Here is a 113,460-nt window from a genome sequence, read left to right as displayed (position 1 = left end):
GTCGCCCGCGCGGAAGGCGATCTCGGCGAGCCGCGCCAGCAGGAACGGCTTCTCGGTGTGTGCCCCCACCTCGTGGGCGAGCCGCAACGCCTCCTCGTAGTCGCCCCGGGCCTCCTCGGAGCGGCCCCGCGCCATGGCCGCCTCGCCCGCGGCGCTGCACACCTGGGCGCGCAGCCAGCGGTCGCCGACCCGCCGGCTGAGCACCCGCAGTTCGGCGAGGTCCTCGTCGATGCCGTCCATGCCCCCGGGAGAGTCGACGACCATGTGCGTGCGGAACATCAGCACGACTCCGGTCTCCCAGGCGCCGCCGTGGACGCGGCAGTTGGCGACCGCCCTGTCCAGCACCGGCCGCGTGTCCTCCACCGGGCCGGGGAAGATGAAGAGCGTCACCGGCCAGGCCACGCCCGGCAGCCGGGCCGCCGGTGGCCCGCCCTTCTCGAAGTGGGCCCCGATCCGTGCCACGTAACGGCGCATCCGCTCGTCCAGCCCGTCCAGGGGCGGCTCGGCGTCGGCCATGAGGAAGAGATGCAGCATCCTGACGTCCATCCGCAGGACGTGCAGCGGGTGGTGCGTCTCACCGTCGGGGCGGCGAGGAAGGCGTCGACGGGGTCCACGGAGGTCATCAGGGCGCACACCGCGTCCGGTTCGGCGGGGAGCGTGCCGCCGGCCGCGTCCAGGGCCGCGCCCAGCCGCAGCACCTGCCCGGCCCAGTCCGCGCCCTCCCTGCGGTAGTTGCGCAGCCACCAGAACCAGGTCATCGCGAGGGCCAGGGCGGCGGCCTCGGTCTCGTCCCCCGCCTCGATCGCGCGGTGCAGGGCCGCGCGGATGTTGTCCAGGTCCGTCTCCAGGCGGGAGATCCACGGGAGCTGACCGGCGGAACGCAGCTCGGGCTCGGCCTCCTCGGCCAGGGCACGCGCCCACGCGCGGTGCCGGCGCAGGGCCGCGGCGTGCACGGCGGGGTCCTCGGCGGCGCGCTCCACGGCGTACTCGTGGATCGTCTCCAGCATGCGGTAGCGCATGGCGGCACCGCCGACGCCGTCGAGTCCCTCGTGCGGGGCGGCGACGATCAGGGACTTGTCGACGAGCGCCCCGATCAGCTCCGCGGCGGGGCCGGTGCACACGGCCTCCGCGGCGGCGAGGTCCCAGCCGCCGGCGAAGACGGACACCTCGATCAGCACCCTGCGCTCCCGCTCGTCGAGCAGGTCCCAGGACCAGTCGACGACCGCGCGCAGGGTCTGCTGGCGGGGCAGGACGGTACGGCTCCCGGAGGTGAGGAGGCGGAAGCGGTCGTCGAGGCGGTCGGCGATCTGGCGCGGGGTGAGCAGACGCAGCCGCGCGGCCGCCAGTTCGATGGCGAGCGGCAGTCCGTCGAGGCGGCGGCAGATCTCGGTGACGGCCTCGGTGTCGCGGAGGACGACGTCCGCGTCGGGGCGGACCGCCGTCGCGCGCTCGGTGAAGAGGCGGTGGGCCTGGTCGGGCAGGAGGGGTTCGACCGGGCGCACGGACTCCCCGGGGACGCCCAGGGGTTCGCGGCTGGTGGCGAGGATCGTGAGCCCCGGGCAGCGGGTCAGCAGGGTCTCGGCGAGATGGGCCGCCGCTTCGATGACATGTTCGCAGTTGTCAAGGATCAGGAGTTGGCTGCGCGGGGCGCAGTACTCGACGAGCAGGGCGAGCGGGTCGTCCTGCTGGGGTGTCAGCTCGGTGGTGATCAGCTTGGTCTCCCGCAGACCGAGCGCGCTGACCACCGCCCCTGGCACCGCCTCCGGCCGGTCGAGCGGCGCCAGCTCGACGAGCCACGCCTCTGGTCGCCCGGCGGCGGCTTCCTCGGCGAGACGGGTCTTTCCCGAGCCGCCCGGTCCGGTGAGGGTGACGAGGCGGGCCCTGTGCAGTTCGGAACGGATGGCGTCGAGCTCGGGTTCCCGGCCCACGAAAGAGGTAAGGCGGGGACGGAGGTTGCCGGGGCGGGCGGGTGGTGGGGAGGGGGGTGCCTGCGTAAGCGGCGTGGGTGCCGTGGGTGCCGTGGGTGCCGTGGGTGCCGTGGGCGGCACGGGCGCGGTGGGCCGTGTGGGTGACGGGCTGAGCAGGTCCGCGTGCAGGGAACGGAGCTGTGGGCCCGGGTCGGTGCCGAGGGCGTTCGACAGGGTGTGGCGGGCCGACTCGTACGCGGCGAGCGCGTCCGCGTTGCGGCCGGTGTCACGCAGGGCGCGGATGAGGAGGGCGTGCAGCGGTTCGTCGTACGGGTGCGCCGTGGTCAGTTCGGTCAGCTCCGGTACGACGTCCTGGGCCCGGCCCTGTCGCAGCGCGGCCTCGGCGCGGGTGCGGAGCGCCTCCAGGCGTCGGGTCTCCGGGCGGGTCGCGGCGGTGTGGTCGGGGAGGTCGGCGAGGGCGGGGCCGCGCCACAGGGCGAGGGCCTCGTCCAGGGTGCGGGTGGCGGTTCGGGGGTCGCCGCGGTGGAGGGCCTCGGTGCCTTGGCGGGTGAGCCGTTCGAAGACGTACAGGTCGACGTCGTCACGGGTGGCGGTGAGGCGGTAGCCGCCGGGGACGGAGGCGACGGTGTCCTTGCCGAGGGTGCGGCGGAGGCGGCCGACGAGGGCCTGGAGGGCGGCGGGGGCGTCCTGGGGCGGGTCTGCCGCCCAGACGTCGTCGATCAGGGTGTCGGGGGTGGTGAGGGTGCCGGGGCGGAGGGCCAGGGAGGTGAGCAGGGCCCGTAGGCGGGGGCCGGCCAAGGGTATGACGGTGCCGTGGTCGTCCTCGGCCTGGGTGACGCCCAGGATTCTGTACCGCACCGGGTCATTGTCGCCGGGGTGGCTGTGGGGGGCGCGGGATTTTGGGGCGTGGCGTGTGTTGGGGCGGGTGGGGGGTGCACGGTGCCGTGGGGGATCGCGGGGGTTCGCGGGGGTTCGCGGGGGTTCACGGATGGTCGCGGGGGTTCGCGGAAGGTCGCCGGGGGTTCGCGGGGGTTCGCGGAAGGTCGCGGGGGTTCGCGGGGGTCTTTTCTCGCCCCCGCCGCCCCTACCCGTCCCATCCCCCAGGGGCTGCCGCCCCTTCAACCCCGCCGCCTCCTGGGGGCTCCGCCCCCAGACCCCCGTCGGCCCTGAAGGGGCCTCGTCCTCAAACGCCGGACGGGCTGAAGGACACGCACCCTCATCCTCAAACGCCGGACGGGCTGAAGGACACGCACCCTCATCCTCTGGCGCCGGACGGGCTGAAGGACACGCACCCTCGTCCGCTGACGCCGGACGGGCTGAAGACACCCCCCCCAGACACCCCCTACCCCCTCCGAGCCCCCGCCCCCAACGCCCCCCTCTGCGGTGTGATCCCCGCCGGTACCGCGCGGGCTCGGGCCGGGGTGCCGGTCCAGCAGGTGCCTCGGCGGGAGAGGAGGCGGCGGAGCCAGAGTTCCAGGGAGACGAGGTCGGCGAGGCCGTCCAGGGGGAGGGGTTCGCCTTCCGCCGCCGCGCGGAGGGCCTTGCGGACGACCCGGGCCTCGACCAGGCCCGCTTCCGCGAGGAGCGGCGTGCCGAAGAGGGACATCAGGGAGTCGGCCGCCACCCGGAGTCCGGTGCGGGCCGCCACCGCCGCGGAGGCGTGGGAGGGGGCGCCCCAGCCGGGCGGGAGGTCGGCGACGCCCGCGCCCTCGAGGACCGTGCGCAGGATCGCCGCCCGGGCTCCGGGCTGGACGCGCAGGGCTTCCGGAAGGGCGCGGCAGGCGCGGACGACCTGGTTGTCGAGGAAGGGGGCGTGCAGCCGCTGGAAGCGGATCTCGGCGGCCTGCTCGAGGATGCGTACGTCCGCGGCGGTGCGTGCCAGTGCCGCACGCGCGCGGTAGTCGCCGGGGTGTTGTCCCGGGCCGACGCCCGAGCGGCTCGTCGCACTCTGAAGACGAACCGATACTTCAGCCAGTGCCTCCCCGGTCAGCCACCGTGCCGCCGGGCCCGGTCTGGCCCAGGTGAGGGCCGCCAGGGAGGCACCCACCGCGCCGCCCGGTTCGTCGAAGCTGCGTGCCATCAGGCGGTCGGCGAGCACCTCCAGGCCGGTGCGGTAGGGGGTGCGGGCCAGACGCCGCGCCGCGCCGTACACGCGCGCGGGGACCAGCACCGAGCCGTCCGCCTTGGCCAGCGCGGCGACCGGGCGGACCAGGTGGCGGCGCTTGCGGTCCATCAGGAGGTCCGCGAGACGCGCGGGGTGCGCGTCCAGGACCTGGCGGGCGCCGTAGCCGGTGAAGTGGTCGGCGCTGCCCGAGGCCAGGCGCGCGCGGTGGCGGGCGGCCGTCACCAGGGACGGGGCCGGCTCGTCGGTCAGCGGGCCGTCCAGGTCGGCGTACGGCAGTGTCTCCTCGCCGCCGGCCACCACCACGTGGTGCAGGCGCGGGTTGGCCGCCAGCGAGCCCGCCCGTTCCACCTCGGCCTCCCGGCCGCCGACGACCAGGTCGTTGAAGGTGACCGCCAGCAGCCGCTCACCGGCGCCCGTGCCGTGGCCGAGGACCGTGCCCGGCATGCCCGGCAGACCCGCGGCCAGCAGCGCCAGCGTTCCCGACGCCGGCCCGCCCGACAGGTCCGCCCCGATCCCCGGGACCGGCATCCCGCGCGCGGCACGCCGTTCGGCGGGGCCCATGCCCGGGACCGGCCCGGGGTCGATGTCGGCGCCGGGCACGTGCCGAGGTGCCGACAGACGCGCGCGTACCGCCTCCACCAGCGCGTCCCGTACGGCGTCCACGGCGCTGTCCGGGTCGGCCGAGGGCGCGGCCACGGCGAGGGAGGCGACCGGCTCATACCCGGCGATCTCGCGCGCGCCGGTGCGCAGGATCAGCGCGTGCCCCGGCGGAATGCGCCGCACGCCGTCGTACGGGGTGGAGTCGTGCAGCGCGGCCGGCACGTCAGGGGCGGCGAGCAGGGCGGCGAGATGTCCGAAGTCGAGGTTGGCCTCGATGAGGTCGGCGAGCGGGAGGGCGGCGGTCGCGTACGCCGTGCCGCCCGACCAGGGGGTGTAGAAGACCGGGCGCGCGCCCGCGAGATCGCCGCAGACGGTGATCCGGCGGCCCGCCTGGACGATGGCCGTGTAGCTGCCGGGCCAGGCCGTCAGATGCCGCAGGGCGCCTCCGCGCGCGGCGAAGAGACCGACCCTGAGCTGTTCGTCCGTCGCCCCGCAGGTGCCGAGGACAGCGATGCGGTTCTGCGCGTCGGCCCGCACCACCCGCACCTCGTCGGGGCGCCAGTCGCCGACCGCCCACAGCGGATCGGGGTCGCCCCACAGGAGTTGGGAGCCCACCGGATGCACGGTCTCGCCGTCGCCGCCCGTCGCCCCCGCGGAGCCGATCTCGACTGCCCCCGCTGCGGTGCTGCTCCACCCCACCAACCACCGCATCGACGCCTCCACAGGCTGTGGACCACCAGTGCACCGAACGAACCGGTCCCCATGCTGCCATGAAGGAGGCTCGCCGGAGAGGCGGTGGAGCCGCTTGAGCGCCGGGCAACGCGCCGTCGCGCGCGTGCCGGTGAAGAGGCGGACGCCTGTACGGGGCGGGAGGTCTGCGACGCGAATGCGCCCCCGATACGCTCCCCCAGAACGCCCTTCGCGCCGTCAATTTCCGTGGTGGGAGCGGTATTTGACCGCAGGGCGCTGGGTCGGTTTTCGGCCAAGTTGGCGAAGCGGGGACAGGCTCGCGCACGCTCCGTACAGGCTCTGCGCACCGCATCGGCAACGCGCAGTCCGGGGAACGGAGTTCGCCCCCCGGACCGTTCCACCACCCGCGGGGATGGAGGCGGCGGAATCCCCCAGCCCACTGGATCCAGTACAGCGGGCCGACCCACGCACGATCCATGGAACCGCTCCCCCGATGGCCGGAGAAGAGCGCACGCGCAGGCGCACGGCCACACAGCGGGAGCACGACGCAACGGTGCGTATGGAGCCCGTACGCGCGTACGGACCACAATCCCGCCATCCGGAACAATGCCTCTTAACGCTTGGGATCCGGCGAACTACGCTGGGTTTACGAATGCCGGGTGGTTATGCCAGCGCGGCAGCCGTCTGTGTCGAGGGGTGGCGCATGTCCAGGGAGCAACGCGGGCCGAACGAAAAACTCGGCGCCGTTCTCGCCCTCGCGGGAATCAGCAACGCAGGACTCGCGCGTCGCGTCAACGATCTTGGCGCTCAACGCGGGTTGACTCTTCGCTACGACAAGACCTCGGTGGCGCGCTGGGTGTCGAAAGGCATGGTGCCGCAGGGCGCCGCGCCGCACCTCATCGCCGCCGCGATCGGCCATAAGCTCGGCCGCCCGGTACCGCTCCACGAGATCGGCCTGGCGGACGCGGACCCCGCGCCCGAAGTGGGCCTCGCCTTCCCCAGGGACGTCGGACAGGCCGTCCGCTCGGCCACGGAGCTGTACCGGCTGGACCTCGCCGGGCGCCGTTCCGGTGCCGGCGGCATCTGGCAGTCGCTGGCCGGCTCCTTCGCGGTGAGCGCCTACGCGACGCCCGCCTCACGGTGGCTGATAACCCCGGCCGACAGTTCGGTCGCGCGCGAGGTGAACTCCGCGGAAGCCTCCGGCGCACCGCTCAAAGTCGGCCACAGCGATGTGCAGAAGCTGCGGGAGGCCGCCGAGGACGCCAGGCGCTGGGACTCCAAGTACGGAGGCGGCGACTGGCGTTCGTCCATGGTGCCGGAGTGCTTACGGGTGGAGGCGGCACCGCTGCTGCTCGGCTCGTACTCCGACGAGGTGGGCCGTGCCCTGTTCGGCGCCTCCGCCGAACTGACCCGGCTGGCCGGGTGGATGGCCTTCGACACCGGTCAGCAGGAGGCGGCGCAGAGGTACTACATCCAGGCGTTGCGGCTGGCCCGCGCGGCAGCCGACGTACCCCTCGGCGGGTATGTGCTGGCATCGATGTCCTTGCAGGCGACCTACCGGGGCTTCGGCGACGAGGGCGTCGACCTCGCCCAGGCCGCGCTGGAGCGCAACCGTGGTCTGGCCACGGCCCGCACCATGAGCTTCTTCCGGCTCGTCGAGGCACGTGCGCACGCCCGCGCGGGTGACGCGCAGGCCGCCGGGGCCGCGCTGAAGGCGGCCGAGGGATGGCTGGAGCGCTCCCGGGACGGAGACCAGGACCCGTCGTGGCTGGGCTTCTACTCCTACGACCGCTTCGCCGCGGACGCCGCCGAGTGCTACCGGGACCTCAAGGCACCACGACAGGTCCGCAGGTTCACCGAGCAGGCCCTGTCGAAGCCGACGGAGGAGTTCGTACGGTCGCACGGGCTGCGGCTGGTGGTGTCGGCGGTGGCGGAGCTGGAGTCGGGCAACCTCGATGCCGCGTGCGAGCAGGGCGTACGGGCGGTGGAGGTCGCGGGGCGCATCTCGTCGGCCCGCACCACCGAGTACGTGAAGGATCTCCTCCACCGACTGGAGCCCTACGGCGACGAGCCGCGGGTCGTCGAGTTGCGGGAGCGCGCCCGACCCCTGCTGATGGCCCCGGCCTAGGCCGTGGCGCCTGCCGCCGTCCCCCGCGTTTGAAGGCTCTGTCAGTGGCGCAGTGCACTATCTAGAGCGGGAGGTGGTGCAGGTGCGGCCGGAGATCGCTTATGACTGCGACGTGCTCGTGGTCGGGGGCGGGATCGTCGGGTTGTCGACGGCGTATGCGATCACGCGTGCCGTTCCGGGGACGCGGGTGACCGTGCTGGAGAAGGAGGAGGGGCCCGCCCGGCATCAGACCGGGCGGAACAGCGGGGTGATCCACAGCGGGATCTACTACCGGCCGGGGTCGCTGAAGGCGCGGTACGCGGTCGAGGGCGCCGCCGAGATGGTGAAGTTCTGCGCCGAGTACGGCATCGCGCACGCCGTGACCGGGAAGCTGATCGTCGCCACCGAGCGCTCGGAGCTGCCGCGCCTGCACGCGCTCGTGCAGCGCGGCCGGGAGAACGGCATTCCGGTGCGCGAGATGGGCCCCGCGCAGATCACGGAGTACGAGCCGGAGGTGCGCGGACTGGCGGCCATACACGTCGGCACGACCGGCATCTGCGACTTCACCGGGGTCGCCCGGCAGCTGGCGGAGGCCTCGGGCGCGGACATCCGCTACGGCGCCCGGGTCGAGCGGGTCGACCGCCGGCCCGAGCTCGGCGTGGCCGTGCGCACGAGCGCCGGGGACGTCGTACGGGCGCGCGTGCTGGTGAACTGCGCCGGGCTGCACTGCGACGAGGTGGCGCGGCTGACCGGGGACGACCCCGGGATGCGGATCGTGCCGTTCCGGGGCGAGTACTTCACCCTCGCGCGGCCCGAGCTGGTGAAGGGGCTGGTCTACCCGGTGCCCGACCCGGCGTTCCCCTTCCTCGGGGTGCATCTCACCCGCGGGATCGACAGCGGCGTGCACATCGGGCCCAACGCGGTGCCGGCGCTGGCCCGCGAGGGGTACGGGTGGGGGGTCGTGAAGCCCCGGGAACTCGGCGCGACGCTGGCCTGGCCCGGGTCGTGGCGGATAGCGCGGCGGCACTGGCGGTACGGGGCCGGTGAGCTGCGGCGGTCGGTGTCCAGGGCGGCGTTCACCGAGGCGGTGCGCAGACTGCTGCCCGCGGTGCGGCAGGACGACCTGGTGCCCGCGGCGGCGGGGGTGCGGGCGCAGGCGGTGCTGCGGGACGGGACGCTGGTGGACGACTTCCTGATCAAGGAGGGCCCGCGGACCGTGCACGTGCTGAACGCGCCGTCCCCGGCGGCGACGGCCTCGCTGCCGATCGGGCGGGAGGTGGCGAGGAGAGCGCTGGCCGCGCTGGGGGGCGTGTGAGGGGGCGTGGTGCTGCGGTGCGGGGGGTCTCGCCCCCGGCGCCCCTACCCCGTACCGACCCCAGGGGCTACCGCCCCGTGTGACGGGGCGTGGTGGCTGCGGTGCGGGGGTTCTCGCCCCCGGCGCCCCTACCCCGTCCCGACCCCAGGGGCTGCCGCCCCTTCGACCCCGCTGGGGCTCCGCCCCTGACCCCGATCGGCCCGAAGGGTCTCGTCCTCGGACGCCGGACGGGCTGAGATTGCCTGCACCGGCGTCCCTCGGGATGCGCTCGCCCCCGTCCCCGTAAAATCGACCCCACTGTGTCTGACTCCCCCAACGCCCCCGACGCGTCCCAGTCCGCCCACACCCCCGGTGTGCCCGTTCGGCACACCCGGACCAAGGGGGAGCCGCGCTTTCCCGACGGGCCGAAAGCCGATCCCGCCGGGTCGCACTTCGAGCGGCGGATCCGGAGCTTCCAGCCGCGCCGGAGCCGGGTGACGGCCGGGCAGGCGGACGCCTTGCAGCGGCTGTGGCCCAAATGGGGGCTGGACATCGACGGGCAGCGGGTGATCGAGCCCGCGGAGCTGTTCGGCAACGACAACCCGGTGGTGCTGGAGATCGGGTTCGGGATGGGCGAGGCCACCGCGCGGATGGCGGCCGCCGACCCGGGCACCAACATCCTCGCCGTCGACGTCCACACCCCCGGCCAGGGCAACCTGCTCAGCCTCGCCGACCAGCACGGGCTCTCCAACGTCCGGGTCGCCAACGGCGACGCCATCATCCTGCTGCGCGAGATGCTCGCCCCGGACGCGCTGGACGGGCTGCGCGTCTACTTCCCCGACCCCTGGCCCAAGAAGCGGCACCACAAGCGGCGGCTGATCCAGCCGGAGTTCCTCACCCTGGCCGCGACCCGGCTGAAGCCTGGGGCGATCGTGCACTGCGCGACCGACTGGGAGCCGTACGCCGAACAGATGCTCGAGGTCCTCACGGCGCACCCGGACTTCGAGAACACCCAGGCCGACGGGGGTTTCGCACCGCGTCCGGAGTACCGGCCGCTGACCCGTTTCGAGGGCCAGGGACTGGAGAAGGGACATGTCGTGAACGACCTGTTGTTCCGGCGCGTACAGCGGTAGGACAACAGCGACAACCGCGCGACGACCACCCCCCACCGGCGCCGGAGACCCTCTCGGCCCTCCTGCGGGCGGCGCCCCTGACTCGTTAGGGTCGATGCCGTGACCACCTTTCCCCCGTACCGGACGCACCACCCCACCGGTCCCCCCGGCGGTGGTGCGCTGCGGCACGCGCACTGGTGGCAGCGCAAGGGGGTGCGTTACGGCGCGCTCGTCACCCTGCTCGCGCTCTCCGGGCTCGTCATCCTCGCTCTGGTGCGCGAACAGACCGGCACCGAGGGCTTCCTGGTCGGGCTCGGGCTCGCGATCCTGCCCGTGCCGCTGCTGATGGCGGCCTTCCGCTGGCTGGACCGGGTGGAGCCGGGGCCGTGGCGCAATCTGCTGTTCGCCTTCTCCTGGGGCGCCTGCGCGGCGGCGCTGATAGCGATCGTCGCCAACAGCTTCGCGACCCGCTGGATAGCGACGGCGACCGCGGACCCCTCCAGCGCCGACACCCTGGGCGCGACCGTCATAGCGCCGATCGTCGAGGAGACCGCCAAGGCCGCGGCCGTGCTGCTGGTCTTCCTGTTCCGCAGACGGGACTTCACCGGGATCGTCGACGGGGTGGTGATAGCCGGGGTCACCGCCACCGGCTTCGCGTTCACCGAGAACATCCTCTACCTCGGCACCGCCTTCGGCACCGACCAGCTCACCGGCGACAGCGGCATCGCCTCGGTCACCGCGGCGACGTTCTTCGTCCGCGTCATCATGTCACCGTTCGCGCACCCGCTGTTCACCGTGCTCACCGGCATCGGATTCGGCATCGCCGCGCTGTCCGCGGACCGCCACCATGTGCGCCGGGTGCTCCTGCCCCTGTCCGGCCTGCTGCTCGCGATGGGCATGCACGCCGTGTGGAACGGCTCCTCGACCTTCGGCGAGTACGGCTTCTTCGCGGTGTACGCCGCCTTCATGCTTCCCGCGTTCGGGTTGCTGACCTGGCTCGTCATCTGGACCCGGCAGCGCGAGCTGCGCACCGTGCGCGAGGAGCTCCCCGCCTACGCCGCGGCCGGCTGGCTCACCCCCGCCGAGCCCTTCGCGCTCAGCTCGATGCGGGCCCGCCGTATCGCCCGCCAGTACGCGCGCGCCCACGCGGGGAAGGCGGCGGCGCGGGCGGTGGCGCAGTACGAGGCGTACGCGACATCCCTGGCGTTCCTGCGCCATCGGGGGCGCCGCGGCCGGGCCAACGCCGACTTCGTCGTACGGGAGCGGGAGTTGCTGCACGAGCTGTGGGTCCGGCGGGAGGCGGCACGCCCGGCCCTGGACCACGCGGCCCGGATGACGGCGGCGCCGGTCCCCGCTCCCGTCCCGCCGGCCCAGTGGCCCGTGCACGGGTACCCGGCGGTGCAGTACCCCGGGTACAACCCGTACCGAACCTAGGGCCGCGGCCGGCGACGCTCCCCCGGCGCGACGCCCGGCACGCCCTCCCGCCGCACCGGCCCCGCCACCAAGTCCTAGGCGGACGCCGTGGTCAGGGCCTTCACCTCGTCGTCCGTCAGCGTGACGTCCGCCACCTTCAGCAGGGCCGGCAGCTGCTCCACCGTCCGCGCGGAGGCGATCGGCGCGGTCACCGTCGGCTGGGCGGCCAGCCACGCGAGGGCGACCGTGGCGACGGGCACCCGGTGGGCCTCGGCGATGTCGTCGAGGGCGGCGAGGACCTTGCGGCCCCGTTCGGTCTGGAGGTGCTTGCCGGCGCCGGCGGCACGGGCGCCCTCCACCACCTCACCGTCGCGGTACTTGCCGGTGAGGAACCCGGCGGCCAGCGCGAAGTACGGCACCGCGGCCAGCCCGGCGCGCTCGGCCAGGTCCTGGAGCTCACCCTCGTACGTGTCGCGCGAGACCAGGTTGTAGTGCGGCTGGAGCGCCACGTACCGCGCCAGGCCCTCGCGCTCGGAGAAGGCGAGGGAGGCCGCCAGGCGCTCGGCGGAGATGTTGGAGGCGGCGATGTGGCGTACCTTGCCCGCCTTCACCAGCTCGTCGAGCGCGCCGATGATCTCCTCGACCGGCACCTCGGGCTTGTCGAAGTGGGTGTAGTAGAGGTCGATGTGGTCGGTGCCGAGGCGGCTCAGCGAGGCGTCCGCGGCGGCCTTGATGTTGGCCGCGGTCAGGCCCTGGAAGTCGGGGTGCTGGCTGACCTTGGTGGCGATCACGAGGTCGTCGCGGTTGCCGCGGGCCCTGACCCAGTTGCCGATGATGGTCTCGGACTCGCCGCCGGCGTTGCCGTCGGCCCACGCCGAGTAGGAGTCGGCGGTGTCCACGAAGTTGCCGCCCGCGGCCGTGTAGGCGTCCAGGACGGCGAAGGACTGCGCCTCGTCGGCGGTCCAGCCGAAGACGTTGCCGCCGAGGGAGAGCGGGAAGACCTCGAGGTCGGACGTGCCCAGCTTGCGAAGAGAAGTCATGTGCAGGGTCAACGCCCGCGGGCGGGGCGCTCTTCCGCGACGGCCGCAAAGCAAACGCAAAACCGGCGGCCCTGACGTCGGGGGGTGTGCGTCAGGGCCGCCGGTGCTCAGGAAGGGTGGAGCCTCAGGGCGTGAGCCCCTTGCTGCGCAGCCACGCCATCGGGTCGATGCCGCCGGACGAACCGCCGGGGTGGACCTCCAGGTGCAGGTGCGCGCCCGTGACGTTGCCGGTCGCGCCCACGCGCCCGATCACGTCACCGGTGGCGACCTTCTGCCCCACGCTCACGCTGATCGAGGACTGGTGGGCGAACCACACCTCGGTGCCGTCGTCGAGGGTGAGGACGGTCTTGTAGCCGTACGAGCCGTCCCAGCCCGCCTGCGTGATGGTGCCGCTGTGGACCGCCTTGATGAGCGAGCCGGTGGGAGCGGCGAAGTCGAGACCCGTGTGGTAGCCGGAGGACCACAGGGAGCCGGCCTGCATATAGGTGGAGGTGATGGTGTACGAGGAGGTCGGCAGCGTGTACTGCTTGGCCAGCTCGGCCAGACGCTTGGCCTCGGCGGCCTTCTCGGCGTCCGCCTCCGCCTTCTTCTTCGCCTCGGCGGCGTCGTCCGCGGCCTTCTTCAGCGCGGCGGCCTCGGCCTTGGCGGCCTCGTCGGCGAGGGCGGTCTGGGTGGCGAGCTGTGCCCTGTCGGCGACCTGGGTCTGCTGGCTCTCGGCCTGCGCCATGATCCGGTTGCGCAGCGACTCGCCGGCGCCGGAGGTGGTGGAGGCCTGGATCGCGTCCGTGGTGGCCGTGGGGGCGGCCGTGGGGGCCGCGGCGAGGTCGCTCAGCACGGTGGCCGAGCCCTGCGGCGCCTCCTCCCCGCCCGACACGAACGGCAGGTCCGGCATCGAGAGGGAGACCGGCGGCTTGCCGGTGTTGGCGCTGGCCATGCCTGCCCCGCCGACGGCGGCTATGACGCCTACGCCCAGGACGGTGGAGCTGCGGGCGAATCCGCCGCTGCGCTGCTTGGTGACCCGGTGCTTTCCGCGTGCCGGTCGGACGGAGTCCTCGGTGGGATTCCAGACGTCCTGCGGACCCTCGTCGTGGTGGTAGCTGCCGTGGCCGAAGGCATCGGTGCTGCGCTGGCTCGGCACGTACGGGGCCTCGGGGGCAGGCGGGTTCGACGCCACGTGGGCGTACTCCTTTCCTTCCTTCTCGCCTACCGGGTTAGCTGACGGGTTCGGAGCAGGAAGGTCTCCTACGCGCGTATACCGACCGTGGTGCCACGGCGGCGTTCGCACGATTCACCCCAGGGTGGTGGTTCCCCGGCTCCCTTGCGGGATTAAGCGCGTGAGCACGGAGCCGTCTCTTGTGACGGCTGGGACGACCGCGCTGCGTTATCGAACGTTAATAGACCCGGGGTGTGGATTCCAAGCTGTTCCGCTTGATCATTAACCTTTCTCGCCAGGACGTACAGACCTATGAGCGGTGAAAATCGGGCGAGTTGACCACGCCTCAGCAGGTCCACCGGCGTTGACGGCACGTCAGTCGCCATGCGGAGGGCGCCCGACCGGTCACCGGATGTGACCATGTCACGGTCGGCGTACGGCGAGCAGCGCCATGTCGTCCGTCAGGGCACCCCCGGTGTGCCGGCGCACCTCCGCCGCGAGCGCGGACAGCAGCGCCCCCGGATCGCGGAAGGCGCGTCCCGCGAGCCGCGCCGCCGGGTCGTAGAACTCCCCGTGCCGGTCCCGGGCCTCGGAGAGCCCGTCGGTGTACAGCAGCAGCGTCGCCCCGACCGGGAAGGCGACCTCCTCGGCGCGGTCCGGCCAGGTCCCCAACTCGCCCATCCCGAGCGGCAGCGCGGCCTCGGCGGCGGGCAGCGACCGCACGGTGCCGTCGGGACACAGCAGCAGCGGCGGCGGATGGCCGCGGTTGAGGATCCGGACCAGCCCGTCACCGTGGGGCAGTTCGGCGAGGACGACGGTGGTGAACCCCTCGAAGGCGTCCAGCCCCTCGCGCCGGGTCCCCTCCCGGGCCAGCGCCCGCTCCAGCCGCCGCGCGACCGCCTCCAGGCCCGCCTCCTGCTCGGCGGCCTCCCGGAACGCCCCGATGACGACGGCGACGGCCGCCACCGCGCCCATGCCCTTGCCGCGCACGTCCCCCACCACCAGCCGTACCCCGTGGGGGCTGTCCTGGACGGCGTACAGGTCCCCGCCGATGAAGGCGTCCTGCTGCGCCGCCTCGTAGCGCACCGCGATGTCGAAGCCGGCGATCCGGTCGGCGGGGCCGGGCAGCACGGCCCGTTGGGCGGCCTCGGCGATCTCGCGCTGTGAGGCGAGCCGTTGGTCGCCGCGGTGCACCACCCGGTTGAGGACGGTGGCCAGCACGGCGACGGTGGCCACGGTGAGCACCTCGGTGAGGGCGTCCGCGTCCACCTGGAGGCCGTAGCGCAGATGCACGGCGAAGGCGGCGACCAGCGCCACGGCCCCGGTGGCCACGGTGCCGAGCAGCGGGTACAGGGGCGCGGCGACCAGCGGGGCGGCGGTGAAGAAGGGGATCGCGGTGAACGCGCGGGGGGTCAGGAGGTCGTAGAGGATCCCGCCGGCGATCAGTACGGCGGGCAGCATCCGCAAGAGGGCGGAGATGTGCCGCCCCTCCTCCGCCTCCTGGTCCACGCCCCCAGGTTTCCCGGAGCCGGGCGGGGCGGCGAGCGGTGTGGCCCGACCGGGGGAAACGCTCAGGGCCGGAGTCCATGAACTGGACTCCGGCCCTGGGCCTTCAGTAGCGGGGACAGGATTTGAACCTGCGACCTCTGGGTTATGAGCCCAGCGAGCTACCGAGCTGCTCCACCCCGCGTCGTTGAAACCAGCATACGCCATCCGCGGGACGCTCAGCACCACGGTAGGGCCGCGGCGCCACTGACCTGCGTTTTCAGCTGCCGGGGTTGCCCGCGTGGGTGAGGGTCTCCCAGGAGACGAAGAGGTCATCGGTGCCCGCGGGACGGGTCTCCTCGGCGAGCCGGTGGGCGGCCGGGACAAAGACGTCGAGGCGGTTCTCCAGGTGGTTGAGGGCCACCTCCAGGTCCGGGCCCATGGTCCGCTCCACCTTGCCGCCGCACAGCCACGCGGGCGCGGGCTGGCCGGCCTGGTACCGGGCGTGGAGGTCGAGCGCCGCCTTCAGCCGGTCCTCGACCTCGCCGTAGAGGTCGACGCCCTGGTGCCAGGCGGTCTCGGCGATGTGGGCGGTGGCGGCGATCGAGTAGCCGACGTGCTTGAGGTTGCGGCAGGTCTCCTGCGAGACGCCGTCCTTGTACGTCTTCTGCCCGAACCAGTACGCCGTCAGCTTGGCGGGTGTGTTCACGCCCGCCCCCTTGGGCGTGAGCGGCACCTGGCCGTCCTCCTCCAGGTAGAAGTAGGCGGGCACGCGCTCCCGGAAGCGCTCCAGGGCGTGGTCGAAGGCCTGGTGGTCGTCGAGGAGGACTGCGATGCCGATGGCCGCGTCGGTCATGACGAGGTCCCAGTTGCCGTTGTGGGCGGGAACCTTGCGGGTGACGGTCGGCAGATACGCGCTGCGCAGCATGGTCCGGAACCGCTCGACCCGTTCCTCGGGCCACCCCGCGCCCGGACTGTGCGCCACGATCTCCGCCGCCCGCGCCCAGGTCCCCCCGGCCCATCCGGTCTGCAGCCCCGCGTCCTCCTCGGTGTGCCGCCGCATCCTCGCCGACCAGGCGTCCATGATCTCCCGCGCCTTGACGGCGTGCCGCTGCTTGCCGGTGACCCGGAAGAGCAGCGCCTGCGTGTAGGCGGCGATGGCGTCCTCGCGCTCCTGCACGCACCCGTGCGCGGGCCGGTCGGTGTGGTCCCCGCCGGGACAGTCGACACTCGCGTACGGCTCGGGCCGGTACCTGTACGCCCCGTACTTGCTGTCCCGCATCTCCAGGTACGCCGTCAGCCACGGCTGCTTCCCCGCGGCAACGTGCGTGCGTACGGCGTCCAACTGGGCGTCGCTGACGAGGACCCCGGGGTGGGTGAACTCCGTGTCCGGGGGCAGGGCGCGGGCCATGGTGCGGGTCCCCGCCCCGGTGCTCCCGCAGGCGGTGGCGAGGAGGGGGACGAGCAGGAGCACGGCGGCGGCACGGATTCGGGCTGACCTCATGCAGGCAGCGTCACCCTGCCGCGGGCGGCGCGCAGGAGATGTTGGGCTGATCGGTCGTCAGGGCCCCGCCTCCCGCCGTTTCCTGTCAGCTCAGCAGGGGGAGGTTGGGCGCCTTGGCCCGTTCCTCGAACTCCGGGAGCAGGACGACCTCCACACCCTGTGCCGCGAGCAGCCCGCTCCCGTCGGCCGCCGTCACGAACGTGTCGGGCTCGCGCCAGGCCGTCACGACCCGGCGTACACCGGCGTCCAGGATCAGCCGGGCGCAGGGGGCGGGGCGTGAGGCGCGGCGGGCGCAGGGTTCCAGGCTGCTGTACACCGTCGCCGAGGCCAGCCGGGGGTCGGCCGCGGCGATCTTGGCCAGGGCCGCCTCCTCGGCGTGGACCACCTCGTCACCGCCCTCGCGGGAGTACCCGCGCGCGAGCTCGGTGCCGTCGGCGGCGACCACGACCGCGCCCACGCTGAACGCGGTCCGTGAGGGCGGGCACAGGGCGGCGAGTTCGCAGGCGAGGCGGAGCCAGTGGCGGTCGGCGGCAGGGCCGCCCGGTGCGGTGGGCTCGTAGCGCATGAGGACGACGTCCTCGATCCGCCTGGACTCCACCAGCCGGAGGCGTCCTTGCTGGAAGGCGCCGGGGCCGAAGAGGCGGGGCGCCTCGGGGGTGCCGACGAAGAGGGGGGCGAGGACCAGCTGGAGTTCGTCGGCGAGGCCCTGCTGGAGGAGCTGGGTGTGGATGGTGCCGCCACCCTCGACCATGAGCCGCCGCACGCCGCGGCCGGCCAGGTCCGTCAGGAGCCGGGGCCAGTCCAGCTCGGTGCCGAGGCTGACCACGTCGGCGGCGAGACCGACGGCGCGGGCCCGCTCGGCGCCCTTCTCTGTCGTGTAGAGGATCTTGTCACCGCCGGTGTGCCAGAAATTCGCCCCGGGGTCCAGGTCGCCCGAGCCGCTGACCGTGACCTTCAGGGGGTATTCCGGCCGGCCCGCCGCGACCCGAGCCGCGCGCCGCTCGGGGGAGTTGACCAGCAGGCGGGGGTTGTCGGCACGGATCGTGCCGGCGCCGACCAGGATCGCGTCGACCGAGGCCCGGACCTCGTCGACGCGGTCGAAGTCGGCGGGGCTGGAGAGCAGGAGGCGGTCGGGGCCGGTGTCGTCGAGGTAGCCGTCGAGGGAGACGGCGGCGGAGAGGAGGACGTACGGGTGGGACATCGGCGCGGTTCCTCCGGTCGACGGACTACGGGCTTGGTTAAATTTTGAAGCAAACCTACACTGGACGCATGACGACCCGCTGGCTCACCACCGAGGAGCAGCGCGCCTGGCGCGCCTACGTGGCCGCGACGCACCTCCTGGAGGACGCGATCGACCGGCAGCTCCAGCAGGACGCCGGCATGCCCCATCTCTACTACTCCATCCTCGCCCTCCTGTCCGAGGCGCCGGAGCGGCGGCTGCGCATGACCGATCTCGCCGAGGGGCTGAAGATCACGCGCCCGCGGCTGACGTACGCCGTGACCCGGCTGGAGAAGGACGGGCTGCTCAGGCGCGAGAGCTGCCCGTGGGACAAGCGCGGGAGCGTCGCGGTGCTGACCGACGAGGGCATGGCGGTGCTGGAGGAGACGGCGCCGGGCCACGTCGAGACGGTCCGCTCCGCGCTCTTCGACCGGCTCACCCCGGAGCAGGTGGCCCAGTTGGAGGAGATCTGCGCGGGGGTCGTGGCGGGGCTCCAGGAACCGGCGGGCGACGAGGTGCCGTGGCGGCGGCGTTCCTCCCCCTCGTGCTCCTGACCCACGCTCCAGCGCACTCCTGAGGCACCCCACCATCCGATTGCTTCAACTTTCAAGCATGAGGTAGGGTCTCGATCCGTAGAGATGCTTCAAATCTTAAGCAGATATGTGCCTCCGCAGGCTACGGACCCCACGGACCGGAGTAACCGCATGATCGGCCTCCCCGCCGCCACCCCCCGCTCCCGCGTCCGCGTCCCGCTGCGGTTCGGGGACGGCTACGGCGTCGACGCCGAGCTCGTCACCTTCCACGGCCTGGTCGACGGCCAGGAGCACCTGGCTGTCGTCCTCGGCGAACCGGGCCCCCGCCCCTTGGTGCGGCTGCACTCCGAGTGCCTGACCGGTGACGTCTTCGGCTCCGCGCGCTGCGACTGCGGCCCCCAGCTGCGCGAGGCGGTCGAGCGGATCGCCGAGCGCGGCGGCGTCCTGTTGTACCTGCGCCAGGAGGGCCGCGGCATCGGCCTGTACAACAAGCTCGACGCCTACGCCCTCCAGGACCAGGGCCTGGACACCTACGCCGCGAACACCGCGCTGGGCCTGCCCGAGGACGACCGCGACTACACCGCCGCCGCCCAGATGCTGCACGCCCTCGGCATCGGCGAGCTGGACCTGCTCTCCAACAACCCCGACAAGGCGGGCCAGTTGCGCGCCCTCGGCATCGACGTCCACGACCGGGTCCCCACGGGGGTCTTCACCACCGCCCACAATGTCCGCTACCTGCGCGCCAAGGTCCTCCAGACGCAGCACACCCTGCCGCTGGGCGAGTTGACGGAACCGATCGCCGGCTAGCCATGCGGGCGCGCGAGGAGCGGGCTCCCCTCCCCCCGGACACACCGAAGCCCCCGCCTCAGAACCGTCTGACGCGGGGGCTCGCGGTAGGCCCTGTGGGACTCGAACCCACAACCAATGGATTAAAAGTCCACTGCTCTGCCAATTGAGCTAAGGGCCCAGGCGATGTTGCCTCCCCGAGCATAGCCGGACGCGGCCGCCTCTCCGATCGGGTATCGGGGACACGGCCGCGCCGGACGGGCGGGACGGGGCGGAAAGGTCACGGATCGACCGGTTCCGGTGCCCCCTTGCGCGCCGCCTCGCGGGCCCGGGTCCGCTCGTGCGCGGGGTTGAGGAACCAGTGCCGGGCCGACGCCCACCACCAGGTCGCCGCGAAGCCGAGGACCACCAACACGGCCACCGGGGCGTAGTTGAAGGTCTCCCAGGTGACCGGCGAGACCTGCGGCAGCATGAAGAGGACCGTGATCACGGCGACCCACACCACCGACACCACGCCGATCGCCCGCGACCAGCGGCCCAGGTGCCACGGCCCGCGCTCGAAGGCCTCGCCCCGGCGCAGCCGCAGCAGGGTCGGGATGACGTAGGCGATGTAGAGCCCGATCACCGCGATCGAGGTCACCGCCGCGTACGCGGTCACGTTGATCAGGTACGGCAGGCCCAGCACCAGCGCGCTCAGCGCCGCCAGCCACACCGCCGCCACGGGCGTCCGGGTGCGCGGGCTGACGGTGTGCCAGAGGTGCGAGAACGGCAGGGCGCCGTCGCGCGAGAAGGCGTAGATCATCCGGCTGTTGGCCGTGACCGAGGCCATCCCGCAGAACAGCTGCGCGCCGATCACGACGAGCAGCAGCAGCTTGCCGGCACTCGCGCCGAGGGCGTCCAGCAGGATCTGGGCGGGGGGCGCGCCGGTCGGGGACCCCAGCGCCCCGTCGTAGGACTGGATGGCGAAGGTGAAGCCGAGCAGCAGTACGAATCCGGCGATCCACGAGGTCCAGATCGACTGCACGATCCCCTTCGGGCCGGCCGTCGAGGCGTCGTGGGTCTCCTCGGTCATATGGGCGGAGGCGTCATAGCCGGTGAAGGTGTACTGGGCCATCAGCAGGCCCAGCGCGACGACGTAGACCCCGCTCCCCCAGCCCGTGTTGTTGACGAACTCGGTGAACACGAAGGACGCGGACTGGTGGGTGTCCGGTACGAAGGTCAGCGCGCCGACGATCACGGCCACGCCCACCACGTGCCACCACACGCTCACGCTGTTGAGGAGCGCGACGATCCGGACACCGAAGGTGTTCAGCAGCCCGTGCAGCACGAGGATGCCCGCGAAGAGCAGGATCGTGCGGCCCGGGGTCACGCCGAAGTCGAACTGGAGGTTGAGGTACGCGCCCAGGAAGGACGCGGCGCCGAAGTCGATGCCGGCGGTCACCGCGACCTGGCCGAGCACGTTGAACCAGCCCGTGAACCACGCCCAGGCGGCGGCGGTGCGGGCGGGGGCCAGCTTGTGGGCCCAGAAGTACAGGCCCGCGGAGGTCGGGTAGGCCGAGCAGATCTCGGCCATCGACAGCCCGACGAACAGCGTCATCAGACCCACGGCCACCCAGCCCCAGGTGATCACCGCCGGGCCCCCGGTGTTCATCCCGAACAGGTACAGCGTCAGACAGCCCGACAGCACCGAGATGATCGTGAAGGAGACCGCGTAGTTGGAGAACGCCGACATGCGGCGGGCCAGGACCTGCGTGTAACCGAGCTGGGCCAGCCGCTCCTCGTCCGACAGGCCGGATGAGCCCTTGGACTGCCCGCTCGCTATCGCGTCATCTGTCATGCCCCCAGCAATTCCCTCACGGGAGGCGTGACACACGTCACAGCATGGCCAAAAACCAACGCCGAAGGGCCCGTACGACCGGAGTCGTACGGGCCCTTCGCGGAGCTATGTGCCTACGTGCCGTCAGCCGTTGCGCTTCCAGCGCGGCTTGTCGTCACGGCGGCCGAAGGAGGAACCGGAACCCGTGCCGGTGCCGGTGCCGGTACCGGCACCCCGGTGGTCGTCACGGCGGCCGTAGGGGCGCTCGTGGCCGCCGGAGCGGAAGCCCGGGCGGTCGTCGCGGCGGTCACGGTTGAAGGGACGGTCGCTGCCCCGGTGGCCACCGCGCTCGTCACGGCGCTCGAAGGAACGGCCGGCGGCCGGACGCTCGTCGCGACGGAAACCGCCACGGTCGTTGTCCCGACGCTCGAAGGAACGGCCGCCCTGGTCGTCACGGCGCTCGAAGGAACGGCCACCACGGTCGTCCCGACGCTCGTCACGGCGGAAACCGCCACGGTCGTTGTCCCGACGCTCGAACCCACGCTCACCGCGGTCACGGTTGACCCCACCGCGGTCGTCCCGGCGCTCGAAGGGGCGGCCACCACGGTCGTCACGGCGCTCGTCGCGACGGAAGCCGCCACGGTCGTTGTCCCGACGCTCGAAGGAACGGCCACCACGGTCGTCGCGGCGCTCGAAGGAACGGCCACCACGGTCGTCCCGACGCTCGTCACGGCGGAAACCGCCACGATCGTTGTCCCGACGCTCACGGCGCTCGTACGACGACGAGCCCTCGGCCCGGTCGCCGTCCTGCTCCGGCGACTGCTCGGGCACCGACGCCTCGGCGGCCTCGACGACCGCCGCGGCCTGCGCCTCGGCCACCGCGGCCTCCGGGTCCTCACCGCGCTCACGGGCGGCCCGGGCCACGAGACGGTCGGCCTCCTCGCGCAGCTCGGTCGCGCGCCGCTGCGCCCGCTCCAGCTGCTTGGTCAGGGAGGCGACCTCACGCTCGGCCTGCTGGGCCGCGTTGCCCGCGGCCTCCGCCTGCACCTCGGTCATCGACCGGGCGCCGGTGATCTCGGCGACCTCGGGGTCGAAGGCGGCGCCGCCCTGGATGATGTGCCGTCCGGCGTCGACGCCCGCGTCCTCCATGAGCCGGAAGATCTGGCGGCGCTGGTGCGGCAGCGACAGGGAGACGACCGTGCCCGTGCGACCGGCGCGCGCCGTGCGGCCCGCGCGGTGCAGGTAGTCCTTGTGGTCACCGGCCGGGTCGACGTTCAGCACCAGGTCGATGCCGTCGACGTGGATGCCACGCGCGGCCACGTCGGTCGCGACGAGCGCGTTGACGTAGCCCTTCTTGAAGTCCTCCAGCACGCGGGTACGGGCGCCCTGCGTCATACCGCCGTGCAGCGCGTCCGCCTTCACGCCCGAGTCGCACAGCTGCTCGGCGATACGGTCGGCGCCCAGCTGCGTGCGGACGAAGATGATCGTGCGGCCCTTGCGGGCGGCGATCGCGGCGGTGACCGGCGCCTTGTCCTTGGGCTTCACGATGAGGATGTGGTGGGACATCGTCGTGACGTTGCCCTGGGCGCTGTCGACCTCGTGCGTGACCGGGTTGGTCAGGTAGCGCTTGACCAGCGTGGAGATCTCGTTCTCCATCGTGGCCGAGAACAGCATGCGCTGGCCGCCGCCCGGGATCTGGTCGAGCAGTTCGGTGACCTCGGGCAGGAAGCCCAGGTCGGACATCTGGTCGGCCTCGTCGAGGACGGCGACCTCGACGTTCTCCAGGGAGCAGGCGCCGCGGTTGATGATGTCGCGCAGCCGGCCGGGGGTGGCGACGAGGATGTCGACGCCGCGCTCGAGGGCGTAGATCTGGTTGCCCATCGACGTACCGCCGCAGACGACCTTCATCTTCAGGCCCATGACGTCGCCGTACGGCTGGAGCGCGTCCGCCACCTGCATGGCGAGCTCGCGGGTCGGGGTGAGGATGATCGCGCGGGGCTTGTGCTTCTCGGTGCGGCCGCCGGCGAGTCGCGCCAGGGTCGGCAGACCGAAGGAGAGGGTCTTGCCGGAGCCGGTGCGGCCACGGCCGAGGATGTCCTTGCCGGCCAGGGCGTCCGGGATGGTCGCGGCCTGGATCGGGAAGGGGGCGGTCACGCCGTTCTGCGCGAGCTTGCGCACGACGCCCTCCGGGAGACCGAGCGTGGCGAAGGTGACCTCGGGGGTCTCCTCGACGATCTCGTTCTCGCCGTTCTCGGGCATGACGGCGTGATCAGAACTGGAAATGGACATGCGTATGCGAAACCTTCCGGAGTCTCGTCGGCACGCGCCCGTCAACTCCGTGTTTTCGCAATACGACCGCCTCGATGCGGTCAGCCACGGTAAGGGGAGAGAACGCGCCACACGGCGCGCTTCTGCGTTGGCGCCGGGCAAATGAATCAAACGATCTATAACCATACGCACCCATCCCCCCCGAAGGCAAACCGGCCCCCCTAGACGTACGTCACACCGGTGCCGGACCGCCTACGCGGGCGCCCCCGCCGCGGGTGCCGGTTCCCGCTGGGCCAGCTGGGGCTGGTTGTCCGGGTGGGCGGAGGAGGAGGGCTCGGCGACCGTCGGCGTCGGCGTGGGGGTGGGGGGTTCCGGGGTGGGAGTGGGGGTCGGCTCGGCGGTCTTCGTCGCGGTCGGCTGCGCCTTGGTCGGCGTCGGCTGCGGCTGGTCCGGCTTGCCGGGCTTGCCGCCCGGGGTGGGGGACGCCTGGGCGCCGGCGGACTCCGAGGCGGAGGGCGACGCCGACTCGTCCGCCTTGCCCTCGCCCTTCTTCCGGCCGTGCTTGCCGTCCGCCGCGGCGGCCCCGTACCCGCCGCCCCCGCCCGACACCGCCGCGCCGCCGTCCGGCGCCTTACCGCCGCGCTGCCCGGTGGAGTGCGACGGCTTGGCGTCCTTGCCGCCGTCGTCGTCACCCACGCTCATACAACCGGCGGCAGCGGCGGCCGCCAGAACCGTGGCGGCCAGACGGACAGGTACGTACATGGGGCGCACGGGCAGCCACCTCCGAGGGCGGTTGTGAGGAGTCAACCCGTTCAACTCCCGCCGCCCACAAGAGGACACGCGCGAGCCCCGTCCCGGGCCGCCTCCGCTACGGGCACCGCGTCCCCGACAATGTCCCTGTGCTGGAGATGACGCGCGAAGCCTTCGAAGAACTCGTGAGCCAGGCCCTGGACCGGATCCCGCCCGAGCTGACCCGGGTCATGGACAACGTCGCCGTGTTCGTCGAGGACGAGCCGCCCGCCGACGACCCCGAACTCCTCGGCCTCTACGAGGGCACCCCCCTCACGGACCGCGGCGAGTGGTACGCCGGCGTCCTGCCCGACCGCATCTCGATCTACATGGGCCCCACCCTGCGCTTCTGCGAGACCGAGGACGACGTGGTGCACGAGGTCGCCGTGACCGTGATCCACGAGATCGCCCACCACTTCGGCATCGACGACGAACGCCTCCACGAGCTGGGCTGGGGCTGATCGCGGCGGGCCCCGGGCGCCCGCATACCGACCCCCGCACCTGGGCATAGGGGACCAATGGCCCGCGTCCCCGCCGCAGTCCTGAACGTCCTGGCCCGTGTCCGCCGCTCCCCCCGCGCCCTCGCCCGGCACTACCGCACCCGGCGCCCGCCGCCGACCCTCGAACTCGTCCACCAGCCGCACCCCTGGACCCGGGCCCTCGGTCTGGTGGCCGTCGTCCTGCTCGGGGCGTGGCTGGGCCTGCTGATCGTCGGCAACGTCCGCACCCCGGTCGGGCCCATGAACACGACGATGACCCTGCGCCCGTCCTTCACCGGCGGCACGAAGATCAACGTCTCCCCGCTCGGCGCCCTCCAACTGGACAGCCACCACGCCCCCGTCCGCCTGGACGTCAACGTCGACCAGCTCGACCCGGCCCGCTCCCAGGCCCTGGTCGACCACCCCGAGCGCATCTCGGGCCTCCAGGAGGAGGTCGCCGAGGACGTCGAGCACGGCACCCTCGACCTGGCCGTACGGTCCTGCGTCGCCGTCGTCGGCGGGGCCACCGCCCTCGGCCTCGCCGTCTACCGCCGCCCCCGCCGCGCCCTCGCCGCCGGCGGTCTCGCCCTCGGCCTGCTGGCCGCGTCCGGCGGGACGGCGTACGCCACCTGGAACCCCGACTCCGTCCTGGAGCCGAGGTTCTCCGGACTGCTCTCCTCGGCCCCGTCCCTGGTCGGCAACGCCCGCAACATCGTCACCGAGTTCGACGTCTACCAGCGGGAACTGGCCCGCCTCGTCACCAACGTGACGAAGCTCTACGACGTCACCTCCACGCTCCCCGCCTACGCGCCCGACCCGACCACCATCCGCGTCCTGCACGTCTCCGACATCCATCTGAACCCGGCGAGCTGGAAGATCATCGCCTCGCTGGTGGAGCAGTACCAGGTGAACGTCATCGTCGACTCCGGCGACACCATGGACCACGGCACGGCCGCCGAGAACGGCTTCCTCGATCCCGTCCAGGACCTCGGGGCGCCGTACGTGTGGGTGCGGGGCAACCACGACTCCCGGATCACCCAGCGCTACCTGGAGGGCCTGAAGAACGTGCACGTCCTCGACGACGGCCGCGCACAGACCGTCGCGGGCCTGCGCTTCGCCGGGATCGGCGACCCCCAGTACACCCCCGACCGCAGCGAGAAGCCCGGCCCCGAGGAGTCCCAGGAGGCCGCGGGCGCCCGGCTCGCCGCCGCCCTGCGCGACTACACGACCGCCGGGAAGCCGGTCGACGTGGCCGTCGCGCACGAGCCGTCGGCCGCGCGGGAGGTCGACGGATCGGTGCCGCTGGTGCTCTCCGGGCATCTGCACCACCGGGAGATGGAGGTCATGCGCCTCGGCACCCGGCTGCGCGTCGAGGGCTCCACCGGCGGCAGCGGTCTGCGCGCCGTCGAGGGGAAGTACCCGGATCCCATCGAGGCCTCGATCCTCTACCTCGACCGTGACTCCCGGCGCCTCCAGGCCTGGGACGAGATCAGGCTCGGTGGGCTCGGCCTGACGACGGCCGAGGTCAGCCGCCACCTGCCGGAGGAGAACCAGCCCGGGGCCACCCCGACGCCGGCGCCCACCCCGCGGCCGTCCTCCCCGACCCCGCCGTCCACCCCCTCACCGAGCGCTCCCTAAACCGTTTTGGCGATACCTCCCGGCATCCCATATGCTTCTCACGTCCCCGACGCGCTGCGAAGCGCAAGGCGGGCCGATAGCCCTCATCGTCTAGCGGCCTAGGACGCCGCCCTTTCAAGGCGGTAGCACGGGTTCGAATCCCGTTGGGGGCACGCAACACCGTGTGCGAGACTGTTCGCGCACACAGCTTGGTCCTGTGGAGCAGTTTGGAGTGCTCGCCACCCTGTCAAGGTGGAGGCCGCGGGTTCAAATCCCGTCAGGACCGCTGAGGTTTCCCCGGAAACCTCGTGGCTGGGTAGCTCAGTTGGTACGAGCGATCGCCTGAAAAGCGATAGGTCGCCGGTTCGACCCCGGCCCCAGCCACAGCACAGACCCCGATCTTCGGATCGGGGTCTAGTTGTATGCCGGGGCAAAACCGTTCGCCAGTAATTTCCCCGGGATGAGATCCTGGATCGCGTATGTCTACGCACCCTGCCCCCGCCCCCGGCGCCCCCGCCCTCGCGGACCTCGCCGCCCGCCTGACCGAGCTCTCCCTGCGTGACGCGCACCGGCTCGGGCGCAGGCTCGAAGGCGCGCGCAAGATCCGCAAGCCGGAGGCGCGGTCCGCCGTGCTGGCCGAGATCGAGGCGGAGGTCGGCAAGGGGGAGGAGCGGGTGGGCGCCCGCCGGGCCCGCGTGCCCGCCGTGTCGTATCCCGAGCAGCTCCCGGTCAGCCAGAAGAAGGACGACATCGCGGCCGCCATCCGCGATCACCAGGTCGTGATCGTGGCCGGTGAGACCGGTTCCGGCAAGACCACCCAGATCCCGAAGATCTGCCTGGAGCTCGGCCGGGGCGTCAAGGGCATGATCGGGCACACCCAGCCCCGCCGGATCGCCGCCCGTACCGTCGCCGAGCGGGTCGCCGAGGAGCTGGACACCCCGCTCGGCCAGGCCGTCGGCTGGAAGGTGCGGTTCACCGACCAGGTGAACCCGGAGGCGACCTTCGTCAAGCTGATGACGGACGGCATCCTGCTCGCCGAGATCCAGACCGACCGCGAGCTGCGCGCCTACGACACGATCATCATCGACGAGGCCCACGAGCGGTCCCTCAACATCGACTTCCTGCTCGGCTATCTCGCCCAGCTGCTGCCGAAGCGCCCCGACCTCAAGGTCGTCATCACCTCGGCGACCATCGACCCCGAGCGGTTCTCCCGGCACTTCGGGGACGCCCCGATCGTCGAGGTCAGCGGCCGCACGTACCCGGTGGAGGTGCGCTACCGGCCCCTGCTGGAAGAGGACTCGGACGACGCCGACCGCGACCAGATCACCGCGATCTGCGACGCCGTGGAGGAGCTCCAGGGCGAGGGCAAGGGAGACATCCTCGTCTTCCTCTCCGGTGAGCGGGAGATCCGGGACACCGCCGACGCCCTGGTGAAGAAGAACTACCGCTTCACCGAGGTCCTGCCCCTGTACGCCCGGCTCTCGCACGCCGAGCAGCACCGCGTCTTCCAGCCGCACACCGGACGCAGGATCGTTCTGGCAACCAACGTCGCCGAGACCTCGCTGACCGTCCCGGGCATCAAGTACGTCATCGACCCCGGCTTCGCCCGGATCAGCCGCTACAGCCACCGCACCAAGGTCCAGCGGCTCCCCATCGAGCCGGTCTCGCAGGCCAGCGCCAACCAGCGCAAGGGCCGCTGCGGCCGTACCTCGGACGGCATCTGCATCCGCCTGTACAGCGAGGAGGACTTCGAGGCGCGCCCCGAGTTCACGGACGCGGAGATCCTCCGCACCAACCTCGCCTCCGTCATCCTCCAGATGACCGCGGCCGGCCTCGGCGACATCGAGAAGTTCCCCTTCATCGACCCGCCGGACCACCGCAACATCCGCGATGGCGTCCAACTCCTCCAGGAACTCGGCGCGTTGGACCCGGCGCAGAAGGACGTCCGCAAGCGGCTCACCGACACCGGCCGCAAGCTCGCCCAGCTGCCCGTCGACCCGCGCCTGGCGCGCATGGTCCTGGAGGCCGACAAGAACGGCTGTGCCCGCGAGGTCATGGTCATAGCCGCCGCGCTCTCCATCCAGGACCCGCGCGAACGGCCCGCCGACAAGCAGACCCAGGCCGACCAGCAGCACGCCCGCTTCAAGGACGAGACGAGCGATTTCCTCGCCTACCTCAACCTGTGGCGCTATGTCCGTGAGCAGCAGAAGGAGCGCGGCTCGTCGTCCTTCCGCCGGATGTGCAAGCAGGAGTACCTGAACTTCCTGCGCATCCGCGAATGGCAGGACATCTACTCCCAACTGCGCACGGTCGCCAAGCAGATGGGCATCCACCTCAACGAGGAGGACGCGGCCGACCAGTCCGTCCACGTCTCCCTCCTCGCCGGTCTGCTCTCGCACGTCGGCATGAAGGACGTGAAGGACGGCAACAAGAACGAGTATCTCGGCGCCCGGAGCGCCAAGTTCGCGATCTTCCCCGGCTCGGCCCTGTTCAAGAAGCAGCCGCGTTTCGTCATGTCGGCGGAGCTGGTGGAGACGTCGCGGCTGTGGGCCCGCGTCAACGCGAAGATCGAGCCGGAGTGGGTCGAGCCGCTCGCCGAGCACCTGCTGAAGCGGACGTACTCCGAACCGCACTGGGAGAAGGACCAGGCGGCCGTGATGGCGTACGAGAAGGTCACGCTGTACGGCGTGCCGATCGTCGCCCAGCGGAAGGTCAACTACGGCCGGATCGACCCGGAGGCCTCCCGCGAGCTGTTCATCCGCAACGCGCTCGTCGAGGGCGACTGGCGCACCCACCACAAGTTCTTCGCCGACAACCGCAGACTCCTCAGCGAGGTCGAGGAGTTGGAGCACCGGGCACGGCGCCGGGACATCGTGGTCGACGACGACACCCTCTTCGACTTCTACGACCAGCGGGTGCCCGAACACGTCGTCTCCGGCGCCCACTTCGACTCCTGGTGGAAGCACAAGCGGCACGAGCAGCCGGATTTCCTGGACTTCGAGCGGGAGATGCTCATCCGCGAGTCGGCGGAGGCGGTCACCAAGGCCGACTATCCGGACTCGTGGCGGCAGGGACAGCTGAAGTTCCGGGTGACGTACCAGTTCGAGCCGGGCGCGGACGCGGACGGTGTGACGGTCCACATCCCGCTCCAGGTGCTGAACCAGGTCACCGACGAGGGCTTCGACTGGCAGATCCCCGGGCTCCGGGAAGAGGTCGTGACCGAGCTGATCCGGTCCCTGCCCAAGCCGATCCGCCGCAACTACGTGCCGGCACCGAACTTCGCGCAGCGCTTCCTGGCCACGGCGGTGCCGCTCCAGGAGCCCCTGACCCTCACGATGGCCCGCGAGCTGAAGCGGATGGTCGGGGTGCCCTTCGAGGCCGAGGACTTCGACTGGTCGAAGGTCCCGGACCACCTGCGCATCACCTTCCGGATCGTCGACGAGCGGCGCCGCAAGATCGCCGAGGACAAGGACCTGGAGGCGCTGAAACTCCAGCTGAAGCCCAAGGCACGCAAGGCCCTCTCCCAGGCCGCCGCCGCCACCGCCGAGCGCCAGGGCGGCGAGTCCCTGGAACGCAAGGGCCTGACGGACTGGACGATCGGCACGCTGACGCGGGTCTTCGAGACACGGCGCGCGGGGCAGCCGGTGAAGGCGTACCCGGCGCTGGTCGACGACGGCGACACGGTCTCCGTGCGCCTCTTCGACACGGAGGCGGAACAGGCCGAGGCGATGTGGAAGGGCACCCGCCGGCTGATCCTGCGCAACATCCCGGTGAACCCGGGGAAGTTCGCCTCGGACAAGCTGACGAACCCCCAGAAGCTGGCCCTCTCGGCGAATCCCCACGGCACGATCCAGGCGCTCTTCGACGACTGCGCGATGGCGGCGGCGGACCGGCTGATCGCCGACTTCGGGGGGCCCGCGTGGGACGAGGAGTCGTACCGGAAGCTCTACGACAAGGTGCGCGCCGAGATCGTCGACATGACGGTCCGTACGGTGGGCCAGGTGCAGCAGGTGCTGGCCGCCTGGCAGGCCTGTGAGCGCCGTCTGAAGGCCGTACGGAGCCCCGCGCTGCTGGCGAACCTGACGGACGTGCGCAGGCAGCTGGACGCCCTCGTGAAGCCCGGCTTCGTCACGGAGGCGGGGCTGCGGCGGCTGCCGGACCTGATGCGGTACCTGGTAGCGGCGGACCGGCGGCTCCAGCAGATGCCGACCAACGTCCAGCGGGACACCACGCGCATGGAGAAGGTCCACGAGATGCAGGACGAGTTCGCGTGGCTGCTGGAGCAGCTGCCGAAGGGCCGTCCGGTGCCCGCGTCGGTCCTGGACATCCGCTGGATGATCGAGGAGCTCCGGGTCAGCTATTTCGCGCACGCGCTGGGCACCGCGCACCCCGTCTCGGACAAGCGGATCGTGAAGGCCATCGACGCCGCCGCACCGTGACGGACCCCGCACCCTGGGTGAGTTCGCGCAGGGGGCTCCCCCTCCTGTACAGTCCTTCTCGCAGCGCAACGCACGAATCGCACTGCGAAACCTGGTCCTGTGGAGCAGTTTGGAGTGCTCGCCACCCTGTCAAGGTGGAGGCCGCGGGTTCAAATCCCGTCAGGACCGCAGTAAAAGAGCCCGGATCTTCGGATCCGGGCTCTTCTTCGTGCCCGATGCGCCTTGGTGCGCAAGGGTTAGCCCGGCGCGCCCCGGTGCGCCTCCGCGCGGTGAACGCACCCGGCCGTGGCACCCGCGGGCGCCCCAGGCCGTCTTGACGGCACGACATTCGCTCGGTACTCCAGAAGCCAGGGCCGTTTCCGGGGCGGCCTCCTGGAGGTGGCGCATGGCGGCTTCGGCTAGGCACGAGACGCGGGCGCTGCTCCGTGCGCATCTGGCGGCCGCTTCCTCCTATCGCCATCTGACGCGGCACTGCCCCATCTGCCACCAGCTCCTGCGGCTCGCCCTGGACTCCGCCCCCACCGCCCCCACCGCCCCCACCACCCCCTCCGCCTCCCGGGCCGGCGAGACGGCCGAGGAGGCCGTCGAGGACCAAAGTCCCGCCGACGCGTGACCAACGGCGGCCCCAACACCCGTGCGGGCGTGGGACGGTGGAACAAGCGCCTCCTCTAGCGCACCTGCGCCAGAGGCAACAAGGACCCTGGCGTGTGACGGGTGTCACCGCATGAGTTTCTGAAACTGCGGTACTTACGACTCGCCTACAACTGGTCAATTTAATATGTGCAATTGCACCAGCCCGCAGGCCGACCCGTCGGTACGTCCGCGATGGTCCACAGGAGATCCGACACCCCTCCCCAGACTCCGACAAGCCCGCCCACAGCGCCGTGTACAAGGGCCCCTTCCGCGCACAAAAAAGATCGCGCTGGACTCGGCGGAGTCCAGCGCGATCAACGACGCACCCTGTGAAGTTCTTGGATGAGCTTGGGCGTGGGTCCTGTTGGGGCAGAACCCGCGTCGCTTGGAGCTTGGGTCACGGACGCCGCGGCACGTTGGGGGACCTACCGGTTTGTCCGTTATTCAGTTGATTCAGGCCTCGCTGCGCTGCTGCGGGATGCCCGCGAGCAGTGCACGGACCTCCGCCTCGCGGTAGCGGCGGTGCCCGCCGAGCGTACGGATGGACGTGAGCTTCCCAGCCTTCGCCCACCGCGTGACCGTCTTGGGGTCGACGCGGAACATCGTGGCGACCTCAGCCGGGGTCAGCAGCGGCTCGGCATCAGGGGTGCGAGCGGTCATGAGCGGCCTCCTCGGGAGAACCGAACCTTCTCGGTTCATTCCTCTAAATTCTGCACCTTGACCCGCGTTGCCCGAAATGGCGGACGCGAGTCGAGTCGGTTATAGGACGAACGGCTTGTCCTCGGCACTACAACTACACCATCTGTCCAGCCGCGTCGGCCAAACCGATGGAATTGCCCCCCAGACGTTCATCGGCGACAGAGGCCGATGGACCATGCCATAGCGGACAGTCACGCCACTGTGACGATCAGTCACAGAGGCGATCAGGAGTCACCAGACCCCCCAAAGCGGAACCTCCCCCGGGCCCCTTGTCCTATTTTGGCATGAGGAGGGGCAAGAGATGCAAGAGCCGGGTACGTGCGGTCCGTCACGCTTGACACTCTGTGAGGCGTACGCCCGGATCGGGACCTACGTCCCTTGTTGGTTGAGCATCAGGCGAAACTTGGTGACTCCTTGACCGAGGACGAAACCCCAAAACGGGCGTCTCGTCAAACGTCAGTTCGTGATCGAAGCCGCACCGGCCCGTGACCAAAGTGACCTGGAGCACACTCAGTTCGCCGAGCGGCGGTCCCGCACCGACCGCCACCGCTCCACGAGCCGCGCGTACGCCTCCCCCGCAGCCGCCCCGTCCCCGAGCCGCAACGCCTCGATGCCGGCGGCGACGTCGGCCGCCGAGTGGTCGTCCTCCAGCTCCCCCGACGGCAGGGTGTGCACCAGACCGCCGTAGTCCAGTTCCACGTGCGAACGCGGATGGAACTCCTCCAGCCAACGCCCCACGTCCACCAGCCCGTCGGTGAGCGGCCCCTCGTCGACGGAGTCCTTCAGCGTCCGCAGGGCCCGCGCCACCCGCCGCCGCGCCTGCACCATCGGCGTCCGGTAGCGCAGCGTCGGCGGATCCTCCCCGGACCCCTTGTCGAAGGCCCGCTCCTCGTCCGCCACCAGCACGAACCAGTGCAGCGGGACCTGCCAGGTCGAGGTGCGGATCCAGGGCCGGGCGTCGGGGTTGCGGACCAGCCACCGCTCGTAGTCCTGCGCCGCCTGGCGTCGTACGACCTCCGGCAGCACCGCGTCCAGGACCGGCCCCGGCAGCTCCTCGTCCAGCTCCTGGAGCGCCAGCCAGCCGCGCAGCCGGGTCCGCCAGGGGCAGACGCAGACCACCCCGTCCACGTCGATCACGAACGCGTCGCCGCTCTCGTGCACCGGCACCGCGATCGGCGGGGTGGGCAGCAAGTCGGCCAGGGACCGGCGCAGTTCGTCCTGGTACGAGGGGCGGTCGGGGCGGCGGGCGTAGCGCGTCCAGTGACCGCGCTCCGGCTCCGGGAAGGCCGCCAGAGGCTCGTACACGCGCAGATAGGTCGCGTACGGGACGACCACCGAGGACACCTTGGGCACGCCTGCTCCCTCCCCCGCCCGCTGCCGGGAAAACCTGCGGAACCCGCTCACGGACGAGCCGGAAATCCCTGCAAATCGTCGCACGGGCGTACTCCGCGAGGGGGTGATCCTGAGCACGGCGAGGTCGGCGGGGCCGGCCAGGCTCTAATCTCGTGCTCACAGCCCCCGCCACCCCTACGGGAGCTGCTCCCAACAGCGGCTACTTACCCAGGAGTCACCACAGTGACCAACGTATCAGCCGGCGTCCTGCACACCCTGTTCCACTCGGACCAGGGCGGTCATGAGCAAGTCGTGCTCTGCCAGGACCGTGCCAGCGGCCTCAAGGCCGTCATCGCCCTCCACTCCACCGCACTGGGCCCCGCCCTCGGCGGCACCCGGTTCTACCCCTACGCGACCGAGGAGGAGGCCGTCGCCGACGCCCTGAACCTCTCGCGCGGGATGTCGTACAAGAACGCCATGGCGGGCCTCGACCACGGCGGTGGCAAAGCCGTGATCATCGGCGACCCGGACTCCGTCAAGACCGAGGAGCTGCTGCTCGCCTACGGCCGGTTCGTGGCCTCCCTCGGCGGGCGCTACGTCACCGCGTGCGACGTCGGTACGTACGTCGCCGACATGGACGTCGTCGCCCGCGAGTGCCGCTGGACGACCGGGCGGTCCCCCGAGAACGGCGGCGCCGGGGACTCCTCCGTGCTCACGTCCTTCGGCGTCTACCAGGGCATGCGGGCCTCCGCCCAGCACCTGTGGGGCAGCCCTTCGCTGGCCGGCCGGAAGGTCGGCGTCGCCGGCGTCGGGAAGGTCGGCCACCACCTGGTGGAGCACCTGCGGGCCGAGGGCGCCGAGGTCGTGATCACGGACGTGCGCGAGGAGGCCGTCGGGCGCATCCTCGCCGCGCACCCGGAGGGCGTCACGGCCGTCGCCGACACCGCCACCCTGATCCGCGGCAGTGAGGTCGGCGGTCTCGACATCTACGCCCCCTGCGCGCTCGGTGGCGCCCTCAACGACGACACCGTCCCGGCGCTGACCGCCAAGGTGGTCTGCGGCGCCGCCAACAACCAGCTCGCCCACCCGGGCGTGGAGAAGGACCTCGCCGACCGCGGGATCCTCTACGCGCCGGACTACGTGGTGAACGCGGGCGGTGTCATCCAGGTCGCCGACGAGCTGCACGGCTTCGACTTCGAGCGGTGCAAGGCGAAGGCGGCGAAGATCTACGACACCACGCTCGCCATATTCGCACGTGCGAAGGAAGACGGGATTCCGCCGGCCGCGGCGGCCGACCGGATCGCCGAGCAGCGGATGCACGAGGCGGCGGCGGCGCGCCGGGCCCGGTGATCCGGCGGCGCCCGTAGGGGTGCGGCCGGTACCCGCCGACGGGCACTGGGAGAGAACTCTCACGTTCGTCGGCGGGTCGGCCGTCGAGAAGTGGTTAAAATCGCGGTTGACCAGCGGGTACAGGGCACCCCGAGGGTTGTGGGTGCAGCCGCGTCCTGCGGGCGACGTACCGTATGTGCGTGGGCTCAGGTACCGTGGGAGCCCTACGGACCGGTCTCTCTGCGGAGAGCCCGTTCCAGATCATGAACGCGTGTCAAGACTCTGGGGCCACCGAGCCCCGTATCCGAGGGGGTCGAGCCATGGGGCGCGGCCGGGCAAAGGCCAAGCAGACGAAGGTCGCCCGCCAGCTGAAGTACAGCAGCGGCGGGACTGATCTGTCGCGTCTGGCCAATGAGCTGGGCGCTTCGACTTCGAGCCAGCCGCCGAACGGCGAGCCGTTCGAGGACGACGAGGACGAAGACGACCCGTACTCCCAGTACGCGGATCTCTACAACGACGACGATGAGGACGAGGACGACCAGTCCGGTCCCGCGTCCCAACATCGCCGCGGCGCTTGACGCATCAGCTGTGCTTGACCCGGTCCGGGGTGGTCCACACCACCGGACCGGGTTTTGCGCTGCCCCGCGCGAACCTCAGGCGCTGTAGTCGCCGACCAGCTCCGCACCCGTGGTGTGGTCGCCGCGGTCGGTGATCTCACCGGCCACCCAGGCCTCGACCCCACGGTCGGCCAGGGTCCTCAGCGCCACGTCGGCGGACTCCTCCGGGACGATGGCGATCATGCCCACGCCCATGTTGAGGGTCTTCTCCAACTCCAGACGCTCGACCTGACCCGTCCTGCCGACGAGGTCGAAGATCGGGGCCGGGGTCCAGGTGGAGCGGTCGACGATGGCGTGCAGCCCGTCCGGGATCACCCGGGCCAGGTTGGCGGCCAGGCCGCCGCCCGTGACATGGCTGTACGCGTGCACGTCGGTGGTGCGGGTGAGCGCCAGGCAGTCCAGCGAGTAGATCTTCGTCGGCTCCAGGAGTTCCTCGCCCAGGGTGCGGCCGAGCTCGTCGATCCGGGCGTCCAGGGACAGGCCCGCCTCGTTCAGCAGCACATGCCGGACGAGCGAGTACCCGTTCGAGTGAAGACCGGACGCCGCCATGGCGATGACCGCGTCACCCGTACGGATGCGATCCGGGCCCAGCAGCCGGTCGGCCTCCACGACGCCCGTACCGGCGCCGGCGACGTCGAAGTCGTCCGCGCCGAGCAGACCGGGGTGCTCGGCCGTCTCGCCGCCCACCAGGGCGCAGCCGGCCAGCACACAGCCCTCGGCGATGCCCTTGACGATCGCGGCGACCCGCTCGGGGTGGACCTTGCCGACGCAGATGTAGTCGGTCATGAACAGCGGCTCGGCGCCGCACACCACGATGTCGTCCATGACCATCGCGACCAGGTCGTGGCCGATCGTGTCGTAGACGCCCAACTGGCGCGCGATGTCGACCTTCGTGCCCACGCCGTCGGTCGCCGAGGCGAGCAGCGGGCGCTCGTAGCGCTTGAGGGCGGAGGCGTCGAAGAGACCGGCGAAACCGCCGAGGCCGCCGAGGACCTCGGGGCGCTGGGTCTTCTTCACCCACTCCTTCATCAGCTCTACGGCGCGGTCGCCCGCTTCGATGTCGACGCCCGCGGCTGCGTAGCTGGCACCAGTTGTCTCAGACATGACGGTGAGAACTTTCGTGTCGTACTGCAGAGAGGACGGGCTTACGGGCGACGGATCGCGTCGGCCGCTGCCGTGGCCGCCGGACCGGCGGCCAGCTCGGTCTCCAGGAGCTGCTTGCCGAGCAGTTCCGGGTCCGGGAGCTCCATCGGGTACTCGCCGTCGAAGCAGGCACGGCACAGGTTCGGCTTGGCGATGGTGGTCGCCTCGATCATGCCGTCGATGGAGATGTACGCCAGGGAGTCGGCGCCCAGCGAGGTGCCGATCTCGTCGATCGTCATGCCGTTGGCGATGAGCTCGGCGCGGGTGGCGAAGTCGATGCCGAAGAAGCAGGGCCACTTCACGGGCGGGGAGGAGATCCGGATGTGGACCTCGGCGGCGCCCGCCTCGCGGAGCATGCGGACCAGGGCGCGCTGGGTGTTGCCGCGCACGATCGAGTCGTCGACGACGACCAGGCGCTTGCCCTTGATGACTTCCTTCAGCGGGTTCAGCTTCAGCCGGATGCCGAGCTGCCGGATCGTCTGGGAGGGCTGGATGAACGTACGCCCCACATAGGCGTTCTTCACCAGGCCCGCGCCGAAGGGGATGCCGGAGGCCTCCGCGTAACCGATCGCCGCCGGGGTGCCGGACTCCGGGGTCGCTATGACCAGGTCGGCCTCGACGGGGGCTTCCTTCGCGAGCTTGCGGCCCATCTCCACCCGGGAGAGGTAGACGTTGCGGCCGGCGATGTCGGTGTCGGGGCGCGCCAGGTAGACGTACTCGAAGACACAGCCCTTGGGCTTCGCTTCCGCGAATCGGGAGGTGCGCAGGCCGTTCTCGTCGATGGCGACGAACTCGCCCGGCTCGATCTCGCGGACGTAGGAGGCGCCGCAGATGTCGAGGGCGGCGGACTCCGACGCGACGACCCAGCCGCGCTCCAGGCGGCCGAGGACCAGCGGGCGGATGCCCTGCGGGTCGCGACCGGCGTACAGGGTGTGCTCGTCCATGAAGACGAGCGAGAACGCGCCCTTGACCTGCGGGAGGATCTGGTGGGCCGCCTCCTCGATGGTCAGCGGCTTGCCGTCCTCGTCGACCTGGGCCGCGAGGAGCGCGGTCAGCAGGTCGGTGTCGTTGGTGGCGGCCACCCGGGTCGAGCGGCCGTTGGTGTCCTTGGGGAGGTCGGCGACCATCTCGGCGAGCTGCGCCGTGTTGACGAGGTTGCCGTTGTGGCCGAGCGCGATCGAGCCGTGCGCGGTGGCACGGAACGTCGGCTGGGCGTTCTCCCACACGGAGGCTCCGGTGGTCGAGTAGCGGGCGTGACCGACCGCGATGTGACCCTGGAGGGAACCGAGAGAGGTTTCGTCGAAGACCTGGGAAACGAGGCCCATGTCCTTGAAGACGAGGATCTGGGAGCCGTTGCTGACCGCGATTCCCGCGGATTCCTGGCCCCGATGCTGGAGGGCGTAGAGCCCGAAGTAAGTGAGCTTGGCGACCTCTTCACCCGGAGCCCAGACACCGAAGACGCCGCAAGCGTCCTGGGGGCCCTTCTCGCCGGGGAGCAGATCATGATTGAGTCGACCGTCACCACGTGGCACGTTTCCGAGTGTAGGCGAGGTCGGCCACTGGTCCGCATTGGGGATACGGACCTTTGGTGACTCCCCCGGTGGCGAGTGCTTTGGCGGATTTTTCGTTTTCGCTGGTCAGCGCGGTGTGTCGCCAGCTTCTCCGCAGAGATGAGTGAGGTGCCGCACACCTCTCAGCCGGTGGACTCCGTCAGGCGGACGGTGTCTCCGCTCGCGGTCGTGAGCGTGAGGTGGTCGTCGCTGACGGCGGTCTTCAGGGGGCCGCCGACGAGGGTGCCGGCGAGGATCCGCTCGAAGGTCATGACGGGCTTCTCGCAGGCCATCCTGGTGGTCGTGGCACGGCTCAGCCGGATGGTGCCGTCCGCCGCGGTGGTGACCTTGGCGTTGAAGTGGTTGCAGCCGTAGCTGCCGGCCGCCCTGCCGTCCTCGATCTCCACGTCGGCCCCGGTGGGCGCCTTGTGGGTGGTGCCGTCGACGGTGACGCTGTCGACGTTCCAGTGGACGCCGGTGACGGGTTTCTCGGCGCCGACCGAACCGCTGCCCGCCGTCTCGGAGCCGCAGGCCGCGGCGAGCGGGAGCACGGTCAGGACGACGAGGGTCAGTCGCTGTGTGTCCATGCCGATGGGACGGGTGGGGCGCCGAACGGGTTCCCTCGCCGGTTCTTCCGGGGGACGGCTCAGCCCATGAGGGGCAGCAGTCCGCCGAGGTCCGCCCGCTCACCGCTGGCGCTGACCTTCGCGTCCTCGACGGCCTCCCGCCACGTCACCCGGCCGGTCGCGAGCCGGATCCAGGTCAGCGGGTCGGTCTCGACGACGTTCGGCGGGGTGCCGCGGGTGTGCCGCGGCCCCTCGACGCACTGCACGACGGCGTACGGCGGGATCCGCACCTCGGTCGAGCCGCCCGGCGCCCTCGCGGCGAGCGCGTCGGCCAGCAGGCGGGTGCAGGCGGCGAGGGCCTGGCGGTCGTGGGGAACGTCGAGGCCGGGCAGCGCGGCGTTGAGGTCGTCGGTGTGGACGACGAGTTCGACGGTACGGGTGACCAGGTAATCGGCGAGGGTCATGGCGCCGGTGCGGGTGCCCAGGAGGCGGTCGCCGGGGGTCTCGGCGAGCTTGCGGGTGAGGCGTTCCTCGGTGTCGGCACAGAGGGCGACGAGGTCGGGGTGGGCGGCGGCCAGTGCGCGGGTGTCGTCGGAGATGCCCTCGGCGCGGGTGGCGGTGGCGAAGGGCCACTCCAGGAGGGTCAGGCCCGGCTCGGCCGGCTCGTCGCGGTCGATGTTCCGGCTGACGGTCTCCACGGCCATGGTGAGGTGCGCGGCGAGGTCCCGGACGGTCCAGTCACCGAGGCGGGTGGGCCGGGCGAGCTGCTCGTCGGTGAGGGTGCCCACGGCTCGGCGCACGTGGTGGAACTGGGCGAGCACCGCGGTGCGGATCTTGGCGGGGTCGTAGGCGCGGGTGCGCTTCTTGGCCGGGGGCATGGGGGTCAGCCTAGGGTTCCCGGCCCCTGCCTCGCCGCCTGCCCTCCTCGGGCGCCGGTGGGGCCCGGGATGCCGGAAGACCCCGTCCGTGGGGGCGGGCGGGGCCTTCCGGGGCGTGCGGGTGGCTACGCGAGGAGCGCCGGGATGGTCTCCTCGTGTGCCGTGCGCAGCTCCTCCAGGGTGAGCTCGAACTCGCCCTGGAGCTCGACCGTCTCGCCGTCCACGACACCGATGCGGGTGACGGGCAGTCCCCGTGCGCCGCACATGTCGTTGAAGCGGACCTCCTCGGAGCGCGGGACCGCGACGACCGCGCGGCCGGCCGACTCCGAGAACAGCAGCGTGAACGCGTCCAGACCGTCCGGGACGATCAGGCGGGCGCCCTTGCCGCCGAGCAGTGCCGACTCCACGACCGCCTGGATCAGGCCGCCGTCGGAGAGGTCGTGCGCGGAGTCGATCATGCCGTCGCGGGAGGCGGAGATCAGGATCTCGGCGAGCAGCCGCTCGCGCTCCAGGTCGACCTTGGGCGGCAGACCGCCGAGGTGGTCGTGGACGACCTGGGACCAGGCCGAGCCGCCGAACTCCTCACGGGTGTCACCGAGGAGGTACAGCAGCTGGCCCTCCTCCTGGAAGGCGACCGGCGTGCGGCGGGCCACGTCGTCGATGACGCCGAGGACCGCGACCACGGGGGTCGGGTGGATGGCGACCTCGCCGGTCTGGTTGTACAGCGAGACGTTGCCGCCGGTGACCGGGGTGCCCAACTGCTGGCAGGCGTCGGCCAGTCCGCGGACCGCCTCCGCGAACTGCCACATGACGGCCGGGTCCTCGGGCGAGCCGAAGTTCAGGCAGTCGGAGACCGCGAGGGGCTTGGCACCGGTCGTCGCCACGTTCCGGTAGGCCTCCGAGAGCGCCAACTGCGCGCCCGCGTACGGGTCGAGCTTCGCGTAACGGCCGTTGCCGTCGGTCGCGATGGCGACCCCGAGGCCGGTCTCCTCGTCGATGCGGATCATGCCGGAGTCCTCCGGCTGGGCCAGCACCGTGTTGCCCTGCACGAAGTGGTCGTACTGCGAGGTGATCCACTTCTTGGAGGCCTGGTTGGGAGAGCTCACCAGCTGGAGGACCTGCTGCTTGAGCTCGTCACTCGACGAAGGCCGGGGCAGCTTGTTCGCGTCGTCGGCCTGGAGCTCGTCCTGCCAGGAGGGGCGGGCGTAGGGGCGCTCGTAGACCGGGCCGTCGTGCGCGACCGTGCGCGGGTCGACGTCGACGATCTTGCCGCCGTGCCAGTAGATCTCCAGCCGGTCGCCGTCGGTGACCTCACCGATGACGGTGGCGATGACGTCCCACTTGTCGCAGATCTCCAGGAACCGGTCGACCTTCTCCGGCTCCACGACCGCGCACATGCGCTCCTGCGACTCGCTCATGAGGATCTCCTCGGGCGAGAGCGTGGAGTCGCGCAGGGGTACGTCGTCCAGCGTCACGCGCATGCCGCCGGAGCCGTTGGAGGCCAGCTCGGAGGTGGCGCAGGACAGACCGGCCGCGCCGAGGTCCTGGATGCCGACGACCAGCTTCTCCTTGAAGGCCTCCAGGGTGCACTCGATGAGGAGCTTCTCCTGGAAGGGGTCGCCGACCTGCACCGCGGGGCGCTTCGAGGGCTTGGCGTCGTCGAAGGTCTCGGAGGCCAGGATCGACGCGCCGCCGATGCCGTCGCCGCCGGTCCGGGCCCCGTACAGGATGACCTTGTTGCCCGCGCCGGACGCCTTCGCGAGGTGGATGTCCTCGTGCCGCATCACACCGATGGCACCGGCGTTGACCAGCGGGTTGCCCTGGTAGCAGGCGTCGAAGACGACCTCGCCGCCGATGTTGGGCAGACCGAGGCAGTTGCCGTAGCCGCCGATGCCGGCGACGACACCGGGGAGCACGCGCTTGGTGTCGGGGTGGTCGGCGGCACCGAACCGCAGCGGGTCCACGACCGCGACCGGCCGCGCGCCCATCGCGATGATGTCGCGCACGATGCCGCCCACGCCCGTGGCCGCGCCCTGGTAGGGCTCGACGTAGGAGGGGTGGTTGTGCGACTCGACCTTGAAGGTCACGGCGTAGCCCTGGCCGACGTCCACCACGCCCGCGTTCTCGCCGATGCCGACGAGCATGGCGTCGGACTCGGGGGCCTTCTCGCCGAACTGGCGCAGGTGGACCTTGGAGGACTTGTACGAGCAGTGCTCGGACCACATGACGGAGTACATGGCGAGCTCGGCACCGGTGGGCCGCCGCCCGAGGATCTCGACGACCCTCTCGTACTCGTCCTTCTTCAGGCCGAGTTCGGCCCAGGGCAGCTCGACGTCGGGGGTCGCGGCCGCGTGCTCGACCGTGTCCAGAGGCGTCCGGCTCATGCGTTGACCAGCTTCTTGAGGATCGACGTGAAGAACGGGAGCCCGTCGGTACGGCCGGTACCGATCAGCGGCTCGGTGGCGTGCTCCGGGTGCGGCATGAGGCCTACGACGTTGCCGGCCTCGTTGGTGATGCCGGCGATGTCGCGGAGCGAGCCGTTGGGGTTGACGTCCAGGTAGCGGAAGACGACCCGCCCCTCGGCCTCCAGCTGGTCGAGCGTGTACTCGTCGGCGACGTACCGGCCGTCCATGTTCTTCAGCGGGATGTGGATCTCCTGGCCGGACGTGTAGTCGACGGTCCAGGCGGTGTCCGCGTTCTCCACCCGCAGCTTCTGGTCGCGGCAGATGAAGTGGAGGTGGTCGTTGCCGAGCATCCCGCCCGGGAGGAGGTGGGCCTCGGTGAGGATCTGGAAGCCGTTGCAGATGCCGAGGACGGGCAGACCCGCCTTCGCCTGCTCGATGACCGTCTCCATCACCGGCGAGAAGCGGGAGATGGCGCCGGCCCGCAGATAGTCGCCGTAGGAGAAACCGCCGGGAAGGACGACCGCGTCCACCTGGTGGAGGTCCTTGTCCTTGTGCCAGAGGGCGACCGGTTCGGCGCCCGCGAGGCGGATCGCGCGCTGGGTGTCCCGGTCGTCGAGACTTCCCGGGAAAGTGACGACGCCAATACGAGCGGTCACTTCACGGCCTCCGCGACTTCTTCGACCTTCACGGTGAAGTCCTCGATCACCGTGTTGGCGAGGAAGGATTCCGCAAGATCGTGGATGCGGGCGAGGACGGCCTCGTCGACCGGTCCGTCAACTTCCAGTTCGAATCGCTTTCCCTGACGTACGTCCGAGATGCCCTCGAAACCCAGGCGCGGCAGTGCGCGCTGCACCGCCTGGCCCTGGGGGTCGAGGATCTCCGGCTTGAGCATGACGTCGACTACGACGCGTGCCACGTGCACTCCCGGTGGTGTGGTGCTGAGCAGGTTCCTGCAAGGTGGTTTCAGACTACCCGCACAAAATTTCTACGCGCGTCGACTTGTAGGAAACTACGTGACGACCGTCACGATCTGGTATCGGGCCGGGCGTTCGCGAAAATTTCCGGGAAAGATCCCCGATCGACACCCGATACCTATTGCGCCCACCCGTCTCGCACCACCACCCTCAATCGAAGTCGCTTCCGCTCCCCCTTGATTTTTGACACGCGGAAGGATTTAGTCGGGCTTCCCATTGCATTGTCGGGCACTGTACAAATGAATTGGCACGTGCCGTATGAAGGGACCGATATTCGTGGCGCAGAAGGTCGTGGTCACTCTCTTTGACGACATCGACGGCTCGGAAGCGGCGGAAACGATCGCCTTCGGACTCGATGGCAAGTCGTACGAGATCGACCTGAATCAAGCGAATGCCAAGAAACTGCGTAAGGCGCTCGCGCCCTACGTGGACGCCGGCCGCAAGCGGTCGAGATCCGGCAAGGCCTACCGGCAGACGGAGGTCGCCCCCGACCCGGCGGCGGTCCGCGCCTGGGCCCAGGCGCGAAAGATGGATGTCCCCGCGCGGGGCCGGATCCCCAAGAAGGTCTACGAGGCCTTCGCCGAGGCGCAGTAGCCCCGGCCGACGGCCGGTCACCCGCCCCTCGGGACAGCCGACTTGCGTGGCACCCCACCTGGTCGGCTAGAGTCTGGAGCACGCCGAGGGGCGGGGACGGAAAAGCCCAGCCCACGAGGTACATGCGGGTGTAGTTCAGTAGTAGAACATCCCCCTTCCAGGGGGAAGGCGCAGTGTGCAATTCCTGTCACCCGCTCTGCACCACCATCTGACCACTCTTGTGGATCAGGTAGGATGGTGTCCGCGCCGATCGGTGAGAGCCGGTCGGATGCAGTGCGAACGTAGCTCAGTTGGTAGAGCGCAACCTTGCCAAGGTTGAGGTCGCGAGTTCGAACCTCGTCGTTCGCTCTTGATTCGAAGGCCCCCCGGCTTCTGTCGGGGGGCTTTTTCGTGGTTGGCGTACCCCTGACATTTGTCATGCACAGCGATGACAGCGCGCACTGCCCCCGGTCCCCGGACGCCGGGATGCTGGGTTCATGAACACGAACGTGATTGAGGTCACCGACCTGCGACGCGTCTACGGGGGCGGGTTCGAGGCGGTCCGCGGCATCAGCTTCTCCGTGGCCCGGGGCGAGGTCTTCGCGCTGCTCGGCACCAACGGGGCCGGCAAGACATCGACGGTCGAGCTGCTGGAAGGGCTCGCCCGGCCGGCCGGGGGCCGGGTGCGGGTGCTCGGGCACGACCCCTACGAGGAGCGGGCCGCCGTACGGCCGCGCACCGGGGTGATGCTCCAGGAGGGCGGGTTCCCGTCCGAGCTGACCGTCGCCGAGACCGCGCGGATGTGGGCGGGCTGCGTCAGCGGGGCGCGGCCGCCGCTGGAGGCGCTGGAGCTCGTCGGGCTCGCGCGGCGGGCCGACGTACGGGTGAAGCAGCTGTCCGGGGGTGAGCGGCGGCGGCTCGATCTGGCGCTCGCGCTGCTCGGGAAGCCCGAGGTGCTGTTCCTCGACGAGCCGACCACCGGGTTGGACGCCGAAGGGCGCCGGGACACCTGGGAGTTGGTGCGGGCGCTGCGGGACGGCGGGACGACCGTGCTGCTCACCACGCACTACCTGGAGGAGGCCGAGGGGCTCGCGGACCGGCTCGCGATCCTGCACGAGGGGCGGATCGCGGTCTCCGGGACCCCGGCCGAGGTGACGGCCGAGCAGCCCTCGCGGATCTCCTTCGAACTGCCCGACGGCTACTTCGTGGGCGACCTGCCACCGCTCGGCGAGCTGGGGGTGCTCTCCCACGAGGTCGACGGGAGGGTCGTACGGCTGCGGACGCGGGAGTTGCAGCGGGCGGCCACCGGGGTGCTGGTGTGGGCCGAGCGGGCCCGGGTGGAACTGCGCCGGCTCGATGTGCGGTCGGCGTCACTGGAAGAGGCGTTCCTGGGGATCGCGGCGGCCGAGGAGGTCACGGTATGAGCGGCGTCGCCACCACACCTGCGGGCCGGATGGGCGCGCTCGCCCGGGCCGAGTTCACGCTGCTCGGGCGCAGCAAGGCCACTCTCCTCACGGCCGTCCTGGTGCCGCTCGCACTGCCGTTCAGCCTGCGGCCCTTCGTCGACGACATGGACATCAAGGACGCCGGGCTCAGCGTCGGCCTGGTGCTGCTGCCGGCCGGGATCGGGTTCTCGCTGCTGTTCGGCGTCTACAGCGCCCTCGTCGGGGTCTACACCGCCCGGCGCGAGGAGCTGGTGCTCAAGCGGCTGCGCACCGGGGAGCCGCGGGACGCCGAGATCCTCCTCGGGGCCGCGCTGCCGATCGGGGCGACCGGGCTCGCGCAGTGCCTGGTGCTGGCCCTCGGGAGCACCGCCCTGCTGGACGTGGCCGCGCCGAAGGCGCCCCATCTGGCCGTGCTGGGACTGCTGCTGGGGCTGGTGATGTGCGCGGCGCTGGCGGCCGTCACGGCGGCGGTGACGCGGACCGTGGAGAGCGCGCAGGTCACCACGCTGCCGTTCGTGATGGTCTCGATGATCTTCTCGGGTGTCGCCGTCCCCCTGGACGTGCTGCCGGACCGGTTCGCGTCCGTCTGCGAGCTGCTGCCGCTGTCGCCGGTGATCACACTGGTCCGCGGCGGCTGGACGGGCAGCCTGTCGGTCTACGAGTCGCTGGGCGCCCTGGCCACCGCGCTGGCCTGGACCGCGCTCGCGGTGTTTGCTGTAGGACGGTGGTTCCGGTGGGAGCCGAGGCGCTGACGTACGGGGAGAGCATGGTCGGGCCGGGGGGCTGGTGGCGGCGCAAGAGCACGCCGCAGAAGGTGGAGACCTACACACGGTGGTCGTTCCACTCCATCGCGCTGGTCGAGGTCGTGGCGGTCGGACCGCCCATCGCCGCCGCGATCGGGGGCGTGCTGGGCGGCACGCTGTTCGCCCTGCTGTGCGTGCACTCGGCGCTCTGTGTCCTGACCGTCTCCCGCTCCCTGGACTGGGTGCGCGGCCGCCGCGGGCAGCCCGTGCGGCTGCTGTGGACGCTCGGCGCGTACTCCGCGGCGGTCGCCGTCACGGCGCTGGCCGTCGCCGAGCGCCGGCCGGAGGGGGGTGAGGGCGACTCGGCGGCGGGGGCCCTGTTCGGGGTCGTGCTGACCTACGGGGCCGGTGTCATCGCCCTCGGGGTGCGCAGCCGGCGCAGGATCTTCGCGACCGTCGGCGGGTTCGCGGCGGGCGCGGCCGCGATCGCGTTCCCCCTGGGCCTGCCGACCCTGCCCACCCTGATCACCGCGGTGGCGGTGCTCTTCGGCGGCGGGTTCATCGCCTTCAGCGCCGTCTTCTCCGTCTGGCTGCTCACCGCCGTCTACGCCCTCGACGAGGCCCGCGAGACCCGGGCCCGGCTCGCCGTCGCCGAGGAACGGCTGCGGTTCGGGCGGGACCTGCACGACGTCATGGGGCGCAACCTCGCGGTGATCGCCCTGAAGAGCGAGCTCGCCGTGCAGCTCGCTCGGCGCGGGCGGCCCGAGGCCGAGGCGCAGATGGTCGAGGTGCAGCGCATCGCGCGGGAGTCGCAGCGCGAGGTGCGGGAGGTCGTACGGGGGTATCGGGAGGCCGACCTCGGGGTGGAACTCGCCGGTGCGCAAGGGGTGTTGGAGGCGGCCGGGATCCGGTGCGAGGTGTCGGGGGACGCGGCCGGGCTGCCGGTGGACGTGCAGTCGACCCTGGGGTGGGTCGTGCGGGAGGCGACGACCAATGTGCTGCGGCACGGGGACGCCGGGCGATGCGAGGTGGCCGTACGGGTGACGGGCGAGAGGGTGGTGCTGACGGTGGAGAACGACGGGGCCGCCGCCCCCGCGGGACCGGGCGGATCCGGGCTCGCCGGACTGCGGGAACGGCTGACGGCCGTGGACGGGACGCTGGAGGCGGGCCCTGTGGGCACCGGTGTCTTCCGGCTGGTGGCCGACGTACCACTGCGAGTGAGCGAGGTCACGGCGTGACGGTCCGACTGCTGCTCGCCGACGACGAGCATCTGATCCGGGGCGCCCTGGCGGCGCTGCTCTCCCTGGAGGACGACCTCGCGGTCGTCGCCGAGGCCGCTTCCGGTCCCGAGGCGCTGGCGATGGCGAAGGCGCACGCCCCCGACGTCGCCGTGCTGGATCTCCAGATGCCCGGGGCGGACGGTGTGAGGGTCGCCACATCCCTGCGCGCCGAACTGCCCGGCTGCAAAGTGCTGATCGTGACCAGCCACGGCCGGCCCGGGCACCTCAAGCGGGCCCTGGAGGCCGGTGTGCGCGGGTTCGTCCCGAAGACGGTCAGCGCGCAGCGGCTCGCGGAGATCATCCGTACCGTGCACGCCGGAAACCGTTATGTCGACCCCGAGTTGGCCGCCGACGCCATCTCCGCCGGGGACTCGCCGCTGACGGCGCGGGAGGCCGAGGTGCTGGAACTGGCCGCCGACGGGGCGCCCGTCGCGGAGATCGCCGAGCGGGCCGCGCTGTCGCAGGGGACCGTACGGAACTATCTGTCGTCGGCCGTCTCCAAGCTCGGGGCGGAGAACCGGCACACGGCCGTGCGGCTCGCGCGGGAGCGAGGTTGGGTATAGTGGTTCTCGCGCCACGGCGCATGCGAACGTAGCTCAGTTGGTAGAGCGCAACCTTGCCAAGGTTGAGGTCGCGAGTTCGAACCTCGTCGTTCGCTCTGTTCGGCAAAGGCCCCCGGTTCTCACCGGGGGCCTTTCGCGTCACGACCAGCTCGTGCCCGTCAGCCGCTCGTACGCCTCGATGTACTTGGCTCGGGTGCGGTCCACGACCTCCTGCGGCAGCGGCGGCGGGGGCTGCTCGCTCTTGCGGTCCCAGCCGGACTCCGCCGAGGTCAGCCAGTCGCGCACGAACTGCTTGTCGTACGACGGCTGCGCGCGGCCCGGCTCCCACTGCTCGGCCGGCCAGAAGCGGGAGGAGTCAGGGGTGAGGACCTCGTCGGCGATGACGAGGGTGTCGCCGTCGAAGCCGAACTCGAACTTGGTGTCCGCGAGGATGATCCCCCGCTCCCGCGCGATGTCCCGGCCCCGGGAGTAGACGGCGAGGGTCGCCTGGCGCAGCTGGGCGGCGGTGTCGGCGCCGACCTGGCGGGCCACCTCCTCGTAGGGGACGTTCTCGTCGTGCTCGCCGACGGCGGCCTTGGTGGCCGGGGTGAAGATCGGGGCGGGGAGCTCGCTGCCGTCCGTGAGCCCCTCCGGGAGGGCGAGGCCGCAGACCGTGCGGGAGTCGTGGTACTCCACCAGGCCCGAGCCGGTGAGGTAGCCGCGGGCGACGGCCTCCACGGGGACCATCCGGAGCGACTTGCAGACCAGGGTCCGGCCCGCCCAGTCGGCGGGGGCGCCCTCGGGCAGGTCGGTGCTCAGGACGTGGTTGGGCATCAGGTCGGCGATCTGATCGAACCACCACAAGGAGAGCTGGGTGAGGACCCGGCCCTTGTCGGGGATCTGGGACGGCAGCACCCAGTCGAAGGCGGAGATGCGGTCGCTGGCGACCATCACGAGGTCGCCCGCCTCGTTCCGGTACAGCTCGCGCACCTTGCCGGTGTGGAGGTGGACCAGGCCCGGAACCTGAAGCGGCTCGGGCTTTTCTACGAATCCGGACACGGTTCCTCCCCGTGGTTCTGTCCAAGAGGCTCGATTGTCCCGTATGGGGGGCCGGGTCTCGGACAGGGGGTCTGTGGCCTGCGGGTCCTTGACGTCAGTCGCGCTTGCAGATGCGGTCCAGCAGGTTGGCGGTGGCGCGCTGGACGCGGGCGTCGACGTGTCCGGGGCGGTCCAGGGACGGGGACCACGCGAAGGTGCCGGACGCGAAGACCAGGGCGCCGGAGGGGGCGCGGTAGAGGGAGGTCTCCTGGTGGCGGAGGGTGCCCGCGGTGTCGGCGTACGGGGAGTGGGCGAGCAGGATGCGGTCGTCGTGCTCGGGGAGCGGGGTGCGCGGGAAGTACCGGTCGGCCTCGCCCGCGACCAGCCCCTCGATCTCGTCGCCGTCGTGGGCGCCGGTGGCCTCCCAGAGCCAGTGGTCGGCGTTGCGGACGATCAGGGGGGCCGGGTCGGGGACGCGGCCCGCGTACTGGATGCCGACGACCTGCTGCTCGGGGCGGTCGATCTCCCGCCACAGCACCGGACGGCCCGGGCCCCGGCGCTTGCGGCAGGTCAGCAGGCGGTCCGGGACGCCGGAGGGGGACGGGCCCAACTCCACCTGCCAGTACATGGTGTTGGCGGAGAGGAAGACCAGCGAGGTGCCGTGGTCGCGGGCGCGCTCCACCGTGCGGCGCATGGCGACCGACCAGTACTCGTCGTGGCCGGGGAAGACCAGGCCGCGGTAACGGGTGGGGTCCACCCGGCCGGAGTGCAGGTCGCGGGCGTCCGCGTAGGCCAGGTCGTAGCCGTAGCGCTCGGCGTAGCGGATGAAGTCGTAGGCGTGGCCCACGTGCAGGGGCAGACCGGCGCCCGCGTACGGGCGGTCGAAGGAGACGGTCGTCGCCGCGTCGGACTCGCCGAGGAGCCGGCCGTTCTCGTCCCACGCGTGGTACAGGCTGGCGCCCGTGCGGCCGTCCTCCGGGTAGAGGTTGTACGCCTGCCAGGTGACGTCCGGCAGGAGGAGGAGCAGGTCGGCGGGGTGGTCGTGGCGGACGGTGAAGGGGACGTGGGAGCGGTAGCCGTCGGCGGTGGTGAGGACGGCCACGTACGCCCCGACGCTCCAGAAGGACGGGACCTGAAGGCGCCAGCTCAGCCACCAGTGGTGGCAGGAGACCGTGCGGTCCGCGGCGAGCGGCGGGGGCTGGACGATGCCGGAGAGCCGCGGGCTGGTGGTGATCTTGGAGGCGCCGTCGCCGCCGTAGTGGCCGATGCGGTAGACGTCGACGCTGAACTCCTGCGGCGGGTCGACCGTGATGTGGAAGTCGATGGCCTCACCGGGCGCGACCGCGCCGGTCGCGGTGAAGCCCTTGATCTGGCGGCGGACGTCGTCCGCGGCGCGGGGGCCGCCGGCCCGGGGGGCGGGGACGCGGGGGGCGCCCGGTGTGGTGGGCTGCTGGGCGGGGTCCACGTACCAGGGGACGACCTGGCCGGTGTCGTCGAAGTACGTCGTCTCGCCGCGGAGCCAGGGGACCGGGCCCTGCCCGAAGGGGTCCGTCACCGCGTGCGCCAGCGCTCCCGACTCCCAGCGGCGGATCTGCTCCGACTCCATGGTTGCTCCCCTCCTTCGTGCCCCCGTGTGTTCGTGCGGTCAGGTGTTCGTGCGCGGTTGGCGTCGGCGAGGTCGGCGTCGGCGAGGTCTGCCTTGACGTGGTCGGCGTCGGGGTCTCGTCGGCGGCCGTTGACTGCCGTGGTGCGGTCGTGCGTTCGTGGCTGTGACGTCTGTCCTATGTCGCACGCCCTTGCCATGTGTGCGATCGGTCCCAGCACATCACATTCCGCACGCACGCTGTCACTAGTCGTTGCGAATTGGCCGAAAGTGGAATGAGGGCTTCCGGTAAGGGAGTTGCGTCGGCGCCGGGCGGGCCTCAGACGAGGCGGACCGGTTTCTCCGGGCGTATCCCGGACTCCAGCAGCCAGGCGCGCAGGGGGGCCGGGTCGCCGTCCTCGACGAGGCTGAGGACCACGGGTGCGAGGTCGGACGCGCGGTCGCCGTTGATGAGGAGGGTCGGGCCGTCGAGCCAGTCGAGGCCGGGGGCGGCGCCGGCGGTGTCCATCGCGGCGCAGCAGACCATGGCGGTGACGTGGTCGCTGAGCAGCTCACGGGAGGAGCGCGGGGCCTGCGGGGGGAAGAGCGGGAGCGAGCCGTCGTCCCAGAGGGTGGGGTCGGGGCTGTGGGGGGCCGGGGCGGCGGCTTCCTCGCGGGCGAGTTCGGCGGTGAGGGCCGCGGCGAGGGTGGCGGTGCGTTCGTCGTCGGCCGGGGCCTCGGGCGCGCCGTCGGCCCTCGCGCCGCCCGTGTGCCCCTGCGGCACGGCGGCGAGGCGCCGGGGAGCCGACAGGTGGTCCAGAACCCTCGCCAGGGTGGGCCCGGCGGTCTCCGCGGCGGTGGGCCCGGGGGTACGGCGGACTCCCTGGGCGTCCAGGACCCGGTGGAGGCGGGACGCGTCCAGGCGCCACTTCCGGTCCACGACCTCGTCCGGGTACTCCTGCCAGTCGACCGGGGACCAGTCGGGGCCGGACTCCGCCGGGCCGCCGTGGAAGAGGCGGGCGGCCAGGAGGGAGGTGGCCTCGTCGATCGCGCCGGGTTCCTCCAGGAGGTCACAGGCGGGGCGCTCGCCCAGGCGGGAGGCGAAGCCCTCGGCCAGGCGGTCGCGGCGGGACAGTTCCGTGAGGGCCGCCACCACTCCGGCGTCCAGGCGGGACGGCCAGCGGCCCATCCGCCAGGCCGGGAGCGCGACGCGGGTCAGCAGGCGGTCCCAGCCGGCGTACGCCAGCCCGACCTGTTCCTGGGCGACGATCCGCAGGCCGTAGTCCACGGCCTGGGCGCGCTCGGCGGCGGCCGCGGCGACCCCGCGCTCCATCTGGGTCGCGTGCTCCCGGACGCTGCGCAGCAGCAGGCGGGCCACCCAGCCGACGCCGGCGCAGACCACGCGGGTCAGCGGGCAGCGTCCGGGTGCCGAGGCCACGGCCACCGCGGCGTCCAGTCCGCGGACGAAGCGGCGGGCCGCGGCTATGTCCGGGTGGGCCGAGGGGCCCGTACCGGCGACGACGGGGGCGAGGACGGCGCGGAGTTCACCGACCCGCATCCACCACAGGAACGGGGAGCCGATGACCAGGACCGGGGCCGCGGTCGTACGCCTCGGGCCGCGGGCGCCGGTGAGCTCGTCGCGGTCCTCCTGCCTCGGCGGGCCGTGCGAGGGGTGGGTGCGGTCCTCCAGCCAGCTGTCGCAGTCCGGGGTGAGCGCTATCGCGGAGGGCGCGGGCACGTCGAGACGGTCGGCCAGGTCGCGCACCATGCGGTACAGGTCCGGGGCCGAGGCCTCGGCGATCGGGACCGTCGGACTCATCGCCGGGCGGGCGCGGGCGACGACCAGGGCGATACCGGCGGCGGCCAGCAGGACGAGGACGGCGACCGGGGTCACGGCCCAGCGGGCGGCGTGCCAGCCGGGGCCGACGAGGTGGCCGGCGGTGCCTCCGGCGTACAGCACCACGGCGACGGCCGCCGGCAGCAGCGCGACGGCGAGCGCCCGGCTGCGGACGCGCAGCACGGCGAGCGCCCAGGAACGCGCGGCCTGTGCGCCCGCTTCTCCACCCATTCCGGTCACGACCGGGTGTCACCCCCTCGCTGCTGTCCTGGCTGCCTGACTGGCCTGGCGTTGCTCACTCCCCCACTGTGGCACCCGCCACCGACATCGCAATGCCGGTGGGCCAAGTGCCGGAACGCTTGCGCCGCACCCTAGTTGGGGCCCCGGCCCACGTCAGCCGGAAATCGGATCGGTCACTCGATGGAATGGCTTTGGGGAAAGGTGGATGACGGACAGCGAGGATCAGGCCCTGGATCTTGACTCGGATTCAGTCACGTACGGGTTCGTGTTCACAGGCGTGTTCACAGTCACGGGGGCGTTCGCCGTCCCGTGCGCGGGCCTGGCGGGCGGGCGGGCACAGGAACGGGCCCCGGATCCAGAGACGGATCCAGGGCCCGGGGGGTTCATCGGTGTGCGGGGTTTTCAGGCTCCCGCCGCCGCCTGGTTTTCAGACTCCCGCAGTCGCCTTCTTTTCAGACTCCCGCTTCTCAGGCTTCCGCCGCCGCCTTCGCCGCGATGTCCGTGCGGTGCTGGGAGCCGTCGAGGCGGATGCGCGCGACCGCCCGGTACGCGCGGTCACGGGCCTCGTTCAGGTCCGCGCCGGTCGCCGTGACGGACAGGACACGGCCGCCCGCGCTGACCACCGCGTCGCCGTCGTGCCGGGTACCGGCGTGCAGGACGTACGCGTGCGGGGCGTCCTCGGCGGCCACCTCGTCGAGGCCGGTGATCGGGTCGCCGGTGCGCGGGGTGCCGGGGTAGTTGTGCGAGGCGACGACCACGGTGACCGCGGCGTCCTCGCTCCAGCGCAGCGGCGCCAGGTCGGCGAGGTCGCCCTTGGCGGCGGCCAGCAGCACCCCGGCGAGGGGCGTCTTCAGGCGGGCCAGGACGACCTGGGTCTCCGGATCGCCGAAGCGGGCGTTGAACTCGATCACCCGGACACCTCGGCTGGTGATCGCGAGACCGGCGTAGAGGAGACCGGAGAACGGGGTGCCGCGGCGGCGCATCTCGTCGACGGTCGGCTGGAGGACGGTCTCCATGACCTCCTCGACCAGCTTCGGGTCGGCCCACGGCAGCGGGGAGTACGCGCCCATGCCGCCGGTGTTCGGGCCCTCGTCGCCGTCGAGGGCGCGCTTGAAGTCCTGGGCGGGCTGGAGCGGGACGACGGTCACCCCGTCGGTGATGGCGAAGAGGGAGACCTCGGGGCCGTCGAGGAACTCCTCGATGACGACCCGCTCGCAGGAGTTGGCGTGCGCCCGCGCCGCCTCCAGGTCGGGGGTCACGACCACGCCCTTGCCGGCGGCGAGGCCGTCGTCCTTGACGACATAAGGGGCGCCGAAGGCGTCGAGGGCCTCGTCGACCTCCTGGGGGGTCGTGCAGACGTAGGAACGCGCGGTGGGGACGCCGGCCCCCGCCATCACGTCCTTCGCGAAGGCCTTGGAGCCCTCGAGCTGCGCGGCCTCCCCGGAGGGGCCGAAGACCGGGATGCCGACCTCGCGCACGGCGTCGGCGACACCCGCGACCAGCGGGGCCTCCGGGCCTACGACGACGAGCTCGGCGCCGAGCTCGGTGGCCAGCGCGGCGACGGCCGTGCCGTCCAGGGCGTCGACCTGGTGCAGCTCGGCGACCTCGGCGATCCCGGCGTTGCCGGGGGCGCAGTGCAGCGCGGTGACGTCGGGGTCGAGGGACAGGGAGTGGCACAGGGCGTGTTCGCGGGCGCCGCTGCCGATGACGAGGACCTTCACGGGGTCAGCGTAGCCGGAGCGGGGCGCGGGAAATTGTGCGGGTTGCCGAAGGGGGGTGGGGGTGGGGGTTGTGGGTTTCTCTGAATGGGGGTGCGGGGGGCGGGGACGGCTGGGGGTGCGGGGGCCTGGAGGTCGGGGGCCCTGGGGGATGCGGGGGCCTGGAGGGCGGGGGCGGCTGGGGGTTCCGCGGGCCGCCCTACTCGTTCGTGAACTCCTCCACCACCGTCGCGCCCAGCTCCCGCACGATCAGTTCGCGGCCGGAGAGGGCGGATTCGTTGAGGTCGGGGTCGTCGTCCTCGGGGGTGTCGTCCTCGGGGGCGACCGGGGGCGGCTCCGGGGCGGCGGGCCGGGGCGCGGGGGCCGACTGGGACGGGGGCCGCGTCGGGGGCGCCGAGGAGGCCGGGGTGGGGGCCGCGGGGGCGGCCGGGGAAGTGGGGCGCGGGGCGGGAGCCGGGGCGCCGTAGCCGCCGGGGGCAGGGACGCCGTAGCCGCCACCGCCGCCCTGGCCGGGCATGCCGCCGCCGGTCTGGGCGGGCGCGGCGCCGCCGCCCGAGGGGTCGACGATCGCCTCGATCTTCCACTGAACGCCGAACTGCTCCCCCAGCGCCTGCTTCAGGACGTCCTCGCTGCCGCTGCTGACGAAGTTGTCGCGGGCGCCGACGTTGACGAAGCCGAGCTGGAGGGTGGTGCCGTCGAAGCCGGCCACCTGGGCGTTCTGGCTGAGCAGGATCCAGGTGAAGCGGCGGCGGTTCTTGACGGCCTCCAGGATGTTCGGCCACAGCATGCGGGGATCGAGGCCGCCGGCCGGAGGTGCGTAGGCGGCGGCTGCTGCCGCGGTCGGCTGGGGCTGGGCGGGCGCGGGGGTGCTCGCCGGTGCGGGGGCCGGTTGTCCCGATGGGCTCGGGGTCGGCGCTGTCGGGGGCTGGCCGCCTCCGGCGGGGGTCGTCGTGGGCCAGCCCCCGGGGCGTCGGCCGCCGCCCGCGGGGGCTGCGGTGGGCCAGGCGCCGGGGGCCGAGGTTCCGGGGGCCGCGGGGGCGGGGGTGGGTGCGGCGGGGGCTTGGGGGGGCTGAGGCTGCTGGGACTGTGTCTCACCGGTGCCACCGGTGGGACCACTGGCCGGGCCGGCGGCGGCCGTACCGGCGTCCGCTGCCGCGGCCGGACCCGCGGCCCCACCCTGACCAGCGCCGGGACCCGACCCATCACCGAAGCCCGTAGGCACGTTCTGTCCTGGACCGGCGCCGAAGCCCGCGGGGGCCCCGGACGCGGGAGCCGAGCCCGGCCCGGCCTGCGGTGCGCCGCCCGGGGCCCGTACCGCTGCCCGGACGGCCGCGGCGCCGCCCCCCGGCGGGACTTGCGCGGCCGCGGCTCCGCCATGGGCCTCGGGCCCGGGGACGTAACCCATCGCGGGTGCGGCACCGCCGCCGGAGAAGTTCACGCCGCGCTCGAGCCGGTCGAGCCGGGCCATGACGGACCGCTCGTCGCCGTAGGCGGCGGGCAGCAGCACGCGCGCGCAGATCAGTTCCAGCTGGAGGCGCGGGGACGTGGCACCGCGCATCTCGGTCAGACCGTCGTTGACGAGGTCGGCGGCTCGGCTGAGTTCGGCGGCGCCGAAGGTGCCGGCCTGGGCCTGCATGCGCTCCAGGACGTCGACGGGGGCGTCGATGAGCCCCTTCTCGAGGGCGTCCGGGACGGCGGCGAGGATCACGAGGTCCCGCAGCCGCTCGAGCAGGTCGGCGACGAAGCGGCGGGGGTCGTTGCCGCCCTCGATGATCCTGTCCACGACCTCGAAGGCGGCGGCACCGTCACCGGTGGCGAAGGCCTCGACGACGGAGTCGAGGAGCGAACCGTCGGTGTAGCCGAGGAGGGAGGTGGCCATGGCATACGTCACACCCTCCTCCCGCGCCCCGGCGAGCAGCTGGTCCATGACGGACATGGAGTCACGCACGGATCCCTGGCCTGCCCGTACGACGAGCGGCAGGACGCCCTCCTCGACGGGGATGTTCTCCTTGCCGCACACCTCGCCGAGGTAGTCGCGCAGGGTCCCGGGCGGGACGAGCCGGAAGGGGTAGTGGTGGGTCCGCGAGCGGATGGTCCCGATGACCTTCTCGGGCTCGGTCGTGGCGAAGATGAACTTCAGATGCTCCGGAGGCTCCTCGACGACCTTGAGCAGGGCGTTGAAGCCGGCCGACGTGACCATGTGGGCCTCGTCGATGATGTAGATCTTGTAGCGGCTGCTCGCGGGTCCGAAGAAGGCCTTCTCGCGCAGCTCACGGGCGTCGTCCACGCCACCGTGGGACGCGGCGTCGATCTCGATGACGTCGATGGAACCGGGGCCGTTGCGGGCGAGGTCCTGGCAGGACTGGCACTCACCGCAGGGGGTGGGGGTGGGCCCCTGCGCGCAGTTCAGGCACCTGGCGAGGATGCGCGCGCTGGTCGTCTTGCCGCATCCGCGCGGACCGCTGAACAGGTACGCGTGATTGACCCGGTTGTTCCGCAGCGCCTGCTGCAACGGGTCGGTGACATGCTCCTGCCCGATGACCTCGGCGAACGACTCCGGGCGGTAGCGGCGGTACAACGCGAGAGACGACACGCATACGAGGTTATAGGCGCCCACTGACAACACGGCCCCACGGGAACCGACGGCAACCCCGGCCCCGGCCCGCCCGGCCCTACCCGGGAACGCAAGCGCCCCCCACGCACCCGCCAGAGCCAACCTACCCTTGCTGCCTTCCGGCCCTGGGGGAGTTCAGTCAGATAGCGCCGCGTGAGGGGCTGCCCAAACAGTACCCGATGGCGGGGGGTGGGAACGAGTTCGCGAGCACTCCTCAACGTCTTGTATTGTTTGCCGCGGAGGATTCGCCTAGAGGCCTAGGGCGCACGCTTGGAAAGCGTGTTGGGGGCAACCCCTCACGAGTTCGAATCTCGTATCCTCCGCCAGTGCCTCACCGGGCACGATGTCGAAGGGCCCCACCGTTCGCGGTGGGGCCCTTCGTCGTGCGTGGTTGCGGTTTCCGGCTACCGCCCGTCGACGAGGGCGGCCCGGCACACGCGGCCGTGCAGCGCCGCGTGCCGCCCGTACCCGTGCGTCAGCCGGCCGCACCCGGCGCCCGGGCCCCGCTCCCAGGCCGGGCAGCCCAGCGCTGCGGAGGCGGCGGGCCGCTCGATCGGGGTGATCCCTAGCCTCACGCCCCGAGCGACTCCACTCTGATCACGGGAGGTCTGCCACTGAGCTGGAGTGCCTCCCCGGCTCGCTGGACAACCCGATCTCGGCGACCGCTCCGACGCAGGAAGGGTGCCCCCCGTTCACCGGACCCCGTCCCCCCGTCGCCCCGCATAGGTGAGCGCCGGGGTCGGGTCGTGGCCGTCGGTCTCGGCTGTGGTTGTCTCGAAGCGGCTGGGGAAGGGGTACTTGCGGTGCAGGAAGGCCGCTATCGCGGTCCGGGCCGCCTCTCGGGTCTGCGGGGGTGTGTCGACGTCGTTGAGGCAGAAGAAGTCGACGTCGTCGCCGGCGGCGAGGCGGGCGAGGCGGCGGTGCATGTCGGGGGTGCCGAGCTGGACGTAGCGGAAGCGGTACTCCGCCGGGACGGCTCTGCCGGTGGCCATCGCCCAGTGGTGGTGCAGGGTGGACGCCGGGGCCACGTCGGTCGTGGAGCGGAAGCGGGAGTACACCGTGCGCTCCAGCTGCTCGATCGACAGGTCCTCCATCTCCCGCATGACCGCCAGGAGTTGGGGGTGCGGGGTGTGCAGGGACTTGTGGGCGATCTGGCGGCCGTGGAAGCGGCTGATGACCTCGCGGGCGTTCTTCCCCGCGGAGTTGGGGGCCGGTTCCAGGGGGTGGGGGGCGCCCACTCCCAGCTTCAGGGGGGAGAGGGGGATGCGGGCTATGCCGTTGCCGTGGAAGAAGTGCTCGGCGCGTACCGGGCGGTTGATGAAGACGTCGTCGTTGAAGTAGAGGTAGTGCTCCGAGAGGCCGGGGATGTGGTGCAGGCGGCTCTCGATGGCGTGGGAGTTGAAGACGGGCAGGGCGGCCTCGGGGAGGATGTCGCGGTGGTCGATCACCGTCAGGCCCTCCGCCGCCGGGTCCAGCCAGGACGGCAGCTGGGAGTCCGTCACCAGGTAGACGTGGCGGACGAAACCGGCGTACATCTCCAGTGAGCGCAGGGCGTATCTGAGCTCGTCGTGGCTGGTGTAGCGGGAGGCGCCGGTCTCGCGCGCGGCGATGGCGCCGGTGTGGTGCGCCTGGTGGGCGAGGCGTTTGGCGGCCATCGCCGGGTCGTCGCCGTCGACCCAGGTGTAGACGGCATCGACGGGGAAGCGGACCTCGTCGATGCCCGGCTCGGCGAACGCGGCGAAGGTGGGCACGGCGCGGTGGCGGCCGGGCACCGTGGCCGGGCGCTGCGCGGTGACCGGGAGCACCTCCGAGACCGGGTTGCGGCGCGGGGCGACCAGGGCCGGGCCGAAGACGTCCGGCAGGCGGTCGCCGGGGACGGTGAGCCAGGCGGGGTCCGTGCCGAGGTCCTGGCCGTGGCGCCAGAACTCGATGTCGCAGCCCGTCTCCAGGCCGGTGAGCACCTGCCGCTGGGGGCCCAGGCGTACGACGCCGGTACGCAGGACCCCGGCCCGGCGCACGGGCCGCGGCAGCTTGCCGTCCGCCCACAGTGCCGCGCTCGTCACCGTGCCGTCCGGTCCGACCGCGCCGACGTATCCGACGGTTCCGGCGAAGCGGCGGCGGGCCTGGGCCAGGAGGGCCTCGCGGTGGCTCTCGGGGACGCCGAGGACCTGCCGGGTGGTGCCCTGTCCTGGGTCGGCGGGGACCAGGAAGTACGGGACGCCGATCCCGTCCAGCAGGGCGCACACCCGCTCCAGGTCGGCCGCCACCGCGTCCGCGGCGGTGTATCCGGCGACCGTACGGCCGTACAGGCGCGTCGGTCCGAAGCTGACCCGGTGCAGGTCCGGTACCGCGGCCCGCAGGCGTCTGCGGGATCTGGCCGCGTACAGGGCCCACAGCCGGGCGGTCAGCCAGGCGCGCAGGCTCAGCAGATGTCTCCGCGCCGCTCGGATGCCCCCCGGCAGTCCGAAGCGGAGACCGATGCCTCTTCCTCCCATGTCCCTTCCCCCCGGCCCGTCAGTCCTGCTTCTCGTACGGGCTGGCGAAGGGGAAGTAGTCCTCCAGGAACTCGCGCATCCGGACGCTCACCTGTTCGCGCTCCTCGGGCGGTACGTCGACGTCGTTGAGGCAGAAGAAGTCGAAGCGGCGGTTGCGGCGCAGGTCGGCCAGGCGCTGGTCGGCGTCCGGGCGGCTGATGTTGACGTACCGGAAGCTGTACTTGCCCGGCAGGCCGTTGCCGGTCATCAGGGCGTACTGGTAGAGCAGCGGAGCCGTCAGGGCGATGTCCTGCGGTGCCCGGAAGCGGGACGCCATGGTGCGGCGGATGTCCTCCGGGAAGAGCTCCTCCAGGGTCTGGAGCGTCCGCCGCTGCTGCGGCAGGGGGGTGTGCATGAAGTTGTGCGTGGTCATCCGGCCGAACCGCTCCAGCAGCAGCGCCCGGACGTTCTTGCTGGCGGAGTTGGTCGCCGTCTCCTCGGCGTGCGGCTTGCCCACGCCGATCTTGAGCGGGGAGACCGGGATGCGCATCAGACCGCTGCCGTGGAAGAAGTGCTCGGGGGTGACCCGGCGGCCGACGAACACGTCGTCGTTGAAGTACAGGTAGTGGTCCGAGAGACCGGGGATGTGGTGCAGGCGGGTCTCGATGGCGTGCGAGTTGAACACGGGCAGCACGTCCGCCGGGAAGATGTCGCGGTGGTCGACGACCGTGATCCCGGGGGCGCTGTCGTCGAGCCAGTGCGGCTTCTGGCCGTCCGTCACGATGTAGATGTGGCGGACGAAGTCCGCGTACATCGCCAGTGAGCGCAGCGAGTACTTCAGTTCGTCGTGGCTGGTGTAGCGGGAGGCGTTGGTCTCCTTGTCCAGGATCTCGGCGGTGCCGCGGTCCTGGTAGCGGGCGCGCTTGGCCCGCATCGCGGGCTCCTCGCCGTCGACCCAGGTGTAGACGACGTCGACGGGGAAGGTCACGTCCTCGACGGTCGGCAGGGTCAGCGGGACGAAGCTCGGCAGTTCCCGCTCGCCGACCCGTACGGTGGCGGGCCGCTGCTCGGAGGCCGGCAGGACGTCGGTGACACCGTTGTTCCGGGGGGCGACGAGGGAGTCGGCGAAGATGTCCTCGGAGGCCTGGGGCTGCACCTTGGCCAGGCGCCGGGGTCCGTCCTCGGAGGCGAGGATCTGGGCCCCGTCCTCCCAGAACTCCACGTCGCAGGCGAGTTCGGGGCCGGCGAGCAGCTGGCCCGCGGGGCCGAGGTGGTTCTCCCCGATCCGCAGGACCGGTGCCGTGCGCAGGCCCGCCGGCAGCACGCCGTCCATGAACAGCGCGGGGTGCTTGAGCTTCCCGCCGGGCAGCGGCCGGCCGATGAAGACCGCCTTGCCCTCGTTGCGGGCCTCGAGCGCGGCGATGAGACGCTCGCGGTGCACGGAGTTCACGCCGACCGTGTACCGGGTCCGCGCGGTCGGCACCAGGAAGTACGGGATGCCCTCCTGCTCCAGGGCGGCGACGACCAGGCCGAGGTTGCCGGCGGCGGCCTCGACGGCGCTGAACCGGGTCACGACCCGGCCGTAGAGGCGCTGGCCGCGGACCGCGACCGGGCGGAGCACCGGGTCCGTGACCGCGGCCCGGCGGCGGCGCCGCATGGTGCGCAGCTGCCACACGCTCTCGGCGGCCTTCCGCTCTACTCGCGGCCCTATCCGCCGGGCAAAGGAACGCACGGTCACCTTCTGGGCTCCTCTTCCATCACTCTGTCGAACATCTCTGCGTTAAGCAGACTGGCATGCAGAAGCGAAGGTTGTAGAAGAGTTCCCCGGGATTTTACGGACGAAGCGATTCCATTTCAGGTTACTCACAGTTACATGTGGTAAAGGGCCACGTCAGGGACGCAGGAGGAAAGCGGTGACCGCGTGACGGCCCGCGTCACTCTCCGCCCGGGCCTGTGTGCCGGCCGGAAGCCCTCGTACTGGACGTACTTGGGCTTCGGCCGGTGCGGCGAGAGGGCGTCGCGACGGGGCGAGCGTTGCCTGCCGCGGCACCAGCTCACCTGCCCTCCGCCAGGGTGTGCGCCACCAGCGCGTTCGCGTGACCGTGGCCCAGACCGTGCTCGGTCTTCAGCCAGGCGACGAGTTCCATGTGCCGGGTCAGGGGCGAGGTGCGGATCAGGTCCTGCCACTCCGCGATCGGGCGGCCGTACTTCTTCTCGATGGAGGGGAAGTAGCTGGCGGGGCCCTTCACCGGTGCGGTCATGGCGATCGTTCCTCTCGGTTCGGCGGGTGTCGGAGGGCAGACCGCCGGAGGGGCTGGAACTCATCGGTCGCTAGATCGGGTTCGATCGTCCGGATCGTCGCCGGCCCGTCGAGCGACCGGTCAGCCGATCCTCACCGTCTTCGTCTCGCTGACCTGGTCGGTCTCCGAGACCCGGATCGTCACCTTCATCTCCCAGGTGCCGGCGAGGGGGAGGTCGAGGTCGTTGGTGCCCCAGTAGCCGCCCCGGTCGGTGAGCCGGGCGTCGAGGGGGCCGATGTCCTGGGCGGGGAGGGAGAAGGACAGCCGGAGTTCGGGCACGATGGCGAAGCCGCCCTCGGCGTCGAGGACCACGGCCTCCACGGAGTTCTGGCCGACCCGCGCGGGGTCGAGGGTGATCTGCACCTGTCCGCGCGCGCCGCCGACCTCGAACGGCACGTGGCTGACGGAGGCGACCGGCAGACCGGCGGCCGCGGGGCTCTGCGCGGCCTCCGCCTCCGCGCGGCCGGGCACGGTCCCGGTGAGCACGGTCGTGAGCACCAGCACCACCACCCCGACGATGACCTCGGCGAGCACGGACCTGCGCAGCCCCCGCCGGTCCGCGACGAGCGGCGGCTCCTCCGGCAGGCCGTCCTCCGGCGTGCCGTCCTGCGGCCCGTCGGGCAGCGCGGGGCCGCCGACCGGCTCCGGTACCCGTCGCGCGACGGCGGTCCGCGTTTCCGCCGTCGCCAGCCGGACCGTCCACAGCCGGGAGAACCCGGCCGCCGTCAGCAGCACGACCACCGCCGTCAGCTTGGCCACCAGGAGCCTGCCGTACGTCGTGTCGGTGAGCGCGGACCAGGAGCCGAGGCCGCGCCAGGACTGGTAGACGCCGGTGAGGACGAGGACGCTCACGCAGCTGAAGGCCAGCCTGGAGAAGCGCGTGACCGTGGCCGGCTCCAGGACCGCCGCACGGGACAGGGTGACGACCAGGGCCGTGAGTCCGCCCAGCCAGGCCGCCATCGCCAGGACGTGCAGCACCGAGGAGGTCATCGCCACCGGCACCTGGATGCCTGCGGAGGCGTGCTCCCCGGCCGCCCAGGTCAGGGCGAGGCCGAGGGCGAGGGCGGCGCCGAGCGCGTAGGAGGACCTGCGGCGCCGGAACAGCCGGAGCAGGAAGAGCGCCGTGAGCGCGAGGAGGGCGAGGCGGGCCAGCAGGACCAGGCCCGGGCGGCTGGTCGCCGTCCGTGCGAGGGCGGCGGCGTCGAAGGCCGTCGCGGGGCCCGTACCGGCCTCGAAGGGCGCCCGGAGCACGAACAGCGCGACCGTGGCGCCGAGCAGGGTCCACCAGCCCACCCGCAGCAGCCTGGGCAGGACGTTCGCGTCCGCCGGCCGGCACAGCGCGAGGAAGACCGCGGTGCCGACGAGCAGCGCCACCGCGAGATAGGCCAGGTAGCGGGCGATGGTGTACAGGCCGGTCGTCGCCGGGTTCTCCACCGGCCCCGGGTCGACGCTCACCGCCGTCGCCGAGGGCTCGCCGACGGAGAAGGTGAACGCCCCCGACACCGGGTGGCTGTCCGCCGAGACGACCCGCCAGGCCACCGTGAAGGTGCCCTCGCCGAGCCCGTCGGCGGGCAGCGCCACCCGGACGCTGTCGGAGCGGCCGGGCACCTGGCCGGCCTCCCCCGTGCGCACCCGCTCGTTCTTCGGGCTCAGCACGCGGAAGGAGTCGTCGAGCAGTCCGACGGACTCCGTGAAGGTCAGGGTGATGTGGCGGGGCGCGGACTTGAGGACGACTCCGTCCCGGGGGTCGCTGGAGCGCAGGGCGGCATGGGCCGACGCCGGTCCGGCGCCCTGGAAGAGGAGCAGGACCAGCACGGTGCCGAGCAGCACCAGGCCCTGAACTGCACGCCTTCGTCGTCCACCGTCACGCCCCATGTCAGTTCCTCAGCCCTGGACTCGCCTCCGCCAGAGGTACGGACCCGGGCGCCGGAACACTCACCAGGTGGGCCGTGCCGACATCCCGCCGTCCACCACCAGGTCCTGCCCGGTGACGAAGGAGGCGAGCGGCGAGGCGAGGAACACACAGGCGTCCGCCACGTCCTCGGGCCGCCCCAGCCGGCCCAGGGGCGCCTTGTCGAGCCACCGGCCGACCCCGTCCGGCCAGTCCCCGGCGAGGCCGTCCCGGTCGATCAGGCCGGGCGAGACGCTGTTGACGCGCACACCGCGCGGGCCGTACTCGAGGGCCGCCGCGCGGGCGTGCATCACCGCGGCCGCCTTGGACGCGGCGTAGTGGGCGTGGCCGGCGGCCGGGGCGTGCGCCTCGATCGAGGCGATGTGGGTGACGGACCCGCCCTCCATCACCTCGGCCGCGGCCTGCGTGCAGGCGAACACGCTCGTCAGGTTGGTGTCGACGACCTCCCGCCATTCGTCGGCCGTCATCGCGGGCAGCGCCCGCACCGGCTGCACCCCGGCGTTGTTGACCAGCGCGGTCAGCCCGCCGCCCCACGCGGACGCCTCCCGCACCAGCTCCCGGCAGGCGTCCGCGTCCGTGAGGTCGGCCCGCAGGACGACGGCCCGGGCGCCCGCCTCCCGGACCCGGGACGCGACCTCCTCGGCCGCCGCCACCGCCGTACGGCAGTGCACGGCGACCGCCGCGGCGCCCTGCTCGGCGAACCGCAGCGCGATCCCCCGCCCGATGCCGCCGCCCGCGCCCGTGACGAGGGCGACCTGACCTTCGAGGAGTCTCATGGGCGGCACAGTGCCGCGATCCGGTCGCTCTGCGCGGGATAGCGCGCCGCCAGTGCCTCGAACTCCCCGTGCTCATAGCCCTCGTAGGTGAACCCGGGGGCCATCGTGCAGCCGAAGAAGGTCCAGGCGCCGCGGGAGCGCGCCCCCATCCAGGTGCCGCCGGGCACGGTCAGCTGGAGGTGCTGTCCGGCGCGGACGTCGGGTCCGAGGACGGGGGTGGAGGTCGTGCCGTCCGGGGCGAGGAGCAGCAGGTCCAGGGGGTCGCCGAGGTAGAAGTGCCAGACCTCGTCGTTGGGCAGGCGGTGCAGGGCGGAGAAGTCGTCGGAGGTGAGCAGGGCGACGATGGCCGAGCCCTCGGGCCGGCCATCCGCGCGCTCGGGGCCCGCCCAGGTACGGCGGAACAGGCCCCCCTCGCGCGGGATCGGTTCCAGTCCGTAGTGGGCGACGAGGTCTTCTGGGGTCACCCGGGGAAGGCTACCGCCCGTGTCAGGAACGCCAGTTGGGCGTGCTTCTCGGGCAGGTACACGCCCGGGAGGTCGATCTCCGGCAGCACGACCCGCTCGCCGGGCACGAACCCCTGCCGCAGGAAGCGGGCGATGGCCTTGTCGTTGCGGACGTCGGGATCGACCACGACCCGCTCGCGGTCCGTGAGGACGAACGTCGTGACGGCGCCGAGGAGCGCCGCGGACCAGCCGTTGCGCCCGCCGTCGGCCCCGGCGGGCGCGAGCAGCAGATGGACGCCGATGTCCCCGGGCTCGACGGGGTAGCACTCGCTGACCCGGTCGGCCTCCGGCTCGTAGGTCTGGAGCAGCCCGACCGGTTCGCCGTCCTTCTCCAGCACGAAGGCGTGGTGGGTGTCGAGGGTGTCCATGTGGGCGTAGATCTCGGCCACTTGGTCGCGGGTGAGGCCGTTCATGCCCCAGAACGCGGCGCGTTCCTCGCTCACCCAGCCGTGCAGCGTCTCGGCGTCGGCCCGCGCGTCGAGGACGCGGACCCGGACGGTGCCGAAGCCGTCGACCTTCTGCTCGTGGACGTAGGTCTCAGACATCGCTCTCCTTGCTGAGCTGTTCGAAGTCGGTGACGACCGGGACGAGGTCGCCCACCAGCCACAGGGGCAGTTGGTCACGGTGATGGGGCGAGCCGGGCACCCCGGAGGCGCCCAGCGGAACCACCCAGCGGCTGTCCTCGCGCCGGGCCAGGTCCCACACGTACCGGGCGGCGGGCCCGCGCGCGGCCCGGTCGGTCAGGCCGGGGACGGCCGAGGTGCACAGCACGCAGTCGTGGTCGCCGGACAGACCGGGTGCGGCGTGCTCCCCGTCCGGCGGGTCCGGCAGCGCCCGCCAGGCGAACAGGCGGTGGGTCTCGCCCCAGGTCCCCGGGGCCTTCCCTGCGGCGACCTCCTCGACGGCCGCGCGGATCTCGGCGGGGCGGTCGACGCCGGACAACTCCTCGGCGCGCAGCAGGTGTTCGAGGGCGTAGCCGATCCTCGGGACCAGGGCGAGCCAGGGCAGCAGGACCTCGGGGTAGGCGGGCGGGGAGGTCAGCGCGGCGAACGCGGGGTGGGCGGCGAGCCGGCGTACGACCGCGCCGCGCACCGCCGAGTACAGGGCGGCGCCGGTGCTGTCCGCGTCCATGCGGCGGTCCCAGGCCAGCAGCGTGTCGCGGATCTCGGTGGCCCCGGGGGACAGGTCCGGGAGCGCGGTGAGGTGGTCCAACAGGGGTGCGGCGGACGCGAGATGGGTGTCCATGTGGATCGCGGGCATGTCGTCCGCCGTCCACCGCTCCTTCTCCGCGAGCAGCCGCGCGATGCGGTTCGCCCGGTGCGGCGGGGCGAACTCCACGCCGAGCGGGGCGGCCGGGCCGCGCTGGTTGGCCATCACCGCGACCCCGTCGGTGAGTCCGGCGCGGGGCATGGCGTGCCAGCCCGTCCACGCGTGCCCGGGCTCCCAGGCGGGGACGGTCCGGGTGCGGTTGGCCGCGGAGCGCACCGGCACCCTGCCCGCGACCCGGTGCAGCAGCCCGCCCTCGGTGTCGGCGGCCTGGACGACGTTGACGGGTTCGGCCCAGGTGTCGAAGGCCCGGTCCACGTCGGCGACGCGGCGGGCGCGCAGGAGGGGCAGCAGGGCGCCGAAGCCGAGGTCGCCGGTGACGCGGGGCGGGGTGCGCAGGCTGAGGGCGAGGGGGGTGCCGTCGTCGAGGCCCTCGGGTCCGCCGGCGATCACCGGGCCGCGCTCGGTCTCGATGACCTCGACCTCGACCGGCTCCTCGCCCGCCACCTCGACGGTCTCGGTGTGCCGGGACGCGCGCCGCCACCTGCCGTCCGGGCCGAGGGCCTCGACACCCGCGCCGGTCCTTCTGAGCCGCTCCTGGTAGAGGTCCTGGTAGTCGGCCATGGCGTTGGTGATGGCCCAGGCCACGGTGCCGGTGTGGCCGAAGTGGGCGATGCCCGGGATGCCGGGGACGGCGAGGCCGACGACGTCGAACTCCGGGCAGGACAGGTGGATCTGCTGGTAGACGCCGGGGTCCTCGATGAAGCGGTGCGGGTCGCCGGCGATGATCGCCTGTCCGGTCACGGTCCGCTCGCCGCTCACCAGCCAGCCGTTGCTGCCGGAGGTGCCGGGCCCGTCGGCGGCGAAGAGTCCGACGGCCTCCTCGCCGAGGTGCCGGATCGCCTGCTCGCGCCAGAGCTTGGCGGGGAAGCCCGCGAAGAGGATGTGGGTGGCGAGCCAGACGCCGAGCGGGGTCCAGGGCTCCCAGCGGCCGGGGGTGCCTAGCGGCAGGGTCGCCTCGGCGAGCTGCTCGTTGACGCCGTCGACGTACGCCCGCACCCACGCGGCGGTCTCCGGGTCCTGGCCGCTCAGGGTCTCGAAGCAGCGTCGCGCGGTGTCGTCGAGGCGGGCCCGTCGTGCGAAGCGGTCCCAGGACAGGGCGTCGGCGCCGAGGACGGCGGCGGAGGTGCCGCGTGCCCGGTGCCGCTCGACCTCCAGCTGCCAGGCCCGGTCGCGGGCGGTGACCCGGCCCTGGGCACGGGCGAGTTCGCGCACGCTGCCGGCGCGCAGATGCGGGACACCCCACTCGTCCCGGTAGATCTCGGCGCTCACTCTGGGTCTCTCCTGTGCTTTAGGTTAGGCTCACCTAAGTTATCAGTGGTGGAAGCGTACGCGAGAGGTGAAGAGACGATGGCGCAGGGGCACGGCTGGGAGGGCGCGGTCCTTCGACTGCTGCGGGCGAAGGACTACGTCTTCACCGTCACGGGCGCCGAGGACGTCACCCCGGCGTACCGGCGGCTGCACCTGACCGACGGCGGGATGCTGGCCGCGACCGGCGTGCACCCCACGATGTGGGTCCGGCTGTGGTTCTCCGCCGCGGGCAAGCCGCACCAGCGGGCGTACACCCTCGTCGATCCGGACCCCGCGGCCGGCACCTTCAGCCTGGAGTTCGCCCTGCACGAGGGTGTGGCCAGCGACTGGGCGCGTACGGCGAAGCCCGGCGACACGATCGAGGCCACCGTCCACGGCACGGGCTTCGAGCACCCCGACCCGGCCCCCACCCACGTCGTCGCGATCGGCGACCCGGCGTCCCTGCCCGCCATCAACTCCCTGCTGGACGCCCTGGGCTCGTCCCCCGCGACCATCTGGTTCGAGGGCCCCACCACCGGCCTCCCCTTCCGCACCGACCCGTCCCGCCACGACGTCCGCGCCTCCACCACGCTGGTCGACGAGGTCAGGCGAGACCTCCCCGACCTCCTGAAGGCCCACCCGGACGCCTACGTCTGGATCGCCTGCGACACCGCGACGACCCGCACCCTGTCCGCCTACGTCCGCAAGGACCTCGGGGTCCCCAAGGACCGCACCCACGCCCTGGGGTACTGGCGGGCGGCCTGAGGGTCCCGTCGCGCGGGCGTCCTCCGCAGCCGTCGGGTCCGGCGCCGCGTCGGCCGTTCCCCGCGTGGAGCTCCGACGCGCTCCGGGGCATGATCGGGGTCATGGACGTCACCCTTCACCTCGCCCAGGACCCCGAGGCCGACGAGCTGCTCGGGCGCTCCCCGCTCGCCGCGCTGGTCGGGATGCTGCTGGATCAGCAGGTTCCGATGGAGTGGGCGTTCAAGGGGCCCCGGACCATCGCGGACCGCCTCGGCGGCGACGACCTGGACGCGCACGAGATCGCCACGCAGGACCCCGAGGCCTTCGCGGCGCTGCTCTCCGAGAAGCCCGCGGTGCACCGCTACCCCGGCTCCATGGCCAAGCGGATCCAGCAGCTGTGCCAGTACCTCGTGGAGCACTACGACGGCAGCGCCGAGCTCGTCTGGAAGGGCGTCGACGACGGGCGCGAGCTGCTGGCCCGGCTGGAGTCCCTGCCCGGCTTCGGCAAGCAGAAGGCCCAGATCTTCCTGGCCCTGCTGGGCAAGCGGCTCGGCGTACGGCCCAAGGGCTGGCGCGAGGCGGCCGGCGCGTACGGCGAGGCCGACGCCTTCCGGTCCGTCGCCGACATCACGGGGCCGGAGTCTTTGACGAAGGTGCGGGCGCACAAGCAGGAGATGAAGGCGGCGGCCAAGGCCGCGAAGGCCGCCAAACCCGCCAAGGACGCGAAGGCCGCCAAGAGGTAAGCCGATCGGCGCAGCCCACCGCGCGGGAGGGTCGCGCCCGGTCCCAGCATGGACCATGACCGAAGCACCGAGCGGCTCCCCCCGGGGGCCGGAGTACGACGACCGCAGGGTGCACACGCAGCACCGCGCCCATGAGCCCGAGCCGCCCCTCGAAGGCCCCCTGCACGCGCTGTCCCGGGCGGCCTGGCAGGTCGTCCTGCTCACCGGTGTCGCCTCGCTGGTCCTGGGCGTCCTGGTGCTGATCTGGCCGGGCTCCACGCTCCGGGCCACCGGCGTCCTCTTCGGCGTCTACCTCGTCGTCAGCGGGGTGTTCCAGCTGGTCTCCGCCTTCGGCACGCACCGGACCACGGGCCTGCGCGTCCTCGCCTTCCTCAGCGGGGCGCTGTCGATCCTGCTGGGACTGTTCTGCTTCCGCGGCCCCATGCAGTCGCTCCTGCTGCTCGCCCTGTGGATCGGCATCGGCTGGCTCATCCGCGGGATCACCCAGACCCTGGCCGCCGCCTCCGACCCCTCGATGCCCGCCCGCGGCTGGCACGTCCTCCTCGGCATCCTCACGTTCGTCGCCGGGATCGTGCTGATCGACTCCCCCTTCGAGTCGGTCGCCGTCCTCACGGTGGTCGGCGGGATCTGGCTGGTCGCCGTGGGGCTCGTCGAGATCGTCACCGCGGTACGGATGCGCGGGCGGGCCGGTCAGGTGCCCCGCACGGTGTGAGTGAGCCGTGCGGGCGGATCTCACGGACGACGCGATGAACCTCGTACTCCCAGGGGCAGAGCAGCAATCATGAGCAGCACCAGAACCTGGCTCCGCGCCTTCGTCCTGCTGCTCGCGCTGCTCGTGCCGGGCGGCCACGCCGGGGCGCACGCCGCCACCGCCGTCGCCCCGGCCGTCTCCGCCGAGCTCGTCGAGTACGACGTCCTCGACACGGCCCTGCGGCCCCCGGCCCGCGCCGTCCACCGCCCCGTCGCCCCCCTGAGCCCCGCGCCCCGCCCCACCCCGGCGCCCGGTGTGCCCGCGGACCGGCCCCTGCCGGTGCCGCCCCGGCCGCCGTACGCCCTGCCCCTCCTGCGCACGGTGGTCCTGCGCTGCTGACCGGCCCTCGCTCCCGAGGACACAGGCCAGTCAGCAGCGACCCAAGGAGAGCACCACCATGCCCGTCGACCCGTATGCCGTCCTGCGCGCCCTCGTGCGCGCCGAGGCCTCCCGCAACGCGCCCAAGCCGCAGGCCCGGCAGGAACCGAAGCCGCAGCCGTCCCCGCAGGAACAGCGGGCGCGCTGAGCGAGGGCCACGGCGGAGGCGGGGCCCGTCCGGCTACCGCCTCCGCCGAGCCGTACCGAAGATCGAGCGGCTGATCTCCCGGCCGATCTGCGTGCCCAGCGACCGGGCGAGGGACTTGAACACACCGCTGTCGACGACCTGGCGGACGACAGAGGGCTCTTCCTTCCGCGAGTCCGCCGGGGCCGGGGGCCGCGCCGGCTCGGCCGTCATCTCGTCCGGCCCCTTGGCCCCGCGCCGGGCGCCCAGCTTCTCGTAGGCCGACTCGCGATCCACAGCCTGTGCGTAACGCCCGTACAGCGGCGAGGCCGTGACCGCGCCGTCGAGGGCGGTGGTGTCGACCGGGCCCATCAGGGACTCGGGGGCGCGCAGCCGGGTCGCGGCGACCGGGGTCGGGGCGCCCTTCTCGCTGAGCACCGTGACCACCGCCTCCCCCGTGCCGAGTCCGGTGAGCAGCTCCTCCAGGTCGTACGCCGAGTCCGGGAAGGTCCGCACGGTGGCCTTCAGCGCCTTCTGGTCGTCCGGGGTGAAGGCCCGCAGGGCGTGCTGGACACGGTTGCCGAGCTGGGCGAGGACGTCGGCGGGCACGTCCTTCGGGGTCTGCGTCACGAAGAAGACGCCGACCCCTTTCGAGCGAATCAGCCGGACGGTCTGCGTGACCGAGTCGAGGAACGCCTTCGAGGCGCCGTGGAAGAGCAGATGCGCCTCGTCGAAGAAGAAGACGAGCTTCGGCCTGTCGGTGTCCCCGACCTCCGGCAGATCGTGGAACAGGTCGGCCAGCAGCCACATCAGGAACGTCGAGAACAGCCGCGGCTTGTCCTGCACGGCGGGCAGTTCGAGGACGGAGACCATGCCGCGCCCGTCCTCGGCCGTGCGCAGCAGCTCGTTCGTGTCGAACTCCGGCTCTCCGAAGAAGTCGGCCATGCCCTGCGCCTCGAAGGCGGTGAGCGCGCGCAGGATGACCCCGGCCGTGGCGCTCGACAGCCCGCCGATGCCCTTCAGCTCCGGCCGGCCCTCGTCGGAGGTCAGGAAGGTGACGACGGCCCGGAGGTCCTTGAGGTCGACGAGTTCGAGCCCCTTGCTGTCGGCGTAGTGGAAGACCAGGCCGAGCGACTGCTCCTGGGTCTGGTTCAGCTGGAGCACCTTCGACAGCAGCAGCGGGCCGAAGTCGGTGATCGTGGCCCGTACGGGGATGCCGTGGCCGATGCCGCCGAGGGCGTAGAACTCGGCCGGGAAGCCGGTCGCGGTCCACCGCTGGTGGACGTCGGCGGCCCGGGCCCGGACCTTGTCGTTCTCGGCGCCGGGTGCCGAGATCCCGGACACGTCCCCCTTGATGTCGGCCAGGAACACCGGCACACCCTGCGCGGAGAGCTGCTCGGCGACCAGCTGGAGCGTCTTGGTCTTGCCGGTGCCCGTGGCGCCCGCCACCAGACCGTGCCGGTTCAGCATCGCCAGCGGGATCCTGACCTGCGCGTCCGGCAGGCACACCCCGTCCCAGAGCAGGGCGCCGAGATCGAGGGCGGGGCCGCTGAAGGCGTACCCGGAGGCGATCTCCAGGGCCTCCTTCGGGAGGGCGGGGGCACTGCCCGGGGCCTCGGGAGCGGCGGCCTGCGGCATGGTCTCGCTGTCACTCATCTCAGGCACCTGTTCCGGTTTGCCCCCTCTTGCGGCATCTTTTCCAGCATCACACTCCGTCGCCATGGCTGCGCCCGGAAGGTCTTGACCGGTAGGCTTTCCGTGTGATCTTCAAGCGCATCGGAAACGGCCGGCCATACCCCGACCATGGCCGGGAAAGCACCCGGCAGTGGGCGGACGTCGCTCCGCGCCCGATCCGCCTCGATCAGCTGGTGACGACCAAGGGCCAGCTCGACCTGGAAACCCTGCTCGCCGAGGACTCCACGTTCTACGGCGACCTCTTCGCGCACGTCGTGAAGTGGCAGGGCGACCTGTATCTCGAGGACGGTCTCCACCGCGCGGTACGAGCGGCGCTCCAGCAGCGTCAGGTGCTCCACGCGCGTGTACTGGAGCTGGATTGAGTGGCGTCCCTGTGAAGGGTTGGCCCTTTCGGGTTCACCTGACCCGAATCCAATGATCATTTAGTAGGCATCATCGCCCGGGCGCACTACGCTGCGCCCATGAGCATGCTGACTCCCCCAGGCATGGGCGGCAAATACCGGATCACGGGGGACAAGTACCCACGCATGCGCCGCCCCCGGCGGCGCGGCCGGCTCGTCGTCGCGACCGTGGCCTCGGTCACCGCGCTCGGTCTGGTCGGCTGGGGCACCCTGCAGCTCATCGAGGTCTTCACCGGCAACAGTGACCAGGCCTCGGCGGCGGCCGGTACCAAGGCGGACTGCGGGACCAAGGCGTCCCCGTCGGCGTCGGCCACCGCCGGCACCGCGTATCCCGCGCCGGCGAAGATCACCGTCAACGTCTTCAACGCCACGCCGCGCGCGGGCCTCGCCAAGAAGACCGCCGACGAGCTGAAAAAGCGCGGCTTCAAGATCGGCGACGTGGGCAACGCGAGCGCCGAGTTCGACAAGAAGGTCAAGGGCACCGGGCTGCTGCTCGGACCCACCTCCGCCGTGAGCACCTCGCTGCCGGTCCTCGGCACCCAGCTGGCGGGCGCGCAGGCGCGTCCTGACGGCCGTAAGGGCAAAGACCTGGACCTGATCATCGGGACCGGGTTCAGGTCCCTCACGGCGAAGGCCACGGCGGACAAGGCGCTGGCCGCGCTGGGCAGGCCGCAGCCGTCACCGAGCCCCTCCGGGAAGAGCTGCTGAGGAAACCTCGAAGGGGCGCGGGGGCCGCGCGACCGGCCACTGCCGGCCCGCGGCCCCCGCACCCCTACGGCAGGACCGGGTCCTTACTCGGCGGCGCCATAGAGGCGGTCACCGGCGTCGCCCAGGCCCGGCACGATGTACCCGTGCTCGTTCAGGTGGTCGTCGACGGCCGCCGTCACGACCGTGACCGGCGTCCCCGCCAGCTCGCGCTCCATGAGCTCCACGCCCTCGGGCGCGGCGAGCAGCACCACGGCCGTCACGTCGTCCGCGCCCCGCCTGATCAGCTCGCGGATCGCCGCGACGAGCGTGCCGCCGGTGGCCAGCATCGGGTCGAGGACGTACACCTGGCGCGCGGAGAGGTCCTCCGGCATGCGCGTGGCGTACGTGGACGCCTCCAGCGTCTCCTCGTTGCGGATCATGCCCAGGAAGCCCACCTCGGCGGTCGGCAGCAGCCGGACCATGCCGTCGAGCATGCCGAGGCCGGCCCGCAGGATCGGCACCACCAGGGGGCGCGGGTAGGAGAGCTTGACACCGGTGGTCGTGGTGACCGGGGTCGTGATGTCGACCGCCTCGGTCCGCACGTCCCGGGTGGCCTCGTAGGCGAGCAGGGTGACCAGTTCGTCGGCCAGCCGGCGGAAGGTCGCGGAGTCGGTGCGCCGGTCGCGCAGCGTGGTGAGCTTGTGAGCGACCAGGGGGTGGTCGACGACGTGGAGACGCATGTCCACAACATTAACCGGGCCCACCGCCCCCGGCGTCCCGCGCGCCCGCAAACCCCCGGTCACCCGCCCGCTGGCATCAAACCGCTCGTCGGAGGGAAAGTGGGAAGGACGCAATGGGGTGGTGAACACATGCCGGACCAGGAGTCGCCCGGGACACGGGAGTCGTACGACAACGCGGCGCGAGGGGAGACCGACGCCGAACGCCGCAGGCGCCGCGCCCAGTTCCTGCGCGATCTCGCCGAGGCCCGGGAGCTGCGCGACCGTGTCCAGCCGCGCCGCGCCAAGACCGCCCGGCTGCGCCACGCGATGCGTATGCGCACCTTCCGCTGGTAGGCCGACCGCCCCGGGGCGCGACCCGCCCTCTTCCGGCGCCCGCGTAGGTCCCCGCCGCCCGAGCCGCGTACGATCCCGCTGGTGGACGATCAAAACGGGCGGACACAGGGTGCCGAAGACGTCCCCTGAACGCTCCGTTTCTGCCACGATTCCGAGTGGGCGGGGCTCGGAGCCAATGCCTCCCCGCCCACAGCCTCCGCCGGGGGGACCCCCAACCGGCACACCTATGACCAGTGGGAGAGTCACGGTGTACTTCGCCGCACTGCTCGCGCGCACCGAAGACGGGTGGGAAGCGAGCGACACAGAGCTCCTCGACAATGTGGAGACGCTGTCGGATCTGGCCGACCTCGCCCGGGAAGCCGCGGCCGAGGACGACACGGTGCTCGTACTGATCGAACAGGAAGACGTCTGGTTCGGCGTCGTCCGCATCGACGGTGAGGAAGACCCTCGTATCTACGTCTCGGACGCCGCCGCCGCTGCCCGCAGCAGTTACGGCGAGATCCTGCTCACCGACGAACTGCTCGGAAGGGAGCCCGAGGACGACGAACCCGACCTGGACGCCCTCGACCTCGACGGCACCGAGGACGGTGCGGACGAGGAGGAGGACGACGACGTCGCCGAGGGCGGCGGCTCCGCCGAGGCCGTGCCGCACGGTCCGGTCGGTGACTCCGGAGTCCTCGACGACCTGGGCGTCAGCGTGAAGGAGCTGAAGTCCCTGTCCGAGGACGCGCTCACCGCGATCGCCGAGGCCCTGGGCGCCTCGGAGGTGCTGGAGACCGTCCGCTGACCGGGAGGATCACCGAGGGGCCCCGGGACCCGGTGCGCGACCGCTGGCGGGCCGCGATGCGGCTCGCCCTGGACGAGGCCGGGCGGGCCGGTCCGGACGTCCCCGTGGGGGCCGTCGTACTGGCCGCGGACGGCACCACCGTGCTCGGGGCCGGGCACAACGAACGCGAGGCGGTCGGCGACCCGACCGCCCACGCGGAGGTCCTGGCGATCCGGCGGGCCGCCGCGAAGCTCGGCGAGTGGCGGCTGACCGGCTGCACGCTCGTCGTCACCCTGGAGCCCTGCACGATGTGCGCGGGCGCGCTGGTGCAGTCCCGTGTGGACCGCGTCGTCTACGGCGCCCGTGACGACAAGGCCGGCGCGGCCGGCTCCCTGTGGGACGTCGTGCGGGACCGGCGCCTCAACCACCGCCCCGAGGTGATCGGCGGCGTGCTGGCACCGGAGTGCTCGGCCCTGCTCACCGCGTTCTTCCGGGACCGCTGAATCCGATTTCAAACCACGCCCCGCCGTGCTGTAAGGTCTCCCTCGGTAGCGTGTCCGAGCGGCCGAAGGAGCTCGCCTCGAAAGCGAGTGTGGCGCAAGTCACCGAGGGTTCAAATCCCTCCGCTACCGCTTGAGAAGGGCCCCGTCGTCAGACGGGGCCCTTCGTGCGTCCGGGCGCGAGAAGACCGGCCGAGGCGCCTCCCCCGTCGAGGTGCGGGACCGGCAAAGGACCCGTAGCCGCAGGTCGTTGGTCCTTAAATACGACCTGAAGCTACACTCGCGGCCGACACAGAAGTCCCAGAGGACTCAACAGTCACGGGGGAGGCCGCGGTGGCGGTGAATTCCAGGAAGGCCGCTGTCTACATCATCGTGGTCTTCGTGCTGTACGTGATCATCACGGACCCGGAGAAGGCCGCGGACTACGTCCAGATAGGGTTCGAGGGCATATCGGACGCCGCCAAGGCCATCGGCGACTTCTTCACCTGGCTCGCCGACGGGGCGCAGAACTAGGAGCGCACATGATCCGCCACCTCGTCCTGTTCAAGCTCAACGAGGGCGTCGAGCGCGATGACCCGCGGGTCGTGGCGGGGGTCGAGGCCTTCCGCGCGCTCGACGGGAAGATCGAGGAGATCCGGTTCTGGGAGCTGGGCTGGAACCTCAGCGACCGCCCCATCGCCTACGACTTCGCCATCAACTCGGGGTTCGAGGACGCGGACGCACTGCGGCGGTACGTGGAGCACCCGGAGCACCAGGCGGGAGTGGCGCTCTGGAAGGAGTTCGCCACCTGGGTGATCGCGGACTACGCGTACTGAACCCCCTCCGCGCACGCCCCTCGCCGGAACGGCGGGGGGCGTTTTTGCGCCTTATGCCCCAACTCTTCCCTCAACACGGGGTTATGCGGTGCTTGCACACAGTGCACATGTCTTGTGATGCTATGACCGCTTTTGACGGATGAGTTGATCGCTGAAGACCGATGAAGAGGTGGCGTTGACCGTGTCGGCCAGTACTGCGCCGCCTCAGGAAGAGGCGCCCACCCAGCCCCCGGCACCCACCCAGGCGCCGCCGCCCGCCCAGGCCCCGCCGCCCGCCGCCCCCCAGCGCAGCCGGGGCGCGGACACCCGGGCCCTCACCCAGGTGCTCTTCGCCCAGCTCAAGCAGGTCCAGCCGGGCACACCGGAGCACAACCGGGTGCGTGCGGCACTCATCGAGGCGAACCTGCCGCTGGTGCGCTACGCCGCCGCCCGCTTCCGCTCGCGCAACGAGCCGATGGAGGACGTCGTCCAGGTCGGCACCATCGGGCTGATCAACGCGATCGACCGCTTCGACCCGGACCGGGGCGTGCAGTTCCCGACGTTCGCGATGCCGACCGTCATCGGCGAGATCAAGCGGTACTTCCGGGACAACGTACGCACCGTCCACGTCCCGCGCCGGCTGCACGAGCTGTGGGTGCAGGTCAGCAGCGCCACCGAGGACCTCACGACCGCCTTCGGGCGCACCCCGACCACGGCCGAGATCGCCGAGCGGCTGCGCATCGGCGAGGACGAGGTGCTGTCCTGCATCGAGGCCGGGCGGTCGTACCACGCGACCTCGCTGGAGGCGGCCCAGGAGGGCGACGGGATGCCCGGACTGCTGGACCGGCTCGGCTACGAGGACCCGGCCCTGGACGGCGTGGAGCACCGCGACCTCGTCCGGCATCTGCTGGTCCAACTGCCCGAGCGGGAACAGCGGATCCTGCTTCTCCGCTACTACAGCAATCTCACCCAGTCGCAGATCAGCGCGGAACTCGGCGTCTCCCAGATGCATGTCTCGCGGCTACTCGCGCGTAGCTTCCAGCGGCTGCGGTCGGCCAATCGGATCGACGCATAGTCAGGTGCGCGGTCGGGCACAAAGTCGGGTGCACAGCCGGGTGCATGAGGGGCGCACGGGAGCGCGTTCCGGAACACCGCAGTTCGCAAGCAGGATCGAGATGTAACCGGGAAGAGCGAATCGCTCACCTGCGACGTTCCCGACAGTTCTCAGCCGAAAAACCGTCAGACCCCCTTTATCCAGGGCGGATTCGCGTCTCGCATGTCGACATGTCACTACAGCGTGTTGCCGACATGTGACATTCTGCGGGAAGAGCGTTTGCCGGGGCTCGGGCTCCGGTATTCAGGTGAAGGCCGGCGTTCCTCCCCGGAGCGTTGCCGCGACCGTCCCGCGACCCAAAGGGGGTGGCATGTCCGCAGACCAGGGCAGCTCGAAGGTGCTCACGCTCATCAAGAGCGAGGCTGCGCCCACGCTCGACGACACCACGGCTGTCGAGCCCGTGGAGGTCCAGGCCCTCCCGGAGACCTCGGGAGCCATCGACACCCGCACCCTGTCCCGCTCCCTCTTCCTGCGGCTGGCCGCCCTCGACGAGAACAGCCCCGAGCGTGCATACGTCCGGGACACCCTCATCGAGCTCAACCTCCCGCTGGTGCGCTACGCGGCGGCCCGCTTCCGCTCGCGCAACGAGCCGATGGAGGACATCGTCCAGGTCGGCACCATCGGCCTGATCAAGGCGATCGACCGCTTCGACTGCGAACGGGGCGTCGAGTTCCCGACGTTCGCGATGCCGACGGTCGTGGGCGAGATCAAGCGGTTCTTCCGCGACACCTCGTGGTCGGTCCGGGTGCCCAGACGGCTCCAGGAACTGCGCCTGGCCCTGACCAAGGCCAGCGACGAGCTCTCCCAGAAGCTCGACCGCTCCCCGACGGTCACCGAACTCGCCGCCGTCCTGGGCGTGTCGGAGGAGGACGTCGTCGACGGCCTCGCGGTCGGCAACGCGTACACCGCCTCCTCGCTGGACTCCCCCGCCCCGGAGGACGACGGCGGCGAGGGCTCGCTGGCGGACCGCCTCGGTTACGAGGACACCGCTCTGGAGGGCGTGGAGTACCGCGAGTCCCTCAAGCCGCTGCTCGCCAAGCTGCCGCCGCGCGAACGGCGCATCATCATGCTGCGCTTCTTCGCCAACATGACCCAGTCCCAGATCGGCGAGGAGGTCGGCATCTCCCAGATGCACGTCTCCCGACTGCTCACCCGGACCCTGTCCCAGCTGCGCGAGGGCCTGATCTCGGACTGAAGCCCGCACCGCGGGTCCATAGGTGACAGGGCGTCAGCCGACAAGGCCCGATGCCGCGTACGACATGGACGTATGGCCGTCGAGGCGCCACGACCGGCGCGTCGGCGGCCGTCGTCCGTCTGGGCGCCCCGCACGGCAGGCGGCGCCAACTCCGGGGCCACGGACCCCGGTTCCGCGGCAGCCGCGCCCTCCTCCAGCCGTACGAACGCCCCCGGCTCCCCAGCCTGGGGCGAGCCGGTGCGGGCCGTCGCCGAGGATCGCTGGTGCGAGGAGGTGACCGTGGCGTCCCGGAACTCCGGTGGCCGTGCGGTCCGTTCGGGCACGGTGACCTTCGGGACCGCACATCATCGGGGCGCTCGGGGTCGACTGAGGGACCGGCGGGCGGAGGTCGTACTCCGGGCGCCGATCGGGGCCGGCGCCCGGAAGGGGCCTACTTGAGCGCGAGCCAGGCCACCGCCGCGACGATCGCCACGGCCACGACGACACCGACGATCAGGCCGATACGGGGACCGGAGGAGGAGGCGGCCGCCGGCTGACGGCCCTGCGGGGCCTCGTCGACGAACGCGCGGAACATCTGGGTGCTGCCGGCGGGGTCGTGGTTGCCCTGGGGGCCCTGGGTGTTAGCCATGCCCCGAGACACTAGCGAATCCGCCGCGGCGGCCCAAGCGGGGGTGGTCAGCCCGCCGCATCCGCTCCCACGTGCGCGTTTACGGTCGCAATACTTGCCTTTGCCAAGTTTTTATGCCGAGGGTGGTCCATTTTGTTTGCCTGTAGCAACCAATCACTCCTATGGTTGCCCTAAGCAACGAACACGGGAGATGGTGGGGATGGCCCGGCGCCAGGCGCAGTACGAGGAGCTGATCCGCCAGTTCAGCGCCTTCGGAGCCGTGAAGCGGGAGATGGGACGGATCCTGCCGTCCGACTGCCCGAGCGGTTCCGCCGCCGTGCTGACGCTGCTCGCCCGGCACGGGGACATGCGCATGAGCAGGCTCTCGGAGCTGCTCGCCGTCGACATGTCGGTGACCAGCCGGCACGCGGCGCATCTCGCCGAGCGCGGCTGGATCCGGCGCTCCCCCGACCCGGCGGACAAACGCGGCCGCATCCTGCACCTCACCCCCGCGGGCCTGGCCCAGCTCGAGGAACTCTCGCAGCGGACCTGTGAGCTGCTCGCCGAGCGGCTCAGCGACTGGAGCGACGACGAGGTGGACCAGCTGACCGGCCTGATGGCCCGGCTGCGGGCCAGCTTCGACGACTGCCGCACCGCCCCTCGCGTGTTCGAGGAGATCACCCGTACACCCGCAAGCACGTAAGAGAAGGAAGCCCATGGCAACGACCACACCAGCCGGTGTGCGGGCCACCCACGCCAAGCACGGGGGAGGCACCGCGCACTCCGGGCACGCCCCCATGACGCACCGCCAGATCATGGAGGCCCTCTCCGGGCTGCTGCTCGGGATGTTCGTGGCGATCCTGTCGTCCACGATCGTCTCGAACGCCCTCCCGGAGATCATCGGCGACCTCGGCGGCGGCCAGTCCGCCTACACCTGGGTCGTCACCGCGGCCCTGCTGTCGATGACGGCCTCCACCCCGCTGTGGGGCAAGCTCGCCGACCTCTACAGCAAGAAGGCGCTCGTCCAGATAGCGCTGGTCATCTACGTCCTCGGCTCCGCGGCCGCCGGCCTCTCCCAGAACGCCGGCACGCTGATCACCTTCCGGGTGGTCCAGGGCATCGGCGTCGGCGGTCTGTCCGCCCTGGCGCAGATCGTGATGGCGGCGATGATCTCCCCGCGTGAGCGCGGCCGTTACTCCGGCTACCTCGGCGCGACCTTCGCCGTCGCCACCGTCGGCGGCCCGCTGCTCGGCGGTGTCATCACCGACACCTCGTGGCTGGGCTGGCGCTGGTGCTTCTACGTCGGTGTGCCCTTCGCGATCATCGCGCTGATCGTGCTGCAGAAGACCCTGCACCTGCCGGTCGTGAAGCGGGACGTCAAGGTCGACTGGGCCGGCGCGTTCTTCGTCGCGGCGGCGGTCTCGCTGCTGCTGATCTGGGTGACCTTCGCCGGTGACAAGTACGACTGGGTCTCCTGGCAGACCTGCGCCATGGTCGGCGGCTCGATCGCGCTCGCGCTGATCTTCGTCCTCGTGGAGTCGAAGGCCGCCGAACCGCTCATCCCGCTGCGGCTGTTCCGCAACCGGACCATCACGCTGTCGTCGATCGCGTCGATGTTCGTCGGTACGGCGATGTTCTCCGGCACGGTGTTCTTCGCCCAGTACTTCCAGCTGGCCCGCGACGAGTCCCCGACCATGTCGGGTGTGCTGACCATCCCGATGATCGGCGGCCTGTTCGTCTCCTCCACCGTCTCGGGGCAGTTCATCACCCGCACCGGGCGCTGGAAGGCCTGGCTGGTCAGCGGTGGCGTGCTCATCACGGCGGGCCTCGGTCTGCTGGGCACCATCCGCTACGACACGGAGTACTGGAAGACCGCCATCTTCATGGCCCTGCTGGGTCTCGGCATCGGCATGATGATGCAGAACCTGGTGCTGTGCACCCAGAACCAGGTCGAGCCCAAGGACCTCGGCTCGGCGTCCTCCACGGTCACCTTCTTCCGGTCCCTCGGCGGTGCGATGGGCGTCTCGGTGCTCGGTGCCGTGATGGCCAACAAGATCACCGACTACGCCACCGACGGCATCGCCGCCCTCGGCCCCAAGTACGCCTCCCTCGCCTCCGGTTCGAGCTCCTCCGCCGAGATCCCGGACATGGACAAGCTGCCCGCGCCGCTGCGCACGGTCATGGAGAGCGCGTACGGCCACGGCATCGCGGACGTCTTCCTGATCGCGGCGGCCTTGGCGGCGGTCGCCTTCCTGGTCACGCTGTTCATCAAGGAGGTCCCGCTGCGGACCAGGGGCGCGATGGCGCAGGAGACCGCGCCCGCCGAGGAGGCGGCGGCCGAGACTCCGGCCCCCTCCGAGGAGCGCGTCCCCAGCTGGGCGACGACCGCCGAGACACAACCGGCTCCCGACGGCACCCAGCAGCACTCCGCCGTGGCCACCCTGGAGACGCCCCCCGTCTCCTTTGGCGGCGGCATCCCGGTCCGCGGGTTCGTCCGCGGCGCCGAGAGCGCGCCGGTCCCGCAGGCCGCGGTGACGCTGATCTCCCTCGCGGGACGGCAGCTCGGCCGGTCGGTGACACAGGCGGACGGTTCGTACACCGTGGACGCGCCGAGTGTCGGGTCCTACGTCCTGATCGCCTCGGCGGACGGCTTCCAGCCGCAGGCCTCGACCGTGGTCGTGAACGGCGAGCCGGTCGCGTACGACATCCTGCTCAGCGGCACGAGCGGGCTGAGCGGGGTCGTGCGGGCCGTGGACGGGGCGCTGCCCGTCAAGGACGCCATGGTCATCGTGACCGACGTGCGCGGCGACCTGCTGGCCACCGGGACCACCGGTGAGCAGGGCGAGTTCGGCTTCGCCGAGCTGGTGCCGGGTGCCGTGACCGTCGCGGTGAACGCCGCCGGGTACCGGCCGCGGGCGCTGCCCGTCGAGGTCGGCGGCACGGGCGTCACCCGGATCGAGGTCGAGCTGGAGTCCGGGGCCCAGGTGCTGGGTGTCGTACGGGCTCCGCACGGGCCGCTGGCCGACGCGCGGGTCACCCTCGTCGACGCGGCCGGGAACGTCGTGGGGACCGCGACGACCGGGTCGGACGGGGCGTACGCCTTCACCGACCTGGACGCCGGCGACTACACGGTCATCGCCACGGGTTACCCGCCGGTGGCGACGGCCCTGACGGTGGACGGTCGCGGAACCGACGGCCACGACATCGAACTCGCCCACCCCGGCGAGTAGGTCGCCGGGAGGCCCTACGGGGCCGCAGGCAAGGCCCGACCCTGAAAACCCCGGCCCGTGGCGGGTGGGCGTGCGCTCTGAGCGGAGGTGCGCGCCCCGCCACGGGCCGGTCGCATTCCTGAGGAGTACGTGAAATGGGACTGACCGCGAAGATCCGTACCCGGGACGGATGGGCCGTGTCGCACGCGGTCGTCACGGTGACCGACATGACGGGCGCGCAGGTACTGCGCGTCGAGGCCGACACCGAGGGCACGGTACGGGATGTGAACCCGCTGCCGCCCGGGGCGTACACGGTGATCGTCACCGCTGTCGGATACGCGCCGGCCGCCTCCAGCGCCCTCGTCACCGCGAGCGGCCGCGCCGACGTCGGCACGGTGACGCTGGGCCGGCAGGGCGGGACCGAGCTGCCGCCGCCCGGGCCGTGGACCGTGGACCCGGCGCACTCGACCGTGGGGGCGGTGGCCCAGCATCTGGGGATCTCCAGCGTGCGCGGGCGGTTCACGGACTTCGCCGCGGCCATCGAGGTCGCGCCCGGCGACATCGGCGGGTCCCGGGTGGAGGCGGTGATCCGGGCCGACTCCATCGACACCGGGAACGCCATGCGGGACGGGCACCTGAAGTCGGCGGACTTCCTGGACGTGGAGCGGTTCCCCGAGATCACCTACCGGTCCTCGGGGCTGACGGCCGCCGGTGCGGACCGCTGGACCGTGCACGGGGAACTCGCCCTGCACGGCGTCGTACGGCCCGTCGACCTCGACCTCACCTACCTCGGCACCGGCGCCGACCCGTGGGGCGGCACCCGGGCGGCGTTCCGGGCCACCACCCAGCTGCGGCGCGAGGACTTCGCCATGAACTACAACCAGGTCGTGCAGGCGGGCATCGCCGCCATCGGTACGACGCTGAAAGTGGAGCTGGACATCCAGGCGGTGCAAGGGGATTCGCTGCCTGCGCAGTCCTAGGCTGAGGGCATGGCACCGAACATCGCGACGAACACAGCCGTCTCCCTGGACGAGTTGCTCGACTTCGTCCGCCCCCGGCACCGGGCCCTGCTGCTGACCCGGCGGACCGACGGCGGCCCGCAGGCCTCCCCGCTGACCTGCGGGGTCGACGACTCCGGGCGGCTCGTCATGTCGACCTACCCGGAGCGGGCGAAGACGCGCAACGCCAAGCGGGACGAGCGGGTGAGTGTCGTCGTCCTGAGCGACGACTGGAACGGGCCGTGGGTGCAGATCGACGGCCACGCCGAGGTCATCGACTCGCCCGACTCCGTCGAGCCGCTGGTGGAGTACTTCCGGAACATCTCCGGGGAGCACCCGGACTGGGACGAGTACCGGGAGGCGATGGTGAAGCAGGGCAAGTCGATCATCCGGGTCACGCCGGTGAGGTGGGGGCCGGTCGCCACCGGTGGTTTCCCGGCGCGGCTGGCTTCGCCGGGCGCGTGACAGCTCGGGGGGTGCGTGACAGCACGGGGGGTGCGTGACAGCTCGGGGGGTGCGGTGAGTGTGCGGCTGCGGGTCCGATGTGGCTGGTCGCGCAGTTCCCCGCGCCCCTGAGGTCGGTTCAGTCACCCTCTCTTTTCACCATCGCCTCGATCCCGGCCACCAAGAGGTCCAGGGCGAAGTCGAAGTCCCGTTCCCACATCTCCTCGACCGTGTCGCCGCCGCGGGCCGTCATGATGTCCTCGGACTGCCTGACGACCTCGGCGGCCCCCGGGTCCTGGGTCACCGTGCTCATGGCGTGCCGGAAGTACTCGTCCGGGGTCATGCCCACGTCCGTGGAGCGGGCGATGAAGTGGCCCTCGATCGTGCCGAAGCCGTACACGAACTGGAAGACGGCGGAGATGGCGGCGGCCAGGCCGTGGGCGGGCAGACCGGTGCGGCGGATGACGTACTGGATGCCCTGGGCGAACTCCAGGTAGTGCGGGCCGATGTTGAGGAAGGTCCCGATCAGCGGGGAGACCCAGGGATGGCGCACCAGCATGCCGCGGTAGCCGCGGGCCAGCGTGCGCAGCTGGTCCCGCCAGTCCTCGTCGGCCTCCGGGTCGGGCAGCGTGAGTTCACCGCAGACGGAGTCGAGGGCGAGTTCGAGGAGTTCGTCCTTGGTGTCGACGTACCAGTACACGGACATCGCGGTGACGTTCAGCTCGGCCGCCAGGCGCCGCATGGAGAACTTGGGCAGGCCCTCGGCGTCCAGCAGCCGGACGGCCGCGGCGGTGATCCGGTCCCGGTCCAGTCCGGACGGCTGACCTCCCCGCCGCGACTTGCCGCTCTCCAGCCACACGCTGGTGCGCGCCGTCCGCCGGCCCGGTTTCACCATGGCCCACCTTCCTGGTCCTGCGATCGCCGATCAGCTTAGGCGTCCCCGTGGGGGCGCGGGGACCCGCGCGATCAAGCACACCCGCCCCGCGGTCACGCCCCGTCCGCACCCCCGGGCGCCCGGGCGACCTCTTCCCGCACCGCCGGGCACCCGGGCGACCTCTTCCCGCACCCCCGGCCGTCTAGGCGACCTCTTCCCGTTCAGCGCGCCGCAGCAACGCCCCCGCGACCAACCCGCCCAGCAACACGGCCACCGCCCCCACCAACAGGCTGGTCTCCAGCCCGGACGCGTACGCGTCGGTGATACGCGCCCGCTCCCGCGCGGAGCCGGCCTCCGCCAACGCCGCCGGCAGAGAACTCGCCGCCACGGAGACCAGCGCGGCGAAGCGGGAGTTCAACACAGCCCCCAGCACCGCGACCCCGAGCCCCTGCCCGAACTCCGCCACCGTGCCGTTGATCCCCGCCCCGATCCCCGCCTTCTCCGGCGGAATGGAGCTCATGATCGCGTGCGCCATCGCCGGGTTGGCGATCGCGGCGCCGGCACCGATGAGCAGCAGCCCGAGCAGGGTCCCGGCGTAACCGCCGGAGGCGACCGTCGCGATGGAGACCAGCCCGCCCGACATCAGCACCATGCCGAGGGCGATGGCAGCCGGGTTCCCCAGGGCGGTCGCCCACTTCGCCGCCACGCCGGAGAAGTTGAGCGCCACGATGGTGAGCGCGAGCGGTGCCGTGCGCAGACCGGCTTCCAGGGGGCCGTAGTCGAGGACGAACTGCATGTGCTGGGTGAGCAGGAAGAGCGAGCCGCCCATGCCGAAGGTGATCAGGACCGCGCCCGCGATGGCGCCCGTGAAGCGGCGGTCGGTGAAGAAGTGCAGGTCGAGCATGGGGTACTCGATCCGGCTCTCCCAGTACCCGAACCCGGCCAGCACCGAGACGGCGACGGCCGCCGAGACCAGGACGCGACCCGAGGTCCAGCCGTGCCCGGGGCCGGAGATGATCGCGAAGACCAGTGCGGCCATGCCGATCGTCGAGAGCAGGGCACCGAGGAGGTCGGGCCGGTCGCCGCGCGGGTTCTTGGACTCGGGGACCAGGGTGACGGCGGCCACCAGTCCGATCGCCGCCACCGGGAGGTTGATCAGGAAGATCGCGCCCCACCAGAAGTGGTCCAGCATGAACCCGCCGAGCAGCGGGCCGCAGGCGAAGCCGAGCGCGTTGACGGCCGCCCAGATGCCGATCGCCTTGGCGTGCTCCTCGGGCGCGAAGATCTGCATCACCACGGCGAGCGTGGTCGTCAGCAACAGCGCGCCGCCGATGCCCATACCGGCCCGCGCGGCGATCAACTGGCCTGTGCTGTCGGCCAGTCCGGCCGTGAGCGAGCCCGCCCCGAACAGGGTCAGGCCGGCGATCAGCATCTTCTTGCGGCCGTAGCGGTCGGCGGCGCTGCCCGCGGTGAGCAGCAGGCCGGACTGGACCAGGGAGTACGCGTTGATCATCCACTGGATGTCCGAGGTGGCCGCGTCCAGTTCCTCGGTGAGGGAGGGGATCGCCACGTTCAGGACGGTGTTGTCGAGGACGACGGTGAGCTGGGCGAGGCAGATGACACCGAGGATGAGCCAGCGTCGGGGGTGCCCCTGGGAGACGGTGACGGGCGCGGGAGCAGACATGTTGTACACCGTAGAACAGTTCCTATACGGCGTACAACAGACATACGAGAGAGGGCGGCGGCCGGGCTCGGCCACCGCCCTCTTGTCACCTACGGGTCAGCTGCTCGCCTTCTGGGTGAGGTCGTAGAAGGTGGCCGAACCCACCGTCACCTTCTTGAAGTTGGCCTCGACCCAGCTGGTGATCTGCGAGGACGTGCCGCTGCCGCTGCCGCCCATGCCGCCGCCGGAGCCGGAGGAGATGAAGTAGTGGATCTTTCCGTCCGCGACGTACTGCTTGAACTGCGCCAGCGTCGGGGACGGGTCGGTGCCGTTGAAGCCGCCGATCGCCATGACCGGTTCGCCGGTGGAGAGCTGGTAGCTCGCCGCGTTCTGGGAGCCGATGGCCGCCCCGGCCCAGGTGTAGTCGCCGGAGTCCGTCTCCAGGAGCTTCTTGGCCTCGGCGGAGACGGTCGCGCCGTTGAGGAGGCCGCCGGCACCGCCGCCCGCCATGCCGCCGCCTTCTCCGGTGGGGCCGCCGTTCCGGCCCTGCTGGTTCTGGGAGTTGCCGGTGCCGTTGCCGTTCTGGCCCGGCACGCCGCCGCCGAAGCCGCCGTTGCCGCCGCCGGGGAAGCCGTTGCCGTTGCCGCCCTGCCGGCCCTGGGTGGTGCCGTTGCCGCCCTGCTGGTTCTGGCCCGGCATGCCGCCGCCCATGCCGCCGTCGCCACCGGGGCCGCCGCCGCGGCCGCCCATCATGCTTGCGCCGGCGGGACCGGCCGTCACGATGGAGCCGGTGTGCCCCTGCTGGAGGGTGCTGAGGATGTACGCGGTCGGGCCGGCGAGCGAGGCCAGCAGTCCGAGCGACGCCGCCGCGAGGGCGAGCCGCCGGTTGACGCGGCCCGCGAAGATCAGGCCGAGGGCGGCGACCAGGCCGCCGATCAGGACCAGCCACTTCAGCCAGGGCAGGTAGTCGGAGGTGCGGTTGAGCAGGACGTACCCCCAGGCGGCACTGGCCACGACCGCGGCCGCGAGGGTGAGCGAGGCCCGGATGTCCTTGCGCTTCTCCCACAATAGGGTCGAGCCCATGCCGGTCACGGCGGCCAGGTAGGGCGCGAGGGCGACCGTGTAGTACTGGTGGAAGATGCCCGCCATGTAGCTGAAGACGACCATGGTGATGAGCAGCGAGCCGCCCCAGACGAGGAACGAACCGCGGGTGACGGACGTCCGCTTGCGCTTGCGCGTGGCCACCAGGCCCGCGACCAGCAGGATCAGCGCGGCCGGGAGCAGCCAGGAGATCTGGCCGCCGATCTCGGAGTTGAACATCCGGTCCCAGCCGGTCTCGCCCCACTGGCCGGTGTTGCCGCCGCCACCGCCGCCGCCGACCGAGCCGGTCTCCTCGCCGTTCAGACGGCCGAGGCCGTTGTAGCCGAAGGTCAGCTCCAGGAAGGAGTTGTTCTGGGAGCCGCCGATGTAGGGGCGCGAGGAGGCGGGCCACAGTTCGACGATCGCGACCCACCAGCCGCCGGAGACGACGATCGCGGCCGTCGCCGCGGCCAGCTGTCCGAACCGCTTCTTCACCGGCACCGGCGCGCAGACCGCGTGGACGATCGCCAGCGGCGGCAGGATCAGGAAGGCCTGGAGGGTCTTGGCGAGGAACGCGAAGCCGATCGCGACACCGGCCCACAGCAGCCACCTCGTCCGGCCGTCCTCCAGGGCGCGGACCACGAAGTAGCAGGCCACGGCCATCAGCAGGGCGAGCATGGCGTCCGGGTTGTTGAACCGGAACATCAGCGCCGCGACGGGGGTGAGCGCCAGCACGGCGCCCGCGATCAGACCGGCCGCGGGGCTGAAGCGGCGGCGCACGGAGGCGTACACGACGGCGACCGTGCCGACGCCCATGAGGACCTCGGGCATCAGGATCGCGAAGGAGCTGAGCCCGAGGACCCGCACCGACAGGGCCATCGGCCACAGCGAGGCCGGGGGCTTGTCGACGGTGATGGCGTTGCCCGCGTCCAGCGAGCCGAAGAAGAACGCCTTCCAGGACTGGCTGCCGGCCTGGACGGCCGCGGAGTAGAAGGAGTTGGCGTAGCCGGAGGAGCTGAGGTTGTAGAAGTAGAGCGCCGCGGTGGCCAGCAGCAGGCCCCAGAACGCGGGGCGCACCCAGCGGGGGTCCTCCGGGCGGCCGCGCCACAGTCTCCTGCCGAAGGGCTGCTTGGGCTCACCCGCCTGCGGGGCGGGCGGGGCCGCGGGAGCCACGGGTTCCTGTGCGGCCGTGTTGGTGATGGTCATCGGGAGGCCCCCGGGGTGTTGTCGGAGGGGCGCACCGGCTGAAGCTGCATGGTGGCGTCCCGCCAGGTCTGGTCCGCGGCTTCACCGGCGCGGATCTGGGTGTCGTACGCGTACTGGGGCGCCGTCGGGCGCTGCGGCAGCGGCGCGTAGGGCAGCTGCCGGGTGGGGTACTGCGGGGCGTGGGTGGGCGAGGAGGGGGTGGGGGCCGGGGTGTGCGAGGCCACCACTGTCGGCTCGCGGCGCTCGGGGAAGACCCAGGCGCGCAAGAGCAGGAAGCGCAGCACGGTCGCCGCGAGGTTGGCGGCGATGAGGACCGCCAGCTCGGTGGAGTGCGCCGGGTCGCTGCTGGCCGCGTTGAGGGCGGCGAGGGAGCCGCTGGTCAGCGCGAGACCGATGCCGAAGACGACCAGGCCCTGCGCCTGGTGCCGCACGGCGCCACCGCTGCCGCGCACCCCGAAGGTCAGGCGGCGATTGGCCGCCGTGTTGGCGACGGCCGAGACCAGCAGCGCGAGCGCGTTGGCGACCTGCGAGCCGCCGAACTGCCGGAAGACGCTGTACAGGAGGAGGTAGAACAGGGTGGACAGGCCGCCGACCACACAGAACCCGAGGAGCTGGCGGGCCAGCCCCTTCGGCACGTCCTGGATCTCGCGGTCGCGCGGGGCGTCGCCGAAGGGACGCGCGACCCGGTCCAGCGGCAGGGACCCGGTGGCCAGCGCCTTGCCCACCCGCCACACGCCCCTCAGGTCCTCGGTCGCCGTCCTGACGATGTGGACGGTGGAGTCGGGATCGTCGACCCAGTCGACGGGCACCTCGTGGATACGCAGTCCCGCGCGCTCGGCGATGACGAGCATCTCGGTGTCGAAGAACCAGCCGGTGTCCTCGACCATCGGCAGCAGCGCCTGGGCCACGTCACGCCGGATCGCCTTGAACCCGCACTGCGCGTCCGAGAAGCGGGCTTGGAGCGAGCCGCGCAGGATCAGGTTGTACGAGCGGCTGATGAACTCCCGCTTGGGGCCGCGCACCACTCGGGAGGAGCGGGCGAGCCTCGATCCGATCGCCAGGTCGGAGTGGCCCGAGATCAGCGGGGCCACCAGCGGGAGCAGGGCGTTGAGGTCGGTGGACAGGTCCACGTCCATGTAGGCGAGGATCGGGGCGTCCGAGGCGGACCACACGGTGCGCAGGGCGCGACCACGGCCCTTCTGCTCCAGGCGGAAGGTGCAGACCTCGGCGATCTCCGCCTCCAGCCGTGCCGCCACCTGGGGGGTGGTGTCCGTCGACGCGTTGTCCGCGATCGTGATGCGGAACGCGTACGGGAAGGTGCGCTTGAGGTGCTCGTGCAGTCTCAGCACACACGGCTGGAGGTCCTTCTCCTCGTTGTAGACGGGGATCACTACGTCCAGGACAGGCGTACCGGCGTCTGTGGCCGGGAGGTGCTCCCGCGCCGGCAGAGTGCCGGGAGAAGAGTCGGTTCGCATGGCAACGACTCTGGTCAGGTGCCCTGTTGCACCCATGTGCTGGCACTGTGCTGTACCTGTGAGTGCGTTTGCCAGTTCGTTTCGGGGGCCGGGCGGGGGGCCACCGGGGCGAGCGCCGGCAGATGCACGGTGAACACGGTCCGCCCCGGCACGCTGTCCACGGTCACGGCACCGCCGTGCGCGGTCGCGACGGCCTGCACGATGGCGAGGCCGAGTCCGGTGGAGCCGGAGGCGCGCGAACGCGACGAATCACCGCGCGCGAACCGTTCGAAGACATGCGGCAGCAGATCGGCCGGGATGCCCTGGCCGTTGTCCTCGACGTCCACGCACATCCACGGTCCGCGCCGCTGGACGCGGGCGGTGATCGTGGTCCCGGGGGAGGTGTGCTTACGGGCGTTGCCCAGCAGATTGACCAGCACCTGCTGGACACGCGCCGCGTCCGCCGACACCAGGGCCGGTTCGTCGGGCAGGTCCAGGCGCCAGTTGTGCCCCATACCGGCGGCGCGGGAGTCGCTGACAGTGTCCACGACGAGCGGGATGAGGTCCGTCGGCTCGAACTGGAGGGGCCGGCCGGCATCGAGCCGGGCCAGCAGGAGGAGGTCCTCGACGAGCAACGTCATCCGGCCCGCCTCGGACTCGATACGGCCGAGGGCGTGCCGGCTGTCGGGGCCGATCTGCTCTCTGCCGCGTCTGGTGAGCTCGGCGTAGCCGCGGATGGAGGCGAGCGGGGTCCTCAGCTCGTGACTGGCGTCGGCGACGAACTGCCGTACCCGCGTCTCGCTCTGCTGGCGGGCCTGGAGCGCGCCGTGCACATGGTCGAGCATCCGGTTGAGCGCGGCGCCGACCTTGCCGACCTCGGTGTCCGGGTCGCACTCCGACTCCGGGACCCGCTCGCTGAGGTTCACCTCGCCGGTGTGGAGCGGGAGTTCGGAGACGCGGGTCGCTGTCGCGGCGACCCGGCGCAGGGGGCGGGTGGCCACGCCGACGATGACGGTGCCGGCGATACCGGCGGCGATGAGACCGGCGGCGGTGACGCTGGCTTCTACGGCTATGAGGGTGTTGAGGGTGTTGTTGACACCGTCGGTCGGGATGGCGACGTAGTAGCTGTCGCCGGTGTCGGTGGTCTTGAAGACGACGCGGTACTCGCCGAGGCCCGGGAGGTCGACGGTGTGCTCACCCTTGCTCTGGGAGACCTCGTTCAGCGCGGTCCGTGCGGCCTCGCTGACGTTCTCGGCCTTCATCCCGCTGATGTCGGCGGCGTTGTCCTCGTCCTTCTCCCCGACCCTGGCGTCGGTGATGCTGCCGTTCACGACCTTGGCGATGATCGTGCCCTCCGGCTGCGGGCCGCGCTTGACGAAGTCGCCGAGGTTGAGGGTGTTGTTCGCCGGCGTGTCCTGCGGGAGGGCCGCACCGCCCCTGTCGTCGGGCGGCTTGCTGCCTATGTACACGCGTGCCGAGACATCGCCCAACTGCTTGTCCAACTGCTCGTACAGATGCGACCGCAACGCCAGCGTCGTCACCGTGCCGATCACCGCGCACACCACCGCGATCAGCACCACGGACGCGACGACGAGCCGCGCCCGCAGGGTCCGCGGCTTCCCCAGTCGCTTCTTCTGCGTACGCGGCCGTCGTCGTCCGCTCATGACGCGGCGGGCTTGATCAGATAACCGGCGCCACGCCGGGTGTGGATCATGGGCTCGCGGCCGGCGTCGATCTTGCGGCGGAGGTACGAGATGTACAGCTCGACCACGTTGGCCTGCCCGCCGAAGTCGTAGGACCACACACGGTCGAGGATCTGCGCCTTGCTGAGCACGCGCCGCGGGTTGCGCATCAGGAAGCGCAGCAGCTCGAACTCGGTCGCGGTGAGGTGGATGCCCTCGCCGGCCCGCGACACCTCGTGGCTGTCCTCGTCGAGGGTGAGGTCACCGACGACCAGCACGGAGTCCGAGCGCCGGTCGGCGGCACCGGAGCGGCGGATGAGGCCACGCAGCCGGGCGACGACCTCTTCGAGGCTGAACGGCTTGGTGACGTAGTCGTCGCCACCGGCGGTGAGCCCGGCGATACGGTCCTCGACGGCGTCCTTCGCCGTGAGGAACAGGACGGGAACGTCCGGCAGCTCACGGCGCATGCGCCCCAGGACGGTCAGGCCGTCCATGTCGGGCAGCATCATGTCGAGAACGACGGCGTCGGGCCGGAACTCCCGCGCGGTCTGGATGGCGCCGGTGCCATCCCCCGCACTCCGGATCTGCCATCCCTCATAGCGCAGCGCCATGGACAGCAGCTCGGTGATCGACAACTCGTCGTCCACCACAAGCACTCGGACGGGGCTCCCGTCCGGCCTCAGCAGTTCGGTGCGCCCCTGGGGCGAGGTCGTGGTCATGTGGCCACACTGTCTGGATCCTCTGAGAGCACGCTTTCGGGGACCTGTGATTTTCCTGAGAAACACACAGGGACCTCTCAGGGAACGCACTGGAGGCTTCTCGCCCGCTCACGCACCGGCCCGCTCACGCGCCGGCCCTCTCACGCACCGGTCCTCTCACGCACCGGCCCGCTCGGAGCCGTGGCCTGCCGTCCACCTCCGGTCGGTCCGTCGTCGGCTGCTCGCGCGCGGACGTCAGAACAGCCCGTCCTGCACGCCCGTCTCTCTCCTGAACTCCCGTACCGGCACCGAGAGTTCCTCGGTGTCCGCCGGGATCAGCCCCCACCCCGTCATCAACCGCGTGTCCAGCACGACCACCCCGGCCCCGGTCTCCAGATGCAGATCGGGCCCGGCGGCCGCGACCAGCCGCCCGCCGACCGCGCCCCCGGCGACGAGTTCGGCGACCGTCCCGGTGGGGGCCGGCAGGTCCGCCAGCCCGAACACCCGCACATGGTCGACGGGTTGGCAGGGCTCGGCGCGCAGCGACTCCGGCCACCCACCGAGCGCCACGGCCTGCGCGTGCAGTTCGACCACCTCGGCGGCCCGCTCGGCCTCCGTGCCGGGCAGCGTGGACCGCACCGCCCGTTTGTCGGCGTACGGGATGCGGTCAGGCACTCCGAGGGCCGCCCGCAGCAACTCCTCCGTGCGCCGGGCCGCCATGAGCGGGCCGACGCCGAGCCAGCTGAAGCAGACCGCGCCCTGTTCGAGCAGGCGCGCCGAGCCCCGTTCTTCGGCGGTGATCCCGACCTTGGTCATGCCGGGCCCGAACCAGGCCAGATACACGTGGTACGGCCGCGGATCGTCCGCGACGGTGTCCGCGGCCACCGAGTGCGCCCGGTCCAGCCGCGCGCACTCCTCGCACCGCGCCCCCGTACTCCGGGCCGGTACGGCCGCCCGCGCCGGACACGCGTGCCCCCGCGCTCCCACACATGTCCGTACACCCCCGTCCGCGACCCCGAAGGCCACCCGTTTCCCCCAGGTCAGCGCACTGCGCCGCCCGCCTTCCCATGCCAGCGCGGGACCGTCGGCCGCCCACCGCAGCCCCGAGCACTTCCATGCGTGTGCCATCACCGACGAGCGTAGAGGGCGCCACTGACAACAGGCGGTGAGCAGCGGAAACAGAGGTCAGCGAGCGGCGGCCCCCGCCTCCACGGGCCTCGGCTCGCCCGTCACCACGGCCGACCCCGCCCCCGGCCCGGACACCGACTCCACCGCCGTACTCCTGACCCGGCCCCGTCCCGCCAGCCGGCACCCCACGCATCCCGGATGCCCCTCCCGCGCCGACAGGTCCCGGTTCCGCATCGCCCACTGCGCATGCGGCCGGACACCCGGCGGCTTGCCCCAGCCGGTGAGGTGCAGGGCCCAGGTCACGAGGACGCTCGCCAGGACGAGGACGAGCCCGGCCGCCAGCACGGCCGCCGACACCATGACCACTCCCAGCCCCAGCACCGTGGTCCCGATGATGGCCACGGCGAATCCGGTCCAGCCCGCGACCGTGTGCCCCTCGTCATACTGATGTGCGCTCACGTGTCCGTCCTCCCACTCGCCCTGAATCTCTCACGTCGTAAGAAATTTAGCACCGAAACCTCTCACGATCTAAGGTAATCACCAAGATGGCAGCCAAGCCCCGCCCCGCCACCACCCCGGCCGAGGCGCTGACGTCGATGGACTCGCTCATCGCGACGCATCTGCTCGGCCAGCAGGAGATGGCCCAGCGGCTGGGCCTGAACGTCACCGACCTCCTCTGCTTCGGCTGCGTGCTGAAGGCCGGCGAGGACCTGCTCACCGCGGGCGACCTCGCGGAGCACGCCCATGTCACGACGGGCGCGATGACCGGCATCCTCAACCGCCTGGAACGCGGCGGTTTCATCACGCGCGTGCCCGACCCGAAGGACCGCCGCCGGGTGCGCGTCGCCGCCGTCCCCGCCGCCGTCGCGCGCGTGGAGGCCCTCTACGGCCCGTACTACGCCCGACTGCACGAACTCTTCGCGGACTACTCCGCGCACGAGATCGCCGTACTGAACGACTGGTTCACCCGGACCGCGGGTCTGGCGCTGGAGTACATCCGGGAACTGCGGGTCCAGGACGGGGAGTAGGGCCGCTCGGGGGGTGGGGGTGGTGCTGGCTCCACCATGGGTCCGGTAGCGCACACCCTCGTTTCGAAGGGCGCGCGACGAGATCGTGGAACCACGCCGATCCGGGCCGAGGCCGGGGGAAAAACCCCGCCACGGCCGACCGGGATCAGCCGTGTCCCGTCAGAGTCGCCCGCCCGGAAGGAACCGTCATGGAGACGCAGCGCACAGAGGCCGAGCCGGTGGGCCCGCTCGCCTCCTTCGTACGGTTCGTGGTGTGCGGCGGCGGGGTCGGCGTCCTGTCCAGCGCGGCGGTCCCGCTGCTGGCGACGCTGATGCCCTGGGCGGTGGCGAACGCGGTGATCACGGTCGTCTCGACGATCCTGTGCACCGAACTGCACGCCCTGTTCACCTTCGGCACCGGCGGCCGCGCGGGTCTGCGCCGGCACCTTCAGTCGGCCGGTTCGGCGACCGCCGCGTACGTCGTGACCTGCGCCGCGATGGCCGTCCTGCACCTGGCGCAGTCCTCGCCGAGCCTGTTCCGGGAGCAGGCGGTCTACCTCGGCGCCTCCGGCCTCGCCGGCATCGGCCGGTTCCTGGTGCTGCGACTGTTCGTCTTCGCCGGCCGCGAGGAGACCAGGGCTGTGGCGGTACGTCCCGTGCGCGGCGGTCTCGTCCACCACGGCGACCTGCTGCTCGCCCGCTGAACTCCTCGTCAGTGGGGCCCCGGGATCTCCCGGGGCCCCGCTCATGCGCTCAGGAGCCGTCGGCCCGGACCGCGTACACGTACCGCTTGTCGACGTACTCGCTGGCGTTCCAGATCACCGACTCGCTGTACGACCAGCCCGAGGCCCCGCTGCTGTGGAAGCTGAGGTCCTCGGAGCCGATGGCGAGGTCGGCGACGACGCTCGCGCTGTTGGCCCCGGAGTTGAAGGTGCGCAGCGTGCCCGCGCCGGAGGGGCCGTCGCTCACCGAGAGGTAGTGCTTGCTGGTGCGGGAGACCACTCCCTGGATCTTCTTCTGGGCGACGGTGACCGCCTCGGTCGCGGTGAGCGAGCCCGGATGGCGGTCGGTGTGGTCCAGCGGCCAGCGGACCACCTTGGGCACGGTGTTGGTGGGCCTGGTCGAGCCGAGGAAGGGGTCGCCCGGCTCGTCGTAGTCGACGACGCCGGAGAGTGAGTACTCGCCTATCACCAGGCTGTCAGGGGTGCTGGCGCGGTCGAGGCCTATCGCCGAGTAGCGCAGCCAGGTTCCCGCGTTGTCGTAGGCGTGGCTCTGCGGGAGGACGTACTTGTAGCCGTAGCCGTAGTACTGACCGTCGGTGTGCAGACCGCACACGTCCTTCTCCGTGGTGGGGACGGTGAAGAGGGTGTTGAGGTCGAAGATCCTCAGGCCCTTGTACGTGTCGACGACGTACAGCAGGTTGCCGTACCACATGATGCCGCCGGCGTGTTTGCGGACGGGGTTGAAGGAGTACGCGCCCGTGCCGGTCCTCACCGGTTCGACCAGCAGTACATGCCGATAGGTGGGCGCGGAGGGGTGGTTGTAGTCGACGAAGGTGAGCCGCATGCCCTTGTCGAGCGCGTAGTCGTCGTCGCCGTCCTCGTCGGGGTCGGTCTCGAAGTACCAGGACACGAGGATGACCTTGTTGCTGCCGCCCTCCGGGTAGAGCCCGTTGCCGTAGGCGTCGGCGCTGGTGGTGACGCCCTGGGGTATCCAGTACGGCACCTCCTGATCGTCGGTGTCCCAGGCGAAACCGGCCTGGAAGGCCTCGGCCGTGGAGGGGGCGCCGGCGAGGACATCGGCGTCGCGGTTGGTGTCGGCTATGACGGTGGTGGCGTCCACCTTGGTCAGACTGGCCGCCAACCCGGCCGCCAGGGCAGCGAATTCGCCGTGGCTGTTGGAGGAACGGCTGGTCAGGGAGTACTGGCCGGCATTGATGGTCGCGGCGTGCGCGGCGGTGGGGGCGAGCAGGCTGCCGGCGGCACCGACGAAGGGTGCGGCGGCCATGCCCTTGATGATCGCTCTTCGCGTCATGGTCATGACGCGAGAAACTAAGCGGATTCGAACAAGCAGCACAAGCACAATTGTTCGCACCGACGCGCGCGAACGTCCGCCCGCAGAGGAACAGTTGTCGGCGCCGGAGGTCACCCGCGACGGCGCCAGGGCCGAAGAGGGCTACGGCGGCCCGAACTCGCGCCCGGCTCAAGGGGTGCTAGCGGCTCTCTGGGATACGGCTGGCCTCACCCCTGTCGGGTAGGTCACTCCATGGCGGCGAGAGGTCGGCGGGGGCATCGTGGAGAGCAGAGGATCCGAGCGGCACAGGCCCCTTCCCGGAAGGAAGATCCCATGAGCTCTCTACCGTCTCCCCAACCGAACCCCTCTTCCCACGAGAGCGAACTCGCCCCACTGCTCACCGCCTGGGACCAGGCCCACCCGGCCACCGCCGACCCGGAGTGGCGCCACCTCCTGGACGAGCTGGCCCATCCCCGCACCACGGAGGCCTTCCACCGCCTGGCAGGAGCCACAGCTTGAACCCCACCCCCCTCTTTCACCACCCCCACCCCCCACACCCCGCGAAACACCGAAGGCCCCGGATCTCTCCGGGGCCTTCGAGCGTCAGGGCCGTCCTCGCCGTCGTCATCATCGGCGGCCTGGTCGGCGGCGGAGCGCTCGGCTACGACGCCGGGACGGTCAGGAGACGCGGCTCACCATGAAGGCGGTGCCCACCCTTTCCTCCTCGGGTGAGTCCGCCTGGATCGCGAGGCTCGGCCCGGCCGTGGTGAAGTCGAACCCGTTCGGCATCGGCTGTGCGCAGTCGACGCGCCTGGCTGTCCTGGCGGTGCCTGAGACGACCGTGAAGGTGACGGTGCCCTCCCCCGCGCATGCCACCTCCACCCGCAGGTCGGTGCCGGGCTTGACGGTCTTGTCCAGGTTCTCCCCGGGCACCGCGAGGGAGCCGGCCGAGAACAGGCCCTCGTCGTCCGACTTCAGGCGATCCGTCATGTCGAGCACGTCGCGGGCTTCCTTGTCCAGCTGCTCCCGGCCGGACGGGGAGGGCGACTGCGCCGTAGGAACCGCGGTGGAGCTCGCCGCCTTCCGGGACTGCGGAGCCTTGGCCGTGGGAGGCGAGTCAGAACAGGCGGATGCCGTGCCGGTGATCAGCACGACGGCAGTCAGAGCACTGCCCGTGTGACGGGTGAAGCGGTACATGAGGTCCCCCGATGCGCTCAGAAGCCGAGCAGGTGCACAGAACCTGGTGATCATCCCGTCCGAACACCGCGTCGCCCTTGAAACACCGAAGGCCCCGGATTTCTCCGGGGCCTTCGATCTGTGTGCACTCGGCAGGATTCGAACCTGCAACCTTCTGATCCGTAGTCAGATGCTCTATCCGTTAAGCTACGAGTGCTTGTTTTGTTTTCTCGCCGTTTCTTGCCCTTCCGGGCCGCTCGCGGCGACAGGAAGAACATTACATGACTGCCGCCGCCATGTGAAATCCGTTAGCCGTACCCCTTGTGACCTGCGGAAACGACGCATGGGGCCGCTTGCGACACGCCGAAGCCCCGATCCGTGGGACCGGGGCTTCGTGATCACGCGCGGAGGCGGAGGGATTTGAACCCTCGATGGGATGTAAGTCCCAAACCGCATTAGCAGTGCGGCGCCATAGACCGGACTAGGCGACGCCTCCAGCACAACCGATCGCGCGAGCGCGAGTGGTGCGTGCAGATGATGACACAGTCGAGCGCGGTGTCACCAATCGCCTCCCACGGTACTAGGCAGGAAGGCCGCAGGGCAAAGCCCTTCCGGACGCGACGCGACGCGGCACAGCGGCGGTGGCCGCGGCGGACGGCGGTGGCGGGCGGCGGTGGCTGTGGCCGTGGCTGTGGCTGTGGCTGTGGCGCAACCGGGGCGGGCGGGGCGCGTTAGTCAGGTCATGTTCCAGTCCCCCCGGCTCGCCCGGCTCCTCGTCCTCGGCGCCTCCACTCTGGCCGCCGCCGGCTCCGTCACCGCCGTACCCGCCTCCGCGCACTCCCTGATGCCGCCGCCCGCCCGCGACGAAGACCGCACCGGCGACCACCTCACGGTCACCGTCCGCAACGCCGGCGCCGGCAAGGACGGGACCTTCGAGCTGTACTGCCACCCCGGCGGCGGCACCCACCCCGACGCCGCCGGCGCCTGCGCCGCGCTCGACGGCGGTGCGCGCTGGGGCACGGACAGCTTCGCCCCCGTACCGGAGCAGAGCCTCTGCACCCTTCAGTACGGCGGGGCCGCCACCGCGCATGTCACCGGGACCTGGGCCGGACGGCCGGTCGACGCGCGGTTCGACCGGAGCGACGGGTGCCAGATCGCCCGCTGGGACCGGCTCGTCCCGGTTCTGCCCGACATGGGGCGGTAGGCGGCCGTAGGACGGAAGTACCTCGCACAGGTGTTTCAGGGCGGAAACAGGGCGTCCGTAAAAGTGCCGCGAAAGTCTCATGGAGGGAGAGGCGGCGTGCTTCAGGAGAAGAAGGCCGAGCGTGTGCGGGTGGTCGCGCCCGCGGTCACACGTTCTACGTCACTTCGTCGTGCGACCTCCCTCTCATCCGGCGCCCCCGGCACAACCGCTGCCCTTAGACTCCCTCGCGTGACACGTCGCGGGCCGGTTGGCAGGATGGCCCGAGTGGTCGGCAAGGTGCGGTAACAGGGAGGAAGCGTCTCGTGAGCAGCAGGCCATCCCGAGGCGCTGCTCGCCTCGCAGCCATACTCGACGCGCTTCCCGACGCGTTGGTCCTGGTCAACGCCAACGGGACCGTCGTGAACGCCAACACCATCGCCCTCGAGGCCTTCGAGGCGCCGGGGACGGCTCTGGTCGGGCGCGGGCTGCTCGATCTGCTGCCCGAGTTCGACTCCAAGCTGATCCCCGGCTCCATGCGGCGGCCGGACCACATGGACCCGGTGGGGCGGACCAAGCCCACGCGGATGGTCGCGCGCCGGACCGACGGGGCCGAGTTCCCCGTCGAGGTCACCAGCGCCAACCTCGAGAACGGCCAGCAGGCCTACGACGGCTACGGCTACGGCGGTGACGAGCTGCTGATGCTCGTCGTGCGCGACCTCACCGGGACCGTCGACACCGAGGCGGAGCTCGCGCGGTCGCAGCGCCAGACCGAGATGATCCTGCGGGCCGCCTCCGAGGGCGTGGTGGGCACCGACACCGACGGGCGGATCGTGCTCGTCAACCCCGCCGCCGCGCAGATACTCGGCTACCGGGCCAGCGACCTCGGCGGCCGCGAGCTGCACACGCTCATGCTGCACTCCCGCGCGGACGGCACCCCGTTCCCGTACGAGGAGTCCCCGCTCGCCGACACCCTGCGCTCCGGGCGCAAGCACCGGGTGCGCGGGCAGGTCGTGTGGTCGAAGAAGGGCGAGAAGGTCTCCGTCGACCTGACGACCGCGCCCGTACGCGACGGCGACCAGCTCGTCGGCGCCGTCATGACCTTCACCGACCGGCGGTCCTACGACCAGCTCGCCGAGGAGAAGGAGGCCGCCGAGCAGCGGCACGCGCAGGAGCTGGAGCGGCTCGCCGAGGAGCACGCCTCCGAGCTGACCGCCCTGCGCCAGAAGCACGTCACCGAGGTCGAGGAACTCCAGGAACAGCACGAGGAGGAACTCGCCGCCGGTGAGGAGCGGTACGCCTCCCTCGGGGAGCGCGAGAAGGACCGCTACGAAGCCCTCGCCGGACGCCACGAGCAGCTCCTCACCCTGCTCGGCGCCTCGCTGCGCGGCCCGCTCGACGAGCTGCGCCACGAACTGGCCAAGCTCGCCGCGGACGACGCCGGGCAGCTGTGGCCCGAGGCCAACCAGGTGCTGCACCACCTGTCCGCCGGGTACTCGCGGATCACCCAGCTCATCGACAACGTCCTCGCCTACCAGCGGCTCGACGCGGGCACCGACACGATCACGCGGACGAAGGTGATGCTCGACGCCGTCGTCGCCGCCGGTGTCGACGGGGCGGTGGAGCTCATCGGGCCCGGGCGGGTGCAGTTCGCGGTGCACGCGCCGCCCATCGAGGCCGAGGTCGACCCGCCGCTGCTGGCCCGCGCCCTCGCGCACCTCGTCGCGGACGTCGCCGGCGTCGACGCGACCGGCAACTCGCCCGTCTCCGCCGGCGGTTACCTCGACAACACCGTCGTCGTGGCGGCGGCGCAGCGCGGCGAGGTCGTACGCATCGAGGTGCGCGGGCCGTACGCCGGGGGCGACCCGGTGCACGAGCCGATCGTGCGCGGGATCGTGCGCGCCCACGGGGGCGTGCTCCAGACACATGAAGTGCCGGGGATGAGCGGGAACGCCTACGTCCTCGAAGTGCCCATCGGCGGTGGCGCGGGGGCCGTCGCGGCGGCTGCTCCGGCCGCCATCGAGGCCGCCCCGGGAGCCGAGGGCGAGAGCGGTGGGCGGCGGCGGGCGCGCCGGTCCTCCGTCGACGCGTTCCTGGACAGCGAGGTGCCGGCGGGGCCGGGTGCCGACACCGGCGTCGACGGCGGTGACTCCGACGGGGCCGACGGTGAGCCCACCGGGCGCCGCAGGAGGCGTATGGGAGAGGCGCCCGCCCTTCCCGCGGCGGGCGACGCGGAGTCCGGTTCCGGCTCCGGCTCCGGCTCCGGCTCCGGTGGGACCGGGCGTCGGCGGGGGAGGCCTGCGGAGGGTGCCGACGGTGTCGCCGGTGTCGCCGAGGGTGCCGTCGTCACCGCCGCCGAGCATGCCGCGGGCACCGCTGCGGCGGGGAGCGGCCTGGGCGGGACGGTGCCGCCGCAGGGCGTGCCCGCGCCCGCGGGAGGACACCGGGCTCTGCCGGAGTCCGGTGTCGGTCAGGGCGCGGGCTCAGGCTCGGGTGAGCAGCACGCGTTGCCGCCGGCGCTGCCCGCGGTCGCGTCCGGCGAGCCCGGCGCGGAGAACGACGCGGCCCAGCCGACCGGACGCCGGCGCCGCGCCCTGGCCGCCGCCAACGAGCGGGCCGCCGCGCAGGAGGCCGCCCCCCGCGCGGTGTTCGCCCTCCCGCCCGCGGACGCGGACCGGGGCGACGAGGGCAACGGTCCGGTGGGGCCGGGGGGCGCGGGGCAGCCTGCGGTCGCCGGGCAGCCGGGGGTTACGGCGGGACAGCCGGGGGTTACGGCCGGACAGCCGGGAGTTACGGCTGGGCAGCCGGGGGTTATGGCCGGACAGTCGGCCGGCGTGGCTGGGCAGGTGTCGGGGCAGGGTGGTGTGCCGGGTGCAGCCGCTGTACCTGGACAGGTGCCGCCGCAGGGTGGCGTGCCGGGTGTGGCCGCTGTACCTGGACAGGTGCCGGCGCAGGGTGGCGTGCCGGGTACTCCGGGGCAGGTCGCCGTGCCCGGGCAAGCCCCTGCGCCCGGACAGGTACCGGCGCAGGGCGGTGCCCCGGGTGTTCCCGGTGCTCCCGCTCACCCGGGGCAGGTCGCCGTACCCGCTCAGGGGCCCGGCCCCCAGGTCGTGGTCCCCGCGCAGCTTCCCGTGCAGACCGGGCTTCCCGGGCAGGCACCCGGTGGCGTCGCCGTACCCGCGCAGGCCCCGCAGGTCCCGCAGGTCCCGCAGAATCCTCCGGCCCAGCACCTCCCGCAGGCCGCCCAGGCCCCCGGTGCCCACGCTCAGGCCCCCGGCGCTCAGGTCGCCGGCGCTCAGGTGGCCGTGCACGTCCCGGGGCAGGACGTGTCCGCCGCGGGGCTCGTGGAGGACGGGCGGCATGACGCCATACCGCATGATCAGTCCGGGGACCACACCCCTCCGCAGCCGCATCCCACGACCGCGCCCACCGGCAGGCGTCGGCGGGCCGTGACTCCGCCGGCGGAGGCCGGTGCGACGCCCGCGCAGGACGTCCCGGCGCAGCAGACCGCGCAGCCGGTGCCCGCGCAGGCCGCCCCGCAGCACGCCACCGGTCAGACCGTGCCGCCCGCCCAGGCGCCGCCCGTGCAGGCCCCCGCGGGGCAGCCGCTCCCGATGGCCGCCGAGGCCGCGGACGCCGCCGCCGCTCAGGGCACCCGGCCGTGGCCCGCCGACAACCCCGCCGTGGCGCAGACCGGCGAGACCGGCGTCGTACCACCGAACGCGCCGCAGCCCGCCGGCACGCCCGCGCCCGGCACTCCGCTGCCCCCCGAGGCGGTCGCGCAGGCCCGTGCGGCACAGCCGTTGCCCGCGGAGGCGGCGGCGCACGTCGACCCGAACTCCACGCAGGGTCGGGCCATCAGCGTGCGGACGCTGGGGCAGGGTGTGCCGTTCACCCGGCAGGCGGCCCAGGTGCAGCAGCCGCAGCCGACGGGGACGCCCGCGCCGCACCAGCCGGGCGGTTCCGGTCGCCGTCGCAAGCTCGGCACGCCGCCCGACCCGGCCGCCGGGCGCCCGCATCCGACGGCGGAGCAGTCCGTCGCGCAGCAGCAGCCCTCCCTGGCCGGGCAGTCCCGGCTCGCACAGATGACCGAGGGCACCGGACGGTCGTACGCCATAGGCGCACCGGACGAGAACGCCGCCGAGGGTCCCGAGCCGCTGGACGGTCCCGGTGGGGCCGTCGAGGTCGCCGACACCCCGCGGCCGCAGCGCATGGACGACGAGCTGCCCCCGGAGCCGCTGGACAACCCGCGGCGGCTGCTGGTGTGGCCGGCGCCGGACGTCACCACCCAGCAGGCGCTCAGCGACCGCGGCTACCGGCCCGTCATCGTGCACTCGCGCGAGGAGGTCGACGCGCAGATCGCGGCGTTCCCGGCCGCGCTGTTCGTCGACCCGCTGACCGGGCCGATCACCCGGACGGCGCTCCAGTCGCTGCGGCAGGCGGCGGTCGCTGCCTCCGTGCCGGTGATGGTGACCGCGGGGCTCGGACAGGCGACGCGTGAGGCGGCCTACGGTGCCGACCCGGCCGTCCTGCTGAAGGCCCTCGCGCCGCGGGACAGCGAGCAGCACCCGCCGCGGGTGCTGCTGATCGAGGAGCACGCGGAGATCGCGCTGGCGCTGACGGCGACGTTGGAGCGGCGCGGGATGCAGGTGGCGCGGGCCGCGAGTGACGCGGACGCGGTGGCGCTGGCGGGGCAGTTCCGGCCGAACCTGGTCGTGATGGACCTGCTCCAGGTGCACCGGCGGCAGGCCGGCATCGTGGACTGGCTGCGGGCGAACGGGCAGCTCAACCGCACCCCGCTCGTCGTCTACACCGCCGCCGTCGACCAGGCGGACCTGCCCCGGCTGGCGTCCGGCGAGACGGTCCTGTTCCTGGCGGAGCGGTCCACCAGTGGTGAGGTGCAGGCGCGGATCGTGGATCTGCTGGCGCGGATCGGGACGAACTAGGGCGCCGGAAAGCCGTACGCCGGGCGGGACTTGGGTGTCCTGCCCGGCGTACGCCTTTTACGATTCCTCGTACGGGTCAGAGCTTGGTTACGTCCAGCTCGCCGGCCGCGTACTGCTTCCTGATGACCTTCTTGTCGAACTTGCCCACGCTCGTCTTCGGCACCGCCTCGATGAGCGTCCAGCGCTCCGGGAGCTGCCACTTGGCGATGTGGCCCTCCTGGGCGAGGAAGGCGCGCAGGGACTCGAAGTCGGCGGTGGAGCCCTCGCGGAGGACGACCGTGGCCAGCGGGCGCTCGCCCCACTTGTCGTCGGGGACGGCGACGACGGCGGCCTCGGTGACGTCGGGGTGGGACATGAGAGCGTTCTCCAGCTCCACCGAGGAGATCCACTCGCCGCCGGACTTGATGACGTCCTTGGCGCGGTCGGTGAGGGTGAGGAAACCGTCGGCGGAGATGGTGCCGACGTCGCCGGTCTTCAGCCAGCCGTCCTCGCTGAACTTGTCGGCCGGGCGCAGCGGTTCGGCGTCGGGGCCGTTGTAGTAGGCGCCGGCGATCCAGGGACCGCGGACCTCCAGCTCGCCCGCGGACTGGCCGTCCCAGGGCAGGCGCTCGCCGCCGGGACCGGTGAGGCGGGCCTCGACGCCGGCCGGGAAACGGCCCTGGGTGAGGCGGTACCCGAACTCCGCCTCGGTGCCCACCACATGGGCCGGCGGACGGGCGATGGTGCCGAGCGGCGAGGTCTCCGTCATGCCCCAGGCGTGACAGACCCGCATGCCCAGCTTGTCGAAGGCCTCCATGAGGGAGGGCGGACAGGCGGAGCCGCCGATGGTGACCTGGGTGAGGGAGGAGACGTCACGCGGCTTGGCGGTCAGCTCGGCGAGCAGGCCCTGCCAGATGGTCGGGACGGCGGCCGCGTGGGTCGGCCTCTCCCGCTCGATCATCTCGGCGAGGGGCGCGGGCTGGAGGAAGCGGTCCGGCATCAGCATGTTGACGCCGGTCATGAACGTCGCGTGCGGCAGTCCCCAGGCGTTGACGTGGAACTGCGGCACCACCACCAGCGAGGTGTCCTCGTCGGTCAGGCCCATCGACTGCGCCATGTTGACCTGCATGGAGTGCAGGTAGATCGAACGGTGGCTGTAGACCACGCCCTTGGGGTCGCCCGTCGTGCCGGAGGTGTAGCACATGGCGGCGGCCTGCCGCTCGTCCAGCTCCGGCCAGTCGTACGTGGTCGGCTTGCCGGCGATCAGGTCCTCGTACTCGTGCACCTGGACGTCGGCGCCCGCGAGCCCGGAACGGTCGCCCGGCCCCGACACCACGACATGCTCGACCGTCTTCAGGTGCGGGAGCAGCGGGGCGAGCAGCGGCAGCAGCGAACCGTTGGCGATCACGACACGGTCGGCCGCGTGCCGCACGATCCACGCCAGCTGTTCGGCCGGGAGCCGGAGGTTGAGGGTGTGCAGGACCGCGCCCATGGACGGGATCGCGAAGTAGGCCTCGACGTGCTCGGCGTTGTTCCACATCAGGGTCGCCACGCGCTCGTCGCCCGTGACCGCGAGGTCCTCGCGCAGCGCGTGCGCCAACTGGGCCGCACGGGTGCCGATGTCGGCGAAGGAACGCCGGTGCGGCTCGCTCTCACCGGTCCAGGTGGTCACCTGCGATGTGCCGTGGATGCTGGACCCGTGGGCCAGGATCCTCGAGATCAGCAGCGGTACGTCCTGCATCGTGCTCAGCACGGCGTCCTCCCGGGGCGACATTGCCTACGCGGTGGTAAGGGTCGCGCTGATTCTGCTCACATACCGCGCGGTATGTCACTAGGGGGCGGCGATCGATCACATCACGCCGCGCGCGCCGTCACCCTCCGCGGTCGGCCGGGGCCCGCGGACCAGACCAACACCGCCGTCAGCGCACAAGACCCAGTTCGGGGTCCTCGCGGAGCTTCCCGAGCGCCCGCGACACCGCCGACTTCACGGTGCCCACCGACACCCCGAGCACCTCGGCCGTCTGCACCTCGCTCAGATCCTCGTAATACCTGAGCACGACCATCGCCCGCTGCCGGGCCGGCAGCTTCATGATCGCCCGCCACATCGCGTCATGCAGCGCCTGCTGCTCGGCGGGGTCGTCCCGACCGGGCACCGGCTCGGGCTCCGGGATCTCGTCCGTCGCGAACTCGTCCACCTTGCGCTTGCGCCACTGCGAGGTACGCGTGTTCAGCAGCGCCCGGCGCACATACCCGTCCAGCGCCCGGTGGTCCTCGATCCGCTCCCAGGCCACGTACGTCTTGGTGAGCGCGGTCTGCAACAGGTCCTCGGCGTCGCACGGGTTCGCGGTCAACGACCGTGCGGTACGCAGCAGCACCGGCTGGCGGGCCTTCACGTACGACGAGAACGAGGGATACGTCACGTGCGGGCGGGGCCGCCTCGCCGGTACTGCGGCGTCCGAAACGCTCGTGCAGACGGGTGTGGTCATGGCTCCACGCTAGGAGCGAGGACACCTGCGGCGGATCGGCCGCAGGTCCCGAAGACGACTCCGCCTCAGGTTGTAGGGGTGGGGGTGGCTACACCTCCTGAGGGTGGAGCGCGGGGTCCGCGGTACTGCGGGATGACCCCTGAGGGTCCGCGATCCTCGCAGCCAGAGCCGGTGCGGGGGCGGGGCTGTCCCGGAGGGGGCAGGGGTCGGGGTCCGGGGCTCAGCCGTCTGTCGAGAGCAGTAGTCCCGAGGTGGGTACCCCCGTTCCCGCCGTCACCAGGACGCGGTGTGCGTCAGGTATGGGGTTCACCGCCGTCCCCCTGACCTGACGCACTCCCTCCGCGATGCCGTTCATCCCGTGCAGATACGCCTCTCCCAACTGCCCGCCGTGGGTGTTGAGCGGCAGCCGGTCCTCGGCCACGAAGTCCGCCGCCTCCCCCCTTCCGCAGAACCCGAACTCCTCCAGCTGCATCAGCACGAACGGGGTGAAGTGGTCGTACAGGATCCCCACGTCGACATCGGCCGGAGCGAGCCCCGAGGTGCGCCACAGCTGGCGGGCCACGACGCCCATCTCGGGCAGGCCGGTGAGGTCGTCGCGGTAGAAGCTGGTCATCTGTTCCTGGGCGCGGCCCGCTCCCTGGGCCGCCGCGGCCACGACCGCCGGCGGGTTCGGCAGGTCCCGGGCCCGCTCGACCGAGGTGACGACCAAGGCCTGGGCGCCGTCCGTCTCCTGGCAGCAGTCCAGGAGTCGCAGCGGTTCGACGATCCAGCGCGAGGCGGCGTGGTCGGCGAGAGTGATCGGACGCCCGTGGAAGTACGCCGCCGGGTTGGTCGCCGCGTGTCTGCGGGCGGTGACGGCCACCTGCCCGAACGCCTCCGGGGTGAGGCCGTGGGTGTGCAGATAGCGCTGGGCCGCCATCGCCACCCAGGAGGCCGGGGTGAGCAGACCGAACGGCAGTGACCAGCCGAGCGCCACCCCCTCCGCCGAGGGCTCCCGGTGCTGGACCCCGGAGCCGAAGCGGCGCCCCGAGCGCTCGTTGAAGGCGCGGTAGCAGACCACCACCTCGGCCACGCCCGTCGCCACGGCCAGCGCCGCCTGCTGGACCGTCGCACAGGCCGCGCCGCCGCCGTAGTGGACGCGGGCGAAGAAGGACAGCTCGCCCATCCCGCAGGCCTGGGCCACAGTGATCTCCGGGTTGGTGTCCATCGTGAACGTCACCATCCCGTCCACGTCACCCGGCGTCAGCCCCGCGTCGTCCAGCGCCGCCCGCACCGCCTCCACGGCCAGCGTCAGCTCGCTGCGCCCCGAGTCCTTGGAGAACTCGGTGGCCCCGATACCGACGATCGCCGCCCGCCCACCGAGGGTGTCCCGCGTGCGCACGCTCATGCCGGGCCTCCTCCCTGCGCGGCGCCGGTGGTCTCCGGGAGGGTGACCACGACCGTGCCGGTGACATGTCTGCCGACGCCGTTCTCCCCGACCACACGGACGGTCGCCGTGCCGCCTTCGACCCCCTCGACCTCGCCTCTCAACACCATGGTGTCTCCCGGGTAGTTGGGGGCTCCCAGGCGGATGGCGACGCGGCGGAGCACGGCCGTCGGGCCGAAGTGGTCCGTGATGTAGCGGCCCACCAGGCCATTGGTGGTCAGGATGTTCATGAAGATGTCGGGGGAGCCCTTCTGCCGGGCCAGTTCTGCGTCGTGGTGGACGTCCTGGTAGTCGCGGGAGGCGAGGGCACCGGCGACGATCAGGGTGCGGGTGATCGGGATCTCCAGCGACGGGAGCCGCTCACCGACCTGCATGGGAGGCCTCCTCCCGGGCGCTCACGGTCCCGATCTCCCCGGGCACGCCCTCCTCGGCCCGGAAGACGGGGAGCACCAACTCGGCGTCGTACTCCTCGAATTCGAGCCGCACCGGCATGCCGATGCGCACCTTGTCATAGGGCACCCCGATCACGTTGCTGATCAGCCGCACGCCTTCCGTGAGCTCTATCAGGCCGACCGCGTAAGGGGGGTCGAAGGCGGGGAAGGGCGGGTGGTGCATGACGACGTAGGAGTGGACCGTGCCGGTGCCGCTCGCCTCGACGGTGTCCCACTCGGGGTGGCCGCAGGTGTTGCAGCCCGGGAGCCAGGGGTGGCGCAGGGTGCGGCAGGCGGTGCAGCGCTGGATGAGGAGACGGTGGGAGTGGACGCCTTCCCAGAAGCCGGCGTTGTCGTGGTTAATCACGGGGCGGGGGCGGCGGGGGGTCTGTCCTGGCGGCCCCGGCTGTCCCTGTCCGCCCGTCCGGCCTGGCTGCTCGGACCGCCCGGGCCGACCTGGGCGATCCGACTGACCTGGGCGATCCGACTGACCGTGGCGATCTGATTGGTCTCGACGGTCTGATTGGCCTGGCCGGTTCAACTGGCCTGATTGGCCTGGCCGTTCCGGCTGGTCCCGCCGCTGCGGACGGGTGGGCGCGTATTTGAGGATGCGGAACCGGTGGGTGCCCACGAGTTCGGGGCCGACGCGGATGTCCATGCGGGAGGTGACGAAGTACCCGGTGCCGAGCTTGGTCGTCTTGCGGGAGGACACCGACTCGATCACCGCGTCGAAGGTGATCTCGTCGCCGGGGCGCAGGGGACGGACGTACTCCTGCTCGCAGTCGGTGGCGACGACCGAGGTGCAGCCGGCCTGGTCGAGGAGGGTGAGGAGTTCGTCGTAGGCGGACGAGCGTCCCGTATGGCCGGAGAGGCCCCCCATCGTCCAGGCCTGGAGCATGGTGGGCGGGGCGATGGCGTTCGGGCCGATGTAGGCCGGGTTGGTGTCGCCCATGGCCTCGCACCAGTGCCGGATCATGGGCGCGTTGACCGGGTCCTTGCCGGTGCCGGAAACGGCGGCGGCCCGGCCCTCGTACGCCTTCAGTCGCGGCTCCAGTCGGTCCCGCTGCTCCAGTTCGTCGGTCATGGCCTCCCCCTCGTCTCGTAGCCCGTGCGTCCCGCCCGTTTCGTCATGACACTTCTGGTACACCGCTGCCGCCACCGAGGTTCCCACCGGCTCCGCGAAGATTTCTGACTGTCCGTCAGATCGGGTGCACTGTCAAGGCGGACGCCCACCGCCCGACCACGCCAGGCCGGACCTCGTCAGGCCGGGCCACGCCAGGTCGGACCTCACGGGACCGCACCGACCACCCTTGATCCCGACCGGCCTCGGCACCCCGACACCCCGGCACCCCGGCACCCGACGCCCCGACACCCCGACGCCCCGACGCCGCAACCGGCGATCCCCCGGGCGGGCGGGCCCCCTCACCCCCCAAACGTCTACGCGGCGATGCCGAAGCACCGCCGCGCAGACGTCTCGCCCCCCACGGAACACACCCTCGGAGACCGGGCCGATGCCGGGCGGCCGGAGCCGCCGTTCACGGGCCCCCTCGGGTCACCACCACAGTGGGGTGAAGTTGATGGACGTGTTGTCGTTCCCCTGGTTGATGGCCGTGAACGCGGAGCCGTTGACCTGTGCGGTGTTGCTCTGGTTCGAGGCACCGGAGCCGACCGCGTTCTGCTGTGTGGTCGAGGAATTGCCGTTGTTGGTGCCACCGACGCCGCTGCCGACGACGCTCGCGACACCCGCGTTCGATCCGTCGTCCGCGAAGCCGCCGTTGTCCGCCGTCGCGACGCCGGTGAAGAGTGCGGCGGCGAGCGGGAGGGCGGAGACGGTGGCGATGACGCGGGCGGTACGGATGCTTGCCATGTTGTTCCTCCAGAACCCGGCTTCCTAGCCGGAAGCACGTCAAGTACGTCAAGTTGTTCTGTTTCCAAGGCAGTTGGCCGACCGCCTCGGAGTCGTTCACGACGTCGCGAGATCAGAGTTGCCCACCGAATCCCCGGCGAACCAGCCTGGAAGCGACCATTCCTCCTGAAGCGTGAGGAAAAGTCGATAAACCCCTTTCACGACGTTGAGCATCAGGTCGGGGTGGTACGGGCAGAACCTGCCCAAGCGCCGCAAGAGGGGAAGCGTTCCGGCAGTTTTCCGGCCAACCCGCACCGCCTGGCGAGTCGCCCCCGAATACGCTTCCCTTTATCGAACAGGTGTACGAAGATAGACCCATGGCCACCACAGACCGGCAGGCCACGACGCTGGCCCTAGCCCACGCCCTGTCAGCCGCCGAACGCGGCCTGGCCGTCATCCCCCTGTCCCGCTCCAAGCTCCCGGCCCTGCGCTCCCCACACCGCGACGGCCCCGAGGCCCCGCCCTGCCACGGCGAGTGCGGCCGCTTCGGTCACGGGGTGTACGACGCCGCCACCGACCCCGCCCGCATCCGCGAACTCTTCGCCGCGGCCCCCTGGGCGACCGGCTACGGCATCGCCTGCGGTCTCCCGCCCCACCACCTCATCGGCATCGACCTCGACACCAAATCCGGTACGGACTCCTCGGCCGCCCTGCGCGAACTGGCCCTGCGCCACCTGTTCACGATCCCCGCCACGGTCGTCGTCCTGACCCCCAGCGGCGGCCGCCACCTCTGGCTGAGCGGCCCGCCCGACGTCGTCGTCCCCAACTCGGCCGGCCGCCTCGCCCCCGGCATCGACATCCGCGGCGCCGGCGGCTACCTGGTCGGGCCCGGCTCCCGCACCGACCACGGCGTGTACGCGACAGCCCCCGGTACGGCCCACCTGGCACCCGCGGCCTGCCCGCCCGCCCTGCTCCGCCTGCTGCTCCCGCCGCCCCGCAGCACCCACCACCCCGCGCCCCCGTCGGCCGGCGACCACGGCCAGGGACTGGTCCAGTTCGTCCTCGCCGCGCACGAGGGCCAGCGCAACACCCGCCTGTTCTGGGCCGCCTGCCGCGCCTACGAGGACGGCATCGGCCCCGCCCTGGTCGACCCCCTCGTCGACGCGGCCCTCAACACCGGCCTGACCGAACGCGAGGCCCGCGCGACGATCGCGTCGGCGGCACGGATGACCGGGCACCGACCGTAGAACGCTCCCGCGGCAGGACCCGCGGGGCGTGGCAAGGCACCAACGGCGTCGGCCGTGAGATCCAGGGAGCTCGATGCACCACCGCCCCACAGCGCCGACGATGTCGCTGGCCCGCGTCCTGTTGGTCTCGGGCCGCAGCGTCGACCTCTGCGATCTGCGGCTCTCCTCGACGTACGGAGGAACGCCTGAGGGCTACCCCTGCAAGCCGCTCAACGAGACTCGGATCAAGGACGTGTTGCGCACGGCCGAGCAGACGTCCCCGGGTACGCCGGTCCATCTGGTCCCGCCCGCGCGCGAGTACCCGGACCAGTACGCGGGGGCGCTCGGACCGGTGGAGGTGCTGCCCTCCGTGGCCTGCGTCGGAACGTTCCGCTCCACGGCCCTCGACCCGTCCCACGACCCGATCCTGTACCGGTCGGCCCTCACGGTGATCTGGTTCCAGCCCACGCCCCGACTCCCCTCGGGCTGCGACGCGGAAGCGGGGCTGCGGGACGTGAGGTGGGACGAACTGGCTCGCGACTACGAGCTGTAACCCCGTTCCCGACCCTCCCCCGTTCCCCGACCCATCCCCCGGGCCCCGGCCCCCGTCCGGGACCCGCAGCACGACGGCCCCCCGACCGATTACCTGGTCGGGGGGCCGTCAACGCCTGCGGTGGGTGTGGGATTTGAACCCACGGTGACTCGCGCCACGACGGTTTTCAAGACCGTTCCCTTAGGCCGCTCGGGCAACCCACCTTCGCGCCACCCGGGGTGGAGCGGGGTACAGCCTACCGGCCGCGTTCATGATCATGGACTGACGTCCCGTCGGCCCGCCCACTGCCGTCCCGTCGGCCCCGCCCCTGGCACGCGCGCGTGGTGTCAGCTGTCGCCCTCCCGGGAGCCCAGGGTGAGTTCGACGGTGTTGGTCTTGCCGCCGCGCTCGTAGGTGATCTGCACCTTGTCGCCGGGCTGGTGGGTCCAGATCTCGCCGATGAGGGTCGGGCCGGAGTCGATGACCCTGTCGTCGAGCTTGGTGATGACGTCGCCGGGCTTCAGGCCGGCCTTGGCCGCCGGGCCGCCCGTCTCCACCGCGTCCGAGCCACTGGCGCCCTGCTCGGTGATCTTGGCGCCGCCCGTGGACTCCTCCAGGGACACCGACGCGCCGATCTTGGCGTACACCGGCTTGCCGGTCTTGATCAGCTGCTGGGCAACGTACTTGGCCTGGTTGATCGGGATGGCGAAGCCGAGGCCGATGGAACCGGACTGGCTGGTGCCGCCCAGGCCGCCGCTGCTGGTGGACTGGATCGCGGAGTTGATGCCGATCACATTGCCCTGGGCGTCGAGGAGGGGGCCTCCGGAGTTGCCCGGGTTGATCGAGGCGTCCGTCTGGAGGGCGCTCATGTACGACGCGTTCGAACCGCTGCCGTCGCTGGAGGCCACCGGGCGGTTCTTCGCGCTGATGATGCCCGTCGTCACGGTGTTCGACAGGCCGAAGGGGGCGCCGATCGCGATCGTCGAGTCGCCCACCGCGACCTTGTCGGAGTCGCCCAGCGTCAGCGGATTCAGGTCACCCGGCGCGTTCTTGAGCTTGATCACCGCAACGTCGTAGCCCTGGGCGTGGCCCACGACCTCGGCGTCGTACTTCTTGCCGGTCGGGAACGTGGCGGTCAGCTTGCCGCCGTCCACCGCGTCGGCCACCACGTGGTTGTTGGTGACGATGTGACCCTGGGTGTCGAAGACGAACCCGGTGCCGGTGCCGCCCTCGCCGCTGCTGGACTCGGCCTGGATGGTGACGGTGCTCGGCAGCGCCCGCTGGGCCACGCCCGCGACGGTGCCGGCGTCACGCTTGACGGAGCCGCCGCTGTCGGAGGCGGAGACGGTGGTGGACGAGCCGTTGTCGTCGTTCTTCGCCAGGGCGTAGCCGAGGCCGCCGCCCAGGCCGCCCGCGACCAGCGCGGCGATCAGGACCGCCGCCATCAGACCGCCGCGGCCGCGGCCGGACTTCGGCGCGGGGGACTGGTAGGTGGCGCCCCAGCCGCCGGCGCCCGCGCCGCCCGCACCGCCCGCGCCGCTGTCGGCGTACGCCGGGGTGGCGGGGGGCGGGGGCGGCCAGGAGGCGTCCGGGTGCTGGTGGCCCGGCTGTCCCGGTGCGCCGCTCGCACCCGCCGGACCGCCGCCCTGCGGAACGCCCGCGCCCGCCGACGCGTACGCCGGTGCCTGGCCCGCGTGGACCAGGTCCTGCTCCGGCGCGCCGGGGGCGCTCGGGGGCGTCGCGGGGAGCGGGGTCGTCGGGGCGCCGCTGCCGGGCGCGGTGGCCTGCGGGGAGGCTGCGGGGGAATCCACCGGCACGGGAGGTGCGGACGGGGCCGGGGGTACCGCAGTGCCCTCGTTCTCGGTGCTCACAGCTTTTCTCCTCGATCCACGGCTGTTGTCCTCGGTCGCACTCGGTCACGCTCGTTCACGCTTGCCGACGGTCCGGCGCGATGCAGCTGTGCATGTGCTTTTGTATGCCGTCAGCTTTTCCCACAGGACGTCAGAGCACCATAAGCGGTGGCTGTGGGTCCACGGCCATTCTTTATATGGGACCTGTTAGACAAAAAGGGCGCATCTCGACGGCTGTCGCATATGGCACCGTGTCGACGCCCTCGTGCGACGCGTACCCCGGTGCGGTGGCACCATGACGCGGTGACCCACGCACGACAGCCCAGCATTCAGGTCGTCGCCCACCGCGGAGCCTCCGAAGAGGCCCCTGAGCACACCTTGGCCGCGTACAGGAAGGCGATCGAGGACGGCGCCGACGCCCTCGAGTGCGATGTGCGCCTGACCGCCGACGGTCATCTCGTCTGCGTCCACGACCGACGCGTCAACCGTACGTCCAACGGGCGCGGGGCGGTCTCCGCCCTGGAGCTGGCCGATCTGGCCGCGCTGGACTTCGGTTCCTGGATGAGCCGGGACGAGGAGCCCGACTGGGAGCACCGCCCCGAGGACCGCGAGGCCACCTCCGTACTGACCCTGGAACG

Annotated in this window: 95 protein-coding genes, 14 tRNA genes, 1 other RNA gene, 1 pseudogene and 1 riboswitch (2 of these 112 running past the window's edge); of the genes and pseudogenes, 52 read left to right on the top strand and 59 right to left on the bottom strand. The window is 71.8% G+C overall.

Features of this window, described 5'->3' with window-relative positions; genetic code table 11:
- Window positions 1–2,786: pseudogene (locus tag ACZ56U_RS09345) on the bottom strand (AfsR/SARP family transcriptional regulator) (it extends 699 nt beyond the left edge of the window).
- A 484-nt stretch (window positions 2,787–3,270) separates the two neighbouring features.
- Entirely contained in the window at window positions 3,271–5,364 is a 2,094-nt protein-coding gene (locus ACZ56U_RS09340) for an asparagine synthase-related protein (RefSeq protein ID WP_469083388.1), read from the bottom strand.
- Between the two features lie 682 nt (window positions 5,365–6,046).
- Between ACZ56U_RS09340 and ACZ56U_RS09335 the strand changes: the two genes are divergently transcribed.
- The 4 genes from ACZ56U_RS09335 (at window position 6,047) to ACZ56U_RS09320 (ending at window position 11,290) form a co-directional block, all read left to right on the top strand.
- Entirely contained in the window at window positions 6,047–7,471 is a 1,425-nt protein-coding gene (locus ACZ56U_RS09335; RefSeq protein WP_469083387.1) for an MFS transporter, read from the top strand.
- Window positions 7,472–7,523: 52 nt separating this feature from the next.
- Window positions 7,524–8,765, top strand: coding sequence for an L-2-hydroxyglutarate oxidase (gene lhgO / locus ACZ56U_RS09330; protein WP_469083386.1), 1,242 nt, complete (start codon window positions 7,524–7,526; stop codon window positions 8,763–8,765).
- Between the two features lie 299 nt (window positions 8,766–9,064).
- On the top strand, window positions 9,065–9,877 hold the full coding sequence (gene trmB, locus ACZ56U_RS09325) for a tRNA (guanosine(46)-N7)-methyltransferase TrmB (protein WP_469083385.1): 813 nt from the start codon (window positions 9,065–9,067) through the stop codon (window positions 9,875–9,877).
- Between the two features lie 99 nt (window positions 9,878–9,976).
- Window positions 9,977–11,290: a PrsW family intramembrane metalloprotease gene (locus tag ACZ56U_RS09320; RefSeq protein ID WP_469083384.1), complete on the top strand. Its 1,314-nt coding sequence runs from the start codon at window positions 9,977–9,979 to the stop codon at window positions 11,288–11,290.
- 74 nt (window positions 11,291–11,364) lie between these two features.
- Here ACZ56U_RS09320 and ACZ56U_RS09315 read toward each other — a convergent pair whose 3' ends face one another.
- The 6 genes from ACZ56U_RS09315 to ACZ56U_RS09290 form a co-directional block, all read right to left on the bottom strand.
- The gene (locus tag ACZ56U_RS09315; protein WP_469083383.1) at window positions 11,365–12,309 is read right to left on the bottom strand and encodes an aldo/keto reductase; all 945 of its coding nucleotides are present in this window, start codon (window positions 12,307–12,309) and stop codon (window positions 11,365–11,367) included.
- Between the two features lie 124 nt (window positions 12,310–12,433).
- Window positions 12,434–13,483, bottom strand: coding sequence for a M23 family metallopeptidase (locus ACZ56U_RS09310; RefSeq protein ID WP_469083382.1), 1,050 nt, complete (start codon window positions 13,481–13,483; stop codon window positions 12,434–12,436).
- Between the two features lie 11 nt (window positions 13,484–13,494).
- Window positions 13,495–13,652, bottom strand: a riboswitch (cyclic di-AMP (ydaO/yuaA leader).
- A 233-nt stretch (window positions 13,653–13,885) separates the two neighbouring features.
- The gene (locus ACZ56U_RS09305; RefSeq protein ID WP_469083381.1) at window positions 13,886–14,971 is read right to left on the bottom strand and encodes a PP2C family protein-serine/threonine phosphatase; all 1,086 of its coding nucleotides are present in this window, start codon (window positions 14,969–14,971) and stop codon (window positions 13,886–13,888) included.
- Between the two features lie 107 nt (window positions 14,972–15,078).
- Window positions 15,079–15,152, bottom strand: a tRNA-Met gene (locus ACZ56U_RS09300).
- 75 nt (window positions 15,153–15,227) lie between these two features.
- A complete protein-coding gene (locus ACZ56U_RS09295) occupies window positions 15,228–16,451 on the bottom strand; it encodes an alginate lyase family protein (protein ID WP_469083380.1) in 1,224 nt (407 codons plus the stop codon).
- Window positions 16,452–16,536: 85 nt separating this feature from the next.
- Window positions 16,537–17,652, bottom strand: coding sequence for a dihydrofolate reductase family protein (locus ACZ56U_RS09290; RefSeq protein WP_469083379.1), 1,116 nt, complete (start codon window positions 17,650–17,652; stop codon window positions 16,537–16,539).
- A 68-nt stretch (window positions 17,653–17,720) separates the two neighbouring features.
- Between ACZ56U_RS09290 and ACZ56U_RS09285 the strand changes: the two genes are divergently transcribed.
- Complete coding sequence (locus tag ACZ56U_RS09285; RefSeq protein ID WP_469083378.1) at window positions 17,721–18,224, top strand: MarR family winged helix-turn-helix transcriptional regulator; 504 nt, start codon at window positions 17,721–17,723, stop codon at window positions 18,222–18,224.
- Window positions 18,225–18,374: 150 nt separating this feature from the next.
- A complete protein-coding gene (locus ACZ56U_RS09280) occupies window positions 18,375–19,010 on the top strand; it encodes a GTP cyclohydrolase II (protein WP_469083377.1) in 636 nt (211 codons plus the stop codon).
- Window positions 19,011–19,097: 87 nt separating this feature from the next.
- Here the strand turns inward: ACZ56U_RS09280 and ACZ56U_RS09275 are convergent.
- The 4 genes from ACZ56U_RS09275 to ACZ56U_RS09260 all read right to left on the bottom strand — a co-directional run bounded on the left by ACZ56U_RS09275 (window position 19,098) and on the right by ACZ56U_RS09260 (window position 23,844).
- Window positions 19,098–19,170 (bottom strand) — tRNA-Lys (locus ACZ56U_RS09275).
- A gap of 99 nt (window positions 19,171–19,269) precedes the next feature.
- Complete coding sequence (locus ACZ56U_RS09270) at window positions 19,270–20,826, bottom strand: amino acid permease (protein ID WP_469083376.1); 1,557 nt, start codon at window positions 20,824–20,826, stop codon at window positions 19,270–19,272.
- 123 nt (window positions 20,827–20,949) lie between these two features.
- A complete protein-coding gene (locus ACZ56U_RS09265) occupies window positions 20,950–23,094 on the bottom strand; it encodes a DEAD/DEAH box helicase (protein WP_469083375.1) in 2,145 nt (714 codons plus the stop codon).
- A 231-nt stretch (window positions 23,095–23,325) separates the two neighbouring features.
- Window positions 23,326–23,844: a hypothetical protein gene (locus ACZ56U_RS09260; protein ID WP_469083374.1), complete on the bottom strand. Its 519-nt coding sequence runs from the start codon at window positions 23,842–23,844 to the stop codon at window positions 23,326–23,328.
- Between the two features lie 128 nt (window positions 23,845–23,972).
- Here ACZ56U_RS09260 and ACZ56U_RS09255 point away from each other — a divergent pair, with 128 nt between their 5' ends.
- From ACZ56U_RS09255 to ACZ56U_RS09220, 8 genes are all read left to right on the top strand, one after another.
- Window positions 23,973–24,323 (top strand): metallopeptidase family protein, encoded by a 351-nt coding sequence (locus ACZ56U_RS09255; RefSeq protein ID WP_391233633.1) that lies wholly within the window; start codon window positions 23,973–23,975, stop codon window positions 24,321–24,323.
- 57 nt (window positions 24,324–24,380) lie between these two features.
- Entirely contained in the window at window positions 24,381–25,979 is a 1,599-nt protein-coding gene (locus tag ACZ56U_RS09250; RefSeq protein ID WP_469083373.1) for a metallophosphoesterase family protein, read from the top strand.
- 79 nt (window positions 25,980–26,058) lie between these two features.
- Window positions 26,059–26,131 (top strand) — tRNA-Glu (locus tag ACZ56U_RS09245).
- Window positions 26,132–26,169: 38 nt separating this feature from the next.
- Window positions 26,170–26,244 (top strand) — tRNA-Asp (locus ACZ56U_RS09240).
- Between the two features lie 24 nt (window positions 26,245–26,268).
- Window positions 26,269–26,342, top strand: a tRNA-Phe gene (locus tag ACZ56U_RS09235).
- Between the two features lie 95 nt (window positions 26,343–26,437).
- Window positions 26,438–30,397, top strand: coding sequence for an ATP-dependent RNA helicase HrpA (gene hrpA / locus ACZ56U_RS09230; RefSeq protein ID WP_469083372.1), 3,960 nt, complete (start codon window positions 26,438–26,440; stop codon window positions 30,395–30,397).
- A gap of 93 nt (window positions 30,398–30,490) precedes the next feature.
- Window positions 30,491–30,565 (top strand) — tRNA-Asp (locus tag ACZ56U_RS09225).
- A gap of 217 nt (window positions 30,566–30,782) precedes the next feature.
- Window positions 30,783–31,010: a DUF6274 family protein gene (locus ACZ56U_RS09220; protein WP_469083371.1), complete on the top strand. Its 228-nt coding sequence runs from the start codon at window positions 30,783–30,785 to the stop codon at window positions 31,008–31,010.
- A 473-nt stretch (window positions 31,011–31,483) separates the two neighbouring features.
- On the opposite strand, the gene bldC is transcribed toward ACZ56U_RS09220, so the two are convergent.
- Both bldC and ACZ56U_RS09210 read right to left on the bottom strand, forming a co-directional pair.
- On the bottom strand, window positions 31,484–31,690 hold the full coding sequence (gene bldC, locus ACZ56U_RS09215; RefSeq protein WP_003949541.1) for a developmental transcriptional regulator BldC: 207 nt from the start codon (window positions 31,688–31,690) through the stop codon (window positions 31,484–31,486).
- A gap of 549 nt (window positions 31,691–32,239) precedes the next feature.
- Window positions 32,240–33,082 carry a DUF8083 family protein gene (locus tag ACZ56U_RS09210; RefSeq protein WP_469083370.1) on the bottom strand — a complete coding sequence of 281 codons (843 nt, stop codon included), beginning with the start codon at window positions 33,080–33,082 and terminating at the stop codon, window positions 32,240–32,242.
- Window positions 33,083–33,304: 222 nt separating this feature from the next.
- On the opposite strand from ACZ56U_RS09210, the gene ACZ56U_RS09205 reads away from it, so the two are divergent.
- The gene (locus ACZ56U_RS09205; RefSeq protein WP_469083369.1) at window positions 33,305–34,411 is read left to right on the top strand and encodes a Leu/Phe/Val dehydrogenase; all 1,107 of its coding nucleotides are present in this window, start codon (window positions 33,305–33,307) and stop codon (window positions 34,409–34,411) included.
- A 299-nt stretch (window positions 34,412–34,710) separates the two neighbouring features.
- Window positions 34,711–34,968, top strand: a complete 258-nt coding sequence (locus ACZ56U_RS09200; protein WP_391233627.1) for a DUF3073 domain-containing protein — start codon at window positions 34,711–34,713, stop codon at window positions 34,966–34,968.
- Window positions 34,969–35,043: 75 nt separating this feature from the next.
- Here the strand turns inward: ACZ56U_RS09200 and purM are convergent, their stop codons facing one another.
- From purM to purS, 7 genes are all read right to left on the bottom strand, one after another.
- Window positions 35,044–36,111, bottom strand: a complete 1,068-nt coding sequence (gene purM / locus ACZ56U_RS09195) for a phosphoribosylformylglycinamidine cyclo-ligase (RefSeq protein WP_469083368.1) — start codon at window positions 36,109–36,111, stop codon at window positions 35,044–35,046.
- Window positions 36,112–36,152: 41 nt separating this feature from the next.
- Window positions 36,153–37,682 carry an amidophosphoribosyltransferase gene (purF, locus tag ACZ56U_RS09190; RefSeq protein WP_398837021.1) on the bottom strand — a complete coding sequence of 510 codons (1,530 nt, stop codon included), beginning with the start codon at window positions 37,680–37,682 and terminating at the stop codon, window positions 36,153–36,155.
- A 161-nt stretch (window positions 37,683–37,843) separates the two neighbouring features.
- Window positions 37,844–38,287, bottom strand: coding sequence for an META domain-containing protein (locus tag ACZ56U_RS09185; protein ID WP_469083367.1), 444 nt, complete (start codon window positions 38,285–38,287; stop codon window positions 37,844–37,846).
- Window positions 38,288–38,346: 59 nt separating this feature from the next.
- Entirely contained in the window at window positions 38,347–39,144 is a 798-nt protein-coding gene (locus tag ACZ56U_RS09180) for a maleylpyruvate isomerase family mycothiol-dependent enzyme (protein ID WP_469083366.1), read from the bottom strand.
- Between the two features lie 125 nt (window positions 39,145–39,269).
- Entirely contained in the window at window positions 39,270–41,528 is a 2,259-nt protein-coding gene (purL, locus tag ACZ56U_RS09175) for a phosphoribosylformylglycinamidine synthase subunit PurL (protein ID WP_469083365.1), read from the bottom strand.
- A complete protein-coding gene (purQ, locus tag ACZ56U_RS09170) occupies window positions 41,525–42,205 on the bottom strand; it encodes a phosphoribosylformylglycinamidine synthase subunit PurQ (protein ID WP_469083364.1) in 681 nt (226 codons plus the stop codon). Before purQ ends, purL begins: the two co-directional genes overlap by 4 nt.
- Window positions 42,202–42,465 (bottom strand): phosphoribosylformylglycinamidine synthase subunit PurS, encoded by a 264-nt coding sequence (purS, locus tag ACZ56U_RS09165; RefSeq protein WP_264928957.1) that lies wholly within the window; start codon window positions 42,463–42,465, stop codon window positions 42,202–42,204. Before purS ends, purQ begins: the two co-directional genes overlap by 4 nt.
- 334 nt (window positions 42,466–42,799) lie before the next feature.
- Between purS and ACZ56U_RS09160 the strand changes: the two genes are divergently transcribed.
- From ACZ56U_RS09160 to ACZ56U_RS09125, 8 genes are all read left to right on the top strand, one after another.
- Window positions 42,800–43,117, top strand: coding sequence for a histone-like nucleoid-structuring protein Lsr2 (locus ACZ56U_RS09160; RefSeq protein ID WP_469083363.1), 318 nt, complete (start codon window positions 42,800–42,802; stop codon window positions 43,115–43,117).
- Window positions 43,118–43,241: 124 nt separating this feature from the next.
- A tRNA-Gly gene (locus ACZ56U_RS09155) sits at window positions 43,242–43,313 on the top strand.
- A 79-nt stretch (window positions 43,314–43,392) separates the two neighbouring features.
- Window positions 43,393–43,465, top strand: a tRNA-Gly gene (locus ACZ56U_RS09150).
- Between the two features lie 128 nt (window positions 43,466–43,593).
- Window positions 43,594–44,520 (top strand): ABC transporter ATP-binding protein, encoded by a 927-nt coding sequence (locus tag ACZ56U_RS09145; RefSeq protein ID WP_469083362.1) that lies wholly within the window; start codon window positions 43,594–43,596, stop codon window positions 44,518–44,520.
- The gene (locus ACZ56U_RS09140; RefSeq protein WP_469083361.1) at window positions 44,517–45,293 is read left to right on the top strand and encodes an ABC transporter permease; all 777 of its coding nucleotides are present in this window, start codon (window positions 44,517–44,519) and stop codon (window positions 45,291–45,293) included. Before ACZ56U_RS09145 ends, ACZ56U_RS09140 begins: the two co-directional genes overlap by 4 nt.
- Before the next feature lie 14 nt (window positions 45,294–45,307).
- Window positions 45,308–46,522: a sensor histidine kinase gene (locus ACZ56U_RS09135; RefSeq protein ID WP_469083417.1), complete on the top strand. Its 1,215-nt coding sequence runs from the start codon at window positions 45,308–45,310 to the stop codon at window positions 46,520–46,522.
- Window positions 46,519–47,127, top strand: a complete 609-nt coding sequence (locus ACZ56U_RS09130; protein WP_391233616.1) for a response regulator — start codon at window positions 46,519–46,521, stop codon at window positions 47,125–47,127. The genes ACZ56U_RS09135 and ACZ56U_RS09130 overlap by 4 nt, the downstream gene beginning before the upstream one ends.
- A gap of 22 nt (window positions 47,128–47,149) precedes the next feature.
- A tRNA-Gly gene (locus ACZ56U_RS09125) sits at window positions 47,150–47,222 on the top strand.
- A gap of 43 nt (window positions 47,223–47,265) precedes the next feature.
- On the opposite strand, the gene ACZ56U_RS09120 is transcribed toward ACZ56U_RS09125, so the two are convergent.
- The 6 genes from ACZ56U_RS09120 to ffs form a co-directional block, all read right to left on the bottom strand.
- Window positions 47,266–48,165, bottom strand: a complete 900-nt coding sequence (locus ACZ56U_RS09120; RefSeq protein WP_469083360.1) for a phosphoribosylaminoimidazolesuccinocarboxamide synthase — start codon at window positions 48,163–48,165, stop codon at window positions 47,266–47,268.
- Window positions 48,166–48,259: 94 nt separating this feature from the next.
- Complete coding sequence (locus tag ACZ56U_RS09115; RefSeq protein ID WP_469083359.1) at window positions 48,260–49,750, bottom strand: N,N-dimethylformamidase beta subunit family domain-containing protein; 1,491 nt, start codon at window positions 49,748–49,750, stop codon at window positions 48,260–48,262.
- A gap of 316 nt (window positions 49,751–50,066) precedes the next feature.
- The gene (locus tag ACZ56U_RS09110) at window positions 50,067–51,794 is read right to left on the bottom strand and encodes a M48 family metalloprotease (protein ID WP_469083416.1); all 1,728 of its coding nucleotides are present in this window, start codon (window positions 51,792–51,794) and stop codon (window positions 50,067–50,069) included.
- Window positions 51,795–52,270: 476 nt separating this feature from the next.
- Window positions 52,271–53,524, bottom strand: a complete 1,254-nt coding sequence (gene purD, locus ACZ56U_RS09105; RefSeq protein WP_469083358.1) for a phosphoribosylamine--glycine ligase — start codon at window positions 53,522–53,524, stop codon at window positions 52,271–52,273.
- Window positions 53,525–53,720: 196 nt separating this feature from the next.
- Window positions 53,721–56,114: a DNA polymerase III subunit gamma and tau gene (locus ACZ56U_RS09100; RefSeq protein WP_469083357.1), complete on the bottom strand. Its 2,394-nt coding sequence runs from the start codon at window positions 56,112–56,114 to the stop codon at window positions 53,721–53,723.
- An 88-nt stretch (window positions 56,115–56,202) separates the two neighbouring features.
- Window positions 56,203–56,301, bottom strand: an RNA gene (ffs, locus tag ACZ56U_RS09095) — signal recognition particle sRNA small type.
- 72 nt (window positions 56,302–56,373) lie between these two features.
- Between ffs and ACZ56U_RS09090 the strand changes: the two genes are divergently transcribed.
- A tRNA-Ser gene (locus tag ACZ56U_RS09090) sits at window positions 56,374–56,461 on the top strand.
- Window positions 56,462–56,539: 78 nt separating this feature from the next.
- On the opposite strand, the gene ACZ56U_RS09085 is transcribed toward ACZ56U_RS09090, so the two are convergent.
- From ACZ56U_RS09085 to ACZ56U_RS09045, 9 genes are all read right to left on the bottom strand, one after another.
- The gene (locus ACZ56U_RS09085) at window positions 56,540–56,710 is read right to left on the bottom strand and encodes a hypothetical protein (protein ID WP_469083356.1); all 171 of its coding nucleotides are present in this window, start codon (window positions 56,708–56,710) and stop codon (window positions 56,540–56,542) included.
- Between the two features lie 117 nt (window positions 56,711–56,827).
- Entirely contained in the window at window positions 56,828–58,630 is a 1,803-nt protein-coding gene (locus ACZ56U_RS09080; protein ID WP_469083355.1) for a Stealth CR1 domain-containing protein, read from the bottom strand.
- A gap of 19 nt (window positions 58,631–58,649) precedes the next feature.
- Window positions 58,650–60,347 carry a stealth family protein gene (locus tag ACZ56U_RS09075; RefSeq protein WP_469083354.1) on the bottom strand — a complete coding sequence of 566 codons (1,698 nt, stop codon included), beginning with the start codon at window positions 60,345–60,347 and terminating at the stop codon, window positions 58,650–58,652.
- A gap of 316 nt (window positions 60,348–60,663) precedes the next feature.
- On the bottom strand, window positions 60,664–60,870 hold the full coding sequence (locus ACZ56U_RS09070; protein WP_469083353.1) for a DUF4287 domain-containing protein: 207 nt from the start codon (window positions 60,868–60,870) through the stop codon (window positions 60,664–60,666).
- A gap of 120 nt (window positions 60,871–60,990) precedes the next feature.
- The gene (locus ACZ56U_RS09065; protein ID WP_469083415.1) at window positions 60,991–62,739 is read right to left on the bottom strand and encodes a copper resistance CopC/CopD family protein; all 1,749 of its coding nucleotides are present in this window, start codon (window positions 62,737–62,739) and stop codon (window positions 60,991–60,993) included.
- 105 nt (window positions 62,740–62,844) lie between these two features.
- Window positions 62,845–63,597, bottom strand: coding sequence for an SDR family NAD(P)-dependent oxidoreductase (locus tag ACZ56U_RS09060; RefSeq protein WP_469083352.1), 753 nt, complete (start codon window positions 63,595–63,597; stop codon window positions 62,845–62,847).
- Window positions 63,594–64,061: a cupin domain-containing protein gene (locus ACZ56U_RS09055; protein ID WP_469083351.1), complete on the bottom strand. Its 468-nt coding sequence runs from the start codon at window positions 64,059–64,061 to the stop codon at window positions 63,594–63,596. Before ACZ56U_RS09055 ends, ACZ56U_RS09060 begins: the two co-directional genes overlap by 4 nt.
- Window positions 64,058–64,645: a GNAT family N-acetyltransferase gene (locus ACZ56U_RS09050; RefSeq protein ID WP_469083350.1), complete on the bottom strand. Its 588-nt coding sequence runs from the start codon at window positions 64,643–64,645 to the stop codon at window positions 64,058–64,060. Before ACZ56U_RS09050 ends, ACZ56U_RS09055 begins: the two co-directional genes overlap by 4 nt.
- Window positions 64,638–66,698 carry a penicillin acylase family protein gene (locus ACZ56U_RS09045; protein WP_469083349.1) on the bottom strand — a complete coding sequence of 687 codons (2,061 nt, stop codon included), beginning with the start codon at window positions 66,696–66,698 and terminating at the stop codon, window positions 64,638–64,640. The genes ACZ56U_RS09050 and ACZ56U_RS09045 overlap by 8 nt, the downstream gene beginning before the upstream one ends.
- Window positions 66,699–66,776: 78 nt before the next feature.
- Between ACZ56U_RS09045 and ACZ56U_RS09040 the strand changes: the two genes are divergently transcribed.
- The 5 genes from ACZ56U_RS09040 (at window position 66,777) to ACZ56U_RS09020 (ending at window position 69,480) form a co-directional block, all read left to right on the top strand.
- Window positions 66,777–67,481 carry a siderophore-interacting protein gene (locus ACZ56U_RS09040; RefSeq protein WP_469083348.1) on the top strand — a complete coding sequence of 235 codons (705 nt, stop codon included), beginning with the start codon at window positions 66,777–66,779 and terminating at the stop codon, window positions 67,479–67,481.
- A gap of 101 nt (window positions 67,482–67,582) precedes the next feature.
- Complete coding sequence (locus ACZ56U_RS09035) at window positions 67,583–68,203, top strand: HhH-GPD-type base excision DNA repair protein (RefSeq protein ID WP_469083347.1); 621 nt, start codon at window positions 67,583–67,585, stop codon at window positions 68,201–68,203.
- 55 nt (window positions 68,204–68,258) lie between these two features.
- On the top strand, window positions 68,259–68,915 hold the full coding sequence (locus tag ACZ56U_RS09030) for an HdeD family acid-resistance protein (protein ID WP_469083346.1): 657 nt from the start codon (window positions 68,259–68,261) through the stop codon (window positions 68,913–68,915).
- Window positions 68,916–68,984: 69 nt separating this feature from the next.
- Window positions 68,985–69,293 carry a hypothetical protein gene (locus tag ACZ56U_RS09025; RefSeq protein ID WP_469083345.1) on the top strand — a complete coding sequence of 103 codons (309 nt, stop codon included), beginning with the start codon at window positions 68,985–68,987 and terminating at the stop codon, window positions 69,291–69,293.
- Between the two features lie 58 nt (window positions 69,294–69,351).
- Complete coding sequence (locus ACZ56U_RS09020; protein WP_469083344.1) at window positions 69,352–69,480, top strand: hypothetical protein; 129 nt, start codon at window positions 69,352–69,354, stop codon at window positions 69,478–69,480.
- Between the two features lie 33 nt (window positions 69,481–69,513).
- Here ACZ56U_RS09020 and ACZ56U_RS09015 read toward each other — a convergent pair whose 3' ends face one another.
- Window positions 69,514–71,112 (bottom strand): helicase HerA-like domain-containing protein, encoded by a 1,599-nt coding sequence (locus tag ACZ56U_RS09015; RefSeq protein ID WP_469083343.1) that lies wholly within the window; start codon window positions 71,110–71,112, stop codon window positions 69,514–69,516.
- A 104-nt stretch (window positions 71,113–71,216) separates the two neighbouring features.
- On the opposite strand from ACZ56U_RS09015, the gene ACZ56U_RS09010 reads away from it, so the two are divergent.
- Window positions 71,217–71,513, top strand: coding sequence for a type II toxin-antitoxin system VapB family antitoxin (locus ACZ56U_RS09010; protein WP_030420160.1), 297 nt, complete (start codon window positions 71,217–71,219; stop codon window positions 71,511–71,513).
- A gap of 99 nt (window positions 71,514–71,612) precedes the next feature.
- Window positions 71,613–72,260: a LytR C-terminal domain-containing protein gene (locus ACZ56U_RS09005; RefSeq protein ID WP_469083342.1), complete on the top strand. Its 648-nt coding sequence runs from the start codon at window positions 71,613–71,615 to the stop codon at window positions 72,258–72,260.
- A gap of 83 nt (window positions 72,261–72,343) precedes the next feature.
- Here the strand turns inward: ACZ56U_RS09005 and upp are convergent, their stop codons facing one another.
- Window positions 72,344–72,979: a uracil phosphoribosyltransferase gene (gene upp / locus ACZ56U_RS09000; protein WP_469083341.1), complete on the bottom strand. Its 636-nt coding sequence runs from the start codon at window positions 72,977–72,979 to the stop codon at window positions 72,344–72,346.
- A gap of 129 nt (window positions 72,980–73,108) precedes the next feature.
- Here upp and ACZ56U_RS08995 point away from each other — a divergent pair, with 129 nt between their 5' ends.
- From ACZ56U_RS08995 to ACZ56U_RS08960, 8 genes are all read left to right on the top strand, one after another.
- Window positions 73,109–73,312: a hypothetical protein gene (locus tag ACZ56U_RS08995; RefSeq protein ID WP_469083340.1), complete on the top strand. Its 204-nt coding sequence runs from the start codon at window positions 73,109–73,111 to the stop codon at window positions 73,310–73,312.
- Between the two features lie 247 nt (window positions 73,313–73,559).
- On the top strand, window positions 73,560–74,099 hold the full coding sequence (locus tag ACZ56U_RS08990) for a tRNA adenosine deaminase-associated protein (protein WP_469083414.1): 540 nt from the start codon (window positions 73,560–73,562) through the stop codon (window positions 74,097–74,099).
- Between the two features lie 56 nt (window positions 74,100–74,155).
- Entirely contained in the window at window positions 74,156–74,581 is a 426-nt protein-coding gene (gene tadA / locus ACZ56U_RS08985; protein ID WP_469083413.1) for a tRNA adenosine(34) deaminase TadA, read from the top strand.
- A gap of 44 nt (window positions 74,582–74,625) precedes the next feature.
- Window positions 74,626–74,710: transfer RNA gene (locus ACZ56U_RS08980), tRNA-Ser, on the top strand.
- Between the two features lie 201 nt (window positions 74,711–74,911).
- On the top strand, window positions 74,912–75,091 hold the full coding sequence (locus ACZ56U_RS08975; RefSeq protein WP_391233593.1) for a hypothetical protein: 180 nt from the start codon (window positions 74,912–74,914) through the stop codon (window positions 75,089–75,091).
- 8 nt (window positions 75,092–75,099) lie between these two features.
- Window positions 75,100–75,393 (top strand): Dabb family protein, encoded by a 294-nt coding sequence (locus ACZ56U_RS08970; protein WP_361517462.1) that lies wholly within the window; start codon window positions 75,100–75,102, stop codon window positions 75,391–75,393.
- A 175-nt stretch (window positions 75,394–75,568) separates the two neighbouring features.
- Window positions 75,569–76,447 (top strand): RNA polymerase sigma factor SigF, encoded by an 879-nt coding sequence (locus tag ACZ56U_RS08965; protein ID WP_469083412.1) that lies wholly within the window; start codon window positions 75,569–75,571, stop codon window positions 76,445–76,447.
- A 349-nt stretch (window positions 76,448–76,796) separates the two neighbouring features.
- Window positions 76,797–77,681 (top strand): RNA polymerase sigma factor SigF, encoded by an 885-nt coding sequence (locus ACZ56U_RS08960; RefSeq protein ID WP_469083339.1) that lies wholly within the window; start codon window positions 76,797–76,799, stop codon window positions 77,679–77,681.
- Between the two features lie 430 nt (window positions 77,682–78,111).
- Here the strand turns inward: ACZ56U_RS08960 and ACZ56U_RS08955 are convergent, their stop codons facing one another.
- Window positions 78,112–78,309 carry a hypothetical protein gene (locus tag ACZ56U_RS08955; protein WP_391233590.1) on the bottom strand — a complete coding sequence of 66 codons (198 nt, stop codon included), beginning with the start codon at window positions 78,307–78,309 and terminating at the stop codon, window positions 78,112–78,114.
- A gap of 199 nt (window positions 78,310–78,508) precedes the next feature.
- Between ACZ56U_RS08955 and ACZ56U_RS08950 the strand changes: the two genes are divergently transcribed.
- From ACZ56U_RS08950 to ACZ56U_RS08935, 4 genes are all read left to right on the top strand, one after another.
- On the top strand, window positions 78,509–78,991 hold the full coding sequence (locus tag ACZ56U_RS08950; protein ID WP_469083338.1) for a MarR family winged helix-turn-helix transcriptional regulator: 483 nt from the start codon (window positions 78,509–78,511) through the stop codon (window positions 78,989–78,991).
- Window positions 78,992–79,085: 94 nt separating this feature from the next.
- Window positions 79,086–81,518: an MFS transporter gene (locus ACZ56U_RS08945; protein ID WP_469083411.1), complete on the top strand. Its 2,433-nt coding sequence runs from the start codon at window positions 79,086–79,088 to the stop codon at window positions 81,516–81,518.
- 134 nt (window positions 81,519–81,652) lie between these two features.
- Window positions 81,653–82,477 carry a YceI family protein gene (locus ACZ56U_RS08940; protein WP_469083337.1) on the top strand — a complete coding sequence of 275 codons (825 nt, stop codon included), beginning with the start codon at window positions 81,653–81,655 and terminating at the stop codon, window positions 82,475–82,477.
- A 9-nt stretch (window positions 82,478–82,486) separates the two neighbouring features.
- Window positions 82,487–82,960 (top strand): PPOX class F420-dependent oxidoreductase, encoded by a 474-nt coding sequence (locus ACZ56U_RS08935; RefSeq protein ID WP_469083336.1) that lies wholly within the window; start codon window positions 82,487–82,489, stop codon window positions 82,958–82,960.
- Window positions 82,961–83,078: 118 nt separating this feature from the next.
- On the opposite strand, the gene ACZ56U_RS08930 is transcribed toward ACZ56U_RS08935, so the two are convergent.
- The 8 genes from ACZ56U_RS08930 to ACZ56U_RS08895 all read right to left on the bottom strand — a co-directional run bounded on the left by ACZ56U_RS08930 (window position 83,079) and on the right by ACZ56U_RS08895 (window position 93,183).
- Entirely contained in the window at window positions 83,079–83,834 is a 756-nt protein-coding gene (locus ACZ56U_RS08930) for a TetR/AcrR family transcriptional regulator (RefSeq protein WP_469083335.1), read from the bottom strand.
- A gap of 181 nt (window positions 83,835–84,015) precedes the next feature.
- Entirely contained in the window at window positions 84,016–85,497 is a 1,482-nt protein-coding gene (locus ACZ56U_RS08925) for an MFS transporter (RefSeq protein WP_469083334.1), read from the bottom strand.
- A gap of 96 nt (window positions 85,498–85,593) precedes the next feature.
- On the bottom strand, window positions 85,594–87,762 hold the full coding sequence (locus tag ACZ56U_RS08920) for an ArnT family glycosyltransferase (RefSeq protein ID WP_469083333.1): 2,169 nt from the start codon (window positions 87,760–87,762) through the stop codon (window positions 85,594–85,596).
- On the bottom strand, window positions 87,759–89,237 hold the full coding sequence (locus tag ACZ56U_RS08915) for a bifunctional glycosyltransferase family 2/GtrA family protein (RefSeq protein WP_469083332.1): 1,479 nt from the start codon (window positions 89,235–89,237) through the stop codon (window positions 87,759–87,761). The genes ACZ56U_RS08920 and ACZ56U_RS08915 overlap by 4 nt, the downstream gene beginning before the upstream one ends.
- Window positions 89,238–89,251: 14 nt before the next feature.
- Complete coding sequence (locus tag ACZ56U_RS08910; protein WP_469083331.1) at window positions 89,252–90,880, bottom strand: ATP-binding protein; 1,629 nt, start codon at window positions 90,878–90,880, stop codon at window positions 89,252–89,254.
- Window positions 90,877–91,617, bottom strand: coding sequence for a response regulator transcription factor (locus ACZ56U_RS08905; RefSeq protein ID WP_019054929.1), 741 nt, complete (start codon window positions 91,615–91,617; stop codon window positions 90,877–90,879). The genes ACZ56U_RS08910 and ACZ56U_RS08905 overlap by 4 nt, the downstream gene beginning before the upstream one ends.
- A 234-nt stretch (window positions 91,618–91,851) precedes the next feature.
- Complete coding sequence (locus ACZ56U_RS08900; RefSeq protein ID WP_469083330.1) at window positions 91,852–92,724, bottom strand: DUF2797 domain-containing protein; 873 nt, start codon at window positions 92,722–92,724, stop codon at window positions 91,852–91,854.
- Window positions 92,725–92,781: 57 nt separating this feature from the next.
- Complete coding sequence (locus ACZ56U_RS08895; RefSeq protein WP_469083329.1) at window positions 92,782–93,183, bottom strand: HGxxPAAW family protein; 402 nt, start codon at window positions 93,181–93,183, stop codon at window positions 92,782–92,784.
- Window positions 93,184–93,269: 86 nt separating this feature from the next.
- On the opposite strand from ACZ56U_RS08895, the gene ACZ56U_RS08890 reads away from it, so the two are divergent.
- Together ACZ56U_RS08890 and ACZ56U_RS08885 are read left to right on the top strand one after the other, a co-directional pair.
- Window positions 93,270–93,752 (top strand): MarR family winged helix-turn-helix transcriptional regulator, encoded by a 483-nt coding sequence (locus ACZ56U_RS08890; protein WP_469083328.1) that lies wholly within the window; start codon window positions 93,270–93,272, stop codon window positions 93,750–93,752.
- Between the two features lie 188 nt (window positions 93,753–93,940).
- The gene (locus ACZ56U_RS08885) at window positions 93,941–94,435 is read left to right on the top strand and encodes a GtrA domain-containing protein (RefSeq protein WP_469083327.1); all 495 of its coding nucleotides are present in this window, start codon (window positions 93,941–93,943) and stop codon (window positions 94,433–94,435) included.
- A gap of 49 nt (window positions 94,436–94,484) precedes the next feature.
- On the opposite strand, the gene ACZ56U_RS08880 is transcribed toward ACZ56U_RS08885, so the two are convergent.
- Entirely contained in the window at window positions 94,485–95,771 is a 1,287-nt protein-coding gene (locus tag ACZ56U_RS08880; RefSeq protein WP_469083326.1) for a hypothetical protein, read from the bottom strand.
- Between the two features lie 306 nt (window positions 95,772–96,077).
- Between ACZ56U_RS08880 and ACZ56U_RS08875 the strand changes: the two genes are divergently transcribed.
- Window positions 96,078–96,263 carry a hypothetical protein gene (locus ACZ56U_RS08875; protein WP_469083325.1) on the top strand — a complete coding sequence of 62 codons (186 nt, stop codon included), beginning with the start codon at window positions 96,078–96,080 and terminating at the stop codon, window positions 96,261–96,263.
- A 159-nt stretch (window positions 96,264–96,422) separates the two neighbouring features.
- Here ACZ56U_RS08875 and ACZ56U_RS08870 read toward each other — a convergent pair whose 3' ends face one another.
- The 3 genes from ACZ56U_RS08870 to ACZ56U_RS08860 form a co-directional block, all read right to left on the bottom strand.
- Window positions 96,423–96,941, bottom strand: a complete 519-nt coding sequence (locus ACZ56U_RS08870; protein ID WP_469083324.1) for a hypothetical protein — start codon at window positions 96,939–96,941, stop codon at window positions 96,423–96,425.
- Between the two features lie 123 nt (window positions 96,942–97,064).
- A tRNA-Arg gene (locus ACZ56U_RS08865) sits at window positions 97,065–97,137 on the bottom strand.
- 188 nt (window positions 97,138–97,325) lie between these two features.
- Window positions 97,326–97,416 (bottom strand) — tRNA-Ser (locus ACZ56U_RS08860).
- 246 nt (window positions 97,417–97,662) lie between these two features.
- Between ACZ56U_RS08860 and ACZ56U_RS08855 the strand changes: the two genes are divergently transcribed.
- Both ACZ56U_RS08855 and ACZ56U_RS08850 read left to right on the top strand, forming a co-directional pair.
- Window positions 97,663–98,124 (top strand): SSI family serine proteinase inhibitor, encoded by a 462-nt coding sequence (locus tag ACZ56U_RS08855; protein ID WP_469083323.1) that lies wholly within the window; start codon window positions 97,663–97,665, stop codon window positions 98,122–98,124.
- 302 nt (window positions 98,125–98,426) lie between these two features.
- Entirely contained in the window at window positions 98,427–103,046 is a 4,620-nt protein-coding gene (locus tag ACZ56U_RS08850) for a PAS domain-containing protein (protein ID WP_469083322.1), read from the top strand.
- Between the two features lie 76 nt (window positions 103,047–103,122).
- On the opposite strand, the gene ACZ56U_RS08845 is transcribed toward ACZ56U_RS08850, so the two are convergent.
- From ACZ56U_RS08845 to ACZ56U_RS08820, 6 genes are all read right to left on the bottom strand, one after another.
- Complete coding sequence (locus ACZ56U_RS08845; protein ID WP_469083321.1) at window positions 103,123–104,799, bottom strand: long-chain fatty acid--CoA ligase; 1,677 nt, start codon at window positions 104,797–104,799, stop codon at window positions 103,123–103,125.
- A 145-nt stretch (window positions 104,800–104,944) separates the two neighbouring features.
- Window positions 104,945–105,511: a SigE family RNA polymerase sigma factor gene (locus ACZ56U_RS08840; protein WP_391233569.1), complete on the bottom strand. Its 567-nt coding sequence runs from the start codon at window positions 105,509–105,511 to the stop codon at window positions 104,945–104,947.
- A 220-nt stretch (window positions 105,512–105,731) separates the two neighbouring features.
- Complete coding sequence (locus ACZ56U_RS08835) at window positions 105,732–106,898, bottom strand: lipid-transfer protein (protein ID WP_469083320.1); 1,167 nt, start codon at window positions 106,896–106,898, stop codon at window positions 105,732–105,734.
- Complete coding sequence (locus tag ACZ56U_RS08830) at window positions 106,895–107,311, bottom strand: MaoC family dehydratase (RefSeq protein ID WP_469083319.1); 417 nt, start codon at window positions 107,309–107,311, stop codon at window positions 106,895–106,897. Before ACZ56U_RS08830 ends, ACZ56U_RS08835 begins: the two co-directional genes overlap by 4 nt.
- A complete protein-coding gene (locus ACZ56U_RS08825) occupies window positions 107,298–108,452 on the bottom strand; it encodes a bifunctional MaoC family dehydratase N-terminal/OB-fold nucleic acid binding domain-containing protein (protein ID WP_469083318.1) in 1,155 nt (384 codons plus the stop codon). The genes ACZ56U_RS08830 and ACZ56U_RS08825 overlap by 14 nt, the downstream gene beginning before the upstream one ends.
- 468 nt (window positions 108,453–108,920) lie before the next feature.
- Window positions 108,921–109,235 carry a hypothetical protein gene (locus ACZ56U_RS08820; RefSeq protein ID WP_469083317.1) on the bottom strand — a complete coding sequence of 105 codons (315 nt, stop codon included), beginning with the start codon at window positions 109,233–109,235 and terminating at the stop codon, window positions 108,921–108,923.
- A gap of 356 nt (window positions 109,236–109,591) precedes the next feature.
- On the opposite strand from ACZ56U_RS08820, the gene ACZ56U_RS08815 reads away from it, so the two are divergent.
- Window positions 109,592–110,461: a bifunctional DNA primase/polymerase gene (locus ACZ56U_RS08815; RefSeq protein ID WP_469083316.1), complete on the top strand. Its 870-nt coding sequence runs from the start codon at window positions 109,592–109,594 to the stop codon at window positions 110,459–110,461.
- A 73-nt stretch (window positions 110,462–110,534) separates the two neighbouring features.
- Window positions 110,535–110,993, top strand: a complete 459-nt coding sequence (locus tag ACZ56U_RS08810; RefSeq protein ID WP_469083315.1) for a hypothetical protein — start codon at window positions 110,535–110,537, stop codon at window positions 110,991–110,993.
- Between the two features lie 118 nt (window positions 110,994–111,111).
- On the opposite strand, the gene ACZ56U_RS08805 is transcribed toward ACZ56U_RS08810, so the two are convergent.
- Window positions 111,112–111,196, bottom strand: a tRNA-Ser gene (locus tag ACZ56U_RS08805).
- Window positions 111,197–111,319: 123 nt separating this feature from the next.
- Complete coding sequence (locus ACZ56U_RS08800; RefSeq protein WP_469083314.1) at window positions 111,320–112,843, bottom strand: S1C family serine protease; 1,524 nt, start codon at window positions 112,841–112,843, stop codon at window positions 111,320–111,322.
- A gap of 282 nt (window positions 112,844–113,125) precedes the next feature.
- Between ACZ56U_RS08800 and ACZ56U_RS08795 the strand changes: the two genes are divergently transcribed.
- Window positions 113,126–113,460: the beginning of a glycerophosphodiester phosphodiesterase gene (locus tag ACZ56U_RS08795; RefSeq protein WP_469083313.1), read on the top strand. The gene runs 475 nt beyond the window's last position; the window shows 335 of its 810 coding nt (coding positions 1–335); the start codon lies at window positions 113,126–113,128; its stop codon lies off the right edge, out of view.

The sequence above is a fragment of the Streptomyces sp. NPDC034103 genome (genome assembly GCF_055575395.1).
Note: the sequence above shows the minus strand (reverse complement) of the source record. Positions and strands in the feature narration are given on the sequence as shown.

Coding starts and splice junctions, on each gene's coding strand:
- ACZ56U_RS09340 (WP_469083388.1), bottom strand. CDS start 5,364: ATGCGGTGGTTGGTGGGGTGGAGCAGCACCGCAGCGGGGGCAGTCGAG.
- ACZ56U_RS09335 (WP_469083387.1), top strand. CDS start 6,047: ATGTCCAGGGAGCAACGCGGGCCGAACGAAAAACTCGGCGCCGTTCTC.
- ACZ56U_RS09315 (WP_469083383.1), bottom strand. CDS start 12,309: ATGACTTCTCTTCGCAAGCTGGGCACGTCCGACCTCGAGGTCTTCCCG.
- ACZ56U_RS09295 (WP_469083380.1), bottom strand. CDS start 16,451: ATGAGGTCAGCCCGAATCCGTGCCGCCGCCGTGCTCCTGCTCGTCCCC.
- ACZ56U_RS09290 (WP_469083379.1), bottom strand. CDS start 17,652: ATGTCCCACCCGTACGTCCTCCTCTCCGCCGCCGTCTCCCTCGACGGC.
- ACZ56U_RS09285 (WP_469083378.1), top strand. CDS start 17,721: ATGACGACCCGCTGGCTCACCACCGAGGAGCAGCGCGCCTGGCGCGCC.
- ACZ56U_RS09280 (WP_469083377.1), top strand. CDS start 18,375: ATGATCGGCCTCCCCGCCGCCACCCCCCGCTCCCGCGTCCGCGTCCCG.
- ACZ56U_RS09270 (WP_469083376.1), bottom strand. CDS start 20,826: ATGACAGATGACGCGATAGCGAGCGGGCAGTCCAAGGGCTCATCCGGC.
- ACZ56U_RS09265 (WP_469083375.1), bottom strand. CDS start 23,094: ATGTCCATTTCCAGTTCTGATCACGCCGTCATGCCCGAGAACGGCGAG.
- ACZ56U_RS09250 (WP_469083373.1), top strand. CDS start 24,381: ATGGCCCGCGTCCCCGCCGCAGTCCTGAACGTCCTGGCCCGTGTCCGC.
- hrpA (WP_469083372.1), top strand. CDS start 26,438: ATGTCTACGCACCCTGCCCCCGCCCCCGGCGCCCCCGCCCTCGCGGAC.
- ACZ56U_RS09220 (WP_469083371.1), top strand. CDS start 30,783: ATGGCGGCTTCGGCTAGGCACGAGACGCGGGCGCTGCTCCGTGCGCAT.
- bldC (WP_003949541.1), bottom strand. CDS start 31,690: ATGACCGCTCGCACCCCTGATGCCGAGCCGCTGCTGACCCCGGCTGAG.
- ACZ56U_RS09200 (WP_391233627.1), top strand. CDS start 34,711: ATGGGGCGCGGCCGGGCAAAGGCCAAGCAGACGAAGGTCGCCCGCCAG.
- purM (WP_469083368.1), bottom strand. CDS start 36,111: ATGTCTGAGACAACTGGTGCCAGCTACGCAGCCGCGGGCGTCGACATC.
- ACZ56U_RS09185 (WP_469083367.1), bottom strand. CDS start 38,287: ATGGACACACAGCGACTGACCCTCGTCGTCCTGACCGTGCTCCCGCTC.
- ACZ56U_RS09180 (WP_469083366.1), bottom strand. CDS start 39,144: ATGCCCCCGGCCAAGAAGCGCACCCGCGCCTACGACCCCGCCAAGATC.
- purL (WP_469083365.1), bottom strand. CDS start 41,528: ATGAGCCGGACGCCTCTGGACACGGTCGAGCACGCGGCCGCGACCCCC.
- ACZ56U_RS09145 (WP_469083362.1), top strand. CDS start 43,594: ATGAACACGAACGTGATTGAGGTCACCGACCTGCGACGCGTCTACGGG.
- ACZ56U_RS09140 (WP_469083361.1), top strand. CDS start 44,517: ATGAGCGGCGTCGCCACCACACCTGCGGGCCGGATGGGCGCGCTCGCC.
- ACZ56U_RS09135 (WP_469083417.1), top strand. CDS start 45,308: ATGGTCGGGCCGGGGGGCTGGTGGCGGCGCAAGAGCACGCCGCAGAAG.
- ACZ56U_RS09115 (WP_469083359.1), bottom strand. CDS start 49,750: ATGGAGTCGGAGCAGATCCGCCGCTGGGAGTCGGGAGCGCTGGCGCAC.
- ACZ56U_RS09110 (WP_469083416.1), bottom strand. CDS start 51,794: ATGGGTGGAGAAGCGGGCGCACAGGCCGCGCGTTCCTGGGCGCTCGCC.
- ACZ56U_RS09080 (WP_469083355.1), bottom strand. CDS start 58,630: ATGGGAGGAAGAGGCATCGGTCTCCGCTTCGGACTGCCGGGGGGCATC.
- ACZ56U_RS09070 (WP_469083353.1), bottom strand. CDS start 60,870: ATGACCGCACCGGTGAAGGGCCCCGCCAGCTACTTCCCCTCCATCGAG.
- ACZ56U_RS09060 (WP_469083352.1), bottom strand. CDS start 63,597: ATGAGACTCCTCGAAGGTCAGGTCGCCCTCGTCACGGGCGCGGGCGGC.
- ACZ56U_RS09050 (WP_469083350.1), bottom strand. CDS start 64,645: ATGTCTGAGACCTACGTCCACGAGCAGAAGGTCGACGGCTTCGGCACC.
- ACZ56U_RS09040 (WP_469083348.1), top strand. CDS start 66,777: ATGGCGCAGGGGCACGGCTGGGAGGGCGCGGTCCTTCGACTGCTGCGG.
- ACZ56U_RS09035 (WP_469083347.1), top strand. CDS start 67,583: ATGGACGTCACCCTTCACCTCGCCCAGGACCCCGAGGCCGACGAGCTG.
- ACZ56U_RS09030 (WP_469083346.1), top strand. CDS start 68,259: ATGACCGAAGCACCGAGCGGCTCCCCCCGGGGGCCGGAGTACGACGAC.
- ACZ56U_RS09025 (WP_469083345.1), top strand. CDS start 68,985: ATGAGCAGCACCAGAACCTGGCTCCGCGCCTTCGTCCTGCTGCTCGCG.
- ACZ56U_RS09020 (WP_469083344.1), top strand. CDS start 69,352: ATGCCCGTCGACCCGTATGCCGTCCTGCGCGCCCTCGTGCGCGCCGAG.
- ACZ56U_RS09015 (WP_469083343.1), bottom strand. CDS start 71,112: ATGAGTGACAGCGAGACCATGCCGCAGGCCGCCGCTCCCGAGGCCCCG.
- ACZ56U_RS09005 (WP_469083342.1), top strand. CDS start 71,613: ATGAGCATGCTGACTCCCCCAGGCATGGGCGGCAAATACCGGATCACG.
- upp (WP_469083341.1), bottom strand. CDS start 72,979: ATGCGTCTCCACGTCGTCGACCACCCCCTGGTCGCTCACAAGCTCACC.
- ACZ56U_RS08995 (WP_469083340.1), top strand. CDS start 73,109: ATGCCGGACCAGGAGTCGCCCGGGACACGGGAGTCGTACGACAACGCG.
- tadA (WP_469083413.1), top strand. CDS start 74,156: ATGCGGCTCGCCCTGGACGAGGCCGGGCGGGCCGGTCCGGACGTCCCC.
- ACZ56U_RS08970 (WP_361517462.1), top strand. CDS start 75,100: ATGATCCGCCACCTCGTCCTGTTCAAGCTCAACGAGGGCGTCGAGCGC.
- ACZ56U_RS08960 (WP_469083339.1), top strand. CDS start 76,797: ATGTCCGCAGACCAGGGCAGCTCGAAGGTGCTCACGCTCATCAAGAGC.
- ACZ56U_RS08955 (WP_391233590.1), bottom strand. CDS start 78,309: ATGGCTAACACCCAGGGCCCCCAGGGCAACCACGACCCCGCCGGCAGC.
- ACZ56U_RS08950 (WP_469083338.1), top strand. CDS start 78,509: ATGGCCCGGCGCCAGGCGCAGTACGAGGAGCTGATCCGCCAGTTCAGC.
- ACZ56U_RS08945 (WP_469083411.1), top strand. CDS start 79,086: ATGACGCACCGCCAGATCATGGAGGCCCTCTCCGGGCTGCTGCTCGGG.
- ACZ56U_RS08940 (WP_469083337.1), top strand. CDS start 81,653: ATGGGACTGACCGCGAAGATCCGTACCCGGGACGGATGGGCCGTGTCG.
- ACZ56U_RS08935 (WP_469083336.1), top strand. CDS start 82,487: ATGGCACCGAACATCGCGACGAACACAGCCGTCTCCCTGGACGAGTTG.
- ACZ56U_RS08930 (WP_469083335.1), bottom strand. CDS start 83,834: ATGGTGAAACCGGGCCGGCGGACGGCGCGCACCAGCGTGTGGCTGGAG.
- ACZ56U_RS08925 (WP_469083334.1), bottom strand. CDS start 85,497: ATGTCTGCTCCCGCGCCCGTCACCGTCTCCCAGGGGCACCCCCGACGC.
- ACZ56U_RS08920 (WP_469083333.1), bottom strand. CDS start 87,762: ATGACCATCACCAACACGGCCGCACAGGAACCCGTGGCTCCCGCGGCC.
- ACZ56U_RS08915 (WP_469083332.1), bottom strand. CDS start 89,237: ATGCGAACCGACTCTTCTCCCGGCACTCTGCCGGCGCGGGAGCACCTC.
- ACZ56U_RS08910 (WP_469083331.1), bottom strand. CDS start 90,880: ATGAGCGGACGACGACGGCCGCGTACGCAGAAGAAGCGACTGGGGAAG.
- ACZ56U_RS08905 (WP_019054929.1), bottom strand. CDS start 91,617: ATGACCACGACCTCGCCCCAGGGGCGCACCGAACTGCTGAGGCCGGAC.
- ACZ56U_RS08900 (WP_469083330.1), bottom strand. CDS start 92,724: ATGGCACACGCATGGAAGTGCTCGGGGCTGCGGTGGGCGGCCGACGGT.
- ACZ56U_RS08890 (WP_469083328.1), top strand. CDS start 93,270: ATGGCAGCCAAGCCCCGCCCCGCCACCACCCCGGCCGAGGCGCTGACG.
- ACZ56U_RS08885 (WP_469083327.1), top strand. CDS start 93,941: ATGGAGACGCAGCGCACAGAGGCCGAGCCGGTGGGCCCGCTCGCCTCC.
- ACZ56U_RS08880 (WP_469083326.1), bottom strand. CDS start 95,771: ATGACCATGACGCGAAGAGCGATCATCAAGGGCATGGCCGCCGCACCC.
- ACZ56U_RS08875 (WP_469083325.1), top strand. CDS start 96,078: ATGAGCTCTCTACCGTCTCCCCAACCGAACCCCTCTTCCCACGAGAGC.
- ACZ56U_RS08870 (WP_469083324.1), bottom strand. CDS start 96,941: ATGTACCGCTTCACCCGTCACACGGGCAGTGCTCTGACTGCCGTCGTG.
- ACZ56U_RS08855 (WP_469083323.1), top strand. CDS start 97,663: ATGTTCCAGTCCCCCCGGCTCGCCCGGCTCCTCGTCCTCGGCGCCTCC.
- ACZ56U_RS08845 (WP_469083321.1), bottom strand. CDS start 104,799: ATGTCGCCCCGGGAGGACGCCGTGCTGAGCACGATGCAGGACGTACCG.
- ACZ56U_RS08840 (WP_391233569.1), bottom strand. CDS start 105,511: ATGACCACACCCGTCTGCACGAGCGTTTCGGACGCCGCAGTACCGGCG.
- ACZ56U_RS08835 (WP_469083320.1), bottom strand. CDS start 106,898: ATGAGCGTGCGCACGCGGGACACCCTCGGTGGGCGGGCGGCGATCGTC.
- ACZ56U_RS08830 (WP_469083319.1), bottom strand. CDS start 107,311: ATGCAGGTCGGTGAGCGGCTCCCGTCGCTGGAGATCCCGATCACCCGC.
- ACZ56U_RS08825 (WP_469083318.1), bottom strand. CDS start 108,452: ATGACCGACGAACTGGAGCAGCGGGACCGACTGGAGCCGCGACTGAAG.
- ACZ56U_RS08820 (WP_469083317.1), bottom strand. CDS start 109,235: ATGGCAAGCATCCGTACCGCCCGCGTCATCGCCACCGTCTCCGCCCTC.
- ACZ56U_RS08815 (WP_469083316.1), top strand. CDS start 109,592: ATGGCCACCACAGACCGGCAGGCCACGACGCTGGCCCTAGCCCACGCC.
- ACZ56U_RS08810 (WP_469083315.1), top strand. CDS start 110,535: ATGCACCACCGCCCCACAGCGCCGACGATGTCGCTGGCCCGCGTCCTG.